Source organism: Pseudomonas oryzihabitans (assembly GCF_032027545.1).
Classification (GTDB): Bacteria; Pseudomonadota; Gammaproteobacteria; order Pseudomonadales; family Pseudomonadaceae; genus Chryseomonas; species Chryseomonas oryzihabitans_F.
Map to the genome: position 1 here is coordinate 1 of NZ_JAVSJB010000019.1, position 99573 is coordinate 99573.

Sequence of the window (99573 nt, forward strand, 5' to 3'; positions counted from 1 at the left end):
GCTGGATGGCATGTCGGTTTATCGCGGCCATGGGCCGCTCCTACAGGGGGTGATGCTTTTGTAGGAGCGGCCCATGGCCGCGATAGTCCAGACCAGAGCGGTCGCTACGGCGCACCGGCATGGCCGCGATAAGACAGTTGCTCCTACAGGCGCTCGATGTATCCGCAGGAGCGGCCCATGGCCGCGATCCCTCGGACAGGCAGCCGACCGCTTCCACGACCACCGGCAGTGCGGGAACTGAGCGGCGCCCCACGCTCGGCAACCCCTTTCATGCCTGGATCGGAACCCCGGCCAGTTCCTCCTTGCAATAATCGACGAACAGGCGTGCCGATCGCGATAACGGCGCCCGCTTGAGCCAGGCCGCCATCAGGTTCGAACCGACGACGTCTTCGACGATCTGGCGACACGCCAGACGCTTGCCATCGTAGGTCGTATCCGCATGCGGTCGCGTCACCAGCAAGGAAAACCCGAAGCCGTGCCCCACCATCCCCCGCACCATCTCGATGGAGGGCGAACTGAACGCGATGTTCGGCGACAGGCCCAAGGCCTCGAAGACCTGGATGAAGTATGTCCGGCTAGGCAGCACATCCAGCAGAATCATGGGCCCGGCCGCCAAATCCCGTAGGGATACGTACTCCTGCCTGGCCAGTGGATGCGCCTCGGGCAGCAAGACGTAGGGACGATGGAGCGGCATGAGCGACTCTGCCGCGAGGGTAGCATCGAGGCCGATGTCGTACAGGATAGCCAGGTCGAAGCGCCCGCTCGTCAGTCCCTGCACCAGCTCCTGTTGCTCGCCATCGTGCACCTGGATAGCGACACCGGGACGGCGCGCGCGAAACCCCGCGATCAAACGGGGCAGATAGAGTGGCGCCAGGGTCTCGAAGCAACCGACCTCGATCTGACCAGCGGCTTCATCGCTATCAGCCGAGACCTCGTATTCGAACTCGCGAGCGTTGCGGAGCAGCCGCTGTGCCTTGCCGTAGAAGCGCTTTCCCGCCGGCGTCAGCGATACCCCCTGAGCCGGCTGCCGAATCACCAGTTGTACCCCGAAGCTCTCTTCCAGACTCTTGATCGCCGAGGCTATCGCCGGGGAGGCAATGAAGAGCTGGCGCGACGCCTTCGCCACACTGCCGCAATCGGCGGTGGTCACGAAGTACTTCAGTTGACGCAGGGTATAGGCAGCCACGCACACTCCGCTTCGAACGACATCCACTCATACGAGGCCAGACCGCCAGCCCGGCGTTCGCTCAGGCGCAATAGGGAAACAGACTTTCCGGTAGCGGCTGACCTGGAAGCAAGCTCTTGGCCAACTCCGGATAGGGCGGTGAAGTCTCGCCGCCGCGGTCGACGTAGACGGCCTCATCGCCCAGCCAGCGGGTGGAAATCACGCGGCGCGACTGGGAGCGCGAGCGATTGCCCGGCGCACCATGCAGCGTCCGATAGTCGAAGGCCACCGCATCGCCCAACTCCAGCTCCCATCCCAGGATGTTGTATTGGTCGCGCTGCGCATCGATATCCGGCACCGGCTCCAGCACGTCCGACCGATGGTCGTAGCTGCCCTGGGTGAACTTGCTCGGTCTGAACAGCTTGCCCCAGCGATGGGATCCGGCAACGAACTCCACGCAGCTGTCGCGTGCCACCGGATCCAGAGGCAACCAGATGCTGACCGTCTGCTTGGCGGTCACGCAGTAATAGGGCTCATCATGATGCCAGGGCGTGGCCTTGTCGTTGCCGGCTTCCTTGACCAGCACGTGCTCATGGAAAATGCGTGCCCGTTGCGACCCCATCAGGGCTTTGGCCACGGCGCCGGCAGGCCCGTGCTGGATGAAATCCCGATAGCCCGGCACCTTCTGCCAGTTGCAATAGTCGCCAAAGAAGCGCGGCTGCCCGGGCCGGCTGGTGTAGTCGCGGAAGAACGGGCCAGGATGAGCTTCATTGTAGGCAATGGCCTCGCGCAAAGGCTCTATCCACGCCTTGAAGAAGCCACGCAGGACCACGGCCCCCTCGCTCACGAACTCCCCATGCAATTGCTGCAACATGCGCCAAGCTCCCTGGAATGATCGCCGCCACGGCGTTTATCGAGGCACTCATCTTGGCGAAGCCCAAGCCCCAGGCACAACACACAAATAACTGGCTTAACGACAGCAAATAGTTGTGGAGGCGGAGGTGGAACGATGCAGCGCGCACCGCTCTGGATCGCTCTCCAGGGCAGTCCGCGCAGAACGGCATTCGCTGGCAGGTGTCGCGCCGCCCTCGACGATCTGCCGCTCGCCAGGCGCCTGCATCGCCTGGCGAGCGGCCCCCAGACTAACGACCTAATCGCGGCCACGCCTACGGTTACATCGGAGCCTGCAGGAGCGGCCCAAGGCGGCTATCCGCTAACACGTGGCGGGCGGTTTAAACCTTACCCTCCGCCAGCTTCACCGCGCGGAACATGGCGCGTCTCTTGTTCAGGGTCTCTTCCCACTCTGCCGCCGGCTGGGAGTCGGCGACGATGCCGCCGCCCGCCTGGACGTGCAGTTCCCCGTCCTTGATCACCGCGGTGCGGATGGCGATGGCGGTGTCCATGTTGCCGTTCCAGGCCAGGTAGCCCACGGCGCCGCCGTAGATGCCACGCTTGACCGGTTCCAGCTCGTCGATGATCTCCATGGCACGGATCTTCGGCGCCCCGGACAGGGTGCCGGCCGGCAGGATGGCGCGCAAGGCATCCATGGCGCTCAGCTCCGGCTTGAGTCGGCCAGTCACGTTGCTGACGATGTGCATCACGTTGGAATAGCGCTCGATGACCATCTTCTCGGTGAGGGTCACGCTGCCGGTGGCGGACACCCTGCCCACGTCGTTGCGGCCCAGGTCGATCAGCATCAGGTGCTCGGCCAGTTCCTTGGCGTCGGCCAGCAGGTCGCGCTCCAGCGCCAGATCGGCCTCTTCGGTGGCCCCGCGCGGGCGGGTACCGGCGATGGGACGCACGGTGATCTCGCCGTCCTCCACCCGCACCAGCACCTCGGGTGAGCTGCCCACCACGTGGAAGTCGCCGAAGTTGAAGAAGTACATGTAGGGCGTGGGGTTGAAGCAGCGCAGTGCCCGGTAGAGGTCGATGGGCGCGGCCTGAAAATCGATGGTCATGCGCTGCGAGGGCACCACCTGCATGCAGTCGCCGGCCAGGATGTAGTCCTTGATCCGCGCCACGGCATTCTCGTAGTCGTCACGGCTGTAGCTGGAGCGGAAGGCCGGCTCGCCAGGCACCTGCATGGCGGTGAAGTCCAGACCCAACCGGGGAGCGATGGGCTGGCGGATACGCTCGCGCAGCGCGGCCAGACGCGCCTGGCCCTGCTCGTAGGCCTCCGGCTGGGCCGGGTCCACCAGCACGATGCAATGCAGCTTGCCGGCGAGGTTGTCGAAGACCACCACTTCGTCCGACACCATCAGCAGGATGTCCGGCGTACCCAGCGGGTCGGGATTGGGCGAGGCACCCAGGCGTTTTTCCACGTAGCGCACGCAGTCATAGCCGAAGTACCCCACCAGGCCACCATCGAACTTCGGCAGATGGGGCACCACCGGCACGCGATAGCGGGCCTTGAAGGCCTCGACGAAGGCCAGCGGGTCCTCGACGGTGCAGGCCTCGACTTGCCGCTCGCCCTCGTGCACGGTCACCTGGTAGCCGTGCACGCGCAGCAGCGTCCGGCACGGCAGGCCGATGATCGAATAACGCCCCCACTTCTCACCGCCCTGTACCGACTCCAGCAGATAGGAGTTGGGCGCATCGGCCAGCTTCAGGTAGAGGGACAGGGGGGTGTCGAAGTCGGCCAGGGTTTCGAAGGCCAGGGGAATGCGGTTATAGCCTTGAGCGGCCAGGCGCAGGAAGTCGTCGCGGGTCATGATCAGCCTCGTGGCGAGGAAAAACGAAAGGTCGGGTGCACAGCGCGCCGGTCAGATACCGGCAGGGACGAAATCAGGCGCGCCAGCGCCAACGGGCCAGGGCCTTGATGACTTTCATCCATGCTCGCGAGGAGCCTGTGCGGGTGACCACCACGATGCGATCTCTTGCTCTTGGGCGGGTAGAGCGGCCACGTTAGCCTAGCCGGCGCGGCATGGCAACCGGCCGGCTCGGGGCAGAGCCTAGATGAACAGTTCGCGCAGGTCGTCGACGACCAGGTCCGGCATCTCCTTGGCGATGGGCTCGCCATGGTTGTAGCCATAGCTCAGGGCCACACAGCGCACCCCGGCAGCGCGCGCGGCACGGATGTCGTTGCGTGAATCGCCGATGAACAGCGCCTGGTCGGCGGACACCTGCGCCCGGGCCATCACGTGGAGCAGCCCGGCCGGATCGGGCTTCTGCTGCGGCAGGGTATCGCCACCGACGATCCAGTCGAAGTCGCCCAGGCCCATGTCGGCCAGCAGCGGCGCCACGAAGCGCTCCGGCTTGTTGGTGATCACCGCCAGGCGCACGCCCAGGGTGCGCAGCAGCGCCAGGCTGTCCAGCACGCCGGGATAGACGCGAGTCAGGGCGTGGCTGCCGCCATAGAGTTCCATGAACAGCGCCAGGGCCTCGTCGGCGGCGGCATCGTCCACCGCGGCATGCGCCATGTCGTCGGCCAGGGCGCGACGCACCAGCACCCGGGCGCCGTTGCCGATCCACAGGCGGACCTTGGCCAGACCCGCCGGGGCGCGGCCCAGCCGTTCGAGCATGGCGTCCACCGCCGCGGCCAGGTCCGGCGCGGAATCCAGCAGGGTACCGTCGAGATCGAACATCACCAGCTCGGGCGGATGCCCGCCGCCGAGCCGCACCAGCGCGCTCATATCGACTGGGCCTTGGCCAGCTCGGCACGCATCGCCTGGATCACCGCGGCATAGTCCGGCTGACCGAAGATGGCCGAGCCGGCGACGAAGGTGTCGGCCCCGGCGCGGGCGATCTCGCCGATGTTCTTGACGTTGACCCCGCCATCGATCTCCAGGCGGATCGGCCGACCCGAGGCGTCGATCAGGGCGCGGGCCTCGCGCAGCTTGTCGAGGGTGCCGGGGATGAAGGTCTGGCCGCCGAAGCCGGGGTTGACGCTCATCAGCAGTACCATGTCGATCTTGTCCATGACGTACTTCAGGGCATCCAGCGAGGTGGCCGGGTTGAACACCAGGCCAGCGCGGCAGCCACCATCCTTGATCAGTTGCAGCGAGCGGTCGATGTGCTCGGACGCCTCGGGATGGAAGGTGATGTCGGTGGCACCGGCCTCGATGAAGTCGCCGATGAGGCGATCCACCGGCTTGACCATCAGGTGCACGTCGATGGGCGCGGTCACCCCGTAGTTGCGCAGCGCCTTGCACACCATCGGGCCGATGGTGAGATTGGGCACATAGTGATTGTCCATCACGTCGAAATGGACCATGTCGGCACCGGCGGCGAGGACCTTGTCGACTTCCTCGCCCAGGCGGGCGAAATCGGCGGACAGGATCGAGGGAGCGATGGCGAAGGGTTGCATGGGATAGCCTCGGCGAAGGTTAAGTGGCGGCATTGTAACGGAGATCCGCGCGCCGCTAAGGCGTTCCCGCTGCCGCGACGGGCCGAACGGCGGTAGGCTCGCCAGGGTCAACCGTGCCCTTGTCGAGGATTCCCGTCGATGTCGTCGCCCGCCCTGCTGCCACTCTGCCTCCTCCTGCTCGGCCTCGCCGCCCCGGTGCTTGCCGAAGAAGCGCCCACCCCGGCGCCGGAACCGCCTGCGGCCCCCACAGCCTTGGCGCCAGCATTGACGCGCAGCCAGGAGCAGCAGCAGGCGCTGATGCGGCAACTGCCCGCCGAGCAGCAGAAGACCCTGCAGGCCGGCGACGAATCCTTTCTCGCCCTGCTGCTCCCGGCAGCCCGCGCCAAGGCCACCGGCACGGTGATCCTGGTCCCGGGCGATGGCGAATCCGCCGACTGGCCCAATGTGATAGCGCCGGTGCGCCAGCAACTGCCTATCTTTGGCTGGCAGACCATCGCTCTGAGCCTGCCCGACCCCTACGATCCCGTGGTGGCGATCGAGCGGGATACCGCACCGGCGGACACCGACGCCCAGGCCAACAGCGAGCAGACGCCACCCCCGGTGACCGGGGGCACCGGCACGGCGCCCACGGCGCCGACGCAGGCCGAAGCCGGTAGCGGCGAACCGGCCCAGGCAGCGGTCGCCCCGGTCGATCCCGAGGCCGCAGCCAATGCCCAGGCCACGCGCGTACTGGCGCGCATCGCCGCCGGTATCGATCTGGCACTGCAGCAGGGCGCCGGACACATCGTGCTGGTCGGCCACGGCACCGGCGCCTACTGGGCCGCCCGTTATTTGGCAGAAAAGGAACCGGCCGAGGTCAAGCAACTGGCGCTGATCGATGGCCGCGAACCCCAGGGTCTGCCCGCACGGCTGGACGCCACCATGGGCAAGACCGACCTGCAGATCGCCGACCTGGTGCACGCACCGGGGCCGGCCGCCCAGCGCCGCAAGGAGCGCGCGGCGCAGAAGGCCAACAAGAATTATCGCCAGATCGAACTGCCGGTCATCCCCGGCGATCGCGCAGCGGAGCAGGAACAGACCGTCCGCCGCCTGCGCGCCTGGCTGGATCGCCTGCCCCCGGCGGCTAGCGAAAGCCCCGACGCGTCTTGATCAGCTGATAGGCGGCATGCAGCTCGGCGGTGCGCTGGGCCGCGGCATAGACCGCCGACTGGGCCGCGCCGGCTCCCGCCTTCTTGTCCGGATGATGGCGACTGAGCAGGCGTCGATAGGCCTGCTTGACGGTGGCGGCATCGGCATCCTCGGTGACGCCGAGCAGTTGCAGGGCCTGGCGGTACTTCTCGTCATTGACGGGCTGTCGCGGCGCCGTCGGCACCGGCGGCTGCAGGGCCAGCACCTGGGCTTCGGCCAGCCCCATCGTCTGCCCCCAGCCGAGGATCTCGTCGCGATCGCCAGGGCGCACGCTGCCACTGATCCAGACCATGCGCCAACAGGCGCGCAGGATGGGTTCCGCGCGCTCGCTGAGGTGCTGCAATTCGACCGCCGACGGCAAGGTCCCACCCTTGCCTTCCTCGAAGGCAGCAATGGCGCGCCGGCGGTCGTCGGTGCTCAAGCCCAGCCGCTCGATCTCGCCTTCGGCCTGGCGGATGTGGGCGGTGAGCACGCGACCGCCGCGCTTGGCCAGGCGCCCGAGCATCTGGAATTGCGCCCGGTGCTCGAAGCGACCGGGCCGCCCTCGCCAACGGGCCTTCCAACCCGTCACGGAGGTCAACCCCAACTGGCGCTCCCCCGCATGGGCGAGCAATGCCACCAGCAGCGCGCCCGGGATGCTGGCCACGGCCCAGCCGGCCAGGAAGCCCAGCAGCGTCAGCGGCCAGAACCAGAGCTTCAAGAGGCGGTACCGAACAGCGACTCCGCTTCCGCCAGACGCTCCAGGGTACCCACGTCGACCCAGCGCCCCGGCCAGCGCTCGCCGGACACGCGTCCCGCCGCGATGGCCGGGCGCAGCACGTCCACCAGCCGGAAGGCCCCGGCCGTGCAGCCGGCGAACAGCTGCGGATGCAGCACGGCGATGCCGCTGTAGGTGAAGCGCGGGGCAATCTCCAGGCTGATCCGCCCCTCCACCAGTCCGAAATCACCCTCCGGGTGATGGGCGGGATTATCGACCAGCACCAGGTGTGCCAGGCAGTCCGCCGGCAGCGCCAGGGTGCCGAAGTCGAAATCGGTACGGATGTCGCCATTGACCAGTACGAAGGGCGCATTGCCCAGCAGCGGCAAGGCGCGGAAGATGCCGCCTCCGGTTTCCAGCGGTTCACCCTCGGCGGAGAAGCGTATGGCAACGCCCAACCGGCGGCCATCGCCGAGCGCTGCCTCCAACTGATCGCCCAGCCAGGCGTGGTTGATCACCAACTCGGTGATACCGGCCGCGGCCAGCGCCAGCAGGTGGTGCTCGATCAGTGGCCGACCATTCACCTCGATCAACGGCTTGGGCCGGGTCAGGGTCAGCGGTCGCATCCGCTCGCCCTTGCCCGCCGCCAGGATCATGGCCTTCATGCGTCGACTCGCTCGGCATGCAACTCATCCAGCAGCGCGCCCAGGTCGGCCAGCTCAGGCCGCCGCGCCACCACGGTACGGATATAGGCAAGGAAGCGCGGGGTATCGGCGACATAGCGCGGCTTGCCGTCGCGATGCCAGATGCGGGCGAAGATGCCCATCACCTTGAGATGACGCTGCACGCCCATCAGATCCGAGGCCCGCTGGAAGTCGGCGAATTCGGCCTGCACCGGCACCCCGGCGGCACGTGCCTGCTCCCAGTAGCCCAGCAGCCAGCGCTGAACCAGCGGCTCCGGCCAACTGAGGAAGGCATCCTTGAACAGGCTGGTGATGTCGTAGGTGACCGGGCCGATGACCGCATCCTGGAAATCCAGCACGCCCGGATTGGGGGTACTGAGCATCAGATTGCGCGGCATGAAGTCCCGATGGACCAGCACCTGGGGCTGCGCCAGGGCACTGTCGATCAGCAGGCGGCAGACGGCCTGCCAACGCTCGCGCTGCGTCTCGCTGAAGCTCGTATCCCGTTCGCGGCCGACGTACCACTCGGGAAACAGCGCCAATTCCCGCGCCAGCAGAGCCTCATCGTAGAGCGGCAGACTGCCGTTCGTCGGCTGCTTGCGCTGAAAGGCCAGGAGCGCCTCGATGGCGGCCGCGAAATAATCGTCGGCGTTCGCCGTGTTGATCACCTCCAGGTAGGTGAGCTGGCCGAGGTCGCTCAGCAGCAGGAAACCGCGCTCCAGATCCTGGGCCAGGATGCGCGGTACATGCACCCCAGCAGCGGCCAGCAGCGCAGCCACCCGCACGAAGGGGCGGCAGTCCTCCTGCGGCGGCGGGGCGTCCATCACGATCAGGCTGCGCCCTTCGCCCGCCCAGCGGAAATAACGGCGGAAACTGGCATCGCTGCTGGCCGCGGTCAGGCTGCCGGACGGCACCTCGCCCCAGGCCTGCGCCCGGAAAATTTCCGGCAAAACGGTAGCCAGCCAGTCTTCTATCTGGTTTAAGCGAACATCTTCAGTCATTTACAGCGGATCCCCCGGCCCTAGCCGATGCGCAGGTCATGTTTTATTATCCGCTATCTTTTTGAGCCCATCGAGAGGCCGCGGCCCCTTAATGGCTGGCGTGCAGGACGACTTTAAGGATGGCCGTGAAAACCCCCGCGTTTCGCAGAAAATTTCCCCTCTTGGTAACCGGCAGCCTGCTCGCCATGCAGCCCGTCACCGCCCTGATCGCCGCGCCCGCCGAACAGTTCAGCTGTAGTGCCGGCGCTGGCGGTGGCTGGTCGTGCAACACCCAGGCCCCGGCAGCGGCGCTGCCGCCTCGCCCGAGCAAGGGCGAGACCGCGGGTGTCGCGGCGCAGCCCGCCGCGCGCAAAGGCGACGCCGCCGTGCTGGTGACCGAGAGCAAGGGCCGCGCCCTGAAGTCCCGGAGCGCCGACTACAGCCACCTGGACTGGGTCCCGCGTGATCGGCTCACCGCGGCCCAGTTGGCCGAGACCGCGCCCTATTGCAGCGGCGCCTATGTCGAGCCGGTGCGTCCGGGCATGTACGACGACACCCCGACCGCCAAGGCCCCCACCTATGTGTCCGCCAAGGCCTCGCGCTACGAGCAGGAACAGCAGGTGGCCACCCTCGCCGGTGACGTGGTCCTGCGCCAGGGCGGCATGCAGGTGGAGTCCCAGGAAGCCAACCTGCACCAGCTGGAGAATCGCGGCGAGCTCAAGGGCAACGTCAGATTCCGCGACAACGGCCTGCTGATGGTCGGCGACAAGGCCGATATGCAGCTGGACAACGGCCAGGTCCAGGTCGACAACGCCGAATTCGTCATGCACCAGAGCCATGCCCGCGGCAGCGCGCTCTACGCCAAGCGCGGCGACGACGCCATCATTCGCTTGAAGGACGGCACCTACACCACCTGCGAACCGGGCAGCAACGCCTGGCAGGTCAAGGGCAACACCGTCACCCTGAACCCGGCGACGGGCCTGGGCTACGCGACCAACGCCACCCTGCGGGTGAAGGACATCCCGGTCCTCTACACGCCGTTCATCTATTTCCCGATCGACGACCGTCGGCAGTCCGGCTTCCTGGCGCCCTCGATCAGCACCTCCAGCGACACCGGCTTCGCGATCACCACGCCCTACTACTTCAACCTGGCGCCCAACTACGACGCCACCCTCTATCCGCGCTTCATGGCCAAGCACGGCCTGCAGACCGAGGGTGAGTTCCGCTACCTGACCCGCAGCAGCGAAGGCCAGGTCTACGGCTCCTATCTCAAGGACAGCGATCCCGAGCACGAGGGCGAACCGGAAGCCACCGACAACCGCTGGCTGTACGGCTGGAAGAATCGCAGCGGCCTGGATTCGCGCCTGATGGCCGAGGTGGACTATACCCGCATCAGCGACCCCTACTACTTCCAGGACCTGGACACCGACCTCGGCATCAACAAGCCGACCTACGTCAACCAGCAGGGGCGCCTGACCTACCGCGGCGACACCTTCACCGCGGCGCTGAACATGCAGGCCTACCAGCTGGCGACGGTCTCCGACGTGACGCCCTACAACCGCCTGCCGCAGCTGACCGTCAACGGTGCCCTGCCCTACCATCCGGGCGGCCTGGACTTCACCTACGACACCGAGGCGGTACGCTTCGAGCGCAGCTTCGACGACAACGTCTACTTCGACCTGGATGACAACGGCAACCAGACCAACATTCGTACCCGCCCGGACGTCAACATCTTCGGGCTAGCCCGCGCCAACGGTAATCGCTACAACCTGGCGCCCGGCATGGCCCTGCCCATGACCCAGAGCTGGGGCTTCCTGACGCCGGCGGTTCGTTACTACTACACCCAGTACGATCTGGATCTGGACACTCAAGGTCAGAACCAGATCGCGCAGTCCGGTGGCAATTACGACAGTAGCCCTAGCCGTAGCGTCCCTTTGTTCAGCTTGGATAGCGGCCTCTACTTCGACCGCAGCTCCAACCTGTTCGGCGAGGGCGGCAAGCAAACCCTGGAGCCTCGCGCCAAGTACCTCTACGTCCCCTACCGCGATCAGAGTGACATCCCGGTCTTCGATACCGGCGAATACACCTTCAGCTACAGCTCGCTGTGGCGCGACAACCGCTTCACCGGTGCCGACCGCATGGGCGATGCCAATCAGATTGCCCTGGGCGCCACTAGCCGCTTCATCGAGCCTAATGGCTTCGAGCGCGCCAACGTAAGCTTTGGCGAACTGTTCTACTTCCGCGACCGCGAGGTGCAGTTGCCAGGCCTGGAAAACGAACTGCCCGATGATGCCACTACCTCGCGCTCACCCTATGCCCTGGCCGGTATGTACCGTTTCAACCGCGACTGGCGCGTGAATGGCGAATACAACTGGGACCCGGTACTGCATCACACTGATTCCGGCAGCGTCATGTTCCACTACCAGCCGGAAACCGAGCCGGGCAAGGTCCTGAACGTCGGCTATCGCTACCGCGACAACGTCCGGGTCTACGATCCGAACCTGGGCCGCTTCACCTACAACAGCGACGACTACAAGATCGATCAGCACGACATCTCCTTCATCTGGCCGATCGTGCCCCAGTGGTCGGCCATCGCCCGCTGGCAGTTCGACTACAACAAGAGCCGTACCTTGGAAGCCTTCGGTGGCTTCGAATACGACAACTGCTGCTGGAAACTGCGTCTGATCAGCCGCTACTGGCTAAAGAGCGAAGACGACGTCTACTACACATCGCAAAGTTCCCAAGCCGACCGTGGGGTATTCCTGCAGATCGTGCTCAAAGGGCTTGGCAACGTCTTCGGCGGCAAGACCGAAGGCTTCCTGGACAGAGGCATTCAAGGCTATCGTGAACGTGAAGACCAAGCTATGTAACGCCCTGCGCCCGCTCGCCCTGGGCGCGGCGCTCGCTCTTACCCCCCTGGCTCAGGCTGCCGTGGTACCGCTGGACAAGGTCGTGGCCATCGTCGACAACGACGTGGTCATGCAGAGCCAGCTCGATCAGCGTCTCAACGAGGTCAAGCAGAACATCACCCGCCGCGGCGCGTCGGCACCGCCGGAAAGCGAGCTGCGTCAGCAGGTACTCGAACGCCTGATCCTGGAAGACATCCAGCTGCAGCTGGCCGGGCGCATGGGCGTGAAAATCTCCGACGACGAACTCAACCAGGCCGTCGCCACCATCGCCCAGCGCAATGGCCTGAGCGTAGCCGAGTTCCGCCAGGCCCTGGCCCGCGATGGTCTTTCCTACGATGCGGCCCGCGAACAGGTCCGTCGCGAGATGATGATCAGCCGGGTGCGTCAGCGCCAGGTCGGCCAGCGCGTGCAGGTCACCCAGCAGGAAGTGCAGAACTTCCTCGCCTCGGACCTGGGCAAGCTGCAGCTCTCCGAAGAATACCGCCTTGCCAACATCCTGATCCCGGTGGCGGATAACGCCGGTACCGCGGGTCTCGACGCTGCCGCGCGCCAGGCCCAGGACACCTACAACCAGCTGCGTCAGGGCGCCGACTTCAACCAGTTGGCCATCGCCCGCTCGGCCGGCGACAACGCCCTGGATGGCGGTGAGATCGGCTGGCGCAAGGCTGCCCAGTTGCCGCCGCCCTTCGACCGCCTGATCGGCGGCGTCGGTGTCGGGGGCATCACCCAGCCGGTGCGCGTACCCGGCGGCTTCGTGATCCTGAAAGTGGAAGAGAAGCGCGGTGGCGAGGCGAGCATCGTCGACGAAGTCCATGTCCGTCACATCCTGCTCAAGCCCAACGCGGTGCGTAGCGATGCCGAGACCCAGCGCCTGGCCGCACGGCTGCGCGAGCGCATCCAGAACGGTGAGGATTTCGCCACCCTGGCCAAGAGCTTCTCGGAAGATCCGGGCTCGGCGCTCAATGGCGGCGACCTGGGCTGGATCAACCCGGAGTCCCTGGTCCCGGAATTCCGCGAGGTCATGAACAACTCGCCGGTCAACCAACTGTCGCAGCCGTTCCGTACCTCCTTCGGCTGGCACATCCTGGAAGTCCTGGGCCGTCGGGCCACCGACAACACCCAGCAGGCCCGCGAACAGCAGGCACTGAATCTCCTGCGTAACCGCAAGTACGACCAGGAGCTGCAGACCTGGCTGAGACAGATCCGCGACGAAGCCTACGTCGAGATCAAGCAGTAATCCCCAGGCCGCAGGCATCCCCTGCGGCCTGTCTGTTTCAGGAGCTGTGCATGGTCCTGCGCTTCGCCCTCACCCCCGGTGAACCTGCCGGCATCGGTCCCGATCTCTGCCTGCTGCTCGCCCGGGATGCCCAACCCCACGCCCTGATCGCCATCGCCAGTCGCGACCTGCTGACTGTGCGCGCCGCCGAATTGGGCCTCGCCATCGACCTGATCGAGGTATCGCCGGCCGCCTGGCCCGACCGTCCCGCACCGGCAGGTGCGCTCTACGTCTGGGATACCCCGCCGGGTGCCCCCGTGATCACGGGCCAGCTCGATACCGCCAACGCCGCCTATGTGCTGGAAACCCTGACCCGCGCGGGCCAGGGCTGCCTGGACGGCACCTTCGCCGGCATGATCACCGCTCCCGTGCACAAGGGCGTGATCAACGACGGTGGCGTGGCCTTCTCCGGCCATACCGAATTCCTCGCCGAACTGACCCGCACACCCCAGGTGGTGATGCTGCTGGCGACCGAGGGCCTGAGAGTCGCCCTGGTCACTACCCATCTGCCGCTGCGTGAAGTGGCCGATGCCATCGACCGCCAGACGCTGCTGGACGTGGCCCGCATCCTCGACGGCGACCTGAGACGCTACTTCGGCATCGCCCGGCCGCGCATCCTGGTCTGCGGACTCAATCCCCATGCCGGCGAGGGTGGTCACCTGGGCCGCGAGGAGATCGAGATCATCGAGCCGGCCCTGGCGACCCTGCGCGCCGAGGGCCTCGACCTCGTCGGCCCGCTGCCCGCCGATACCCTCTTCACCCCCAAGCACCTCGAGCACTGCGACGCGGTACTGGCCATGTATCACGACCAGGGCCTGCCGGTGCTCAAGCACAAGGGCTTCGGCGCCGCGGTCAACGTGACCCTGGGCCTGCCGATCATTCGTACCTCGGTCGACCACGGCACCGCCCTGGACCTGGCCGGCAGCGGACGGATCGACACCGGCAGCCTCAAGGTCGCCCTCGACACCGCCTACGCCATGGCAGCCCATCGCCGTTCGGTGACCTGAGCGCCCCGGTGACGGTCAAGGGTCTGCTAAACTGGCGGGTCTTTGCCGTCTTGAATCGCAGGCCCGGCGCCTGCGCCGGAGCACCTGATGACCGAGCTCTACCAACACCGCGCCCGCAAGAGGTTCGGCCAGAATTTCCTGCACGACGCCGGGGTGATCCATCGCATCCTGCGCGCCATCCATGGGCGACCCGGCGAGCGGCTGCTGGAAATCGGCCCGGGCCAGGGCGCCCTGACCGAGGGCCTGCTGGGCAGCGGTGCCCACCTCGACGTCATCGAGCTGGACCAGGACCTGATCCCGCTGCTCAAGCTCAAGTTCGGCCTCAATCCGCTGTTCACCCTGCACCAGGGTGACGCCATGAAGTACGACCTCTCCAGCATCGCCAATGGCGAGCGCCTGCGGGTCGTGGGCAACCTGCCCTACAACATCTCCACGCCGCTGATCTTCCACCTGCTCAGCTTCGCCGACATCATCGCCGACATGCACTTCATGCTGCAGAAGGAAGTGGTGGAGCGTCTGGCCGCGGTACCCGGCAACGGTGATTGGGGACGGCTGTCGATCATGGTGCAGTACCACTGCCGCGTGGAGCACCTGTTCAACGTCGGTCCCGGGGCCTTCAATCCGCCGCCCAAGGTGGATTCGGCCATCGTGCGCCTGGTGCCCCATGCCGAGCGACCGCACACGGCCCGTGACCCAGTGCTGCTGGAACGCGTGGTACGCGAGGCCTTCGGCCAGCGCCGCAAGACGCTGCGGAACACCCTCAAGGGCACCCTGGACAGCGCAGCCATCGAGGCGGCCGACGTCGACCCCGGCCTGCGGCCCGAGCAATTGGACCTGGCCGCCTACGTGCGCCTGGCCAATCAGCTGGCGGCCCACTGAGCCCCTCCCCTTCGTAGAGAGCCTTTGACGTGACCGAGTCCGATCCGCGCTACCTCATCACCGTGCAGGTCACCACCCGCTACCTGCCCGAACAATCCAGCGCCAGCCAGGAGCGCTACGCTTTCGCCTACGACGTGCGTATCCGCAACGACGGCCGCCTGCCGGCGCAACTGCTCAGCCGGCACTGGATCATCACCGACGGCAATGGCGAGGTGCAGGAAGTCCGCGGCCCAGGCGTGGTCGGCGAGCAGCCCCTGATCGCTCCGGGCGAGACCCACAGCTACTCCAGCGGCACCCTGCTGCCCACCCAGGTGGGCAGCATGAGGGGCAGCTATCAGATGGTCGCCAGCGACGGCCATCCCTTCGAGGCTGCCATTCCCACCTTCCGCCTGGCCGTACCGGGCGCGCTACACTAGGACTGCCGATGACGCTGTACGCTGTGGGCGACCTCCAAGGTTGCCTCGACCCGCTCAAATGCCTCCTCGACGAGGTCCGCTTCGATCCCGCGCAGGACCGCCTCTGGCTGGTGGGTGATCTGGTCAACCGCGGCCCGCAGTCGCTGGAAACCCTGAGATACCTTTACGCCCTGCGCGATTCGGTGGTCAGCGTGCTGGGCAATCACGACCTGCACCTGCTGGCAGTGGCGCTCGGGGGCGCCAAGCTGAAGAAGCAGGACACCCTGGGCGACATTCTCGCCGCGCCAGACCGCGATGAATTGCTGCATTGGCTGCGCCACCTGCCGCTGATCCAGCACGATGCCGAACGCAATTGCGTGCTGGTCCATGCCGGCCTGCCGCCGCAGTGGACGCTGAGCCAGGCGCTGAGCCTCGCGGGCGAGGTGGAAGCCGTGCTGCGCGACGACGAGGCGCATGTGCGTTTTCTCGAACAGATGTATGGCAACGAGCCGGCACTCTGGCAAGATGAGCTGCAGGGCCAGGAGCGCCTGCGCCTGATCACCAATTACCTGACGCGCATGAGATTCTGCAGCCCGGAAGGCCAGCTGGAATTCAAGAGCAAGGAAGGCCTGGACAGCGCCCCGGTCGGCTTCGCCCCCTGGTTCAGCCATGAGCATCGGCTAACCCGGGACGTGCGGATCCTGTTCGGTCACTGGGCCGCGCTCAAGGGCCGCTGCGCAACGCCCAACGTCGAGGCACTCGACAGCGGCTGCGTCTGGGGTGGCGACATGACCCTGCTCGACGTCGACGGCCAGCGCCGTCATCTCTGCAGTTGCAAGGAGAAGAAATGAGCGAAATCACCTGTATCTCCCCCGACCGCGCTCTCGAACTGCGCGATCAGGGCGCCCGCATCGTCGACATCCGTGATCCGCACAGTTACGCCAGCCTGCACGTAGCCGGGGCACAGCGGGTCGACAACCAGAACATCCACGACTTCATCGCTGCCGCCGATCTCGACGCGCCGCTGCTGGTGTTCTGCTACCACGGCCACTCCAGCCAGAGCGCTGCGGCCTTCTTCGCCGGCCAGGGCTTCAGCCAGGTCTACAGCGTCGATGGTGGCTTCGAGAACTGGCGCACCCGCTATCCGGAGCACACCGAGAGCGGCCAGGGCTGAGCCCTCGGTCACTTAACACAGACCATTGACGCTGTCGTTACAAGAATAAACCGAATTGGCTCTTCCACATCTCGCAGATAGGACTATTCTGGAATCAGGCCCGGCGGAAACGTCGGGCTCGATAACCGGCTTTGGACCATCGGTGTAACCACTGGAGATTCGGGGGAATTCCAGGGGGACCGTCTCCATCGGTCTCCTTCGTGCGTCTCTCGAAACCCAACCCTACTCTGCAGGCGATAAGGATCGATCAGGCAAGACGACAGCGAAGGTAGTGCAGACGTTATCGTTCGTCGCCCGGCATGACCGCTCCCCACCGGCAGCAAGGCAAGGCTCCAGGCATCGATTCCAAGCTGGTCCAGGGTATCCAGCGAGGAGACGTCATGAGCATTTTCAGTCACTTCCAGGAGCGTTTCGAAGCGACTCGTCAGGAAGAGTATTCCCTTCAGGAATACCTTGAGATCTGCAAGAAGGATCGTACCGCCTTTGCCAGTGCCGCCGAGCGCATGCTCATGGCCATCGGCGAACCCGAGCTGGTGGATACCACCAGCGACTCACGTCTATCCCGCATCTTTTCCAACAAGGTCATCCGTCGCTATCCTGCCTTTGCCGACTTCCATGGCATGGAAGACTGCATCGAGCAGATCGTGTCCTACTTCCGCCATGCGGCGCAGGGCCTGGAAGAGAAGAAGCAGATCCTCTATCTGCTCGGCCCGGTGGGTGGTGGCAAGTCGTCCCTCGCGGAGAAACTCAAGCACCTGATCGAGAAGGTCCCCTTCTACGCCATCAAGGGCTCGCCGGTGTTCGAATCGCCCCTGGGGCTGTTCAATCCGGACGAAGACGGCCAGATCCTCGAAGAGGACTACGGCATTCCCCGCCATTACCTGCGCAGCATCATGTCGCCCTGGGCGGCCAAGCGCCTGCAGGAATTCGGCGGCGACATCAGCAAGTTCAAGGTGGTCAAGCTCTACCCCTCCATCCTCAACCAGGTCGCCATCGCCAAGACCGAACCAGGCGACGAGAACAACCAGGACATCTCCGCCCTGGTGGGCAAGGTGGACATTCGCAAGCTGGAGGAATACCCGCAGAACGATGCGGACGCCTACAGCTATTCCGGCGCCCTGTGCCGGGCGAACCAGGGCCTGATGGAATTCGTGGAGATGTTCAAGGCCCCGATCAAGGTCCTGCATCCGCTGCTGACCGCCACCCAGGAAGGCAACTACAACAGCACCGAGGGCCTCGGCGCCCTGCCCTACAGCGGCATCATCCTGGCCCACTCCAACGAATCCGAGTGGCACACCTTCCGCAACAACAAAAACAACGAGGCCTTCATCGACCGGATCTACATCGTCAAGGTGCCCTATTGCCTGCGCGTCTCCGACGAGATCCACATCTACGACAAGCTGCTGATCAATAGCTCCCTGGCCAAGGCCCACTGCGCGCCGGACACCCTCAAGATGCTGGCGCAGTTCTCGGTGCTCTCGCGCCTGAAGGAGCCGGAGAACTCCAACATCTACTCGAAGATGCGTGTCTACGACGGCGAGAACCTCAAGGACACCGATCCCAAGGCCAAGTCGATCCAGGAATACCGTGACAGCGCGGGCGTCGACGAGGGCATGAACGGCCTCTCCACCCGCTTCGCCTTCAAGATCCTCTCGCGGGTGTTCAACTTCGACGCCAACGAGGTGGCGGCCAACCCGGTGCACCTGCTCTATGTGCTGGAACAGCAGATCGAGGCCGAGCAGTTCCCGGCCGAGACCCGCGAGCGCTACATGAGATTCATCAAGGAATACCTGGCGCCGCGCTACGTGGAGTTCATCGGCAAGGAGATCCAGACCGCCTACCTCGAGTCCTACAGCGAATACGGCCAGAACATCTTCGACCGCTACGTGCTCTATGCGGACTTCTGGATCCAGGACCAGGAATACCGCGATCCGGAAACCGGCGAGATCCTCAATCGGGCCTCCCTCAACGAGGAACTGGAGAAGATCGAGAAGCCGGCCGGCATCAGCAATCCGAAGGATTTCCGCAACGAAATCGTCAACTTCGTGTTGCGCGCCCGTGCCAACAATAACGGCAAGAACCCGAGCTGGCTGTCCTACGAGAAGCTGCGCGCAGTGATCGAGAAGAAGATGTTCTCCAACACCGAGGAGCTGCTTCCGGTCATCAGCTTCAACGCCAAGGCCAGCAAGGAGGACCAGCAGAAGCACAGCGACTTCGTCACCCGCATGGTCCAGCGCGGGTACACCGAGAAGCAGGTACGACTGTTGTCCGAATGGTATTCACGGGTACGCAAGTCGCAGTAAGGCAGCCTGAGGCTGAACCCGCGACGGCGCGCCAGAGGCGTCGTCGCGGCGTCCTGCAATAGCCCGGAGGGCCTGTATGAGTTATGTCATCGACCGGCGTCTAAACGGCAAGAACAAGAGCACGGTGAACCGTACGCGCTTCTTGCGGCGGTACCGCGAGCACATCAAGAAGGCGGTCGAGGAAGCCGTGAGCCGGCGCTCCATCACCGACATGGAGCACGGCGAGCAGATCAGCATTCCTGCCCGCGACATCGACGAGCCCGCCCTCTATCAAGGCAAGGGCGGACGCCAGACCATCGTCCACCCGGGTAACAAGGAATTCGTCAGCGGCGAGCGTATCCCGCGGCCCCAAGGCGGCGGCGGTGGTCAAGGCCAGGGCAAGGCCAGCAACAGTGGCGAAGGCATGGATGAATTCGCCTTCCAGATCACCCAGGACGAATTCCTCGAATTCATGTTCGAGGATCTGGAACTGCCCAACCTGGTCAAGAAGCAGCTGACTGGCACCGACACCTTCAAGACGGTACGCGCCGGCATCAGCAACGAGGGCAACCCGGCCCGCATCAACATCATCCGCACCCTGCGCGCCTCCCATGCCCGCCGCATCGCCCTATCCGGCGGCAGCCGCAACAAGCTGCGTGAAGTGAAGGCAGAACTGGCCCGCCTGCGGGTGGAGGAACCCGACAACCTGGGCGACATCCAGGCGCTGGAAACCGAACTCGAGCGACTGCGCGCGCGCATCGACAAGGTCCCCTTCCTCGACACCTTCGACCTCAAGTACAACCTGCTGTCCAAGCAGCCCAGCCCCAGTTCCAAGGCGGTGATGTTCTGCCTGATGGACGTTTCCGGCTCCATGACCCAGGCCACCAAGGACATCGCCAAGCGCTTCTACATCCTGCTCTACCTGTTCCTCAAGCGGAACTACGAGCGCATCGAAGTGGTGTTCATCCGCCACCACACCAGCGCCAAGGAAGTGGACGAGGAAGAGTTCTTCTACTCCCGGGAAACCGGCGGCACCATCGTCTCCAGCGCCCTCAAGCTGATGCAGGAGGTCATGGCCGAACGCTATCCGGTCAACGAGTGGAACCTCTATGCCGCCCAGGCTTCCGACGGTGACAACTGGAACGACGATTCCCCCATCTGCCGGGAGATCCTGACCAAGCAGATCCTGCCGTTCATGCAGTACTACACCTACGTGGAGATCACCCCGCGCGAACACCAGGCGCTGTGGTACGAATACGAGAACGTCCGCGGCAGCTTCCCGGACTCCTTCTCGCAGCAGCAGATCGTCTCGGCGGGTGACATCTATCCCGTGTTCCGCGAACTGTTCCAGCGGAGACTCGTGTCATGAAACGTGAGCCCATTTCCACTGGCTCGGAATGGACCTTCGAGCTGATCCAGACCTACGACCGGGAAATCGCCCGGATCGCCAAGCGCTATGCCCTGGATACCTATCCCAACCAGATCGAGGTGATCACCGCAGAGCAGATGATGGATGCCTACGCCTCCGTCGGCATGCCCATCGGCTACAACCACTGGTCCTACGGCAAGCACTTCCTGCACACCGAGAAGCACTACAGCCGCGGCCAGATGGGGCTGGCCTACGAGATCGTCATCAACTCCGATCCCTGCATCGCCTACCTCATGGAAGAGAACACCATGACCATGCAGGCGCTGGTGATCGCCCACGCCTGCTATGGCCACAACAGCTTCTTCAAGGGCAACTACCTGTTCCGCACCTGGACCGATGCCAGCTCCATCATCGATTACCTGGTGTTCGCCAAGCAGTACATCACCCAGTGTGAAGAGCGCCATGGCATCGACGCCGTGGAAGAGTTGCTGGACTCCTGCCATGCCCTGATGAACTACGGTGTGGACCGCTACAAACGTCCCTATCCGATCTCTGCCGCTGAAGAACGTCAACGGCAGAAGGAGCGCGAAGAGCAGCTACAGCGCCAGGTCAACGATCTCTGGCGGACCATTCCCAAGCTGGCCGGCAAGGAGCTGCTCGACGAAGGCGCACGCTTCCCCGCCGAACCCCAGGAGAACATCCTCTATTTCCTGGAAAAGCATGCACCCTTGCTGGAGCCCTGGCAGCGTGAGGTGATCCGCATCGTGCGCAAGATCGCCCAGTATTTCTATCCGCAGCGCCAGACCCAAGTGATGAACGAGGGCTGGGCCACCTTCTGGCACTACACCTTGCTCAATGACCTCTACGACGAAGGCTTGGTCACCGAAGGCTTCATGTTCGAATTCCTGCAATCCCATGCCGGAGTGATCTACCAGCCAGGCTTCGACAGCCCCTACTACAGCGGTATCAACCCCTACACCCTGGGCTTCGCCATGTTCCGCGACATCCGCCGAATCTGCGAAAACCCCACGGAAGAAGACCGTCGCTGGTTCCCCGACATCGCCGGCAGCGATTGGCTGGCCACCGTCACCTTCGCCATGAAGAGCTTCAAGGATGAAAGCTTCATTCTGCAGTTCCTCTCGCCCAAAGTGATCCGCGACCTCAAGCTGTTCAGCATCCTCGATGACGACCAACGCGACGAACTGGAGGTGGCGGCCATCCACGACGACGGCGGCTATCGCCTGATCCGCGAGCAGCTCGCCGCCCAGTACAACCTGGGCAACCGCGAACCCAACGTGCAGATCTGGAACGTCGACCGCCGCGGTGATCGCTCCCTCACCCTCAGGCACTTCCAGCACGACCGCAAACCGCTGGGCAACTCGACGGACGAGGTACTCCGGCACCTGCACCGCCTGTGGGGCTTCGACATTCGCCTGGAAAGCATGAGGGGCGAGGAGATCACCCAGAGTTTCCACGTCCCGCCGCGTCACGAGAGCCGCGACCACGACCGACGCCTGGACCTGGCCTCACCGATCTGAGTCCTGATCGTCTTTCCGCTATCCTAGACCTCCGCAAGGAGGTCTTTTTCTATGCAAATCTTCAAGGTGGGCGGCGCGGTGCGCGATCGCCTGCTCGGTCGCCCGGTCACCGAAGTCGACTGGGTCGTGGTGGGTGCCGACGCCGAAACCCTGGCCGCCCAGGGCTATCGCCCGGTGGGCGCCGACTTCCCGGTGTTCCTGCATCCCGAAACCGGCGAGGAATACGCCCTGGCCCGCACCGAACGCAAGAGCGGACGCGGCTACGGAGGCTTCACCTTCCATGCCGCGCCGGACGTCACCCTCGAACAGGACCTGATCCGCCGCGATCTGACCATCAATGCCATGGCCGAGGACGACGAAGGCCACGTCATAGACCCCTATGGCGGCCGCGCCGATCTCCAGGCGCGCCTGTTGCGCCATGTCTCCCCGGCCTTCGCCGAAGACCCGCTGCGGGTACTGCGCGTCGCCCGCTTCGCCGCCCGCTATTGCAGCCTGGGCTTCGCGGTGGCGCCCGAGACCCTACGGCTCATGCAGGACATGGTCGCCAGCGGCGAACTCGACGCCCTGACCGCCGAGCGACTGTGGAAGGAAACCTCCCGTGCCCTGCTCGAAGACCGCCCGGATGTCTTCATCCGGGTCCTCCATGACTGCGGCGCCCTGGCCGTGCTCTTGCCGGAAGTGACGGCAGGCCTGGAAGCCGACTCGCCTGAGCCAGGCGCGCGGCTCTATGCCACCCTGCGCCAGACCGCCGAGGTACAGGCCTCGCTGAACGTGCGCTGGGCCTGCCTGCTCCTGGAGGTACCGGAGGAACGACAGGCCGCTATCAACATCCGCCTCAAGGTCCCCCATGAACCCGCCGAGCTGGCGCTGCTGCTAGCCCGCTACTGGCCCACGGCCCTGCAAGCGGAGCGCCTGACACCGGAGGCCTGGTTCGAGCTGCTGCAGGGCTTCGACGTGCTGCGGCGCCCAGCGCGCTTCGACGAATTCCTACAGGCCTGTGCCTGCGTGGCGGCCACCAGGCCGGACGAGGAGGAACCACCGCTGGCCCTGCTACGCCAAGCGGCGGAGGTACTGCGCGGGGTGGCAGTGCAGCCGCTGGTCGCCCAGGGCTTCAAGGGTGCAGCCCTGGGCGAAGCCCTCAAGCGAGCCCGTATCGAAGCCCTGGCACAGCTCTCTTAGAACCTGTTCAAGATCTCTCGAGCTAGCGACAAACAAGGCCTAGGCGGCCCCGCGAAAATAGCTGGAAGCGGATCGGACCCGCGCCCGGGTTGACGAGAGGTAAATGAGCATTGCGATGGGGCCGACCAGGCCGGGCTGGCGACCCAAGCCGCGTTCAACGCCGTTTGGCCGACGCGCAGCAGATCGTGAACAGGTTCTTAGGTTGGCGCTGAGCGCAGCGAAGCCCCAACGTTGCTAGACCGAGCCCGCTTGGAGCCCTCATATATCGCGGCCATGGGCCGCTCCTACGGGCACAGGTGTAGCTGTAGGAGCAACTGTCTTATCGCTGTGGAGATACCTCACGTAGCGTGGAAAACGGCGCAGCCTTTTCCACTGGAGACTTGGTGGCGAGGAGGCCCTCACCCCAACCCTCTCCCGAGGGGGCTATCCGAGCGGGCGTTCTGTTTCATTAACCACGGCAAAGATCACGTCAAACCGGCGTACCTCTTCCTGTAGGAGCGGCCAATGGCCGCGATGCTCTCGGAAGCCGAAGCCAGAAACCCAACAGCAAGGCGCTACGACAGGTTGGCGCCGAGCAACGCCTCCGGTGTGAGATCCCCTCCGCGCCAAAGGAAGGATACCGGGCGCAATACCTGGGTGGTCTGGCCACGCATCTCCTGCCACAACTCGTCGAAGCGGCGGCCATCGCTCGGGTGCCGCCGTTCACCGGCCAGCAGCGCCAGGGGCCAGAGCACGAAGGCGTTGCGCAGGATCTCGGCGCGCGGCAGGGTCAGGCCGGCGACCTCGCCGGTCAGCTCGCCGTAGAGCAGGATGTCGATGTCCAACGGCAGACCCTGGCGATCCGGCGCATAGCGCCCGCTGCGGGTCTCGATGGCCTTGAGCGCCTGACTCAGGGTAGCGGGATCTAGGTCGGTGTCACCCGCGACGACCAGATTGAGGAAGGGCGCGCTGCGGATACCCACCGCCTCGCTCTCGAATACCGGTGAGCAGTGCAGGGCGGTCAGCAGCGTCGCGAGTTCGTCCAGCGCCATGCCCAGGTGCTGCTCGCGCTGGATATTGCTGCCCAGCCCCAGGTAAACGCGGGTCACGCCTGGCCCCGCTCGATCTCCACGCCCACGCCCCGCGCGGTCGGCACCGCACCGGGCTTGGTGATGCGCAGACGCAGCCAGGGCAGGGCGAACTCCGCCTGCAGCAGTGCCGCCAGGCGCTCGGCGAAGGTCTCGACCAGCTCGAAAGCCGTTTCGTGGGCGAAGGCGGTGATGCGCTCCGCTACCGCCGCATAGTTCAGGGTGTGTTCGAGTTCGTCGTGCTCGGCAGCCGGGCGGATGTCCCAGCCCATGGTGAGATCGATGCGCAGGCACTGGCGGATGTCACGCTCCCAGTCGTACACCCCTATCACGGTGTCGACCTCCAGCCCCTCGATGAAAACCTTGTCCACTGCCTTCGCCTCGCACCTTTGCCGTGCTCTATTGATCGTCGCCGCCGGCCTATCGTCGGGCGGCGGGCTGTCGGTAGAATCGAACCATACCCTGGCGCGGAACCCTACCATGTTCTGGCTGCTGCTCCTGCTAGCCTATCTGCTGGGCTCGCTATCCTTCGCCGTGCTGCTCAGTCGCCTGTTCGGCACCCGCGACCCACGTCACGACGGCTCCGGCAATCCCGGAGCCAGCAACATGTTGCGCCTGGCCGGCCGCAAGCTGGCCCTGCTGACCCTGGCCGGCGACTTGGCCAAGAGCCTCATCCCGGTGCTCGTCGCCCAGCAGTTGGCACTCTCCCCGCTGCAACAGGCCTGGATCGGCCTGGCTGCCGTGGTCGGCCACCTCTATCCTCTGTATTTCCATTTCCGCGGCGGCAAGGGCGTGGCCACGGCCGCCGGTCTGCTGATGGGGCTCTATCCACCCGCGGCCTTGCTGGGTCTGGTGCTCTGGGCCACGGTGTTCGCCGCCCTGCGCATCGCCTCCCTGGCGTCGCTGGTCGCCGTGCTCGGCATCCTGCCGCTGTTCGCCTGGCAGCGCCCGGACCTGCTGGCACCGATGCTGCTGCTCGCCGCCCTCATTTTGATTCGCCATCGCCATAATCTGCGCGCCCTGCGTCAGGGCACCGAGCGTCATTTTTGACTCTGGCGCTACGCAGGGATTGCCCAGCGACGTCACCCGCCCACCTCAAAGCGCCGCCAGCTGCTCCATGGGCCAGCGCGCCTTGACGGCAATGGCCGGCCCCTCGTGCTGGCCGGCCAGCAGCCGCTGGCAACCGGCGTAGGCGATCATGGCGCCATTGTCGGTGCAGAAGCGCGGTCGGGCATAGAAGACGTGACCACCCAGCTCACCGAGCATCTGCTCCAGCGTCTCGCGCAGCGCACGGTTGGCACTGACGCCGCCGGCGATCACCAGCGACTTGAGCCCGGTCTGCTTCAGTGCGCGCTTGCACTTGATCGCCAGGGTCTCGACCACCGCCGTCTGGAACGCCAGAGCGATGTCGCAACGGGTCTGCTCGCTGTCGTCACCGGCCGCCTGGCAGCGCTGCCAGGTGGTGAGGGTGAAGGTCTTCAGACCGCTGAAGCTGAATTCCAGGCCCGGGCGATCGGTCATGGGCCGCGGGAAGACGAAGCGACCTGCTACGCCGCGCTCGGCCAGGCGGGCGATCTCAGGTCCGCCCGGATAACTTAGCCCCAGCAGCTTGGCGGTCTTGTCGAAGGCCTCGCCGGCGGCGTCGTCCAGGGATTCGCCCAGCACGGTGTAGCGGCCGATGCCATCGACCTGCACCAGTTGGGTGTGGCCACCGGACACCAGCAGGGCGACGAAGGGAAATTGCGGCGGTGCCTCTTCGAGCATGGGCGCCAGCAGATGGCCTTCCATATGGTGCACGCCCAGGGCCGGTACGCCCCAGGCCAGGGCCAGCGCCTGGGCGCAGGCCGCCCCCACCAGCAGGGCGCCGACCAGGCCGGGGCCGGCGGTGTAGGCGATGGCGTCCACCTCGTCCGGACGGCTGCCCGCCCCGTCCAGCACTTCGCGGATCAGCGGCAGCATGCGTTTGACGTGATCGCGCGAGGCCAGCTCCGGGACCACGCCGCCATAGACGCGGTGCAGATCGATCTGGCTGAACAGCGCATCGGCCAGCAGGCCCCGTTCGCTGTCGTAGAGCGCGACGCCGGTTTCATCGCAGGACGTTTCCAGTCCCAGAACACGCATGGAGATAAGCCTTCGAGGGTATAAGATGTCAGGCTGCGCATGATAAGCGCCGCTTCCAGCACCGGCCAGCGCTTTTCATCCGCCGGGGCTTGGCAGCGGGGCGGTTGAGGCGTTACTATCCGCAACCCTTAAAAACCGACGCTTCCCGTGCCCTTTTGCCGCTAGCGTTGGATTAAACCTCGGTAAATTTGAAGGTACGACCTGGATGCCCAACGTCAAAGTCAAAGAAAACGAACCCTTCGACGTAGCGCTGCGTCGTTTCAAGCGTTCCTGCGAGAAGGCCGGTGTACTGGCCGAAGTTCGTAGCCGCGAGTTCTACGAAAAGCCCACCGCCGAGCGCAAGCGTAAAGCTGCCGCCGCGGTCAAGCGCCACGCCAAGAAAGTACAGCGCGAGCAGCGCCGTCGCGAGCGTCTGTACTGAGTTACAGCGCTCTCCTGGCGTCACAAGCAACCCGACCTCTGGTCGGGTTGTTCGTTTCTGGCATTCCCGCTTCGCCCTAGACACCCGCTGGCGCTAGACTGCCCTCCTCGCTCCACCTTCCGCCACTCGCTCCTCCATCCAGACGCTGACCATGGCCGGACTCATCCCGCAAGGCTTCATCGACGACCTGCTCAACCGCACCGACATCGTCGAAGTGGTGGGTGCGCGGGTGAAGCTCAAGAAGGCCGGCAAGAACTGGATGGCCTGCTGCCCCTTCCACAACGAGAAGACGCCCTCCTTCAGCGTCAGCCCCGACAAGCAGTTCTACTACTGCTTCGGCTGTGGCGCCGGCGGCAACGCCCTGGGCTTCATCATGGACCACGACAACCTCGAATTCCCCGAGGCGGTCGAGGAGCTGGCCAAGAAGGCCGGTGTGGACGTGCCGCGGGAAGAGAGTGGCGGTCGGCGCAAGCCGCGGCAACCCACGGATTCGCCGCTCTACCCGCTGCTGGCCGCCGCCGCCGAGTACTATCGCCTGGCGCTGCGCAACCATCCCAAGCGCCAGGCCGCGGTGGACTACCTAAAGAAGCGCGGCCTTACCGGCGAGATCGCCCGCGATTTCGGCCTGGGCTTCGCCCCGCCGGGCTGGGACAACCTGGGCAAGCACCTGGGTGGCGATGACCTGCAGCAGAAGGCCATGCTCGACGCCGGCCTGCTGGTGGAAAACGCCGAGAGCGGCAAGCGTTACGATCGCTTCCGCGACCGAGTGATCTTCCCGATCCGCGACAGCCGGGGCCGGGTCATCGCCTTCGGCGGTCGGGTGCTGGGCGACGACAAGCCCAAGTACCTCAACTCGCCGGAGACCCCGGTTTTTCACAAGGGCCAGGAACTCTACGGCCTGTTCGAGGCGCGCAAGCACAACCGCGACCTGGACGAGATCCTCGTCGTGGAAGGCTACATGGACGTCATCGCCCTGGCCCAGCAAGGCATCCGCAATGCCGTGGCCACCCTGGGCACCGCCACCAGTGAAGAGCACATCAAGCGGCTGTTCCGCATCGTGCCGAGCATCCTGTTCTGCTTCGACGGCGACCAGGCCGGCCGCAGCGCTGCCTGGCGCGCCCTGGAGTCAGCCCTGCCGGTGCTCAAGGACGGCTTCCGCGTACGCTTCCTGTTCCTGCCCGAAGGCGAGGACCCGGACAGCCTGGTGCGTGCCGAGGGCGCGGATGCCTTCCAGGCCCGCTTCGTCCAGCAGGCCCAGCCGCTGGCCGAGTATTTCTTCCAGCAGCTGATGATCGAGGCGGACCCGGCCACCCTGGAGGGCAAGGCCCACCTCGCTACCCTGGCCGCACCGCTGATCGAGAAGATCCCCGGCAACAACCTGCGCCTGCTGATGCGCCAGCGTCTGAGCGAACTCACCGGCCTGGGCAACGACGCCCTGAGCCAGCTGGCGCCCTCCGCCCCACCGCAAGATGCCCCGCCCATGGACTATGGCGACTACGCCTACGCCCATGCCGAGGAAGCCCCGGCGCAACAGCAGTGGACGCCACGCCGCGAGGGCAAGGGTGGGGGCAAGGGCTGGAAAAAGGACTTCAATGGCAAGGGCGGCGGTGAACGCATTCCGCGCCAACCCCCGGTCAAGGTGGAAACGCCGGTATTGGCGGCGCTGCGCAGCCTGCTGCATCACCCGACCCTGGCCCAGGCGGTGCAGGATGCGCGCAACCTGGCCGAGGAAAGCGATCAGTACGCCCAGTTACTGGTCGCCCTGGTCGAGGCGCTGCAGAAGAAACCGGGGCAGAGCACCCTGCAACTCATCGCTCGCTGGCACGGCACCGAACAGGGACGGCTCTTGCGCGCCCTGGCGGAAAAAGAATGGCTGATCGCCGGCGACAACCTTGAACAACAGTTTTTCGACACCATAACGAGGTTAGCCGCCAGCCAGCGTGATCGCTCGCTGGAGCAACTCCTACGCAAGGCGCGACAGAGCGAGCTGAGCTCCGAAGACAAGGACCGCCTACGCGAACTCCTTAGCCGTCCAGCGGGCACCGTGACCTAACTGGCACGGACACCGTCTAACCGGCTATAATGTTCAGCTTATTTTTGCCCGCCTAAGCCTTCAGTGGAAGGGTACCTATGTCCGGAAAAGCGCAACAGCAATCCCGTCTGAAAGAATTGATCGCCCGTGGGCGTGAGCAGGGCTACCTGACTTACGCGGAGGTCAATGACCACCTACCGGAGGATATTTCAGATCCGGAACAGGTGGAAGACATCATCCGCATGATCAATGACATGGGGATCAACGTATTCGAGACCGCGCCGGACGCCGATGCCCTGCTGCTGGCGGAGACCGATACCGACGAAGCCGCCGCCGAAGAAGCCGCCGCCGCCCTGGCCGCGGTGGAGAGCGATGTCGGCCGTACCACGGACCCGGTGCGCATGTACATGCGTGAAATGGGTACCGTGGAACTGCTGACCCGCGAAGGCGAGATCGAGATCGCCAAGCGCATCGAGGAAGGCATCCGCGAAGTCATGGGCGCCATCGCCCAGTTCCCGGGCACCGTCGACTACATCCTCAGCGAATACACCCGCGTCACCACCGAAGGCGGTCGCCTGTCCGACGTCCTCGCCGGCTACATCGATCCCGACGACGGCAGCCTGCCGAACGAAAGCGATGAGCTGCCTGTCCCGAACAAGGCTACCGACGCCAAGGCCGTGGACGACGAGAAGGAAGAAGAGGAAGAGAGCGACGACGCCGACGAGGAAGAAGGCGACGGCGGCCCGGACCCGGAAGAAGCCCGCCTGCGTTTCGGCGCAGTCGCCGAGCAGTTGGACAAGACCCAGAAGGTAATGAAGAAGCACGGCCGCGACGATGATCGCACCGTGGAAGAATTCGTCGCCCTGGCCGTGCTGTTCTCGCCGATCAAGCTGGTGCCCAAGCAGTACGAAGCGCTGGTGACCCGCGTCCGCGAGGCACTGGAGCGGGTGCGCGGCCTCGAGCGCGCCATCATGCAGCTCGCCGTACGCGATGCGCGCATGCCGCGTGCCGACTTCCTGCGCCACTTCCCGGGCAACGAGACCAACACCGACTGGACCGCCGGCCTGCTCAAGGGCAAGCCCAAGTACGCCGAAGGTCTCGAGCGCTTCCAGGCCGACATCCAGGCCAAGCAGACCCAGCTGGCCGAGCTGGAGCGTGACTACGAGCTGAAAGTCTCGCAGATCAAGGACATCAACCGCGCCATGTCCATCGGCGAGGCCAAGGCTCGCCGTGCCAAGAAGGAAATGGTCGAGGCCAACCTGCGCCTGGTGATCTCCATCGCCAAGAAGTACACCAACCGCGGCCTGCAATTCCTCGATCTGATCCAGGAAGGCAACATCGGCCTGATGAAGGCGGTGGACAAGTTCGAATACCGCCGTGGCTACAAGTTCTCCACCTACGCCACCTGGTGGATTCGCCAGGCCATCACCCGGTCCATCGCCGACCAGGCGCGCACCATCCGCATTCCGGTGCACATGATCGAGACGATCAACAAGCTGAACCGGATCTCCCGCCAGATGCTGCAGGAGATGGGGCGCGAGCCGACCCCGGAAGAGCTGGGCGAGCGCATGGAGATGCCCGAGGACAAGATCCGCAAGGTGCTCAAGATCGCCAAGGAGCCGATCTCCATGGAGACACCCATCGGCGACGACGAGGATTCGCACCTGGGCGATTTCATCGAGGACAGCTCCATGCAGTCCCCGATCGAAGTGGCCACCAGCGAAAGCCTCAAGGAAGCCACCCGCGACGTGCTCTCCGGCCTCACCGCCCGTGAAGCCAAAGTCCTGCGCATGCGCTTCGGCATCGACATGAATACCGACCACACCCTCGAGGAAGTGGGCAAGCAGTTCGACGTCACCCGCGAGCGTATCCGCCAGATCGAAGCCAAGGCCCTGCGCAAGCTGCGCCACCCGTCCCGCAGCGAACACCTGCGCTCCTTCCTCGACGAGTAAGGCGCCCACGCTGCAGCAGAAACCGGAGCCCAGGCTCCGGTTTTTTTATGCCCGACAAGGGTTTGGCGATCCTGCCCACCCCCGGTATACTCCACCGCGCTATAGGGCCTATAGCTCAGTTGGTTAGAGCAGAGGACTCATAATCCTTTGGTCCACGGTTCGAGTCCGTGTGGGCCCACCAGCTTTCAGGAGCCGCGCATTGCGCGGCTTTTTTGTGCCTGGGCTTTGGGCTTTTGCCCTGCCTTTCCCGAGTCCTACTGCTTCAGCCGAACGTCTGCACGAAGGGCGCAGCGCAATGCCGGATGGCAGAGACCACCTGTGGCGCCTGGATGCAAAGCTCAGTCGAACGCTGCAGTACCCGTTCCAGCGCCTCCAGTTGGAACCGGATCACCTCAGCCGGTCGTTCAACGTCGCAGACACGCGCAAAGTCCAGCAGGCCCTGGCGCGAGGCGAACAGCGACTTGTTGCCCATCAACTCCAGCGCCAGGACATCCTCGGGAATGTAGGCGGTGGTGTTGACGATGTCGTAGGCGGGCGCCAGCCGGGCATCACGCTGGGCAGGATTGGAATAGAGCAGCCCGACGTTCTTCAGGTGGGCATCGCCGTTGCCGAGGATGCAGCTTAGGCTCACCATGGCGAAGAGTTGCGCCAATGAGGAGCGGACCTGATCAGGCGCGCAGAACAGGCGGATGGCCTTGGCAATGGCCGAGTAGCTTTTGCTGTATTTCTGCTCCGCCGCCAAGCCCATCAACGCCGCCATATCTTCGAAACCGAGAGGATCGAGATGCTCATCGCGGTCGAAACGACGCATGACGAAGAGCTTGGCGTTGCTGGAAAGATGGAACTCCGGCACCGGAATGCCCGCTTCGCGGGCTACGGACATGCAGAGGTATTCGTTGATCGCCAGGCCCGGAAACTCGGCGCTGCCACTTTTGATGATCAACTCGGCGGTTCTCGACGTGAAGCGGGCATCCTCTCGCTCAGGTACCAAGACCTTGGGCTGTACGCCGGAGATACCGGCGCGCAGGATGTAGCGATCCACCAATTCGACGAACAGGTCTTCCGTGCCATCCCAGGCGAGGATCTCGCTAAGCCGTTCGCCTGGAAAGCGCTGGCGCTCCAGCAAGGCATCGATCTCGGGAGAGGCGACCGTCACGCGGCCGATGGGCGAGCTACTGCCGGTGAGCGCCAGCAGGGCCATGGGATCGAGAGGGACCAACTTGGCCAGCCGGTTACGTAGCTGCTCCAGTACGTAACCTTCCGGTAAATTCATCTGGAAGATTGGATGCAGCTCGCGGCGACGATAGTCATCCAGGCGCACCGGCATCAGCAAACTGACGGCGGCCTGCGCAGAGGCTTCATCTTGGTAACGGAACAGGTAATCGCCATCCTGAGATACGAGCGCTCCGCTCTCGCCTGACGGGGTTGCGACGCGCAGCCGGGTCTTCATCAGTCGAACACCCCTTGGATCTCGTCCAGTGTCGGCAAAGCGGCGGGGACTACCGCCAGCTCGCAATCCAAGGCTGCGAGTGCGCGCGCATAGGCGGCCATACCGACACGAGGGTCTCCTCGCTCCACGGCGATGATTTTCTGGCGGGTAAGCCCTGCCAGTTCGGCAAGGTTTGCCTGGGTCAGGCCTCGATTAAGGCGACGCTGGCGGAGTTGGCTGCCGAGACGCTGGCTGATGAGCTCGCTGTCCATGTTCTGTATGCGTAACAAGGTCAATGACTTGTAACGTATACAGAACTCGACAGCCCAGTAAAGCTAATTCTATCGCTCTTAGCAGGCTGTTCTCTCTTTGAGAGCCGCCTGACGGTCGCTATCTGGCAATGCCTTGATGACTAGACATGCAACAGCGCCAATACCCCAACCACCACCCCTGCCCCCGCCACGCCATACACCGCCGCCTGCAGCCAGCGGCGCCGCGTCAGCAGGGTGATGGCGGCCAGGGAGATGGCGACCTGCATGAGCATGGTGGCCTGGGCCCAGCGGTGGTGGCGATGGAGTTGGGTTTCGCTCAGGGATTCGTTGGCTTGTACCTTCACTTCCAGGGCTTCGGCCTTGGTGCGGATCTCGGCCTTTTGCTGGGCGTAGCGTTGGCTGTCCTGGGTGAAGCGTTGGGCGGTGTCGGGGTTGGTCGCGAGGGCGGCACCTAGGTCGGCGAGATTCTGTTTTTCGCCCTTGGCCTGGTAGTAGCCCCACTGGTTGGCGGCTTCGGTCTTGGCGATGGCTTCTTCGTTCTTGTAGTAGAGCGCCAGGCTCTCGGCGTTGCCGCCCTGGTAGGCGCAGAGGGCGCCTAGCGTCGCCAGGATGGCGGTGGTGACGGCGATGCGGCCGGTAAGGCTATCGCGGTGCTGGGCGCCGTGGGCGGCGTGTTCCACTTCGTGATCGTGGGGGCCGTGGACTTCGTATTCGCTGGACAAGGCTCAGCTCCGCTGCGGATTCCTGCGGCGAGGCTAGCCGGGCAGGCTTAAGGCGATCTTAAGGTGTTAATCCTGGCTCAACCGGTCGAGTAACTCGCGAGCATGGTAGACCCGATGGCGACGCTGCGCCGGCTCGCTAAGGATGCCGCAGTTGACCAGAATCTCTAAGGCCTTGTTGGCCGTTGGAAAGGACACGCCGAGCCATAGCTGTACCTGGCGCACGGTCACGACCGGCTGGGCCAGTAGTAGGCGGGGCAGCTTGAGCGCCGCAGCGTCACGGCGTAATCCGAGCGCTTCGAGTTGCTTTTGCCAGCGCTGCTCCATCGCCGTCATATCCTGGGCGATGGTTAAGGCGGAGCGACAGGCATGGGTGACAGCCTCGGCCAGGAAGGTGCACCAGGGAGCCCAGTCGCCACGAAGCTGCGTAGCCGCCAGGGTATCGTAGTAGTCCCGCCGATTACGTAGCAGGAAGCCGGAGAGGTACAGCGGTGGATAACCCTCGGTGGCCAGCAGCAATGGCAACAGCAGGCGCCCAACCCGCCCATTGCCGTCGACGAAGGGGTGGATGGTCTCGAACTGGGCATGCGCGAGAGCCAACTGCGCAACGATGGAGAGCTCACCCTGTTCGTCCTCACCAGGCGTGTACTGCAGCACATCGCGCACGAAGGCAGCCATACAATCCGCTAGGTATTCAGGTGGCGGCGGCACGAGGGTGGCATCCTCGATCCGTCGGCCCTGGCCGATCCAGACTTGAGTGAGACGGTATTCACCTGGTCGATAGGCTTCCCCAGCGTCATGCATCAGTTCTGCATGCAGTTGCTTGACCAGACGTTCATCCAAGGCCGCTCGGCTGCCCTGTTGGCGATAGCTGGCAAGCCCAAATTCCAGCGCCTGCACGTAGCGCTGGGTAATGCCCGCATCGGCGGGCAAGCCCTCGCCACCCGTCACTTCATACTCGAACAGTTCAGGAAGCTGCGTGCGGGTGCCCTCGATCTGCGAGCTGTGTACCGCTTCCCGCCGTGCCAGGGTACGGGTGATCAGGTCGTGGTTGGGCAGCAGTTGGCTGGAAATCTTGAGCATACCCAGAGCCTCTTTGGCGTCCTGCAAGGCGCGGTCCAGTTTGGCCCCGCTAGGCAACCGACGCGGCACGGGCGGAGGCACTAGCGCGTGGCAATGGGGATAGTCTGGACAGCGAACCAGGCAGGCCTGGCGCTCGGGACTCAAATCCTGCTTTCGCATGGCATTATCCGTTAATAAGCAATCGGCTTATTAAAGGATAACTCATCAAACCTTAATAAGCGCCTAGCCTATGTAAGTTAAAGCTTGGGCAGCCGGGCCTGCAGCCAGCGCCGCAACGGGCCGGCTACCCAGCGCTGCATGGCCAAGCCAAGGAGGACGATGAGCGCCAGGTGCAGCGGCAGCATCCAGCCGGGTATGGGGATGGGCAGTGCCAGTGCCTCGCCGACGTCTTCGGCCAGGTCTTCGAGACTGTCGCCGGCCAGGTGCATCCAGCCCAGCAGGGTGCGGGTCCAGGGTTCGAGCACGCCGATCAGTGGGGTATGGACGGCGAAGATACACAGCGAGGCCTCGCCGAGGCGCCGGGCCAGGCGGCGCACACCGGCGCGGCCGGGCTCGCCGAAGGTAGCGCAGGCCAGCAGTACCGCGGCTTGGAAGGGCGTCAGCAAGCCGTTGTGGACCAGGTAGAACCAGCGACGACCATCGCCCTCCAGCAGCAGGGCGCCGAGCCACAGGCCGGTGAGGCCGAATAGCAGCAGGGGTACGCGCAGGCGCTGGGTCGTCTCGGCCACCCAGGGCTCCTGCATGGCGCGATAGAGCAGGATGCCGAGCAGGAATTCCGGCAGGCGGATCAGCGGATTGCGGTGGATGACGCCCACGGTGACGGTGTCGAAGGCCTGGGCCCAGGTGGCCAGCAGCGGGCCGAGCAGATAGAGGCCCCAGAGGGTGGCGGCGGCCAGGGCCCAGCGACGCAGGCGCATCAGGCGCGGGCCGAGCAACGGAAACAGCAGGTAGAAGAACAGCAGCGCCGAGATCGACCAGGCGGCGCCGTTGAGCCAGAGGAAGCGCGGCTCCCAGGATTGCAGCAGGAGCAGTTGCAGCAGCACGTGGGTGGTGGCGGCCAGCCAGGAGAGCGGCAACATCTCCTCCAGCTCGTTACCCTCCTCCAGGTGCAGGTAAGGGTGCTGGTTGTAGTAGACCGGCACCCCGTGCTCCAGCCAGGAGTCCTGGGACAGCCAATAGGCCAGGCCCAGGGCCACCAGCAGGGTGAGCAGGTGAATGGGATAGAGATTGCACAGGCGGCGCAGCACGAAGCCGCGGGAGCTGCCCTTGAGTGCGCCCTGGCGATCCAGACTGACGTGGGCCAGCAGGAAGCCGGACAGCAGGAAGAAGGTGCTGGTGGCGAAGAAGCCCATGCCGGCCAGGCGGCGGAAGGCATCCGGTAGATCGCTGTAGAGCCCGCCCAGGTGGTAGACGACCATGTACAGCGCCATGAGGAATCTCAGCCATTCCAGGCCGTAGTAACGGACAGTGGGACGGTGGGCGGGCAGTGTCGTCATGGCGGCGCGGTACGGCAGTAAAACTGGATTATAAGCCGCTTGGCCGCCGTGCCCGGCAAAGAAGATGACAAAACCATGACAACCGGTGTCCCGACGTTACTGGACACCGATCAGGGCGAGGTCTCGTCCTCGCCGCCATACCTCTGGAGTTGCCCCTGGTTAACCGCGGAAAGCCGGCTCCGCTAGCCCCTGCACCCCAGGGTTCAGGGCGAACAATCCACCCGCCAGCGGCTGGTCGCTGAGATCGCCGCCCGGGCGGATGGAGGTGACGAACAGGGTGTCCAGGTTGCACCCGCCGAAGGCGCACATGGCGGGCTTCTTGACCGGCACGGCCAGGGAGCGGTCGAGGCGACCATCCGGGGTGAAGCGGTGGATCAGGCCGGCGTCGTTGCCGCAGATCCAGTAGCAGCCGTCGACATCCACCGCGGCGCCATCGGGCCGGCCGGGATGGGCGTTCATGTCGACGAACAGCCGTCGGTTGCTGGGTGTGCCGGTATCCGGGTCGTAGTCGAAGGCCCAGATCAGCTGCCGGCTGGGGTGGGAATCGGACAGGTAGAGGATGCGGCCGTCGGGACTCAGGGCCAGGCCATTGGGGACGATAAGGTCGTCCAGCAACAGCCGGGCGCCCTCGCCTGCCGTGTGGCTGTAGAGACGGCCAGCCGCGATGCCCTGGGCCATGTCCTGCACCATGGTGCCCACCAGGAAGCGGCCCTGGCGGTCGCACCGGCCATCGTTGCATCTCATGGACGGCTGGGCATGGTCGAGGGTGACCCGGCGTTCGCCGCTCAGCTCGCCGGAGGCTTCGGGCTGCAGGGCGAAGAGCCCGCTTTCCAGGCCGGCGAGCCAGCCACCGTCTGCGCGGGCAGCGATGCAGGCGAGCATTTCCGGCGCGCTCCAGCTGTCCAGGGCACCGGCCGGGGTCCAGCGATGCAGGCGCTTGGCAGGGATGTCGACCCAGTAGAGCGCCTGTTCGGCGAACTGCCAGACCGGACACTCGCCGGTAGCGTTGCGGGCATCGACGAGCAGTTCGGCAGTCATTGCAGGCATCTCAGTCGTCGAAGGGGCCGGTGGCGACGAAGGCGCCGCCCTGGTAGACCCGCGACGGATCATCCGCCGCCGGCAGAGGCTGGGACTCGACCTTGGCGCGGAATGGTTCGGAGCTGTCCTTGGGCTGGAAGCCCAGGTGCGCGGCCAGGCGATTGTCCCACCAGCTGTCGCGGTTGTTGGAGGCGCCGTAGACGATGGTGTGGCCGACGTCGGGGGTGGTCAGGCTGCGCAGGATGAGGTCGGTGAGGTCTGCGTAGCTCAGCCAGGTGGCGAGCATCCGGCGGTTCTGCGCCTCGGGGAAGGAGGAGCCGATGCGGATGCTCACCGTCTCGATGCCATGGCGGTCGAAATAGAAACTGGCCAGATCTTCGCCGAAGGCCTTGGACAGGCCGTAGTAGCTGTCCGGGCGCTGGGGCACGCTGGCGTCGATGCGCTGGTCCTGGCGATAGAAGCCGATGACATGGTTGGAGCTGGCGAAGACGATGCGCTTCACGCCGTGACGCCGCGCCGCCTCATAGAGGTTGAAGGTGCCACGGATATTGGCCTCGAGGATGGGTTCGAAGGCGTGCTCGGTGGAGATGCCGCCGAAGTGCAGGATGGCGTCGACCCCTTCCACCAGGGCGTGGACGCCGGCCTTGTCAGCCAGGTCGCAGGTGACCACCTCTTCCGCCGCATCTTGAGCGGGTTCCATCGGGGCGATGTCGGACAGGCGCAGGATCTTGGCGTGGGGCTTGAGCCGCTGGCGCAGCTCCTTGCCCAGACCGCCAGCGGCACCGGTCAGCAGCAGACGATGGAAGGGTGAAGACTGGACTTCGGACATGACGGGCGCCTTCTTATGGAGTTATCTGGCAAGAGGTACGACATCCCACCTCTTTTCTGGATTCTCGCGGCTGCCCGGTATCCTGTCAATGCCGCCCAACGCTCGGCCGAGGCAGCGGTGAAGCCACGCTCGGCCCAAGGCGAGTATTACTTCACCCCAGACTCAGGCGACGCTCACCGACGCAGGCAGACAGGGCAGCCGCAGGCGAAACGTCGCCCCCTGCCCCGCGATGCTTTCCACGTGCAGACTGCCACGGTGCGCCTTGACGATCTGGTCGGCGATGTAAAGACCGAGGCCCAGACCGGCAATGTTTTCGGTGCCGGTAGCTCGTTCGAACTGACGAAAGATCAGCGCCTGGTGCTCCACCGGAATACCGATGCCCTGGTCCTTGACGCTCAACTCCACCTCGGCACCGTCACTGCGTAGGCTGATTTGCACCGGGCGGCCTGCGCCATAACGCATGGCGTTGGTCAGCAGGTTGGTGATCACCTGCTCGATGCGGAATTCGTCCCAGAACCCCGGCGCCGGGCCTTCCGCGTGCAGCTCGACCGGGCAGCCGGCGGCGGCGAATTGCGAGGCGAAGCTGTCCACCACGGTGTTGACCAAGGCCGCCAGATCGCACTGCGAGGGGCGGATGGAGAGCTTGCCGGTGCGAATGCGCGAGATATCGAGCATGTCGTCGATCAGGTGCACCAGGCGCTGGATCTGGCGCTCGTCACGCTCGGCCATGCCGGCCAGCTTGTCGGGGGTGAAGGCCTCCAGCTTGCCCTTGTCCAGGTACATGCGGCGCAGCTGGGCCTCGAGCATCAGGGTGTTGAGCGGGGTCTTGAGTTCGTGGGAGACCATGGACATGAAGTCGTCCCGGGTGCGCACCGCCTGCTGCAGCTCCACCTGGGTCTGGCGCAACTCGGCGAGCAGCACCTCCTGCTCCTGGCGGCTCTGCTCCAGGGCCACCAACTGCTCGGCCAGGCGCTTGCGGTGCCAGTAGAGGTCGACGAACACCCGGGTCTTGCTCTTCACCGCATGGACATCGAGGGGCTTGTGCAGGAAATCCACCGCGCCGCTTTCGTAGCCCTTGAAGGCATAGTTCAGGTCGCGGCCGGCGGCGCTGACGAAGACGATGGGGATGTGCCGGGTCTTTTCCAGGCCGCGCATCATCTCCGCCAGTTCGAAGCCGTTCATGCCCGGCATCTGCACATCAAGGATCGCCAGGGCGAATTCGTGCATCAGCAGGAGCTCCAGCGCCGCCTCGGCGGAGCCGGCCTGGAAGATCTCCAGCGCCTCGCTGCGCAGCAGGGCTTCCAGGGCCAGAAGATTCTCCGGCAGGTCGTCTACGAGCAGGAGCTTCGCCTGTTCGACGGGTACTTCAGCCATGGTCGCGTTCCAGCTCGATGAGCAGTTGATGGATGCCCGGCACATCCAGCACGAAATCCGGGTGGAATCTCTTCAGCGCCGCCTCGGGCATGGTCGGAACCTCGGCCGAGCGCGGGCATTGGACGACGGTGACGCCACCGCCGCGACTCAAGGCATGTAGCCCGCTGGCACCGTCGTGGTTGGCACCGGTGAGCAGGATGCCGCAGACCTGCTCGCCCAGGGCGTCGGCGGCGCTGTCGAACAGCACGTCGATGGACGGCCGGGAGAATTGCACCGGCTCGTCGCGCGACAGCGACAGGCTCAGGTCGTCCTCCACCAGCAGGTGATAACCCGGCGGCGCGAAATACAGGGTGCCCGGCAGTATAGCCTCCTTGTCCTCGGCTTCACGGACGCGCAGGGCAAGCCGCGCCTGGAACAATTCGGCCAGTCGCGAGGCGCGGTCGTCGGGCAGGTGCAGCACCACGGCGATCGGCAGGCGATAGCTGGCCGGCAGGCCGCTGAACAGACGCAACAGCGCCTGCAGCCCACCCGCGGAGGCTCCGATGACGATGAGGCGCAGCGGCTTCAAGGGCGGGAACATGCTAGAGCCTGCGGAACAGTCGTTCCTGCTTCACCACCGGCTCGAAGTGGCTGGCATAGGCGGAGAAGTCCAGCGACTCCTTGCTGCCCAGGCCGAGAAAGCCGCGGTGACTCAGGGACTCGTGGAACAACCCGAGCGCCCGATTCTGCAGATTCTTGTTGAAGTAGATGAGTACGTTGCGGCAGGACACCAGCTGCGTCTCGGAGAAGACGCTGTCGGTGGCCAGGCTATGGTCGGCGAAGGTCACGTTGGCGATCAGCGACTTGTCGAACAGGGCGCCATCGTAGGCGGCGGTGTAGTAGTCGGAAAAGGCCCGGGAGCCACCGGCGCGCTGATAGCTGGCGGTATAGGCGCGCATCTTCTCCAGCGGAAAGATGCCCTGGCGGGCCTTTTCCAGGGAGCGCGGATTGATGTCGGTGGCGTAGAACAGGGTCCGGTCGAGCAGGCCCTCCTCCTGGAACAGGATGGCCATGGAGAAGACTTCCTCGCCGGTGCTGCAGCCGGCGATCCACACCTTGAGCGAGGGATAGGTGCGCAGCACCGGCACCACCTGCTCGCGCAGGGCGAGGAAATAGCCCGGATCGCGGAACATCTCACTCACTGGAATGGTGATGAATTGCAGCAGCTCGGCGAACAGCGCCGGATCGCGCAGCACCCGCTCCTGTAGCGCCGAGATGCTCGGGCAGTCGAAGCGCGCCAGCGCCTGCAGCACCCGGCGCTTGAGCGAGGCCTTGGAGTAATTGCGGAAGTCGTGGCTGTACCTCAGGAAGATGCCTTCCAGCAGCAGCCTCAGCTCGATGTCCTGCAGCCGCTCGCTCATGACCTACAGCCGCTCCAGCGACGGCATCCAGACGCGGATCAGCGAGAACAGCCGATCCAGGTCGATGGGCTTGGCCAGGTAGTCGCTGGCTCCGGCAGCGAGGCAGCGCTCCTGGTCGTCCTTCATGGCCTTCGCGGTGATGGCGATGATCGGCAGCTTCTTCATGTGCGGGCGCTTGCGGATCTCGCGCATGGCTTCATAGCCGTCCATCATCGGCATCATGATGTCCATCAGCACCAGGTCGATGGTGTCGCTGTTGTCGAGCTTCTCCAATGCCTCCAGGCCGTTGCGGGCGATCTCCACCTTGGCGCCCTTCTGCTCCAGGGCACTGGTGAGGGCGAAGATGTTGCGCACGTCGTCGTCCACCAGCAGCAGGGTGCGGCCGTCGAAGGCCTTTTCTCGGCTACGGGCGCTTTCCAGCATGCGCTGGCGATCGAGTGGCATGTCGGCTTCGATCTTGTGCAGGAACAGCGTCACCTCGTCGAGCAGGCGCTCCGGCGAGCGGGCGCCCTTGATGATGATGGAGCGTGAATACTTGAGCAGCGTGGCTTCTTCGTCGCGCGACAGGCTGCGCCCGGTGTAGACGATCACCGGCGGGAAGGAGCAGATGTCCTCGCTGGCCATGCGCTCGAGCAATTCGCCACCTTCCATGTCGGGCAGCTTGAGGTCGATGACCATGCAGTCGTAGACCTCGACGCGCAGCAGTTCCAGGGCCTGGCTGCCCATTTCCACGGCGGTGATCTCGACGTCCACGTCACCGATCAGCTTGGCGATGCTGTCGCGCTGCCGAGCGTCGTCCTCCACCAGCAACACCCGCTTGATGCCGGCGGCGAACTTGGCCTCCAACCGCGTGAAGGCCTCGCGGAGCTCGTCACGGGTGGTGGGCTTGATGGCGTAGCCGACCGCGCCCATGTGCATGGCGGTCTCGACGCGATCCGAGGCCGAGACCACGTGCACCGGGATGTGCCGGGTCAGCGGATTTTCCTTGAGCCGCTCCAGCACCGTGAGGCCGGAATGATCCGGCAGGCCCATGTCCAGCAGGATGGCGTCGGGGCGGTACTCCAGGGCGGCGGCGAAGCCTTCCTCGGCGCGATGGGCGACCAGGCAGCTGTACTTCAGCTCGTGGGCGAGATCGAAGAGGATCTGGGCGAAGGGCACCTCGTCCTCGATCACCAGCACCCGGCGATCCGGATAGGGCCAGCTGTCGCGGTCGTCGGCGAAGGCCGTGCCGACTGGCGCCGCCGCCTCGGTGATCGGTGGCGCCGAGGGCAGACGCGGCGTGGCAGCCAGGGCGGCCAGGGGCGCGGGCGGAGCAACCGGCGCGACAGCCACGCCAGGGGCGCTGTCCGGCAGCGCGGGCGCGGTGGCCTCCTGGTACTCCAGCGGCAGGCGCAGGGTGAAGGTACTGCCCTCCCCCGGCTGGCTGGTGACGCTCAGGGTGCCACCCAGCAGCAGCGCCAGGTCGCGGGAGATCGACAACCCCAGCCCGGTGCCACCGTAGCGCCGGGTGATGGCCCCGTCGGCCTGACGGAAGGCCTCGAAGATCAGTTCCTGCTGCTCGGCGGCGATGCCGATGCCGGTATCGCTGACCGCGAAGCTGGGCTGGCCGTCTTCCAGGGACAGGCGCAGGCTGACCTGGCCGTGCTCGGTGAACTTGAAGGCGTTGGACAGCAGGTTCTTGAGGATCTGCTCGACCCGCTGGCGATCGCTGTAGAAGGCCGGCGGCATGCGCGCATCCAGCTCCACCACGAAGGCGACGCCCTTGTTCTGGGCCACCGGCTCGAAGGCGGTCTTCAGGCTTTCCACCAGGCGGCGCAGGGACACCTGCTCCGGGCGGATCTCCAGCATGCCGGCCTCGACCTTGGAGATGTCGAGGATGTCGTTGATCAGGGTGAGCAGGTCGTTGCCCGCCGAATAGATGGATTCGGCGTAGCGCACCTGCTCGTCGCTCAGGTTGCCGGCGGGATTGTCCGCCAGCAGCTTGGACAGGATCAGCGAGCTGTTCAGCGGCGTGCGCAACTCGTGGGACATGTTCGCCAGGAATTCGGACTTGTACTGGCTGGCGCGCTCCAGCTCGCGGGCGCGCTCCTCGAGCATCTCCTGCGCCTCGTTGAGCCGGTTGTTGCGGTCGTCCAACACGTCGCGCTGCTGCAGCAGCTCCTGGGCCTGTTCCGACAGCTGCTCGTTGGTCTGCTCCAACTCGGCCTGCTGCTGCTCCAGATGGACCTGGGACTCCTTGAGCGCCTGGGACTGTTCTTCCAATTCCTCGTTGGCCGTGCGCAGCTCTTCCTGCTGCACCTGCAGTTCCTCGTTGAGCTGCTGGGTTTCCGCCAGCACCTGCTGCAGTCGCTCGCGATAGCGCGCGGCCTCCACCGAGGAACCGATGGAGTCGGCGATCAGCGTCAGCAGCTCTTCGTCCTGCGGGCGCAGACCACGCAGGAAGCCCAGCTCGATCACGCCATTGACCCGGCCATCGTTCTCGATGGGCACGATGAGCGCGGCGCTGGCGTCGCGGTCGCCCAGCGCCGAGTTGACCTTGAGATAGTCGGCCGGCAACTGGTCCAGCGCCACGTTGCGCCCCTCCAGCACGGCCTGCCCGGCGAGTCCCTCGCCCGGCGCCAGGCGCTGGCGACGCCGCCGGCCCTCGTCGTCCAGGGCGTAGTCGGCCACTCGTTCGAGACTGCCGTCGTCGAGGCGCACATAGAGCGCGCCCGCGGCGGCGCCCAGGTAGCGCGCGAGGAATTGCAGGATGCTCTGCCCCAGGGCCCCCAGCGCCGTCTGGCCGATGACGGCTTCCGACAACTGATTCTGGCCCGAGCGGAACCAGCTTTGCCGCTCCAGATTCTCGGTGTGCTCGGCCTGCTGGTCGAGCAGGCGGTTGTAGGTCGCGGACAGCCCCAGCAGTTCGCGCCGGCCGAAGAACGCCATGACCGCCGAGAGCAGCAGGCTGACCACCAGAAAGGCGACGACGAAGACCACCGTCATGCGGCTGGCGGTCTCGGTGCGCTCGGCGCGCATCTGCTCTTCGTAGGCGATGAAATCGGTGTAGTCGCGGCGGATGCTGTCGATGCGGTTCTTGCCCTGGCCATCGTTCAGCGAGGTCTGGAAATCACCACCGGTGCGTCGCGCGTCTATGACCTGGGCGGCGTACTGCTGCCAGTCGCGGTGGGTGGCCTGGATGCGCTCCAGGCGCCGCACCTGCACCGCGCTGTCGCTGACCAGCTCCTTGAGTTCATCGAGCTGCGGCTCGACCTGGGGCAGGGCCCGCTCGTAGGGCTGCAGGAAGCTCGTGTTGCCGCTGAGCAGGTAGCCGCGCATGCCGGTTTCCAGGTCGACCACCAGGCGGAAATTGGCGTTGGCCTGGCTGATGACACGGTCGGTGTGCTCCACCCACTGAGTCACCCGCAGCAGATAGAGAATGATGGCGATGAAGAAGATCGCGCTGAAGACGCCGATACCCAGGGGCAGGGTCAGATTGCGTTTGAGTATCTTGCTGAAGTGCGTCTGATCGAGAAGCGACTCGCGATTCATGGGATCTGAAAGCCTTGTACAGGACGAAACGAGCGGCGACGGCAGAGCCTCCACCTGCGGGAGAGTGCCATCACTGATCGGAGCGCGATCCAAAGCAGCGCAGCCGTCCTGCCCGGCAGGCTAGACGCGCGGTGCACGACCACAGGCGCCTCGCTGTAGCCGGTACAGCGCTGGCGACCATCGGTGCCTTCATCACGGTTGGCTCCAGCTCGCGGGCCAGCGGCAGGCTTCAGACGGGACGAGGACCTTGGCGCCTCGTATCAGCGACGGGCAATCACCCAAACCGCGTGGATGATACCCGGAATGTAGCCCAGCAGCGTCAGCAGGATGTTCAGCCAGAAGGCGCCGCCGAAGCCGACCTGGAGGAAGACACCCACGGGCGGCAGGATGATGGCGAAGATCAGGCGGATGAGGTCCATTTCAGGCTCCAGTACAGGGCAGACAAGAAGATGCCTCTAAGACTGGTACGGCCTGAATCAGGTTCCGATAGGCAATAAAAAACCCCGCCGAAGCGGGGTTTCGCAGACTTAACCCGACATCCTTGTCGGGCCGCCAATCCTTGGCCATCTATCCCTGAGAGTCTCTGCCCGACATCCTTGCCGGGGGGCCATCCTGGCCACATTTCCTTGAAGTCATCTGGAGCGCTGGGTACATCCTGTACCGCGATCCGATGGGTGTAGATTACGCAGCCCGGCACGGATAGGCGATGGCGTATCACGGTGACATCATGTAAGCCAAGGCTTACACGGATACGCTTTTTGCCTTGCGTGTCAATCGGTTAGAACGCCTCCTCAGCCAGGGCGTAGAGCGGCTGCGCCCCGCTGCGCACGGCAGCCTCGAGGCTCAGGGTGCGCGGCAGCAGGCGGGCGAAATAGAAACGTGCCGTGGCGAGCTTGGCCTCGGCGAAGAGGGCGTCTTCCTGCTCCGCGGCAGCAGCTGCCCGTGTCCAGAGATAGCCGTAGGCAACGTAGCCGAACAGGTGCAGGTAATCCACCGAGGCGGCACCCAGTTGCTGAGGATCGGCGGCGCCAGCCTGCAGCAGCCATTCGGTCACGCCGTCCAGCCGATCCAGCGCCTGGCGCAGTGGGGCGGCGAATTCGCTATCCGCCGGCAGACTGGCGAGGTATCGATGGACCTCTTCGCTGAAGGGACGATAGAGCGCGCCCCGGCTGCCGGCCAGCTTGCGCCCCACCAGGTCGAGTGCCTGGATGCCGTTGGTGCCCTCGTAGATCTGGGTGATGCGCACGTCGCGCACCAGTTGCTCCTGGCCCCATTCGCGGATGTAGCCATGGCCGCCGAACACCTGCTGGCCATGCACGCACAGCTCCAGGCCCAGGTCGGTGAGGAAGCCCTTGGCCACCGGGGTGAGCAGCGCCACCAGGGCGTCGGCGCGCTCGCGCTCGGCCGGCTCCGGACTGTACTTGGCGGTGTCCAGTTGCAGGGCGACGTAGCTGGAGAACAGGCGGCCGCCTTCATTGAGCGCCTTCATGGTCAGCAGCATGCGACGAACATCGGGATGGACGATGATCGGATCGGCACTCTTGGCCGGCTGCTGGACGCCGGTGGGCGAACGACTCTGCAGGCGCTCGCGGGCATAGGCCAGGGCGTTCTGGTAGGAACGCTCGCTGGAGCCCAGGCCCTGGATGCCGACGCCCAGCCGCTCGTAGTTCATCATGGTGAACATGGCGGCCAGGCCCTTGTTGACCTCGCCCACCAGGTAGCCGACCGCGCCGTCGAAGTTCATCACGCAGGTCGCCGCGCCCTTGATGCCCATCTTGTGCTCCAGGGAGCCGCAGGCCACGGCGTTGCGCTCGCCCAGATTGCCCGCCTCGTCCACCAGGATCTTGGGCACCAGGAACAGCGAGATGCCCTTGGAGCCGGCCGGCGCATCGGGCAGCTTGGCCAGCACCAGGTGGATGATGTTCTCGGTCAGGTCGTGCTCGCCGGCGGTGATGAAGATCTTGGTGCCGGTCACGCGGTAGCTGCCGTCGGCCTGGGGCTCGGCACGGGTGCGGATCAGGCCCAGGTCGGTGCCGGCATGGGGTTCGGTCAGGCACATGGAGCCGGACCACTGGCCGCTGTAGAGATTGGGCAGGTAGGCCTGCTTGAGCGCCTCGCTGCCATGGGCGTGCAGGGCGAGGCAAGCACCGGCGCTGAGCATCGGATAGAGCCCGAAGGCCAGGCAGCTGGCGTGCATCATTTCCTCGACCTGGGCGGTGAGCACCTTGGGCATGCCCATGCCGCCGTATTCGGGATCGCCACCGACGCCGACCCAGCCGCCCTCGGCGAAGGCCTGGTAAGCCGCGCGAAAGCCCTGGGGCGTGGTCACCTCGCCGTCTTTCCAGTGGCAGCCTTCCTCGTCGGAATTGCGATTGAGCGGCGCCAGCTCCTGGGCGCACAGCTTGCCGGCTTCCTCGAGGATGGCATCGGCGGTCTCGCCGTCGACCACCTCGGCCAGCGCGGGCCACTGGCTCCAGCGCTCCTTGACCTTGAGGACGGCATCCAGCACGAAACGGATGTCGCGAAGCGGCGGGGTATAGTCGGCCATGTCGAGTCTCCTCGGAAGGTGTTCTTGTCGGTATGACCCGAGTGTAAGACCGAACCCGAAGGGAGACATAGGTTCATGATCTGACCTGATGGTCAGCCGATCAGAGGTCCGCCAGCGCCAAATTTTCGCGCCCACAAGAAAGCGAAAACCCCGCCAAAGCGGGGTTTTCAGCAGAGCCTCGTCCTCTTAGTAACCGAGGGCGAAGTCTTCCTCGGCCAGGGCCATCAGGCTGCCGGCGCCGGCCAGCAGGGCCTCGGCATGGGCGCGGGTACGGGGCAGCAGGCGCTGGTAGTAGAAGCGCGCGGTGGCCAGCTTGGCCTGGTAGAAGGCGGCCTCGTCGGTACCGGCGGCCAGCTGCTCGGCAGCCACCCGCGCCATGTCGGCCCAGAAGTACGCCAGGCAGCAATAGCCGGAGTACATCAGGTAGTCGACGGCAGCGGCACCCACCTCCTCGCGATCCTTCATGGCAGCCATGCCAACCTTGAGGGTGATCTCGCCCCACTCCTTGTTCAGCTTGGCCAGCGGCTCGACGAAGGCCTTGAGCTCGGCATTCTCGGCGTTGGCCTGGCAGAACTTGTGCACCACCTTGGTGAAGGCCTTGAGCGACTCGCCCTGGGTCATCAGCACCTTGCGACCGAGCAGGTCGATGGCCTGGATGCCGGTGGTGCCCTCGTAGAGCATGGCGATGCGCGCATCGCGCAGGTTCTGCTCCATGCCCCACTCGGCGATGTAGCCATGGCCACCATAGATCTGCACGCCGTGGCTGGCCGATTCGAAGCCGACCTCGGTCATGAAGGCCTTGGCGATGGGCGTCAGGAAGGCCAGCTGGGTCTCGACCTGCTGCTTCTGCTCCTCGTCCTGGCTGTACTTGAGGATGTCCACCAGCTTGGCGGTGTAGTAGATCATCGCCCGGCTGCCTTCGGCGAAAGCCTTCATGGTCAGCAGCATGCGGCGCACATCGGGGTGCACGATGATGGGATCGGCGGGCTTATCCGGCGCCTTGGGCCCGGTCAGGGACCTCATCTGCAGACGCTCGCGGGCGTACTTCAGGCCACCCTGGAAGGCCACCTCGGCATGGGCCAGGCCCTGCAGGGCGGTGCCGATGCGGGCGAAGTTCATGAAGGTGAACATGCAGTTCAGGCCGCGGTTCGGCGGGCCGATCAGGAAGCCGGTGGCGCCATCGAAGTTCATCACGCAGGTGGCGTTGCCGTGGATGCCCATCTTGTGTTCCAGGGAGCCACAGTGCACGGCGTTGCGCTCACCGGCGGCGCCGCTGGCGTCGGGCAGGCGCTTGGGCACGATGAACAGCGAGATGCCCTTGGTGCCGGCGGGGGCGTCGGGCAGGCGGGCCAGCACGATATGGACGATGTTCTCGGCCATGTCGTGCTCACCGGCGGAGATGAAGATCTTGGTGCCGGTGATGGCGTAGCTGCCGTCCGGACGCGGCTCGGCCCTGGTGCGCAGCATGCCCAGGTCGGAACCGCAGTGGGGTTCGGTCAGGCACATAGTGCCGGTCCATTCGCCGGTCACCAGCTTTTCCAGGTAGGTGTGCTTCTGCTCGTCGGTGCCGTGCTGTTCCAGGGTGTTCATGGCGCCGTGGGACAGGCCGGGGTACATGCCCCAGGACCAGTTGGCCTGACCGACCATTTCCGACAGGGAGATGCCGAGGGACTCAGGCAGGCCCTGGCCGCCGTGGGCCGGGTTGTGCGCCAGACTCGGCCAGCCACCTTCGACGAACTGGGCATAGGCTTCCTTGAAGCCGTCGGGGGTCTTCACGCCCTCCTCGCTCCAGGTGCAGCCCTGCTGGTCGCCGACGCGATTGAGCGGTGCCAGCACCTGCTCGCAGAACTTGGCGCCTTCTTCGAGGATGGCGGACACCATGTCGGGGGTGGCGTCGCCGCAGCCGGGCAGGCTCTGGTAGTGCGCGTCATAACCCAGCAGTTCGTCGCGAACGAAGCGGATATCCCGCAGGGGGGCCTTGTATTCGGGCATGACTGTTACCTCTTTGCGAATGCTTGTTGTCGAGGAAGGCGGGCCGCTGCCCGCGAGCGTTTAAACAGTTGTTTGAAACTTATGTTCTAGCCCTGTCCTTGTCAAGCGGCGACGGGCGACCGGTCAGTCCGCCAGCGCCAGCATTTCGTCCAGAGCCTGGGCGTCGCGCGGACGCACCAGGCGCGCCAGTTCCTGGCCGTCCCGCAGCAGGACCAGGGTCGGCCAGAGCTTGATGCGGAAGCTGCGTCCCAGACGACGCCCGGAGCCGTCCTCGATCTTGAGATGGCGCACGGCCGGGCGTTCCGCCAGGACGGTGGCGAGCGGTGGCTGAACGGCGCGGCAGTGACCGCACCAAGGCGCGCCGAACTCCAGCAGGGTCACCCCCGGCAGGGCATCGACCTCGGTCCGCGTGGGTTCCTGGGCGGCATAGGCGGTAGTCATGGACATGGGCGGCTCCTGAAGTCGGTTCCAACGGTGGAAAAGTCGCTGCGGGGACTGCCCGCGAGCGGGAAAAGGACTAGCGTGGTGTTTCAGAAGTTACCTACACAATTTTGGCGGCGCTTTTTTGGCCTGGGCGTTGTTGCCACTCCTCGCCATAGCCCTGCTATGACTCGTCGTGGCGCCTAGCCCAGGCCCAAAAATCACTCGCCAATTCTTGCGCGAACTTCTGAAACACCACACTAGCGTCGATCCTGCGGTACGCCCCGCTTCCACCACCATAAACAAGGCGCCCCCGTTCTGCCTCCGTATCCTTCTTTTCCCTGAGGCCCGCCATGAGTCAGACAGCGACGTCCGTTTCCCCCGCCACCCTGCGCAAGGTCATCTCCGCCGCGTCCATTGGCAACTTCGTCGAGTGGTTCGATTTCGCCCTCTACGGCTTTCTCGCCACCCTGCTCGCCGCCCACTTCTTCCCCAGCGGCGATGCCACCGCCGGGCTACTCAAGACCTTCGCCGTTTTCGCCGTGGCCTTCGCCTTCCGGCCGCTGGGTGGCATCGTTTTCGGACTGCTCGGCGATCGCATCGGCCGCAAGCGCACCCTGGCGCTGACCATCCTGATCATGGCCGGCGCCACCGCACTGATCGGCATCCTGCCCAGCTACGCCACCATCGGCATCTGGGCACCCATCCTGCTGACGGCGATCCGCTGTGCCCAGGGCTTCTCCGCGGGTGGCGAATACGCCGGGGCCTGTGCCTACGTGATGGAGCATTCACCGCACGATCGCCGCGGCCGCTACGGCAGCTTCGTGCCGGTCTCCACCTTTCTCGCCTTCGCCAGCGCAGCCCTCACCGCCTGGGGCCTGGAGCGCCTGCTGGGCGCCAGCGCCATGGCCGACTGGGGCTGGCGCATCCCGTTCCTGGCGGCTGCGCCGCTGGGCCTGATCGGCCTCTACCTGCGCCTGAAGCTCGACGAGACCCCGGCCTTCCAGGCGCTGGAAGCCGGCCATGAGGTCAGTCATTCGCCGCTGGGCGAGACGCTGCGCCTGCAGGGCCGTTCCATCCTGCGCCTGGGCGCCTTCATCTCGCTGACGGCCCTGTCCTTCTATATGTTCACCACCTACTTCTCGACCTACCTGCAGCTGGCCGGCGGCTTCGACCGGGCCGCGGCCCTGGCCATCAGCCTGATCACCCTGTTCGCCGCCGCCTGCGCCTGTCCGGTACTGGGACGGGTCACCGACCGGATCGGCCGCCGCATGACCACGGTGCTGGCCAGCCTGGTACTGGCCATCGGCGTCTATCCGGCGCTGCTGCTGGCGAGCAGCGGCCAGTTCGGCTCGGCTCTGCTGGGCTGCCTGCTGCTGGGCGCCGGCGCGGTGCTGTGCAACGTGGTGACGGCGCCGCTGCTCAGCGAGGTCTTTCCAACCCGCACCCGCTACACCGCAGGCGCCATCACCTACAACCTGGCCTACACCATTTTCGGTGGCACCGCGCCGCTGATGGCGACCTGGCTGATCGGCGCTACCGGCAGCAATCTCTCGCCGGCGCTCTACCTGATCCTGGTCGCCCTGCTCGGCCTGGTCGGTGGCCTGAGCCTGCCCGAAACCTCGCGGATCGATCTGGACGAGATCCCCGACAGCAGCGAGTCCGGCTATCGCACGGTACGCGGCTGACCGCTCGTCCCATCGGTGGCACTTCCTCCGGGCCGGCCTGCCGATAGGCAAAAGGCCCGGAGTTTCCGCCATGCCCGCCGCTCATGATCTGCAACGCTTCATCGACGCCCAGGCCAGCACCTACGCGACCGCGCTGACGGAGATCCGCGCCGGTCGCAAGCGCAGCCACTGGATGTGGTTCGTCTTCCCGCAGATCCAGGGACTCGGCCGCAGCGAGACGGCGCAGCGCTACGCCATCGCCTCCCGCGAAGAGGCCAGCGCCTATCTGGCGCATCCCCTGCTGGGACCACGGCTGCGGGAGATCACCGCGGCGGCGCTGGAGCATCCCGAGCTATCCGCCACGGCGCTGTTCGGGCAGCCGGACGATCTCAAGTTCCATTCCAGCCTGACCCTCTTCGCCGCCGTGGCCGAAGACCCCGAGCCCTTTCGCCAGGCCCTGAAGACCTTCTTCGCCGGCCAGCCGGACGAGGCGACCCTGGCGCGACTCTGCTAACGCCAGAGTCCCTCGCGGCCGGTCACGGGATCGGTCGCCGGCAAAGGCACCTGGGCGATCAATTCCAGTAACCGGGCATGGACCCCCGGATCGGCGCGCTGGGTGATGAAGTCTTCCTGGCCGGGCGGATAAGCCCCTATCACCAGAAAATCCGCGCTGGACTCCAGGCTGCGATGGCCGGTCCCTGCCGGCAACACCACCACGTCGCCCGCTGCCACGCTCACGTCCTGCCCCTGCTCGCCCCCCAGGCGCAGGGTTGCCTGGCCCTGCGCCACGCCGAGGACCTCATGGGCATTGGGGTGGTAGTGGTGGTAGTCGTAGACGCCATAACGCCACTGCGGTGGCCAGTCGTGCTCGGCGAACAGCCGCTCCAACGCCGCCGCACGGTCGGTCCCCTGCAGGGGGACCTGGCGATAGAGCAACACCGGGAGGCGGCTGTTGGGAATGATGCCGTCATCGGCGAAGTACAGTCGTTCGGGCTCGTCGGCAACGGCTGGAGCGGCCAGGGCCAGGACGGTGGGCGCGAGGCCCAGTACCAGGGACAGGATGGACAGGGGTTGGTGACGACGCATGGCAGGCTCCTCGACAGGGCTCGTCCAATTGAGGGGCTGGGCGAGTCCGGGTTCCTGGCGCTGGACGAAACCTAGTGTGGTGTTTCAGAAGTTCGCGCAAGAATTGGCGAGTGATTTTTTGTTCGGTTCGGCGCCCCGAATGGGCTAGGCGCCGCGACGAGTCATAGCAGGGCTATGGCGAGGAGTGGCAACAACGTCCAGGGCGGTCCGCCGCTGCGGACAAAAAGCGCCGCCAAAATTGTGTAGGTAACTTCTGAAACACCACACTAGCTCTGCCTGGCTATAGTTGCTTCGCCATCCAGAGGGAACGCCCATGACGGATCAACGCCAAAAATTCGCTCGTTTCCAGCATCTGCATGCCATGCAGGGAGCTTTCGTCATTCCCAACCCTTGGGATGCCGGCTCTGCGCGACTGCTGACCGGTCTGGGCTTCGAGGCCCTGGCTACCAGCAGCGCCGGCTACGCCTTCGCCAAGGGCAAGCGCGACTCCAGCGCCACGCTCAGCCGTGAAGAACTGCTGGCCAATGCCGCGGAAATCGTCACCGCCACCCACCTACCGGTCTCGGCCGACCTGGAAGCGGGGTTCGGTACGGCACCGGAAACCTGCGCCGAAACAATCCGCCTGGCCTGTGACGTGGGACTGGTGGGCGGCTCCGTCGAGGATGCGACCGGCGATCTGGCCAGCCCGCTCTATGATTTTTCCTTGGCGGTGGAGCGTATCCAGGCCGCTGCGGAAGCCGCGCGGGGACGTCCTTTTATCTTGACCGCGCGCGCCGAGAACTACCTGTGCGGCCGCCCGGATCTGGATGACACCATCAGGCGCCTGCAGGCCTTCTCCGCGGCGGGAGCGGATGTACTCTACGCCCCGGGTTTGCCGGATCTGGAGTCGATAAAAACGGTCTGTGCGGCTGTCGACAAGCCGGTGAACGTGGTCATGGGTCTCGCCGGCCCGACCTTTTCGGTCGCGGAGCTCGCTGCAGCGGGGGTCCGGCGGATCAGCGTGGGCGGCTCCTTCGCCCGCGCCGCCTTCGGCGCGCTGCTGAGGGCGGCCCAGGAGGTACGCACCCAGGGCACTTTCAGTTACGCCCAGGAGGCTATACCGGGCGCGCAGCTAGCCGCACTGCTTGAACCGACAGAAGTGCAAGGCTAAGCCAACCACTCCCGCAGCAGTGCCGTGGTCCGCTCGGGCAATTCCAGCGGTGGCAGGTGACCGCACTCGTCCAGCACGACCAGCCGCGACCCCTGGATGTCCTGGTGCATCAGCTCGGCTTCGGCGGGTGGGGTGAGCTGGTCCTGGGCGCCGACCACGACCAGGGTCGGCACCTGGATCTGCGCCAGGGTCGGCCGCGAATCAGGGCGCTCGATGATCGCCCGTTGCTGGCGCAGGAAGGCCTCCTTGCCCACCGCCTTGCCCATGGCCAGCACGGTATCGGCGACCGGGGTGCCCAGGCGCGAGGCATGGATCAGTCGCGGCAGCAGTTGCGGACTGATGCCGAGGAAGCGACCGCGTTCCGCCAGTTCGAGCATGGCCCGGCGCTGGGCGGCGCGCGCCTCGCCATCCGGACTGGCCATGGTGTCGAACAGGGCCAACCGTACCACCCGCTCCGGCGCCTGGCGCAGGATCTCAAAGGCGACGTAGCCACCCATGGACAGCGCGCCCAGGGCGAAGCGTGGCGGTGCCCCGGCCAGCACCCGCCGCGCCATGGCGGCGATGCTGGCGTCGCGGGTGAGATCGGGGATGTGCACGGCACAGGTAGCGGCCAGGTCGGCAGCTTGAGTGGTCCAGAGACGCTCGTCACAGAGCAGGCCCGGGAGCAGGACCAGAGGCAAGGCAGGGATGGCTGTCATTTCGCAAGAACTTGAAGGGTGCGACGGAAAACGCGCAGTGTAGCGCGGATCGCTGGCGAACCCGGCGAGCTTTGCGGGTTCCAAGGGACATTGCCAAGGATTCGGAAACATCCATGCGTACTGAAGGCTTCTTCGACTGGCTCGGCGCGGCGCTCGGCCAGGTCATCCGCTTCATCATCGACCTCTTCGGCTCGGTTCTCGGCGGCATCGCCGACGCCGTGCACGACTTTCTCCATGGCATGGCCCGCTCCATCGGCATGGACGACTCCTACATCAGCTTCGTCGTCCTCGCCATCGGCCTGCTGCTGCTCTACGCCGCGGTGCGGGCCTTCATGGCCCGCTCGATCGTCGGCGGCGTCATCTGGCTGATCCTCGGCCTGATGGTGATGAGCTGGCTGATCCGCGGCTGACTGGCGACCAGGCCCTCGGCCTGGCACAGTAGGGGTCTGTTCTCGGCACGGATGCCGACATGCCCACCTCCCTCCATCGCTATCTGCGGCATCACTGGCAGCGTCTACGGCCCGGAACCTCCTGCGCCCTCTGCGCCAGCTGGCTACCGTCGGGCCTCGCCCTGTGCGAGGCCTGCGAGACCGAGCTGCCCTGGCTCGGCCCCCACTGCCAACGTTGTGCCCTGCCATTGCCGGTGGCTGGACTCATTTGCGGCGGCTGCCTCGCCGACCCGCCGGCTTTCGACCAGGTACTGACGCCCTGGCGCTACGCCTTTCCGGTCGATAGCCTGATCAACGCCTTCAAGCACCGCGACCAGGGCAATCTCGGACGGCTGGCTGGCGCGCTGCTGGCTCGTCATCTGCAGCACCTGTTCGACGAAGGCCAGCCGCGGCCGGAGCTGCTATTGCCGGTTCCGCTGTCGCCCCAGCGGCTGCGCCAGCGCGGTTTCAACCAAGCCGCACTGCTGGCCGACTGGCTCGGTAAGCCGCTAGGACTGCCGGTGAACGCCAGGCTCTTGCAGCGGGTACAGGAACAACACAGCCAGCAGGGCCTCACGGCAAGTGAACGGCGACGCAACCTCAAGCAGGCCTTCGCCCTGGTGAATGAGGCCGAGCTGACCGGTCGCCATCTGGCCCTGGTGGACGACGTGCTCACCACCGGCGCCACCGCCGACAGCCTGGCACGGCTGCTCAAGCGTGCCGGTGCCCGCCGAATCGATGTCTACTGCCTGGCGCGGACGCCGCCGCCCGGCGACTAGGCGGCTGTCACCAAACCGTCATCCGCGCTGACTAGCCTCGCCCCATACCCGTGAGGAGCCATGACCATGCATGACGAGCAGACCGACCTCGAACGTATCGTCCATCTCAGTCGCCGGCGCTTCATCGGCGCGGGCGCCCTGGCTGGCGCTGCCCTGTTCCTCGGCGGCGGCTTGCTCGGACGCACCGCCCTGGCCGACGCCGTCAGCGCCGCCAACGGCAATCCGCTGATCGGTTTCGCCAACATCCCGGCCTCCACCGCCGACACCCTGATGGTGCCACCCGGCTACCGCGCCAGCGTGCTCATCAGCTGGGGCCAGCCACTGCACGCCGACGGCCCGGCCTTCCGCCCCGATGGCAGTCCCAGCGCCACCGACCAGGAGGTCCAGTTCGGCGACAACAACGACGGCATGGCCTTTTACCCCTTCCCGAACGATCCGGACCGGGCGTTGATGGCGATCAACAATGAATACACCAACTACCGCTACCTGCTCAGCCACGGCACCCCGCCCAAGTCGTTGGAAGATACCCGCAAGGCCCAGGCCGCCGAAGGCCTCTCGGTGATCGAGGTACGCCGCAAGGACGGCCAGTGGCACTTCGTCCAGGGGTCGCCCTACAACAGACGCATCCACGGCAACACGCCCATCGCCGTGAGCGGTCCGGCCGCCGGTCACGACCTGCTCAAGACCGCCGCCGATCCGGCTGGACGCGAGGTACTGGGCACCTTCCAGAATTGCTCCAGCGGCGCCACGCCCTGGCACACCTACCTGACCTGCGAAGAGAACTTCACCGACGTCTTCGGCAGTCGCAACGCCGAACTGAAATTCGACGCCGCCCAGAAGAGATACAGCGTCAAACACGCCAGCGTGGAGAACGACTGGCACCTGCACGACGACCGCTTCGACCTGGCGCAGAATCCCAACGAACTCAACCGCCACGGCTGGATCACCGAGATCGACCCCTTTGACCCCCAGGCCAAGCCGGTCAAGCGCACCGCCCTGGGTCGCTTCAAGCACGAGAACGCCGCCCTCGCCCATACCCGCGATGGCCGCGTGGTGGTCTACATGGGCGACGACGAGCGTGGCGAATTCATCTACAAGTTCGTCAGCCGCGACCGCCTGCAGGACGATCCCAAGGCCAATCGCGACCTGCTCGACCACGGCACCCTCTACGTCGCCCGCTTCGACGACGGCGACCGTGATCCGAATCGCCCCAAGGGTCGTGGCCAGTGGTTGCCGCTGGTCCATGGCGAGAATGGCTTGACCGCCGCCAACGGCTTCGCCGGCCAGGCCGAGGTGCTGATCCACGCTCGCCAGGCCGGCAGCCAGGTCGGTGCCACGCGCATGGACCGACCCGAGTGGATCGCCGTCAGCCCCAAGGACGGCCAGGTCTATTGCACCCTGACCAACAACACCAAGCGCGGCGAGGATGGCCAGCCGGTGGGCGGCCCCAACCCCCGCGCCAACAACCTCTATGGCCAGATCGTGCGCTGGCGCGAAGACGGCGACGATGCCGCCGCCCTGGCCTTCGACTGGGATCTGTTCGTCATCGCCGGCAACCCCAAGGTGCACCCGGGCAAGCCGGAAGCCGGTTCCTCGCAGATCAATGCCGAGAACATGTTCAACAGCCCCGATGGCCTGGGCTTCGATACCGCCGGCCGGCTGTGGGTGCTCACCGACGGCAAGTACAGCAACAAGGGCGACTACGAGGGCATGGGCAACAACCAGATGCTCTGCGCCGATCCGCGCAGTGGCGAGATGCGCCGCTTCCTGGTCGGCCCGGTGGGCTGCGAGGTCACCGGCCTGGCCTTTTCGCCGGACTACAGGACGATGTTCGTCGGCATCCAGCACCCGGGCGAGGAAGGCGGCTCGACCTTCCCCGAGGCGCAGCCGAACGGTCAACCGCGCTCTTCGGTGATGGTCATCACCCGGGAAGACGGCGGCGTGATCGGCGCCTGACCGGCGAGCGGATAGCACCCGAGCCTTCGCCATGGGGCTCGGGCATGCGCTAGCATCTCCCGGATGCAGGGTGGCAATCGCCATCGTCCCCCGTGACCGAGGAGCGCGCCATGTCTCATCCGTTCGAAAATCTGAGTCCCGACCTCGTCATAGACGCCATCGAAAGCCTGGGCTATCTCAGCGATGCCCGGGTCTTGGCGCTGAATAGCTATGAAAACCGCGTCTATCAGATCGGCATCGAGGGCGAGACCCCGCTGATCGCCAAGTTCTATCGCCCGGACCGCTGGACCGACGCGGCCATTCTCGAAGAGCACGCCTTTTCCGCCGAGCTGGAAGAACGTGAGGTGCCCGTCGTCGCGCCCTTGCAGCGCGAGGGCCAGACGCTATTCAACCACGCTGGCTTTCGTTTCGCGCTCTTTCCCCGCCGCGGCGGTCGCGCACCGGAGCCCGGCGATCTCAATCAGTTGCATCGCCTGGGCCAACTGCTCGGTCGGCTGCACGCGGTAGGCGCCAGCCGCCCCTTCCAGCACCGCGAGACGCTGGACGTCCAGGGCTACGGCCATGCCTCCCTGGATACCCTGCTGACCGGCAACTTCATCCCCAAGAGCCTGCTGCCCGCCTACGAATCGGTGGCGCGCGACCTGCTGCTGCGCCTCGACGAACTCTTCGACGGCGTCAGCTACGATCTCATCCGCCTGCACGGCGACTGCCATCCGGGCAACCTGCTCTGCCGCGACGACGCCTACCACATCGTCGACCTCGACGACTGCCGCCACGGCCCGGCCATGCAGGACCTGTGGATGCTGCTGGCGGGTGATCGCCAGGAGCGGCTGACGCAGCTCTCCGAACTCATGGACGGCTACGAGGAATTCCATGACTTCCAACCGCGCGAGCTGGCGCTGATCGAGGGCCTGCGCAGCCTGCGGCTGATGCACTACAGCGCCTGGCTGGCGCGCCGCTGGGACGACCCGGCCTTTCCCAAGAGCTTTCCCTGGTTCGGCAGCGAGCGCTATTGGGGCGACCAGATCCTCACCTTGCGCGAACAGCGCGCGGCCCTTGACGAGGCACCGTTGCGGTTGTTCTAGTCGTAGCACGTTTATCGCGGCCGTGGGCCGCTCCTACGGATCAGGTGCTTGTAGGCGCAATGTCTTATCGCCTGAGCCACCGAAGACGAACATCCGCTCGAAGCGCCCCCTCTCCCTCGGGGAGAGGGCTGGGGTGAGGGAACATCCAGTGGCGAACTCCCCATGGAAAAGGCTGCGCCGTTTTCCACGCTACGGCGATGATCGCGGCCATGGCGGTCCGCCGATGCGACCGCTCCTGATCCGTAGGAGCGGCCCATGGCCGCGATTGAGCCTGGCAACGATCAGACTGCAAGCGCACCACCTCACCCGACATCCCGTCGCCCCTTGCGCTATCCTGCCTGCACAAGAACGTTGCCTGCCTAAGGACCTTCCATGTCTGCCTTGCGCCAGGGTTATGCCCTGGGCCTCACCGCCTATGGGCTGTGGGGCTTGTTCCCGTTGTTCTTCAAGCTGCTGGCGGCGCTGCCGTCCCTCGAGATCCTGTTCCAGCGTATCCTCTGGTCCGCCCTGTTCAGCGCCCTGCTGCTGCTGGTCTGGCGGCACCGCGGCTGGTGGGCCGAGCTACGTGCCCATCCGCGGCGGCTGGCCTGGCTGGCGCTGTCCGGCGCCCTCGTGGCCTGCAATTGGCTGGTCTACATCTGGGCCGTGAACAACGCCCACGTGGTCGAGGCCAGCCTGGGCTACTACATCAATCCGCTGGTCAACATCCTGCTCGCCCTGGTGATCCTGCGCGAGCGGCTGCGCCCCCTGCAATGGCTCGCCGTGGGCCTGGCGGTACTGGGCGTGGCGCAACAGCTGTGGACGCTGGGCCAGTTGCCCTGGGTCTCCCTGGCGCTGGCGCTGACCTTCGCCTTCTACGGCCTGGTCCGGCGGCAGACGCCGGTGGCCGCCCTGCCGGGCATGGTGGTGGAGAGCTGGATGCTGGTGCCGGTCGCCCTGATCGCCTTGCCGTTGCTGACGCAGGGAGTGAGCCTGCAGGCGTCGACCTGGCAGTCGTCGCTGGGCCTGCTGGTGGTGCTCTGCGGACCTATCACCCTGATTCCGCTGCTGTGCTTCAACGCCGCGGCGCGCAAGCTGCCCTATTCGACCCTGGGCTTCCTGCAGTACCTCGCCCCGACCCTGGTGCTGGTCCAGGCGGTCTGGCTCTATGGCGAGCCCTTCCCGCGCGAGCGACTGTTCGCCTTCCTCTGCATCTGGACCGGGCTGGCGGTGTTCAGCTTCGATCTCTGGCGCGCCAGTCGCAAGCTCAGAGCCGGTCCAAAGGCTCGCGAGCTAGAGACAAACAAGGCGAAATGACCTGAGGAAGCGGATCGGACCCGCGTTCGGGTTTACGCGTGGTAAATGAGTATTCCGACGGGGCCGCCTAGGCGGGCTGGCGACCCAGGGTCTTTTCAACGCCGCTTGACCGACGCGCAGCAGTCTTTGAACAGACTCTGAAGACCAGATAGCAGAACGCCCCTGGCAAGGGGCGTTCGGTGCCGCAGCTCAGCCGATCAGGCTTCGCCGGCGGTCTGCATGCGCGCCAGTTCCTGGGCGTACAGGGCATCGAAGTTCACCGGCTGCAGCATCAGCGCCGGGAAGGAGCCGCGCACCACCATGTTGTCCAGTGCCTCACGGGCGTAGGGGAACAGGATGTTGGGGCAGAAGGCGCCCAGGGCGTGCGCCATGGAGGCGGCGTCCAGGCCCTTGATCAGGAAGATGCCACCCTGCTGCACTTCGGCGATGAAGGCGGTCTCTTCCTTGTTCTTGACGGTCACGGTCAGGGTCAGCACCACCTCGTGGAAGTCGTCGCCCAGGGTCTTCTGGCGGGTGGCCAGGTCCAGGTTGACGTTGGGCTGCCAGTCCTGGCGGAAGATTTCCGGGCTCTTGGGCGCCTCGAAGGACAGGTCGCGGATGTAGATGCGCTGGAGGGAGAACTGAGCGCCGTCTTCCTGGGCGCCGTTGGCTTGGTCGGTCATGGTAGGGCCTTGAGTAATGACGTGAGTGTTGGTCAGGCGAACAGCAGCGGATCGAGGCGTCCACTTCGGTCTAGGGCATAGAGATCGTCGCAACCGCCGACGTGGGTGCTGCCGATCCAGATCTGCGGCACGCTGGTGCGGCCGGCCTTGCGGGCCATCTCGCTACGCAGGGCCGGTTGGCCGTCGACGGAAATTTCCCGGTACGCCACGTTCTTGCGATCGAGCAGGTGCTTGGCACGATGGCAATAGGGGCACCAGGCACTGGTATAGATGACGACGTCGGTCATACGCGGTCTCCAGTGGCCGAGCCTCCGGCCACGCAAGGGGTCACTTCACCAGGGGCAGATTCTCTGCGCGCCAGGTGGCGATACCGCCATTCAGCCGAGCGGCGGTGAAGCCGGCCTTCTGCAGGTCGCCGCACACGGCACCGGCCTGCTGGCCGGCGCTGTCCACCACGATCAGGGTCTTGGCCTTGTGCTTCTCCAGTAGAGACAGGCTGCTGGCGACTTTCTCCTGAGCGATGTTCAGCGCGCCGACGATATGCCCGGCGGCGAAGTCCTTGCTCGGACGGATGTCGAGCACCACGCCCTCTTCGCGGTTGAGCAGGGTGGTGAGCTCGCTGGTGGACAGGCTACGACCGCCCCGGCGGGTCTCGTTGAACAGCATCAGGGCGACGATGGCGAGGAAGGCGGCGACGAGCAGCGGATGATGGGTGGCGAATTCGACCACCCGACCGAGAAATTCCATGATGAAGGAGCTATCCAAGAAGGGCTAAAATGCCGGCCAGTATACACAGCCCCCCGGTGGCGCCATACCCTCGAAGCCGTGGGTTATCGCCGGGTAACCAGCACACCGCGAACTGCCTTCTTGGCCGGTCGCAGCGCTCTGGCTAGGCTGGGATTCCATTCATCATCAGGATCCCGCCATGACCTCCATCGCTCTGCTCGGCGCTACCGGTAACGTCGGCAGCCGCCTGCTCGACGAAGCCCTTTCCCGCGGTCACCAGGTCACCGCCCTGGTCCGCGACCCCGGCCGCCTGCCCCCCGCGCCAGCCTGACCGTGGTCAGCGGCGATGTCGGCAACGCGCAAACCGCCCGCGCCCTGGCCGGTTGCGAGGTGCTGATCAGCAGCCTGAGATTCGCCGACGTCCCCCCGGCCACCCTGGTCGCCTTCGCCCGCGCCTCGGGCATTCCGCGCCTGCTGGTGGTCGGCGGCGCCGCCAGCCTGAACCTGCCGGACGGCTCGCGGCTGTTCGACGCTCCCGCCTTCCCCGCCGAGTACCGGACCGAGGCCGGCGCTGGCATCGCCACCCTGGAGGCGCTCCGCGACGTTGGGGACCTCGACTGGGTCTTCGTCAGCCCGCAGATGGTCTTCGCCGCCGGCGAGCGTACCGGCCAGTTCCGCCTGGGCCGCGACGCCCTGCTGTTCGATGCCGCCGGCAACAGCCATATTTCCTACGAGGACTACGCCGTGGCCCTGCTGGACGAGGTCGAGCGTCCCGCTCACCACCGCACCCGCTTCACCGTCGGTTACTGAAACGGAAATGCCCCCTCGTTCGCAGCCCGGCCGCCTGGTCGGGCCGTGAACGCTGAATGGCGCTCCTTGCCGTTTTTTTTGCCGGATGTGACGGGCATACTAGGGGCTTCGCCCTCGCAATGTACGACCTCGCATGCGCCGTGTTCTCGCCTTTCTCCTGTTAGCCAGCTTCCTCGCCCCTGCCCTGGCCGACGATCGCGCCGAAACCCAGCGGCAGATCGAACAGACTCGCCGGGAAATCCAGGAGATGCAGAAGGTGCTCAAGCAGGTGCAGGCCGAGAAGTCCGGCGTGCAGAAGCAGCTGCAGGGCACCGAAACCCAGCTGGGTGAGCTGGAAAAGCAGGTGGATTCGCTGCAGAAGCAGCTGGAGAACGGCGAAAAAAAGCTGCAGGAGCTGGACGGGCGCAAGAAGAAGCTCGACCAGTCCCGCGCTGAACAACAGCAGCTGATCGCCGTGCAGATCCGCGCCGCCTACCAGAGCGGACGCCAGGAATACCTGAAGCTGCTGCTCAACCAGGAGCATCCCGAGAAGGTTAGTCGCACTCTCACTTACTACAACTATCTGAACCGCACCCGGCTGGATCAGCTCGCCAGCTTCAACGACACCTTGCGCGAACTGCGCGAGGTGGAACAGGGTATCCAGCAGGAGCAGGGCGAGCTGGTCGCGCGCCGCGAGGACCTGGAGAAGCGCCAGGCGGAACTGGCCGAGGTGCGCAAGGAACGCCAGGCGGCGCTGGCCAAGATCAACGACGACTACCGCGACAAGAGTCGCGAGATCCAGGCCCGCGAGCAGGATCAGGCGGCGCTGAACAAGGTGCTCAAGACCATCGAGGAAACCCTCGCCCACCAGGCCCGCGAGGCCGAGGCAGCCCACCAGCGTCAGCTGGCCGAAGCGCGGGCGCTAGCCGCCCGCGATGCCGCGCGGCGCCAGGCGGAAAGCGACACGAAAGCCCCGCGCAGCTCGAACGCCCCGGAGCTGGCGGTGTCTAGTGCAGCACCTGCCTTTGGCGGTGCCTTCGCCAACGCCCGTGGCAAGCTGCCCTGGCCGGTCGACGGCCGCCTGGTGGCGCGTTTCGGCAGCGCCCGCGGCGACGATCCCCGGGCGAAGTGGGACGGCGTGCTGATCGCCGCCGGCGCGGGTACCCGCGTCAAGGCGGTGCACGATGGCCGGGTGGTCTTCGCCGACTGGCTAAGGGGCGCCGGCCAACTGGTCATCATCGATCATGGGAATGGCTATCTCAGCCTGTACGGACATAATCAGAGCCTGCTGAAGTCTGCGGGTGACGTGGTCAAGGCTGGAGACGCCATCGCGACCGTCGGTGCCAGCGGCGGTCAGGAAGCTTCCGCCTTGTATTTCGCCATTCGCCAACAGGGTCGCCCGACGGACCCGGTCATCTGGTGTCGTGCTCAGGGATAGCGCGACACACCCCGGTTTAGGAGCTGCACATGCCGCATCGCTTTCGTCCCACCGTCCTGGTCCTCGCCCTGTTGTTCGGTGGCGCCGGAGTCGTCCAGGCGCAATCGCCGCAGAGTACGCCGGCGGCCGTGACCCCGGTCGCCCCGGGCACCGCCAGCGATGCCCCGGCCAGCGCTCCGCTGCCCCTGGACGAGCTGCGTACCTTCGCCGAGGTGTTCGATCGCATCAAGGCCGCCTACGTGGAGCCGGTCTCGGACAAGGTCCTGCTGGAGAATGCCATCAAGGGCATGCTCAGCAACCTGGATCCGCATTCGGCCTACCTCGAACCCAAGGACTTCGCCGAACTGCAGGAAACCACGAGTGGTGAATTCGGTGGACTGGGCCTGGAAGTCGGCCAGGAAAACGGCTTCATCAAGGTGGTCTCGCCCATCGACGACACTCCGGCGGCCAAGGCGCGCCTGCAGCCCGGCGACCTGATCGTCAAGATCGATGGCCAGCCGACCAAGGGCCAGGCCATCAACGAGGCCGTCGACAAGATGCGCGGCAAGCCGGGTAGCCCCATCGTGCTGACCATCGTCCGCGGTGGCGGTCAACCGTTCGACGTCAAGCTGGCGCGGGCGGTGATCAAGGTCAACAGCGTCAAGAGCCAGTTGCTCGAGTCCGGCTACGGCCTGCTGCGCATCTCGCAGTTCCAGGTCAACACCGGCGAGGAGACGGTCAAGGCGCTGAACAAGCTGCGTCAGGAGAACAAGGGCAAGCTCAAGGGCCTGGTTCTCGACCTGAGAAACAACCCGGGCGGCGTCCTGCAGGCGGCGGTCGAGGTGGCCGACGCCTTCATGACCCACGGCCTGATCGTCTATACCAAGGGCCGCCTGCCCAATTCCGAGCTGCGCTTCTCGGCGGATGCCGCCGACCCCAGCGAGAAGGTACCGCTGGTGGTGCTGATCAACGGCGGCAGCGCCTCGGCAGCGGAGATCGTCGCCGGCGCCCTGCAGGACTCCAAGCGCGGCATCCTCATGGGCACCGACAGCTTCGGCAAGGGCTCGGTACAGACGGTGCTGCCGCTCAACAACGACCGCGCCCTCAAGCTCACCACGGCGCTCTACTACACGCCGAGCGGCCGCTCCATCCAGGCCCAGGGCATCACCCCGGACATCGCCGTGGCCCCGGCCAAGGTCACGCCGCAGAGCGGTGGCGACGAGTACTTCCGCGAAGCGGACCTGGCCGGCCACCTGGGCAACGGCAACGGTGGCGCCGACCGGCCTACTGGCAGCAAGGCACCCAACCAGAGCCCGCGGCCGCAGGATGACGACTTCCAGCTGTCCCAGGCGCTGTCGCTGCTCAAGGGACTGAACGTCACCCATACGCCGTGAGGCTGCGCTCCTGGCTGCTGGCCGTGGTCCTCGCGGCCAGCAGCTTCGCCTACGCCGACCCCGCCCGCCTGACCATCGTCATCGACGATCTCGGCCAGAATCTAACGCGGGATCGTCAGGTGCTGGCACTCCCAGCGCCCGTGGTGCTGGCGATCATTCCGGAGACCCAGCACGCCGCGGAACTGGCCGCCGAGGCCCACCGCGCCGGCCGCACGGTGCTGCTGCACCTGCCCATGGATCCGGCCGGCGGTCCCTATGCCTGGCATCCGGAAATGGCGTCGGCCGAGCGCCTGCAGCGCCTGGATCGGGCCTTGGAACGGGTACCCGAGGCGGATGGCGTGAACAATCACGAAGGCAGCCGCATGACCGCCGACCGACCGGCCATGGCCGAGCTGATGCAGGTCCTGCAGGAGCGCCATCTGCTGTTTCTCGACAGCCGCACCAGCGCCGCCACGGTCGCCGCGGCGGAGGCTCAGAAGATTGGCCTGGCCAGCGCCTCGCGCGATGTCTTCCTGGATAACGAAGCGACACCAGCGGCGGTCGCCGCGCAGCTGGCCGAAGGGGTGCGCCTGGCACAGCGCCAGGGCAGCGCCGTGCTGATCGGCCATCCGCATCCGGCGACCCTGGCCGTGCTCGCTCAGCAGTTGCCCGCCCTCAAGGCCCAGGGCGTGGAGATCATCGACCTGCCGCAGATGATCGCCCTGCGCGCCAATCGCGCCATGGCCAGCCATGGTCGCGACGGGCGTTATCGCTAGGGATCAGAGATAGTTCTTGGTGATGCGGTCGACCACGCCTTCCTGGCGCATGGCATCCAGCGCCTGCTGTAGGCGCTTCACCACCTCGTCGGGGGTGTCCTTGTTCAGCGCCAGGTACAGCGTCGCCTCACGCATGCGTAGCACGATCTTGAGATTGCTGACCCCGGCTTGCTTGGCCAGGTAACGACCGACCGGATCGGTGGTGGCCCAGAGGTCCAGCTGCCCCGACTGCAGCTTGGCCACGTTCTCCTGGTCGCGCAGGGCATTGATGGGCATGAGGCCCTGCCCCTCGAGGAAGAGGCTGACAGCATCGTTCTTGTAGGCACCCACCCGGTACTTGCCCAGCGCCTTGACGTCACTGACGGTAATGTTGCTGTTCTGCGGCGCCATCACCACCCAGGAGATGGTCGCCAGGGGGCCCACCCACTTGAACAGCCCCTCGCGTTCAGGCGTGCGGGTGGTGGAGAAGATGCCGTAGTTGGCGTTCTCCAGCGTCAGGTTGTAGATGCGATCCCAGGGAAAGCGCAGCGACAGGTTGTAGTCGATCTTGGCGCGCTTGAACATCTCGCGCACCAGGTCGGTGCTGATGCCATCGATAGCCTCGTCCCGCGCGAAGTTCTTCTCGTCCACCGCCATGTTGAACGGCGGGAAGTTCTCGGTGAAGAGCACTACCCGATAGCCTTCGGGCAGTTCGGCATGGGCCTGGGTCGTACCCAGCGTGCAGCCGAGCAGTACAGCGGCCATACGCAACCAGAACGTTCGCATCGCTACTCCCTAATCGCCTCGAAGGTCGATTCTTCGCCGCGAGCCGGCCGGCCTCGGGACCTCTCCCCTCGCCCCGATGCTGCCGCCACGGTCGTTGCCTATCCCGCTCGATCCAGCGACCGAGCCCTCTGCGAGACCCTCGTCGGCCCTGCACAGGCCAGGGAGCAAGCCATGTGCCATCATTAGCACGGCCATACCCACCCAGACCGGCGCTGGACGACTTGCTGCCACCTTGGCGCGACCGATGGTCGCCGGTGGCTCAGAGGTAGTTGTTGGTGACGCTGTCGACCACCCCTTCCTTGCGCATGGCGTCGAGGGCCTGCTGCAGGCGGGTCACCACCTCGTCGGGAGTGTCCTTGTTCAGCGCCAGGTAGAGGTCGGATTCCTGGAAGCTCAGCAGCGTCTGCAGATTGCTCACGCCCTGCTGCTTGGCCAGGTAGCGCCCGACCACGTCGGTGGTGGCCCAGATGTCGATCTCGCCCTTCTGCAGCTTGGCGATGTTCTCCTGATCACGCAGGGCGTCGATGGGGACGATGCCCTTCTCCTGGATCATCAGGCTCACCGCGGAGTTCTTGTAGGCGCCCACGCGCAGCTTGGCCGCAGCGGCCATATCAGGCACCTTGACGGTGCTGCCCGGCAGCGCCATGAATACCTTGCGCGTCTTGCCCAGGGGACCGACCCACTTGAACAGCGGTATCCGCGCCTCGGTACGCGAGACGGAGAAGAGCGCATAGTTGGGGCTGTCCAGGGTCAGGTTGTAGATACGATCCCAGGGAAAGCGCAGCGAGAGGTTGTAGTCGATCTTGGCGCGCTTGAACATCTCGCGCACCAGGTCGGTGCTGATCCCGTCGATGGCCTCGTCCCGCGCGAAATTCTTGTCGTCCACCGCCATGTTGAACGGTGGGAAGTTCTCGGTGAGCAGAACGACGCGATATCCCGGCGGCAATTCCGCCCGGGCCGTACCCAGTGCCAGGGTGCAACTCAGCAGAGCACCCGCGATACTCAACCACGACTTGTGCATTTCCCTCTCCTTAAGCGACCGCTCGATCCCAGGCCGGCCCGACCGGGCGACCTTACAGATAACGATTGAAGATGTTCTGGACTTCGCCCGTCTGGCGCATTTCGTCGAGCGCCTTCTGCAGTTTCTGCACCACTTCGTCGGGGGTCTGCTTGTTCAGGGCGAGGAACAGCTCGCCACTGTTGAAGCGCAGCAGGGTCTTGAGTCCGCTGACGTCTTCCTGGCGGGCCAGGTAGCGACCCGCGGGATCGCCGGTGGCCCAGACGTCGATCTGTCCCTTGAGCAGGCGCTGCACGTTTTCCTGGTCGCGCAGCGCCAGTTCCGGCGTGAAGCCTTGCTGCACAAGGCTGTCGGCGATGGCATCGCCCTTGTAGGCGCCGATCTTGAGTTGCTGCTTGCGGGCATCGTCCAGGCTGCGCACCTGCAGATGGCTGTCGGGACGGCCGAGCAGCACCCAGTCGTCCGGCCCGATGGGGCCGACCCACTTGAACAGGGCCTCGCGCTCGGGCAGGCGGGCGGTGACGAAGACGCCGTGGTCGGCCTGGTTGAGCGCCGTACCGTAGATGCGCTCCCAGGGGAATCTCAGGGTCAGGCTATAGGGGATGCCGGCGCGCCTGCACATCTCGCGGACCATGTCGACGGCGATACCCTTGAGATCGTCCTCGCGGGCGAAGTTCTTGCCATCCACCGCGAAGTTGTAGGGCGGGAAGTTCTCGGTCAGTAACGTCAGCTGGTAGCCGGCGGGAAGCTCCGCCCTGGCCGCCATCGTCGTCAACAGCAGCAGCCCTGCCACGCCGGCCCAGAATCCCTTGCGCACGCCCCCAACTCCCCGCCGGCACCGCCGGTAATCAAGATTTTGCGGAGCGTATCACAATCCCTTTTTCGGCCAGGTACCGTTTAGCCTCGGGAATGGTGCATTCGCCGAAATGGAAGATGCTGGCAGCGAGCACGGCCGAGGCCTTGCCTTCGAGGATGCCGTCGGCCAGGTGCTGCAGGTTGCCGACGCCGCCGGAGGCGATCACCGGGATGCCCACCGCCTCGCTCACGGCGCGGGTCACACCCAGGTCGAAGCCGTTCTTCATGCCGTCCTGGTCCATGCTGGTGAGCAGGATCTCGCCAGCGCCCAGGCCTTCCATCTTCTGCGCCCAGGCCACGGCGTCGAGGCCGGTGGGCTTGCGTCCGCCATGGGTGAAGATCTCCCAGCGCGGGGTTTCGCCAGGGCCGCTGACGCGCTTGGCGTCGATGGCCACCACGATGCACTGGGAGCCGAAACGTGCGGCGGCTTCACCGACGAATTCCGGGGTGAAGACCGCCGCGGTGTTGATCGAGACCTTGTCGGCGCCAGCGTTGAGCAGGTTGCGGATGTCCTGCACGGTGCGCACGCCACCGCCCACGGTCAGCGGGATGAATACCTGGCTGGCCATGCGCTCCACGGTGTGCAGGGTGGTGTCGCGGCCCTGGTGGCTGGCGGTGATGTCGAGGAAGGTGATCTCGTCGGCGCCCTGCTCGTTGTAGCGGCGGGCGATCTCCACCGGATCGCCGGCATCGCGGATGTTCTCGAACTTGACGCCCTTGACCACGCGGCCGTTGTCCACGTCGAGGCAGGGGATGATGCGTTTCGCCAGCGCCATGACTGTGTCCTCAGACCTTGAAGTTGTCGCACAGCGCCTGGGCCTCGGCGACGTCGAGGGTGCCCTCGTAGATCGCGCGGCCGGTGATGGCACCGATGATGCCCGGGCTGCGGGCGTCGAGCAGGTTCTGGATGTCGCCCAGGTTGTGGATGCCGCCGGAGGCGATCACCGGGATGCTGGTGGCCTCGGCCAGGGCGCGGGTGGCCGGGACGTTGCAACCCTGCATCATGCCGTCGCGGGCGATGTCGGTGTAGACGATGGCGCTGACGCCATCGGCCTCGAAGCGCCGGGCCAGGTCGGTGACCTGCAGCTCGCTGACCTCGGCCCAGCCGTCGGTGGCGACGAAGCCGTCCTTGGCGTCCAGGCCGACGATGACCTTGCCTGGGAAGGCGCGGCAGGCTTCGCCGACGAATTCCGGCTGCTTGACCGCCTTGGTACCGATGATCACGTAGCTGACGCCAGCGCGGACATAGTGCTCGATGGTCTCCAGCGAGCGGATGCCGCCGCCGATCTGGATCGGCAGGCCGGGATAGCGCTTGGCGATGGCGGTGACCACCTCGCCATTGACCGGCTGGCCTTCGAAGGCGCCGTTGAGATCCACCAGGTGCAGCCGGCGGCAGCCGCCGTCGACCCACTGGGCGGCCATGGCCACGGGATCGTCGGAGAATACGGTGGAATCTTCCATGCGCCCCTGGCGCAGGCGGACGCAGGCGCCGTCCTTGAGGTCGATGGCGGGGATGATCAGCATGGCAATACCTTGGCTCTCGGGGTGAGGGCGATCTAGGGCTTTTCCAGCGCCCAGATGTCGCTTTCCAGGCTGTCGACGCGCTCCCTGAGCAGGGCCTGCACGTCGGCAACCGCCTTGTTGTAGTACAGCGGCCCGCACTCGCGGGCGAAGAAATCCAGCAATTCCTCGACCTCGAACCGGCCGAGGCGAACCTCGAAATTATCGTCCAGCAGACGTTGCAAGGCCGTGACCAGCCGCTGGGTCTGCTCGGGTTCGAGCGTCACCAGCGGCGCGGGCGGCTTGCGCGCCATTACCAGCGGCCGTCCCAGGCGAGGAAGTTGGCATAGAGCTGCAGACCGCAGTCGGCACTCTTCTCGGGGTGGAACTGGGTGGCGAAGCGCGAACCGTCGGCCAGCGCCGCGGCGAAGTCCAGGCCATAGCGACCGCGACCGACCACCTGGCGCGGATTGCCAGCCTCGACGTAGAAGCTGTGCACGAAATAGAAGCGGGCGCGATCGGGAATGGCGTGCCAGAGCGGATGGTCGAGCACGTGGCCGACCTCGTTCCAGCCCATGTGCGGCACCTTGAGGGTCTCACCCTCCTCCTGCATGCCACCCGGAAAGCGCCGCACGGCGCCGGGGAACAGGCCGATGCAGTCCACGCCGCCGTTCTCCTCGCTGCGCTGCATCAGCGCCTGCATGCCGACGCAGACGCCGAGGAAGGGGCGATCCTGGCTGACTTCGCGGACCAGCTCATCGATACCCTGGCGCCGGATCTCGGCCATGCAGTCGCGGATGGCGCCGACGCCGGGCAGGACGATGCGATCCGCCTCGCGGATCACCGCGGGATCGCCGGTCACCAGCACCTGGTGGCTACCGGCGTGCTCCAGGGCCTTGGCCACGGAGTGCAGGTTGCCCATGCCGTAGTCGATGACGGCTACCGTCTGCATCACAGGCACCCCTTGGTGGAAGGCATGACGCCGGCCATGCGCGGGTCCTCGGCGAGGGCCATGCGCAGGGCGCGGCCGAAGGCCTTGAACACCGTCTCGATCTGGTGGTGGCTGTTGACCCCACGCAGGTTGTCGACGTGCAGGGTCACCTGGGCGTGATTGGTGAAGCCCTGGAAGAATTCGAGGAACAGGTCGACGTCCATGCGGCCCACTGTGGCGCGGGTGAAGGGCACGTTCCAGTGCAGCCCGGGCCGGCCGGAGAAGTCGATGACCACCCGCGACAGGGCTTCGTCCAGGGGCACGTAGGCATGGCCGTAGCGCTGGATGCCCTTCTTGTCGCCAACGGCCTTGACGAAGGCCTGGCCGAGGGTGATGCCGATGTCTTCCACCGTATGGTGGTCGTCGATGTGCAGGTCGCCGCGGCAGTGGATGTCGAGGTCGATCAGCCCGTGGCGGGCGATCTGGTCGAGCATGTGCTCGAGGAAGGGAACCCCGGTATCGAAGCGCGCCGCGCCGGTGCCATCCAGGTCCAGGGATACCTTGACCTGGGTTTCCAGGGTATTGCGCTCGACGGTTGCCTTGCGTTCGGCCATAGCCTGCTCCGCGAAAATCGGTGGGCGAAAGGGCCGATATTATAGGCGCGCGGGGGCGGGATCGAAAGCGCGGCGGGACGGAGCGCCCCACCGGGAGGGGCGCCCTCGTCGGGCGCCCGTTGCCACTTAGCTGAACAGGGCAGCGGTTTTCTGCAGGGTGATCCAGATACCCCAGGCCAGCGGGATGCCCACGGCCAGCCAGGCGGCGATGGCCAGCGGCTTGGTCTTGGGATCGGCGCTCCACTCCAGCACCTGGACGCTGCCGGCGCTGCTGTCATGGCTCTTGGCGCGCTCGACGGCGAGCTCGGCCTCGGTCATGAAGTGCTTGTCGGCCACCGGGCACACCAGCAGGTTGCAGATGAAGCCCAGCACCAGCAGGCCGGCCAGGATGTACAGGGTGATGTCGTACACCTGGGCGCGGGGGATGCCCATGCTCAGCTGGTACTCGCGCAGGTAGTTGACCAGCACCGGACCGAAGACGCCGGCCGCGGCCCAGGCGGTGAGCAGGCGACCGTGGATGGCGCCGACCATCTGGGTGCCGAACAGGTCGGCGAGGTAGGCCGGCACGGTGGCGAAGCCGCCGCCGTACATGGACAGGATCAGGCAGAAGGCGAAGACGAACAGCGCCACGCTGCCCAGGTGACCGGTCCAGGGCACGATGGCATAGAGCACGAAGCCCAGGGTGAAGAAGACGAAGTAGGTCATCTTGCGGCCGATGTAATCGGAGAAGGATGCCCAGAAGAAGCGACCGCCGATGTTGAACAGGCTCAGCAGACCGGTGAAGCCGGCGGCGATGGCGGCGATCTGCTTGAGCTGGTCGGCGCTGAGTTCACCGTAGGTCAGGCCGTTGCCCAGCAGGCGACCACCGAAGACTTCCTGCAGCAGCGGCGAGGCCATGCCGAGGATGCCGATGCCGGCGGTCACGTTCAGGCACAGCACGGCCCAGACCAACCAGAACTGCGGGATACCCCAGATCTTGCTCACGTGGACGTGGCGGTTGGTGATCATGGCGTTCTGCGCCTTCTTGGTCGAAGGCGTCCAGCCGGCGGGTTTCCAGCCGGTCGGCGGTACGCGGTAGCCCAGGGCACCGCTCATCATGAAGACGAAGTAGATCACCGCCATGACCAGGAAGGCCTGCCAGACACCGACTTCGGTGGCGGAGGCGAAGTGGCGCATCAGCAGGTCGGCCAGGGGGGCACCCACCATGGCGCCGCCACCGAAGCCCATGATGGCCATGCCGGTGGCCATGCCGCGCTTGTCCGGGAACCACTTGATCAGGGTCGACACCGGCGAGATGTAGCCCAGGCCCAGGCCGATACCGCCGATGACGCCGGAGCCCAGCCACAGCATCCAGATCTGATGGGTGTAGATGCCCAGGGCGGAGATCAGCAGACCGCCGCACCAGCACAGCGCCGAGACGACGCCGGCCTTGCGTGGACCGGCGTGCTCCAGCCAGCCACCGAACAGGGCGGCCGAGCAGCCGAGGAAGATGAAGAACAGGGTGTAGATCCAGCCGAGCTGGGAGATCTTCCAGTCACAGGTGGCGCTGAAAATCTGCTCGAAGAAGCCCATTTCCACTGGGCAGGCCACGGCGGCAGTGATGCCGATGGCCTTGGACAGCGGGAGCCAGAACACCGAGAAGCCGTAGGCCATGCCGATGCACAGGTGGATGGCCAGCGCCGCCGGCGGTACCAGCCAGCGGTTGAAGCCGGGACGCGCGATGATGCGCTCCTTGGAGAGAAAAGCCGGGCGTGCCGAAGCGGCGCCCCCAGCGGTCAATCTAGTGCTCATGGTTCAGCCCTTTTCTAGTGTGTAGCGGCCAGGCCGGTGGACATTCCCTGCACGCTTCCCCATAAACGAGTCAAAGAAACGGCGTCAACCGACCGAAGGTGCGCGACATTAAAGCGCACCCTCGGCCAACTGCCAGCCTTTCTCATTTGCCAGGCTACGGGCGGTGCAAGACGCCCGACGAAACGGGCGATCACCATCGCTGTCACAGGCCCGACACCTCGATGTCATTCGGGCAGGCTCCTACCCTTATACTGGCCAGTCGCGCCATCGCCCGTCGGAACAGGAATTTCCTCGCCATGAAAGCTTTCGCCAAAGTGCTGGGTATCGTTCTCGTCGGCCTGCTGCTCCTGCTGGTCGCCGTAGGCTTCGCCCTCACCCACCTGGTCGATCCCAATGACTACAAGGACGAGATTCGCCAGCTGGCGCGCGACAAGGCCAACGTTGACCTGCAGCTCAAGGGCGACATCGGCTGGAGCTTGTTCCCCTGGCTGGGTGTCGAACTGCACGATGCCACCCTGGCCAGCGCCGCCACCCCGGACCGCCAGCTCGCCCAGGTGCAACGGCTGATCCTGTCGGTGCGCCTGCTGCCGCTGCTGCTGCGCCGCGACCTGGAGATGAGCGACATCAAGATCGATGGCCTGGACCTCACCGCCAGCCGCGATGACCAAGGCCGTAGCAACTGGGCCGAGATCGGCCGCCCCGCCCCTCGGCCTGGCCAGAACGAGACGCCAGCCAACGCCCCGGCCGACGGCCAAGCGCCCGCCTCCCCGACGACCGCTCGCCAGCCGCTCAAGCTCAATGTCGAGAGTCTCACCGTGCGCAACTCGCGCATCGAGTACAGCGATGCCCAGAGCGGTGCCCACTACGCCTTCGAAGGCATCGACCTGGAAACCGGCGCCATCTACGCCGGCACGCCCATCCCGCTCAAGCTGGCCGGTACTGCCAGTACCACCCAGCCGCCGGTGAACGCCACCGTGCAGCTCAGCGGCGAATTCCGCTTCGATCCGGCCAGCCAGCAGTACGCCCTGGATAATCTCCAGTTGACCGGCGATGCCACGGGCGAGCCCTTCAACGGCAAGCTGGTCAACTATTCCGCCAGCGGCCAGCTGGCCGTCGACCGCCGCGCCCAGACCGCCGAATGGACCAGCCTCAAGCTCACCGCCAACGAACTCAAGGCCCTGGGCGACCTCAAGCTGAGCGGTCTCGAGACCGATCCCCAATTGACCGGCGGCCTCTCCATCGCCCGCCTGGACCTGCGCGCCTTCCTCACCGGCATCGGCGTCGAGCTGCCGGCCATGGCCGACGACAAGACCTTGCAACGCTTCGAAATGAACGCCCAGGTGCAGGCCAGTCGCAATGCCTTGGCGCTGAACGACTTCAACTTCAGCCTGGACGACAGCATCCTCAAGGGCCGCGTCGCCCTGGACGACATCGCCCGCCGCGCCCTGCGCGTCCAGCTCAGTGGCGACAGCCTGGATCTGGATCGCTACCTGCCGGCCAAGGCCGCCGCCGCGCGCCAGGCCAACCAGGCACGGGAAGAGGAAGTCGCCCAGGTCGATGCCACCGCCACCCAGGGTAACTCGCCGCTGCCGGAAGCTCCCACCCAGCATGCCTGGAGCCAGGAGACGCTGCTGCCGGTGGAGCGCCTGCGCAGCCTGGATGCCGACGTCGACCTGAGCCTGCAGCGCCTGACCCTCAACCGCCTGCCCTTCGAGAACGCCAGCCTCAAGGCCAAGGCCGCCGCTGGCCAGTTGCAGCTCAGCGCTTTGGAAGGCGAACTCTTCGGTGGCCACTTCCAGGCCAACGGCGCCCTCGACGTGCGCGGCGCGCAACCGCAACTCACCGTCCAGGAGCGCATCAAGGCTGTGCCGGTGGAGCGCATCCTCCAGGCCCAGGGGCAGAAGCCGCCGGTGGAAGGCCTGCTCGACCTGGACGCCGACCTGCGCAGCAGCGGCGCCAGCCAGCGTGCCCTGATCGACAACCTGGGTGGCACGGCCCGCTTCGCCCTGCGCAACGGCCAACTGATCGACGCCAACGTCGAAAGCCAGCTCTGCCAGGGCATCGCCCTGCTCAACCGCAAGCCGCTGGAGCTACCCCACGGCGGCCAGAACACCCCCTTCCGCCAGTTGAGTGGCAGCCTCACCATCGTCAATGGCGTGGCACGCAACCAGGACCTGAGCGTCAGCGTGCCGGGCCTGGCGGCGAAGGGCACGGGCGACATCGACCTGCGTACCCTCGGCCTCGACTATCGCCTGGGCATCACCATACAGGGCGACACCAACGCCGCCGCCGACCCTGGCTGCCAGGTCGGCGAGCGCTATGCCGACATCGAATGGCCGCTGCACTGCCGTGGCCCCATGGAACTGGGCGCCAAGGCCTGCCGCCTGGACCGCGAGGCCATGGGCCAGATCATCGCCCGCGCCGCCGGCAATCGTCTGAACGAAAAAATCGAGGAGAAGCTCGGTGATAAAATCAGCCCCGACATCCAGAACGCCATTCGAGGGCTGCTGCAACGCCGATGACTGACGACGCCTTTGGTACCGCCGTACTGGCTTGGTACGACCTGCACGGGCGCAAGGACCTGCCCTGGCAGCAGGCCGTGAACCCCTATCGCGTCTGGGTCTCGGAGATCATGCTCCAGCAGACCCAGGTCGCCACCGTGCTGGGCTACTTCGACCGCTTCATGCAGGCGCTGCCCACTGTCCAGGCCCTGGCCGCCGCCCCCGAGGACGAGGTGCTGCATCTCTGGACCGGCCTCGGCTACTACAGCCGCGCGCGCAACCTGCACAAGGCCGCCAAGACCGTGGTCGAGCACCATGGCGGCGAATTCCCGCGCAGCGTCGAGGCCCTGGCCGAGCTGCCCGGCATCGGTCGCTCCACTGCCGGCGCCATCGCCAGCCTGAGCCTGGGTATCCGGGCGCCCATCCTCGACGGCAACGTCAAGCGCGTCCTGGCCCGCTACACCGCCACCCCCGGCTACCCGGGCGAACCCGCCGTGGCCCGGCGCCTGTGGGACGTGGCCGAGCGATTAATGCCTCACGAGCGGGTGGGCCACTACACCCAGGCGATGATGGACCTGGGCGCCACCCTCTGCACCCGCAGCAAACCCAGCTGTCTGCTGTGCCCGGTCAAGCCCGGCTGTCGCGCTCACCTGCTGGGCCGGGAGACCGACTTCCCCGCGTCCAAGCCACGCAAGACGCTGCCGCAGCGGCATACGCTGATGCCGCTGTTCGTCAACGACGACAACGCCGTGCTGCTGCAGCGCCGGCCTTCCACCGGCCTTTGGGGCGGCCTCTGGGGGCCACCGGAAGTGGCCGACGAAGCCGAACTCCTTGCCCTCGCCCAACGCCAGGGCCTGACCGTCGACGAACGCCAGGCGCTGCCCGGCCTGGTGCATACCTTCAGCCACTTCCAGCTGGCCATCGAACCCTGGCTGGTGCAGGTGGACCATCGCCGCCACGCCGTGGCCGAGGGTGACTGGCTTTGGTATAACCTCGCCTCCCCGCCGCGCCTGGGCCTCGCTGCCCCGGTGCAGAAATTGCTCAAGCGCGCCGAGCAGGCGCTCAAAGGAGAATCCGCATGACCCGCACCGTGATGTGCCGCAAGCACAAGCAGGAGCTGCCCGCCCTCGACCGTCCGCCCTACCCCGGCGCCAAGGGCGAAGACATCTACCAGCACGTCTCCAAGCAGGCTTGGGAGGAATGGCAGAAGCACCAGACCATGCTGATCAACGAACGTCGGCTGAACATGATGAACGCCGAGGATCGCAAGTTCCTCCAGGCCGAGATGGACAAGTTCCTCTCCGGTGAAGACTACGCCCAGGCCGAGGGCTACGTGCCGCCAAGCACCTGACAAACAGCTAAGCGCCCGAAAAATCTAAATTTTTTTGGGCTCGCTGTTGACACAAGGTCGAGAAACGCTTTTAATGCGCCCCGTTGCCCAGGTAGCTCAGTTGGTAGAGCAGGGGATTGAAAATCCCCGTGTCGGCGGTTCGATTCCGTCCCTGGGCACCAAGTACCCTTCCCTAGCAGTCCCTAGCGACTCGGGAAACCCAGAGAAACCGCCCACTGTGGCGGTTTTTTTGTGCCTAGCGTTCCCTACCAATCCCTTTCCAGCCCCGGAAAATGTGAGTAGATTGGTGAGTAGCTGATAGTTCGGCCCCAAAATCTACTCACACAGAAGCCGCCATCCCGCACCCAGAGCGGCGCCCAGGGAACACCCCGTGGCACTCACAGATACCGCAGTCCGCACGGCCAAGCCGCGCGACAAGCTCTACCGCATCGCCGACGCCCTGGGCCTGTGCCTGGAGGTTACCTCCGCCGGAGGAAAGCTCTGGCGCTTCCGGTACCGCTTCGCCGGCAAGGCCAAGATGATGAGCCTGGGCAGCTACCCCGCCGTCAGCCTGGCCAAGGCCCGCGCCGCCCGCGACGAGGCCCGCCGGCAGCTCGCCGAAGGCCAAGACCCCGCCCATGTGAAGCGAGCCGAGAAGCTGGCGCGAGCCGCCGAGGTCCACACGTTCGAGCAACTGGCCGAGGAGTGGTTTGCCTACTGCTCGCCCCGGTGGGCCGACAGCACCCGCTACAAGGCCAGGCTCTACCTGTACAACGACATCCTGCCCGAGCTGGGCCGGCGGCCGGTGGCCGAGATCACCCGCCCCGACCTGGTGGCGCTGGTACGCCGGGTGGAGAAGCGCGGCACCTTGAACGCGGCCGGCAAGATCCGCCAGTGGCTGAGCCAGATCTTCCGCTACGGCCTGGCCAACGGCAGCGCCACCACCAACCCGGCGACAGATCTCGACGTGGTGGCCGCACACGCGCCGCGCGCCCGCAACCATCCCCATGTGCCTCTAGACGAGCTGCCGGCCCTCCTGCGCGCCCTGGAGGCCTCTCGCAGCGATCTACACACCCGCCACGCGATCCGCCTCCTGCTGCTCACGGCGGCCCGCCCTGGCGAGCTACGGCAAGCGCCCTGGGCGGAGTTCGACCTGGACGCGGCGACGTGGACAGTGCCGGCCGAGCGGATGAAGGCCCGGCGCCCGCATATCGTCCCCCTGCCCCGCCAGGCTGTGGCGCTGCTGCGCGAGCTGCATGAGCTGACCGGGGCTTATCCCCTGGTCTTCGCTGGAAAGGCCCGCCCGGAGCGCCCCATGAGCGAGAACACGATCAACAAGGCCCTCCGGCTGATCGGCTACGGCGACCGCCAGACCGGCCACGGCTTCCGGCACCTGATCAGCACCGAGCTGAACGGACGGGCCTACAACCGCGACTGGATCGAGCGGCAGCTGGCCCACGGCGACGCCGACGAGATCCGGGGCACCTACAACCATGCCCACTACCTGGAGCAGCGCCGCGGGATGATGCAGGCCTGGGCCGATGAGCTGGACGCCCTGTGCGCGGGCGCTGACGTGGTGCCATTCAGGAGGGCGGCAGATGCGTGAATGGGATGATCTGAGCCCCGAAGAGCAGGAGGAAGTTCGCCGGCTCGTCGATCAGGCTGAAGAAAGAAACGCGCGCGACCCGGCCGAAATTGCAGCAGAGCGCAATCTTCCAGCTAACCGCCGCTTCCTGCCGCTTTATCAACAGCTCATCGGCCCCCTAACGCACTGCTTTGCCCATGATGGTGAGTACGCATCGTTTGATGAGCTGCGCGATACGGCGGCGTTACTTTTTGAGCAAGACCTGCGCCCAAGCCGATCACTGCAATCGGCCTTCGATATCTTCGAGGATGTGGCGGGCGGCGATGATGCACGATCGCATGATCTGCGCTACGCCGTGACTTGCCTGCTACTTGCCGCCCTGAGCAATACCGCTGACGACGTAGCCCGCACTGCAGAAAGAGAGCGCGCCTCGCTCAAGGGGCTGTCCGCCCGAAACCATGCGATCGCCCTCGCATCGGACCGTGCTCGTGCGATTGCCGCCGAGCTTTGGGAGCAGGACCTGGAACAAGCGATCCGGATCGGTGACATGGCTCAGCGAGTTTGGGCAGCGATGATCGATGAGGGGTTGAGCGACCAGATGCCAGAGCAGGCGGATCGCTTGAAGGTCTGGATCAAGCCAGTAGCGCCGGCCTACGCGACGAAGGGAGGCCGCACAAAGAAACCCCCACGGACGTAACGTATATGGGGTTTTCCGTCACGGATATGGGGTTATCCGTGACGTCCGACCAGTTTTCTGTTTATCCATACAGCATAAATATCGGTAGCCATCCCCACAGCGCCCTTGGAGGCACTAAATGGCTACCGCAGAACCCCGCCGCTTCATCCGCCGTCACCAGGTCGAGGCACTGACCAGCCTCAGCCGCACCCAGATCTATCGCCTGATCGCCCGCAACGAGTTCCCCCGCCAGGTGAAGCTGGCCCCCGGTCACGCCGTATGGGTCGAGCAGGAAGTGGCCGCCTGGGTTGACCAGCGCATCGCCGCTGCACGAGGGGAGGCCGCCTACGCCTAAATGACCGACAAAAAAATAGGCCGCCCCCAAGAGAGCAGCCCACAAGATACCGGCGTCCAGAATATCACCCTTCCCGCCCAGCGTGCGCGCTTCCTGGAGAGCCTGCGCCACGGCCCGGTGAGCACCATCGAGGCCCGCTCCGAGCTGAATATCATGCAGCCGGCCGCCCGCATCAAGGAGCTGCGCGACCTGGGTCACCCGATCCAGACCCACCTCAAGCCGCTGTACGACGATCAGGGGCGCTACCACTCGCGCGTCGCTGTGTACTACCTGTCGGGCGGTGGCGAGGTGGCCGCATGATTTCCCTTGCCATCCCCAGGCGTCCCGACTATCGTAGCCCTGTCGCAGCAAAATCTGCGGCCGGGTTTGGCGACCCGATTAGGTGTAGGCGCAACAGCGCCCAGATCACGACTGCGAGCGCTTTTTTTGTGCTCGCTGACCAGTGTTATGGCAGCTGTGCGTGGGAGACCGAAAGGTCTGCCGGGTTTCCTATACCCCCGGTTCGCCAACCTGCGCACAGCTGCCGCCTTTCGTTTGGCGACGAAGACGGCAGCTCCTCTCTCGGTATAGGAGCTTCGCCCATGATCCCCACCCGCAATCCGTCCGCCGTCCGTGCCCGTGCCGCTGCGCACCGCCAGATGGCGCTCTCCGCCCTGCACGCTGATTCCTCCCTGTCGACCCGCCTCCGCCGCTACAACGCCCACATGGCGATCGCTCGCGACATCGAGTCGCAAGGCGGTGCCAAATGAGCGCAATCACCATCACTCTGTCCGCCGAAGACGTGGCGCTGATCCAAGCCACGGCCGACACCTGGAAGGCTCGCCTCCACACCGAAATCTTTGATCCTGCCTTCGATGAGCTGGACGAGCGCTGGAAAGACCAATGCCGGGAGCTGGCCATCCTGCTGATGGGCGAAGTCAGTCGCGCCCAGGGGGTGACCCATGGCCAGCGTTAAGCCTCCGGTCCAGCGCGAGGTCTCCTCGCTCGAAGATCACGAAGAGTTCCTGTACGAGCGTATCTGGCCGCAGCTGACTGATTACGCCATTGCCCAGGGAATGCCGACCGCCGAGGTATTGGTCTGCACGCTGTACCGAATGTCGATGGAGCTAAGCCTGTGGGGCGTGCCGGTGGAAATGCTCATGGAAGTGGCCATTCGCGGCAACAGGGACGCGCGGGAGGTCCCCCATGGCTAGCTCCAAGCACCCCAGCCACTGGCAGCGCGACAAGAACGGCGACCTCTTCTCCTTCGGCGTGTGGATCTGCCTGGATGGCAAGTACGTCCGCCAGGTGGCCTACGACCTGGAGACCGAGCAGGAGGCCCGCGACATTGCCGCCCGCTGCACTGGTGACGCCCAGGTCGTCCGCTTCACGCTCTGGGACTGATCCAGCCGTGGCCGGCAAGACGAAGGGAAACCAGAAGACCAGTGGCCCGAAGCACTTCCAGACGCAGAACCGCATGGTTCAGTCGCCTGGGCATCGGGCGCTGAGCTTCGTGGCCCGGGTCGTCCTGCAGGAGCTGTGTGCGCAATACAACGGGCGCAACAACGGCGACCTGTCGGCGACCCGAACGATGGCCGAGGAATGGGGGATCGGCTCAGACAACACGCTGCGAAAGGCCCTCAAGGAGCTTGAGGCCGCCGGCTGGATCATCCAGACCCGGAGCAGCCTGTTCTCCCGTCACGGCGCCCGCTGCGCGCTTTACGCGCTTGGCTGGCTACCGATCAACGAATGCGAGGGAAAGGGCCTGGAGGTGGCACCGACGAAGGCGCCACGCCGGCAAATGACCGAGCTGATGGCTTGCGTTTGATCCTGCGCATTTTCTGCGACTGTACCGCGCACTTTTTGCGCACGTAGACGGGGAAAACACCCCTGAAACAGGCCTTTTTGGGCTCTACGTGCGCAGAAACTGCGCCATAAACACGGTTTTACGTACGCAGAAAGTGCGCACCCTTTTATACGTATACCAGGTACCCAGGTGAAACCATGGCAATGCTCATGCTTTTCCAAGGCTCCAAACACGATAAAAACAGGGTGCAAATGGCGGGCGGCCCTCGCGGCGCAAATTGCACCTCGCAAACTAGTCCGCAGGTTTCCCGCAAACTGGGAGACCGGCTGACTTTTCAGCTCATCTCCACGGATGGCGCACTTCTGCTCCATGGCTCCGATCGGGGCCATCATCCAGAACTGGATCACCTGGGATCGGCGGAATTTTCCGCCGGTGTCCTGAGATTCAGGAAACCCACAGGTAAGCGAATCGAACCCAACCGAAACCGACTGGGTTATCAGGGGCCTCTGCAAATTCGCAGACCCCTCAAGCTGAGGAGTTGGGTCAACGCCAGCGCCGCACACCCCCAGGCAGGTGCCCAGAAAATTCTGGGCACTAACGGTCGCAGCGTTACCCGAGCGTTTCCAACTACCGGAAAGCCGGTAGATCGCCAGGCCTACTTCTTCAACCTGAGGAAGTGCGCACCGGTTGCGCAATTTCAGGAATCGCCGATATCTTTTCCTCAATCTGAGGGAAAGCCTGGCAGCAAACAAAAGGCGAGTGACGTGGCTCGCAATTTGGTATACTTGCCGAGTCGTGAGCGTGATGCTCGCGTCCCCCGTCAAGATGCGCGTGATGCGCTTCGAGCGGCAAATGAATCGACCCATTTGCTCCCTTGGAGACATCGCTGATGCGCCCATTCCATACCGCCCCTCTGCAACTCAAGTTGGCCTCCGACGAATCGGTCGGAAGCTTCACTGGCTACGCCTCGACCTTCGGCGGCGACCCGGACAACCACGGCGACATCGTGGCCCCTGGCGCCTTCGCGAAGAGCCTGGCGAAGCACGCCGCCGCCGGCACCCGCCCCGCTCTTCTCTGGCAGCACGACCAGAGCAACCCCGTTGGCGTCTGGACTTCGTTCCTGGAAGACGCCCAGGGCCTGAAGGCGGACGGCCGGCTGACGATGGATGTCCCGCAAGCCAAGGCGGCCCACGCCCTGGCGAAGGATGGCGCCTTGGCGCTGAGCATCGGCTACATGATCCCGCCCGGCGGTGCCGAGCTGGTGAACGGCGTCCGACTGCTCAAGGAAATCAACCTGGTGGAGGTGTCCCTGGTGGGCATCGCCGCCAACCCCAATGCCCGGATCGTGAGCGTCAAGTGCGCCTTCGACCCGGCAGACCCGAACCCTCGGGATTTTGAACGCGCCGCGCGTGATGCGTTGGGGCTCTCTGCTCGCGAAGCCAAAAGGCTGATGGCGGGCGGCTGGAACGGACTCGTTCGCGATGAGCGACCCGACGACAGCACAGAACTGGCCCAGATCGCGGCCAAACTCCAACGCATCACGGAGAGCCTGCGGGCTCACTGAGGAATCACTATGTCCCTCGAATTGCTGACCAAATCCATCGACGACCACGGCAAGGCTGTTGCCGAGCTGTCGCGCAAGCACGACGAAACCAAAGAGATCGCCGAGAAGGCCCTGGAATCTGTCCAGAACATGGAAATGAAGGGCGTCAAGCTGCGCGGCGGTTTCGGCGGCAGCAAGACCGACGCCATTGGGGTGTTCGTCAAATCCCAGGGGATGGCCGATATCCGCAACGGCGCCAAGGACACGGGCCGGGTGGAGCTGCCGAGCCTGAGCATCAAGACCCTGGTGAACGCCGGCCGCGGCCAGACCGGTGATAGCCAGTACCAGGGCATCACCGAGCGCGCCACCGGTGTGTTCAACGATCCGCGCCAGTCGCTGCAGCTGCTCGACGCGCTCCGCTCGATCCCGGTGTCTGGCGGTACCTACGAGTTCACCCAGCTGAAGAGCTTCACGAACAACGCCGACTATCAGGTGCTGGAAGGCACCCTGAAGGCCGAGTCGAACATGGAGCTGCAACAGGCTGTAGCCAACGTCGACACCATCGCCCACTGGACCCGCGCGTCGGTGCAGGTGCTGGACGACGAGCCGTCTCTGCAGACCTACATCGGCAACCTGCTGGGCTATGGCCTGCTGGCCAAGCTCGAGGACGCCGTGATCAATGGCCAGGGCGGCACCGGCAAGATCCTCGGCCTGGTCAAGCAGGCGCTGGCGTTCACGCCCACTGCCTCGGATAGCCCGGTCGACCGTATCGGCGCCGCCGCTGCCGAGATGAAGGCCGCGGGCTGGCGCCCGTCGATGGTGATCATGAACCCGCTCGACTGGTTCGACGTGGACAAGTCCAAGAACGCCAACGGTGAGTACCTGCTGGGTGGCCCGCAAAGCCCCGCACCGGCCAGCCTGTGGCGCAATGGCGTGATCGAGACCCCGAGCATGGCCCGCGGCCAGGCGCTGCTGCTGGACGCTGCCCAGGTGGCCGTCCTCGACCGTATGCGCCCGGTGCTGATCGCCAGCCGCTTCGACCGTGACAACCTGGTCACCAACCTGGTCACGCTACTGAGTGAGCTGCGCGCCGGCCTGGCCGTGTTCGCGCCTGCTGCTGTGCGCCTGGTGCCCTTGACCACCACCGCCAGCAAGTAATCCACCCGCCGCCTGGGCGGCCCGCAAGGGAAGCCAGGATGGGATCAGTCGGTGAGTGCCCATCAACAGAACCCCGACAGCCCGCGCAGTGGAGGCCGTATGGCGATACTCCCACTGGTGGCGGGCACCACCCTTTCGACGAGGTGACCCATGAGCGACTTCCCAGCTACCCGCCGCGCGCCCTTCCCTCGCGCCCTGGCCATCAAGATCGCCCGCAAGGCTGAGGTGATGGCCAAGCGCTTCGAGGACAAGGCGCTGAACGAGATGACGCGAGCCGCGCGCTCGGCCCTGAGCAAAGGCGTGGACGCCGACGAGGTGGCCAAGCAGCTGCAGCTCTAGCCGGCGAGCAGACCCAGGGGGTGGGCAAAATGTTGGGAGTTCCCGTTTCCGAGACCACCTGGTCCCCCACGCACAGATTTTTTTCATCTGGGGGAATTTGTTAAAGGCCGGCGCCTGGATGTTAAAGGGCAAAAACCGAGCCAACCCAGCGCCGCCAATGGGCTGGGACGTGTTAAAGGGGTGCGATAATTGTTAAAGCCGGCGCCCTGAAAAGTTAAAAGTTAACCTCGACTTAACCTCTGATTTAACCCCGGCGCCGCCCCGGTGGCTCCGGCAGGAGAACACCACCATGGCAGCAACAGACGTTCAAGGGATGCTGGTCCGCATCGAGGCCACCACCGCACAGCTGCGGATGGAAATGGCCAAGGCTGACAGCACGGTCGCGGCGAGTAGCGCCGGAATCAACAAGCAGTTGGCTGGCATCGATCTGGCCTTCAACCGCATCGGCCGCGCCGCCCTGGCCGCCGGCAAGACCACCGGTGTGGCGATGGCTGGCCTCGCCACGGCGTCGATCGCCGCGGGTGCCGCGTCACTGGCACTGCTCAAGCGCACTGCCGAGGCCACCGCGGAGAGTGACCGGTGGGCGAAGTCGCTCGGGATGAACACCACGACGCTGATCGAATGGCAGTACGCCGCCGAGCGCGCCGGCCTGTCCGGCGACAACATCGCGGACATCTTCAAGGACCTGAACGACAAGATCGGTGACGTGCTGGTGACCGGCGGCGGCGAGGCCGTGGACGCGCTCAACAAGCTTGGCCTATCTGCAAAGGCTCTGGCGCAGTTGAGCCCGGACAAGCAGCTGGAAGCCATCGCGGCTAGCCTGTCCAAGGTCGGCAGCCAGGCCGAGAAGACCAACATCCTGGAGAGCCTGGGCAACGACCTGTCCCGCCTGCTCCCACTGCTGGAGAACGGCGGCGCCGAGCTGGAGCGTTACAAGCAGCAGGCGCGGGACTTCGGGATTTCGCTCAACCCCCAGCAGGTGAACGACCTGGTGAAGGCGAACGAGATCCTCAAGGACATCGGCGATCAGCTGCATGGCATCGAGAACCAGATGGTTGCCGGACTGGCGAACGTCGACCTTTCGTCCCTGAATGACTCGATGGCCGACCTTCGCGCCACTGTTACAGATCCGCGCTTCGTTCAAGGCCTGGCTGACCTGGCGGCAGGCGTGCTCAAGTTCACCACCTTCCTTGCAAGTGCCGCATCGGAAATAGCGAACATCACCCGCTTTGCCGCTGAGTCTATGGCGGCCGCGATCAATGGTCCGGCCTTGGATGATCTGATACGGCTTGAAGATCGAGTGGCGAGCCTGCGCCATGAGCTTGAGCAAGCCAAAGCAATGGGCGGGCTTCCTGCCTTGTTCGATGACTTCGGGGTCAGCGGTAGCCGCGCCGTGAAGGATATTGAGGCCGATCTCAAGGACGCCCAGGAGCAGCTGAAGAAGGGCCAGGAGTTGGTGGCCAGCATGAGCAGCATGAAAGCGCCGCCGATAGCTCCCAACCCGTCGCCTCGCGCTACTCCCAACCTGGCTGCACTGCAGGGACGAAACGGCCCCGACAAGGACGCAGAGAAGGCCCAGGCCAAGAACCAGCAGGAGCTGAACGCCAAGCTCCGCGAGGCCGCCGCCGCATACGTCCAGCTAAAACGCGCCTACGACCCCGTGGGCGCCGCCCTGGACGACTACACCAAGGGCACCGAGCAGTTGGACCTGCTGCTGGCCGACAACAAGGTCAGCCTCTCGGAATACGCCACGTCGGTCGGGTGGCTGGAAGACCAGTACGCCCAGGCCAAGGCGGCCGCCAACGGCTTGAGCGAGGCTATGCGGTACCAGGCGGATCTGGAGAAGGATCTGGCCAACGCCCGGGCGCAGTATCAGGCCCAGGCCGATGCCGTGGGGATGGGCGACAAGGAGGCGCAGCGCTCACAGGCACGCCTGGAGCTGGAGCGCGAGAACAACCAGAAGATTCTGGACCTGCGCACCCAGCGCAACCTGGCCGAGACCGACGCTCAGCGCAAAGCCTTCGATGAGCAGATCCGACTGGAGAAGGAGTACGGCCCGAAGCGTGTGGCCGCCATGGAAGAAGGCTTCCGCAAGGTCGACGCCGCCCAGGCTGACTGGACCAACGGGATGGCCGCGGCCTTGGACAACTACCGCGACAGCGTCGCCGACACTGCTGGACAGTTCCAGGAGCTGTTCACAAACGCCTTCACCGGCGCTGAGGACGCGCTGGTCGACTTCGTGACCACCGGCAAGCTGTCGTTCAAGGACCTGGCCAACTCCATCGTCCAGGACCTGATCCGCATCCAGATCCGCAAGGCGTTGGCCGGCGCGGTCAGTGCTGCCGCGGGGACCAGCTGGGGTGCTGGCGTGGCCTCGATGTTCCAGCAGGCCAAGGGCGGCGCCTGGAATGGCGGTGTCCAGATGTTCGCCAACGGCGGTGTCTTCACGAACGGCATCGTGGACCAGCCAACGGCCTTCAGGATGGCTGGCGGCCTTGGGGTGATGGGCGAGGCAGGGCCGGAGGCGATCATGCCGCTGACGCGCGGCCCGGACGGCTCGCTGGGTGTCGCTGCCCATGGTGGCGGAGGCGGCGATACCGTTATCCACCTGGGCGCCCCGACCGTCCATATGCAGGTCAATGGCAACCCGGACGCGGCTATGCTGATGCAGATGGAGCAGTCCACCCAGCGCGCGGTGAAGGCGAGCTATCAGGCGGTGGCCAACGACTTCAAAACAAATGGCCCTCTGCGCCGGCTGATAACTGGCTGAACGTGACATGTCACGATTCGATTCCCCGACTCGGTGTCGAATCGTGACAAACCCAGCGCTGGCAAATGTGAGTAGGAATGTGAGTAGGATTTCAGGGCCCCACGTGAAACCCTTATAACTGCAAGGCCTGGGCGAATCAGTTCGGTTCTGTCCCTGGCACCAAGACATACCTCCGAGGTGCCGCTGGCATCCAGAGACCAGAAAACCGGCCTAGCGCCGGTTTTTTTGTGCCTGCGAAAAGAGGCGTGGCGGTGGCCATCCGGCAGCCAAGGCCGGGGACGCGCCATGGATTCACCAGAGCTTGTCCAGCCTTGATGATGCCGAGCCGAACGGCGCAAAAGCGCGCCCTAGAGGACTCGGTGACCGAAAGTTTGTTCGAATCCGCTTGACCCTCTACCCACTTCAGACTTTGTAATGGCCCGGCGTCACCCGACAGCCACCCTTTTCGGAGTCAGTAGCATGAGCAGTTGCAGCGACAAGCATCACGCCAATCACAGCCATCAGCATGGGCCGAATTGCGGACACACCGCCATCGAGCATGACGGGCACGTCGACTATCTTCACGATGGTCACCTGCACCACATGCATGGCGATCACGTCGACGAACACGTCATCGCCGTTAGCGCCACCAATCCCGACCAGTGCACTCATGGCCAGAGCAGCGGCCACGCAGCCGATCATGTCCATGGCCCCGATTGCGGCCACGAAGCCGTTCCCCATGGCGATCATGTCGACTACCTGGTGGATGGCCGCCTGCATCATGTCCATGATGGCCATTGCGACGACCACGGCCCGGTGACCCTGGTCGGCTGAGGTCTCAGGCGCTGTCGGGCGCTTCAGACGTCCAGGCAGCGCCAGCCACCATCATGCCGAGGCCGGCGCGGCTGCCGTCTAGGCTTCGCCGATATGAACCGCCAGCCAGACGCTGGTGACCGCCGGATCGGTGTAGGTCACCCAATGCTCGGTGTGCGCCGGGATGAACAGCGTATCGCCCGGCCGCAGCGCGACCTCCCGCCCCTCCAGGGCGAGCCGCGCCGCCCCGGCGAGCAACAGCACCCACTCGTCGTGCGCCTGCCGGTAGGGAGCCTCCGCCGGCGTGGTCTGGCCTTGGGAGAGAATGCGCTCGATGCGGCAGCCGGCGCGGTCGAGCAGGGTGGTGAATACCTCCGCCGTGATCGCCTCGGGCAGGTCGCTGAAGAGATTGGTCATGACGTTTTCTCAGCTGGTGTTGGGCAGGGTCCTAAGCGCTCAGGCTGCACCGGTGGCGCCCTCCACTCAAGCGCCAGCGACAGGCCCTGGTCCACCCAGCCCTTGTCCTGGCCGCTAAATACCGGCAAGAGTGGGAACAGCCCGACCTTTTCACCGAGTCGTCACCCATATGGCGACATTTTCAGCGATGATCGGCAGCGCGACCGGTGGCCCCTCCAGGCGGCCGATCGCGGCTACCCGCGACCGGGCGGCCAACCCTCGCTAAAAGCGCACGGAGGCGCTCGCTGAATGCCCAATCGCTCGATTACCTGCATGAATCGGCCCTTATCCGCCCTGCCCTGCGACGCCACCCGGGCACGCTCCGCCCCGACTACCGAACCCGTGCCGCCACTCTGGCTGAGCCTGCTCAATGGCGTCAGCCTGTGGCTCAATCAACTGTTCCTTGGCCTGGTCCTGACGCTGGTCGGCTTCACCTTCTGGCACTGGTGGCAGGGATGAAGCGACGCCTGGATCAACTCGAATTGGTGATCCTGATGTGCGGCATCGGCCTGCTGGCACTGGCCCTGATCGTCGCCGTGAGCATCCAGGGCCTGGACTGGGGTTGAGCCGGTCTTACCGGACCTTTACCTGGCCTGACGCCCGCTGACAGCCAAAGGTGTTTCATGGTGACGCGGCCCATCGAGCGCCGCGAGGAGAACTCCATGGCACCCCGAGCGTCGTTGATACTGCTGTTGACCGCCACCCTGACCGCCAGCGGCCTGGCCGCGGCATACGAAGATCCAGGCCCCGAGCGCGCGCGCTGGGACGGCGCCGGTGCCGATACGGCTGGCTTCGTACCGGTGGGCGAGTACCGACGGCATCATCGCCATCACCCCTATTACCTGCGGGATCGTTATCCCTACAGCTATTACCAGCCCTACCCCCAACCGGGCTACGGCGCGCCGCACTGGCGCCCCTTGCCACCCGGCTACTACCCCGCCCAGCCCGCCTACGAACCGCGTCCTTATTACGGACCGCCGCGGCATTGGTGAACCACTTGGCAGAGCCGAGTTCGGATGATGGCCTTTTGCGATGAGTCGCACAGGCAGGTATTGGCCAGAAGAGCAGAATGCCATCACCCACTAGGGCTTCCAGGGCTACCGACATGTACGAGAGAGACGATGTAATCTGCATGGCCTGCCTGGCGACCATGGCTGCGGCCTTCACCGGCTTCATCATGGTAATGGCGCTGCTGTGATCTCCAGATGGACGAAACCCCGCGGAGGCGGGGTTTCGTAGGCGGTATGGCGCGATCCTAGATGGGACGACTGCCATATTTGCTGTCGGGCTTCTTGGGCGGGTCGGCTACCACGTTGGCGTCGATTTCCTGCACCTTGCCACCGCGCGCCAGGAATTCCTGCATAGCTCTTTCCAGGGCTTCCCGCTCGCGCTGCTTGGCTTCTACCGAAGGCAGTTCCTCGGGCTCGGCTTCACGCTTCTTCTTGGCCTTGCCGCCAGCCGCAGGCGCTTCGCTGTCGCTGCTCTCTTCCGACTCGGCGTCTTCGGTCGCCGCGGCGAACTCCTCGTTGTCGCCCTCCTCTTCCGCGCCTGTCTCCAGGTCGTCCTGTTCCAGTTCTTCGTCGCTCATAAACCGCCTCCAAACACATTGGGAAAATCGGGCCGCGCGTTTTGACGCGACCTCCTAAGAAAAATTCCTGGCTATTCGCCTTGCAGCGTCGCGATCACGCGACGTGCCCCACCCTGATCGCGGTGCTCACCCAGGTAGATGCCCTGCCAGGTACCCAGGGCCAGGCGGCCCTGCTCCACCGGCAGGCTGAGGCTGCACCCGAGCAGACTGCTCTTGAAATGCGCGGGCAGATCGTCCGGGCCCTCGTAGTCGTGTTCGTAACCTGCCTGCCCCTGGGGCACCAGCCGGTTGAAGAACCGCTCGAAGTCGCGCCGTACCGCCCCATCGGCATTCTCGTTGATGGTCAAGGAGGCCGAGGTGTGTTGCAGCCAGAGGTGCAACAGGCCAATTCGGCAACGGCTCAGCTCAGGCAGCTGAGCCAGCACCTCATCGGTGATCAGATGGAAGCCACGCGCGCGCGCGCGCAGGGCAAAGGTCCGCTGCAGCCACATGAACAGTCACCGCCGATCGATAGGCGCGCGCATTCTAGCGCGACGCTCGGAAAAGCAAAGCGGTGAATGCTCACCGCTGGCGTGCAGTCTAGACACAGCACGGCGGCGGTTGTTCCAGCCGTATGGCAGACGTGAAAAAGGCGCCTCGCGGCGCCTTTTTCGGCAGAGTCGGGCTTACAGGTTGTAGCCGCGCTCGTTGTGCAGGGTGAGGTCCAGACCCACGGTCTCTTCTTCCTCGTTGACTCTCAGGCCCATGACCACGTCCAGTACCTTGAGGATCACGAAGGTGACGATACCGGTGTAGACGATGGTGAAGGCCACGCCCTTGAACTGGATGAACAGCTGGGCACCGATGTCGGTCACGGTACCGAAGCCACCCAGGGCCGGTGCCGCGAAGACGCCGGTCAGCAGGGCGCCGACGATGCCACCGATACCGTGTACGCCGAAGGCGTCCAGGGAATCGTCGTAGCCGAGTTTGCGCTTGAGGGTGGTGGCGCTGAAGAAGCACAGCACGCCAGCGGCCAGGCCGATGATCAGGGCGCCCATGGGGCCTGCGGTACCGGCGGCCGGGGTGATGGCGACCAGACCGGCGACCACACCGGAGGCGATGCCCAGGGCGCTCGGCTTACCGTGGGTGATCCACTCGGCGAACATCCAGCCCAGGGCCGCGGCGGCAGTGGCGATCTGGGTGGTCAGCATGGCCATGCCGGCGGTGCCGTTGGCGGCAGCGGCGGAACCGGCGTTGAAGCCGAACCAGCCGACCCACAGCATGGCGGCGCCGACCAGGGTGTAGCCCAGGTTGTGCGGAGCCATCGGGGTGGTCGGGTAGCCCTTGCGCTTGCCCAGTACCAGGGCCGCGACCAGACCGGCGACACCGGCGTTGATGTGCACCACGGTGCCACCCGCGAAGTCCAGCACGCCCCAGTCCCACAGCAGGCCGCCGTCACCGCTCCAGACCATGTGGGCGATGGGGGCGTAGACGAAGGTGAACCACAGGCCGGTGAACACCAGCATGGCGGAGAACTTCATGCGCTCGGCGAAGGCACCGACGATCAGCGCCGGGGTGATGATGGCGAAGGTCATCTGGAAGGTGACGAAGACGCTTTCCGGGAACAGCGCGGTAGCCGAGGTGACGGCGTCGTGCTGCAGGCTGGACAAGAAGGCCTTGCCCAAACCGCCGATGAAGGAGTTGAAGTTGGTGACGCCCTTTTCCATGCCGGTGGTGTCGAAGGCCAGGCTATAGCCATAGAGCATCCACAGAATGCTGACGAGACCGGTGATGGCGAAGCACTGCATCATCACCGAGAGGACGTTCTTGGCGCGAACCATGCCGCCGTAGAAGAGTGCGAGGCCGGGAATGGTCATGAACAGCACGAGTGCCGTCGAGACCAGCATCCAGGCGGTATCGCCGCTGTTGATGGCAGGGGCAGGGACCGCAGCCGCTTCCTGGGCCATGGCCAGGCCCGGCAGCGCTACGAAAGACATGAGGGCTCCTAGCCCTGCGTACGTGCGCAGAGTCATCGTTGTTTCTCCTGGGGCTCGTTTGGGGTTGGGCTGTCGGTTTAAATCGTCAGATGGCGTCTGTGTCGGTTTCGCCGGTACGGATGCGGATGGCCTGCTCGAGGTTCACCACGAAGATCTTGCCGTCGCCGATCTTGCCGGTGTTGGCAGCTTTGGTGATGGCCTCGATGACGCGGTCGAGTTGATCGTCGGCGATGGCGACGTCGATCTTGACCTTGGGCAGGAAGTCGACGACGTATTCGGCGCCGCGATAGAGTTCGGTATGGCCCTTCTGGCGGCCGAAGCCCTTGACCTCGGTAACGGTGATGCCTTGCACACCGATCTCGGACAGCGACTCACGCACGTCGTCGAGCTTGAATGGCTTGATGATGGCGGTGACTAGTTTCATGAACTTCTCCCGATTGAGTGGACTTGCCCCAGGAAAACAAACCCCGGTCCAAGTCTAGCGCAGTGACCGTCTGTTTAACCGCCGACGTGTTGATCGCCGTGGTCGTGGCAGAAGCGGCCGTGGCGCGCCTCTGGCCAGGCGCCCTCCGACGCCCGTGTCTGATTCGGCAGTAGCAGAAAGCTTGCCAGTTTTGCGAACGGGTACGGATTCCGCGGGCCGCACGCTTCGAACGCCACTTGACGGGGCAAATTCGCTTCGAGCGGGCAGGACTTTGCACCAACACCGATCAACCGCAGCGCCACACTCGCACCAAAGCAGTGCAAGGCCTGCCGGGCGGGACCCGGAGGGGTCTGTGCTACACTCGGGCTTTGATTCAGCAGGGGATGCCCATGTCCACGACCCGTTCGTTGTTCGATTCCCTGACTCAGCAGGCCAGCCGGCTGTTCGGTCAGGATTCGCCGTTGCCCAAGGCGGAGATCGAGAGCCAGTTCAAGGCCCTGCTGCAGGGCGCCCTGGCCAAGCTCGACGTCGTGAGCCGCGAGGAATTCGATGCCCAGATGGCGGTACTGGCGCGCACTCGTGCCCGCCTGGAAGCCCTCGAACTGCGCCTGACCGAACTGGAGCAGACCCAGTCCGGCGCAGGCACCCCGCCGGTGACCCCGGCCACGGACGTCGCGCCCGCCGACTGAATCCGTACCGGCTGCGCCAGGATGGCGCAGTCTTCGACTGGCGCACCGCGATCAAGGAGAGATCATGTCGCTTGCCCTCGTCCATACCCGCGCCCAGGTGGGCGTGGAAGCCCCGGCGGTGGTCGTCGAGGCGCACCTGGCCAATGGCCTGCCCGCCCTTACCCTCGTCGGCCTGCCCGAGACGGCCGTGCGTGAAGCCAAGGATCGCGTGCGCAGCGCCATCCTCAATGCCGGCTTCGACTTTCCCAGCCGCCGCATCACCCTCAATCTCGCCCCGGCTGACCTACCCAAGGATGGAGGCCGCTTCGACCTGGCCCTGGCCATCGGCATCCTCGCCGCCAGCGGGCAATTGCCCGCCGAGGGACTCGAGCGTTACGAATGCCTCGGAGAGCTGGCACTGTCGGGTACGGTGCGGCCGATCCGTGGCGTGCTGCCCGCAGCGCTGGCCGCTCGCGCGGCCGGACGGGTACTGGTGGTGCCCCGCGCCAATGCCGAGGAGGCTTGCCTGGCCAGCGGCTTCGCAGTGCTGGCGGTGGATCACCTGCTGGAATTCGCCGGCCACCTGAGCGGCCAGGCACCCCTCGCCCCCTACCAGCCCAGCGGCCTGCTGCGCACACCCTTGCCCTATCCGGACCTGGCCGAGGTGCAGGGTCAGCAGGCGGCCAAGCGTGCCTTGGTGGTCGCCGCGGCCGGCGCCCACAACCTGTTGCTCGCCGGCCCACCCGGGACCGGCAAGACCCTGCTCGCTAGCCGCCTACCGGGGCTCTTGCCCCCGCTGGACGAGGACGAGGCGCTGCAGGTGGCCGCCATCCATTCCGTGGCCGGACCCGAGCCGCTGGAGCATTGGCCGCAACGGCCCTTCCGCCAGCCGCACCATTCGGCGTCCGGTCCGGCGCTGGTGGGCGGGGGTAGCCGCCCGGGTCCCGGCGAGATCACCCTGGCCCACCGCGGCGTGCTGTTTCTCGACGAACTGCCGGAGTTTGATCGCAAGGTGCTGGAGGTGCTGCGTGAGCCGTTGGAGAGTGGCGAGATCGTCATCGCCCGGGCGCGGGAGCGGGTGCGTTTTCCGGCGCGTTTCCAGTTGGTGGCGGCGATGAATCCCTGCCCCTGCGGCTATCTCGGCGATCCCACCGGGCGTTGCCGCTGCAGTCCAGAGCAGGTCCAGCGTTATCGTGCCAAGCTCTCCGGCCCCTTGCTCGACCGGATCGACCTGCACCTGACCGTGGCTCGCGAGAATCTGCGCCTGGGCGCCTCGCCCGTCGCCGAACTCACCACGGCGGAAGCCGCCCGTCAGGTGGCAGAGGCGCGGACCATCCAGATAACGCGCCAGGGCAGCCCTAACGCGCTGCTCGGGCTGGACCAGCTGCACCAGGTTTGTGCATTGAGCGAGGCGGATCAACGTTGGCTGGAGGGTGCCGGTGAGCGCCTGAATCTATCGCTGCGTGCCCTGCACCGGGTCATCAAGGTGGCCCGGACCTTGGCCGACTTGGAGGGTCAGACCGAGATCCAGCGGGCGCAACTGGCCGAGGCACTGCAGTATCGTCCAGCCCATTAGCGGCCGGCATCTTCGCCGTAATGTCGGGGCGGCTCCTGTAGCCGATCCCGTAGCGCCTGATTTTCCTGCGCCAGCTCGAAACACATGGCCCGCCATTGGTGGGCCAGTTCACGATAGTCGTCCCGCTCCGCGCGCAGTGTGCTCAGCATGCGTTCGACGGCTTGCACCGCCTCATTGGATACACCCATGTCACCCCTCCCTCAATACTGTATTTGCATACAGTAGTCAGAGTATTGCCGGTCGGCAAGCGCCATAGTAAGCAGAATGGAAAAAGGGAGGCCAAAGCCTCCCTTTTTCCTTTACCCGGAGATGGACTCAGCTAAAGCGGCCCACCTCGGAGCTCAGGTCCTCGGCCAGATGGCGCAGTTCGCCCGCGGTGCCCGCCAGGACCTCGGCGGCGTCGCGCTGGGCGGCGTTGTCCACGGCGATCGCCTGGATGTTGCGGCTCAGGGCGGTGGCGGTGGTGCTCTGCTCGGCGGTGGCCTGGGCGATGCCGGAGAATTGCTCCACCGCTTCGGCGACCTGCTGGTCGATGCTGCGCAGCGCCTGGGCGACATCGGCGTTACGCGCCAGGCCCTGCTCCATGAGGCGATTGCCTTCATCGATGGCGCCCATGGCCCGCTGGGTTTCGTCCTGCACCGCGCCGATCATCTGGGAGATCTCGCGAGTGGCGGAACTGGTACGGCCGGCCAGTTGACGGACTTCATCGGCGACCACGGCGAAACCACGGCCCTGCTCGCCAGCGCGGGCGGCTTCGATGGCGGCGTTGAGCGCCAGCAGGTTGGTCTGCTCGGCGATGCCACTGATGACACCGATGATCCCGCCGATCTGCTGGGAGCGATCATCCAGGCCCTTGATGAGTTCGGCGGTACTCGACAGGGAATCGGCGATCTGTTCCAGCGCGCCCGAGGCACCCTGCATGGCCTGGGTGCCGGTACGGGTCTGCTGGGCGTTTTCCTGCACCAGGCGCTCGGTGCGCTGCATGCCATCAGCGATGTTCTGGGCGGTGGCGCTGAATTCCTCCACGGCGCTGGCCATGCTGTCGATCTGGGTGGACTGCTCGGCGGAGCGACGCAGGGTCTGGTCGGAGAGCTGGCTCAGTTCCTGGGAGCGCTCGGTGACCGCGCGGGAGGAGCCACGGACCTGCTCGACGGTGGTGGACAGTGCATCGGCCATCTGGTTGAAGCTGAGTGCGAGTTCGCCGATCTCGTCGTTGCTGCGGGCATCGACACGCACGCTGAGCTGGCCGCGGCCCAGGGCCTGGGCGCGCTCCACCAGTTGGGCCAGGGGGCTGAGCTTGCGCCGCAGCAGCACGACGGAGGCGGTCACGGCCAGCAGCAGGGCGATCAGGCTGCCGATGGCCAGGCGCAGGCCGACGGCATGGACGGGGGCGTCGAGCTCCGCCTTGGGCAGGGTGGCGACCACGGTCCAGCCTTCGCCGACAACGGGGGCCATGACGCTGAGGAAGTCCTGGTTGCCATCCTGCCAGCTGAGCTCGCGCTGCTTGGGATCGCGCTTGAGATCGGCGAGCAGTTCGTCGGTCTGCTTGGCGTTGGCCGGAGCGACCAGCCAGGTACCTTGTTCGTCGAGCAGGGCCAGGGAGCCGGTCTCGCCGATACGCAGTTGGGTCAGCTGGGCCAGTTGCTGGGCCTGGGCATCGGTGTAGTCGAAGCCGACGAAGAGCACGGCGATGACCCTGCCGGCACCGTCACGGACCGGGGTGTACTGGGTCATGTAGGAACGCCCGAACAGCAGGGCGCGGCCAACGTAGTTCTGACCCTGCAGCAGTCCAGCATAGGCGGGATGCTTGCGATCCAGCTGGGTACCGATGGCGCGGCTGCCGTCCTGCTTCTTGAGCGAGGTGGTGATGCGGGTGAAGTCGTCGCCATCACGCACGAAGATGGTGGCGACGCCGCCGGTCAGCCGGGTGAAGTCGTCGACCTGGCTGAAGTCGCTGTTCAGTGTCTGACCGGCGAACAGCAGGGCAGGGGCCGTGGCGCTGCCCAGGGGCAGGCGCTCGCCGGACAGGCTCAGGCCGACATCGAAGCGGCGCTCGAACAGATTGGCGAGGCGCTGGGTGCTGACCTTGAGAGTACCGAGGAAGGTCTGCTGCTGGTCGGCGAGCAGACGGGCCTCGCTGCCGAGGTGCTTGCGCTGGGTGCCTTCGATGGACACGCTGAGGGCGTGCAGGGCGAACAGGCAACTACCGGCGATGACGATCATCAGTACCAGACTGAGGGCCAAGGCAAGTTGTCGGGCGATACTTTTACGACGAAGAGTGGACATGGCGGCTCCTTCGCGCCCGACTGTCCGGTCGGCGCGTAGCATGACAAGGCGAAAGGGGCAGCTCTGGAGGCTGCTTGCCAGAAAGGTTCTCTGCCATTATCGGCGTCGCCCTGCGGAACTTCAGCCCTTTGTTAAATAGATTCACATATGACGACGCACATCCGGCAGGGGCTGCTGCTGTAGCTCCTGCCGCAGGAACTCGGCCAGCCGCTGGAAGCGTCCCTGGCCGCGGCGATTGCGCGGCCAGACCAGATAGTAGCCATCGCCACTGGCCACGGCGTCGGGCCAGGGCAAGGCGATGAGACCGGCGGCCACGTCCTCGGCGAGCATCACCAGGTCACCGATGGAGACGCCATAGCCACGGGCGGCGGCGGCCATGCCCAGTTCGAGGGTATCGAACACCTGGCCGCCAGCCAGGGGTACCGCCTGGGCCAGCCCCATGGCCTGCAGCCAGCGCCGCCAGTCGCGGCGATCGAAGGTCGGATGCAGCAGCTCCTCGCGCTGCAGACGGGCTACGTCCCAGGTACCACTGCGGGCGGCGGCCGGCGAGCAGACCGGTACCAGCCACTCCTCGAACAGGGGCACCACCTCCCACTCCACCGGAAAGCGGCCATCGCCCAGCAGCACGGCGCAATCGAAGGGTTCGTGGAAGAAGTCGACGCGGTCGCTGGCCATCCAGACGCTGGTGAGCTGGATGTCCAGCTGTGGATTGGCCTGGCGGAAGCGCCCCAGGCGTGCCAGCAGCCAGCGCAACGACAGGCTGGTGGGCGCCTTCAGGCGCAAGGTGCCCTCTTCCACGGCGAGATTGCCACAGGCTCGTGCCAGGGCCTCGAAGCCCTCGGTCAGCCCCGGCAGCAGCAGCTTGCCGGCCTCGGTCAGCAGCAACTGCCGCCCGGCGCGCTCGAACAGGCGGCAGCCGAAGGTCTCTTCCAGCGTCCGCACGTGACGACTGACCGCGCTCTGGGTGAGCGACAGTTCCTGGGCGGCGCGGGTGAACGACCCCTGCCGCGCGGCAGCCTCGAAGGCGCGCAGGGCATAGAGCGGCGGCAGGCGCGAGGACGACTCAGGCATGACTCAGACTCATGGGTGCCATGGTTATTTTCCGATTGTGGGCGGTACGGCAGCAGCGAACAATGAGTTCTTGTCGCCGCCGGCGCCTGTCATCCTGCTCGAGATCACCCATGTCTTCGCTGCGTCACGAACTGCTCGCCCTGCTGCGCCTGGCCCTGCCGCTGATCGGTGCCCAGTTGGCCTACGTGGCCATGGTGTTCACCGATACTTTGATGATGGGGCGCCTGGGGCCGGCGGCGCTGGCCGGAGGAGGTTTGGGCGCGGCGGTGTACTCCTTCGTCTCGGTGATCTGCGTGGGCGTGATCACCGCGGTGGCCAACCTGGCGGCGCTGCGCCGGGGCGCGGGCGATACCCAGGGCGTGGCGGCGGTGACCGCAGCCGGTATCTGGATCGCCCTGGCCCTGGCGGCCCTGGCCGGCAGCCTGCTCTGGCACATCGAACCGCTGCTGGCCCTCGCCGGTCAGCCGGAGGACAGTCGCCAGGCCGCCGGGACCTTCCTGCGTTGCCTGGCCTTCGCCCTGCCCGGCCACCTGCTGTTCATGACCCTGCGCGGCTTCACCAGCGCCCTGGACCGTCCCGGCCCGGTGCTGATCATCGTACTCGGCGCAGCAGCACTCAACGCCCTCCTCAATCTCGCCCTGCTGCATGGCTGGGGCGGCCTGCCACGCCCTGGGCTGGCAGGCATAGGCGCGGTGACCGCGGTGGTGATGAACGGCGCGGCGCTGTGCCTGGCGCTGTACATCGCGCGCCACTCGGCCTACGCCGCCTATCCCCTCGCCCACTACCTGCGCCACCCGGACCGCCGCGCCCTGACCGATACCCTCGGCCAGGGGCTGGCGATTAGTGGCACCTACGCGGTGGAGGCCTGCCTGTTCCTGTCAGCGGCGCTGTGCATGGGCGCCCTCAGTGCCACCGCCCTGGCGGCCCATCAGATCGCCAATCAGCTGGTGTATCTGGTGTTCATGTTGCCGGCCGGCCTCTCCTACGCCACCAGCATCCGTATCGGCCAGCACCAGGGCGCCGGGCGACCGCGCGAAGCCTTGCTGGTGGGGCGGCTGGCCATCGGCGGCGGCGCGCTGGTGATGCTGGGCATCGCCCTGCTGTTCTGGAGCTTTCCCGGCTGGCTGGTGAGGCTGTTCCTCCCGGATGCGCAGAGCCCGGTGGCGGAGCTGGCACGCCAGTTGGTGCTGATCGCGGCGGTGTTCGTCATCTTCGATGGCACCCAGAGCATCGCCCAGGGGGCGCTGCGCGGCATCCGCCAGGCACGCCTGGGCTTCTACGGCGGCTTGCTCTGCTACTGCCTGATCGGCGCCAGCGGTGCCTGGCTGCTGGGCGTCCAGCTGGGTATCGGCCCCCATGGCGTCTGGTGGGGCCTGGCATTTGGACTGGCCTGTGCGGCGCTGCTGCTGACCGGTGCCTTCGAATGGCTGATGCGCCGACAACTGGGCGTCCAATCAGGCAGATCGAGCGCTCTAGACCTTGAGGTAGAGCGCTCCGGCATAGTGAGGTAGGATGACCGCCCAAGGAACGCCCTTTGCCTATGAGCAAGGGGTAACGACAGGCCAGTCAGGATCATGCCGATGGAACGCTTCATAGTCGCTGACGACCATCCGCTCTTTCGCGATGGCCTGGTGCGTATCCTGCGCCAGGAATTTTCCGACCTCCATGTCGAGGAAGCCGGCACCTTGCAGCAGGCGCTCGACTTGGCCCGCCAGGGTGAACCGCCGGCCGGCCTGCTGCTCGATCTGCTCTTCCATGGACAGGACCTGCGGCCCTCGCTGCACGCTCTGCGCAGCGAATTCCGCCGCAGCTCCCTGATCGTCATCTCCATGTTGGAAAGCCCCGACGTCATCGACCAGGTGATGGCCGCGGGCGCCGACGGCTTCATCGGCAAGGGCCTCCCCCCGGCCACCATCGCCGCCGCTATTCGCAAGATCCGCGCTGGGGAGTTCGTGGTGCAGGCGATGCCCGGCCGACCGGCCGACACCCATGCCGGCGGTGCCCTGAGCGCCTTGACGCCCCGTCAGCTGGAGGTGTTGCAAGGCCTGGTACAGGGGCTGAGCAACAAGGAGATCGCCCGGGAACTGGGCATCTCCCCCTTCACCGTGCGCCTGCACGTGTCCTCGCTGCTGCGTGCCCTGGAGGTCAACAGCCGCTGCGCCGCCGTGGCCGTGGGCATGCAGGCCGGGCTCAGACCAGCGCTGCGGGAGTCGTCGACTCCAGCCTGAAGGTCCGCAGCAGCGCCCGCAACTCGTGGGGCCGGACCGGCTTGGACAGGATCGGTACCCGCGGATCGTCGATAGCACGCTGCACCTGAGTCACGTCGTGTCCGGAGATGACGATGGCCGGGACGTGCTGGCCCTGCAGGTCACGCAGGTAGGCCAGGCAATCGGCGCCCGAGGCGGTACGGTCGAGGTCGAAGTCGGTGATCACCAGGTCGCAGGGGGTGAAGCCTTCCGGAATGCCGCTGGCGGTCTGCACCTCGCAGCCCCAGTGGCGCAGCAAAGTGGCCGTGGCCAGTAGCACGCTGGCTTCGTCCTCGATCAGCAGGATGCGCAGGCCCGACAGCGGTTGCGCGCT

The 99573-nt window shown here is 65.6% G+C and carries 99 protein-coding genes, 2 tRNA genes and 2 pseudogenes; 52 read left to right on the top strand and 51 right to left on the bottom strand.

Features of this window, described 5'->3' with window-relative positions; genetic code table 11:
* Positions 1 to 268: 268 nt before the first annotated feature.
* From RND78_RS22605 to rpe, 5 genes are all read right to left on the bottom strand, one after another.
* Positions 269 to 1186, bottom strand: coding sequence for a LysR family transcriptional regulator (locus RND78_RS22605; protein ID WP_312732227.1), 918 nt, complete (start codon positions 1184 to 1186; stop codon positions 269 to 271).
* A gap of 61 nt (positions 1187 to 1247) precedes the next feature.
* On the bottom strand, positions 1248 to 2039 hold the full coding sequence (locus RND78_RS22610; protein WP_312732228.1) for a phytanoyl-CoA dioxygenase family protein: 792 nt from the start codon (positions 2037 to 2039) through the stop codon (positions 1248 to 1250).
* A 358-nt stretch (positions 2040 to 2397) separates the two neighbouring features.
* The gene (trpE, locus tag RND78_RS22615; RefSeq protein WP_312732230.1) at positions 2398 to 3876 is read right to left on the bottom strand and encodes an anthranilate synthase component I; all 1479 of its coding nucleotides are present in this window, start codon (positions 3874 to 3876) and stop codon (positions 2398 to 2400) included.
* 240 nt (positions 3877 to 4116) lie between these two features.
* Entirely contained in the window at positions 4117 to 4797 is a 681-nt protein-coding gene (locus RND78_RS22620) for a phosphoglycolate phosphatase (RefSeq protein ID WP_409457101.1), read from the bottom strand.
* On the bottom strand, positions 4794 to 5471 hold the full coding sequence (rpe, locus tag RND78_RS22625) for a ribulose-phosphate 3-epimerase (protein WP_312732232.1): 678 nt from the start codon (positions 5469 to 5471) through the stop codon (positions 4794 to 4796). The genes RND78_RS22620 and rpe overlap by 4 nt, the downstream gene beginning before the upstream one ends.
* Before the next feature lie 138 nt (positions 5472 to 5609).
* Between rpe and RND78_RS22630 the strand changes: the two genes are divergently transcribed.
* Positions 5610 to 6620 carry a DUF3530 family protein gene (locus RND78_RS22630; RefSeq protein WP_312732234.1) on the top strand — a complete coding sequence of 337 codons (1011 nt, stop codon included), beginning with the start codon at positions 5610 to 5612 and terminating at the stop codon, positions 6618 to 6620.
* On the opposite strand, the gene RND78_RS22635 is transcribed toward RND78_RS22630, so the two are convergent.
* Genes RND78_RS22635 through RND78_RS22645 form a run of 3 tightly spaced genes read right to left on the bottom strand, consistent with a single transcriptional unit; the run spans position 6595 to position 9040 of the window.
* Entirely contained in the window at positions 6595 to 7359 is a 765-nt protein-coding gene (locus RND78_RS22635; RefSeq protein ID WP_312732235.1) for a DnaJ domain-containing protein, read from the bottom strand. The genes RND78_RS22630 and RND78_RS22635 overlap by 26 nt on opposite strands.
* Entirely contained in the window at positions 7356 to 8021 is a 666-nt protein-coding gene (gene murU, locus RND78_RS22640) for an N-acetylmuramate alpha-1-phosphate uridylyltransferase MurU (protein ID WP_312732237.1), read from the bottom strand. Before murU ends, RND78_RS22635 begins: the two co-directional genes overlap by 4 nt.
* Positions 8018 to 9040, bottom strand: coding sequence for a phosphotransferase (locus tag RND78_RS22645; RefSeq protein ID WP_312732238.1), 1023 nt, complete (start codon positions 9038 to 9040; stop codon positions 8018 to 8020). The genes murU and RND78_RS22645 overlap by 4 nt, the downstream gene beginning before the upstream one ends.
* Before the next feature lie 119 nt (positions 9041 to 9159).
* On the opposite strand from RND78_RS22645, the gene RND78_RS22650 reads away from it, so the two are divergent.
* The 11 genes from RND78_RS22650 (at position 9160) to RND78_RS22700 (ending at position 23027) form a co-directional block, all read left to right on the top strand.
* Positions 9160 to 11889, top strand: a complete 2730-nt coding sequence (locus tag RND78_RS22650; RefSeq protein ID WP_312732239.1) for an LPS-assembly protein LptD — start codon at positions 9160 to 9162, stop codon at positions 11887 to 11889.
* Positions 11870 to 13165, top strand: a complete 1296-nt coding sequence (locus RND78_RS22655) for a peptidylprolyl isomerase (RefSeq protein ID WP_312732240.1) — start codon at positions 11870 to 11872, stop codon at positions 13163 to 13165. The genes RND78_RS22650 and RND78_RS22655 overlap by 20 nt, the downstream gene beginning before the upstream one ends.
* Before the next feature lie 50 nt (positions 13166 to 13215).
* On the top strand, positions 13216 to 14211 hold the full coding sequence (pdxA, locus tag RND78_RS22660; RefSeq protein WP_312732241.1) for a 4-hydroxythreonine-4-phosphate dehydrogenase PdxA: 996 nt from the start codon (positions 13216 to 13218) through the stop codon (positions 14209 to 14211).
* 87 nt (positions 14212 to 14298) lie between these two features.
* A complete protein-coding gene (gene rsmA / locus RND78_RS22665) occupies positions 14299 to 15090 on the top strand; it encodes a 16S rRNA (adenine(1518)-N(6)/adenine(1519)-N(6))-dimethyltransferase RsmA (protein WP_312732243.1) in 792 nt (263 codons plus the stop codon).
* Between the two features lie 29 nt (positions 15091 to 15119).
* Positions 15120 to 15506 (top strand): Co2+/Mg2+ efflux protein ApaG, encoded by a 387-nt coding sequence (gene apaG / locus RND78_RS22670; RefSeq protein WP_312732244.1) that lies wholly within the window; start codon positions 15120 to 15122, stop codon positions 15504 to 15506.
* A gap of 8 nt (positions 15507 to 15514) precedes the next feature.
* Positions 15515 to 16336, top strand: coding sequence for a symmetrical bis(5'-nucleosyl)-tetraphosphatase (locus tag RND78_RS22675; protein WP_312732246.1), 822 nt, complete (start codon positions 15515 to 15517; stop codon positions 16334 to 16336).
* A complete protein-coding gene (glpE, locus tag RND78_RS22680; RefSeq protein WP_312732247.1) occupies positions 16333 to 16659 on the top strand; it encodes a thiosulfate sulfurtransferase GlpE in 327 nt (108 codons plus the stop codon). Before RND78_RS22675 ends, glpE begins: the two co-directional genes overlap by 4 nt.
* Positions 16660 to 17039: 380 nt before the next feature.
* Positions 17040 to 18962, top strand: a complete 1923-nt coding sequence (locus RND78_RS22685) for a PrkA family serine protein kinase (RefSeq protein WP_312732248.1) — start codon at positions 17040 to 17042, stop codon at positions 18960 to 18962.
* Between the two features lie 76 nt (positions 18963 to 19038).
* Positions 19039 to 20310, top strand: coding sequence for a YeaH/YhbH family protein (locus RND78_RS22690; protein WP_312732249.1), 1272 nt, complete (start codon positions 19039 to 19041; stop codon positions 20308 to 20310).
* Positions 20307 to 21848 carry a SpoVR family protein gene (locus RND78_RS22695; protein ID WP_312732250.1) on the top strand — a complete coding sequence of 514 codons (1542 nt, stop codon included), beginning with the start codon at positions 20307 to 20309 and terminating at the stop codon, positions 21846 to 21848. Before RND78_RS22690 ends, RND78_RS22695 begins: the two co-directional genes overlap by 4 nt.
* Before the next feature lie 51 nt (positions 21849 to 21899).
* Positions 21900 to 23027 (top strand): multifunctional CCA addition/repair protein, encoded by a 1128-nt coding sequence (locus tag RND78_RS22700; RefSeq protein WP_312732252.1) that lies wholly within the window; start codon positions 21900 to 21902, stop codon positions 23025 to 23027.
* A gap of 554 nt (positions 23028 to 23581) precedes the next feature.
* On the opposite strand, the gene folK is transcribed toward RND78_RS22700, so the two are convergent.
* Positions 23582 to 24115, bottom strand: a complete 534-nt coding sequence (gene folK / locus RND78_RS22705) for a 2-amino-4-hydroxy-6-hydroxymethyldihydropteridine diphosphokinase (protein ID WP_312732253.1) — start codon at positions 24113 to 24115, stop codon at positions 23582 to 23584.
* A complete protein-coding gene (gene folB / locus RND78_RS22710) occupies positions 24112 to 24465 on the bottom strand; it encodes a dihydroneopterin aldolase (protein WP_312732254.1) in 354 nt (117 codons plus the stop codon). Before folB ends, folK begins: the two co-directional genes overlap by 4 nt.
* A 109-nt stretch (positions 24466 to 24574) precedes the next feature.
* On the opposite strand from folB, the gene plsY reads away from it, so the two are divergent.
* Positions 24575 to 25144 (top strand): glycerol-3-phosphate 1-O-acyltransferase PlsY, encoded by a 570-nt coding sequence (gene plsY, locus RND78_RS22715; RefSeq protein ID WP_312732256.1) that lies wholly within the window; start codon positions 24575 to 24577, stop codon positions 25142 to 25144.
* Positions 25145 to 25189: 45 nt separating this feature from the next.
* Here plsY and tsaD read toward each other — a convergent pair whose 3' ends face one another.
* Positions 25190 to 26215 carry a tRNA (adenosine(37)-N6)-threonylcarbamoyltransferase complex transferase subunit TsaD gene (gene tsaD / locus RND78_RS22720; protein ID WP_312732257.1) on the bottom strand — a complete coding sequence of 342 codons (1026 nt, stop codon included), beginning with the start codon at positions 26213 to 26215 and terminating at the stop codon, positions 25190 to 25192.
* 205 nt (positions 26216 to 26420) lie between these two features.
* Here tsaD and rpsU point away from each other — a divergent pair, with 205 nt between their 5' ends.
* The 4 genes from rpsU to RND78_RS22740 all read left to right on the top strand — a co-directional run bounded on the left by rpsU (position 26421) and on the right by RND78_RS22740 (position 30801).
* Positions 26421 to 26636 (top strand): 30S ribosomal protein S21, encoded by a 216-nt coding sequence (rpsU, locus tag RND78_RS22725; protein WP_007159750.1) that lies wholly within the window; start codon positions 26421 to 26423, stop codon positions 26634 to 26636.
* 151 nt (positions 26637 to 26787) lie between these two features.
* A complete protein-coding gene (gene dnaG / locus RND78_RS22730) occupies positions 26788 to 28689 on the top strand; it encodes a DNA primase (protein WP_312732258.1) in 1902 nt (633 codons plus the stop codon).
* A gap of 77 nt (positions 28690 to 28766) precedes the next feature.
* Positions 28767 to 30620, top strand: coding sequence for an RNA polymerase sigma factor RpoD (gene rpoD, locus RND78_RS22735; RefSeq protein WP_312732259.1), 1854 nt, complete (start codon positions 28767 to 28769; stop codon positions 30618 to 30620).
* Positions 30621 to 30724: 104 nt separating this feature from the next.
* Positions 30725 to 30801: transfer RNA gene (locus RND78_RS22740), tRNA-Ile, on the top strand.
* Between the two features lie 81 nt (positions 30802 to 30882).
* On the opposite strand, the gene RND78_RS22745 is transcribed toward RND78_RS22740, so the two are convergent.
* The 15 genes from RND78_RS22745 to RND78_RS22815 all read right to left on the bottom strand — a co-directional run bounded on the left by RND78_RS22745 (position 30883) and on the right by RND78_RS22815 (position 48778).
* Entirely contained in the window at positions 30883 to 32070 is a 1188-nt protein-coding gene (locus RND78_RS22745) for a type II toxin-antitoxin system HipA family toxin (protein ID WP_312732260.1), read from the bottom strand.
* Positions 32070 to 32321 (bottom strand): helix-turn-helix transcriptional regulator, encoded by a 252-nt coding sequence (locus RND78_RS22750; RefSeq protein WP_058794802.1) that lies wholly within the window; start codon positions 32319 to 32321, stop codon positions 32070 to 32072. The genes RND78_RS22745 and RND78_RS22750 overlap by 1 nt, the downstream gene beginning before the upstream one ends.
* Positions 32322 to 32461: 140 nt before the next feature.
* Entirely contained in the window at positions 32462 to 33043 is a 582-nt protein-coding gene (locus RND78_RS22755) for a DUF4337 domain-containing protein (RefSeq protein WP_312732261.1), read from the bottom strand.
* Between the two features lie 66 nt (positions 33044 to 33109).
* Positions 33110 to 34282, bottom strand: coding sequence for a Fic/DOC family N-terminal domain-containing protein (locus RND78_RS22760; protein WP_312732262.1), 1173 nt, complete (start codon positions 34280 to 34282; stop codon positions 33110 to 33112).
* 77 nt (positions 34283 to 34359) lie between these two features.
* Positions 34360 to 35619, bottom strand: a complete 1260-nt coding sequence (locus RND78_RS22765) for an acyltransferase (RefSeq protein WP_312732263.1) — start codon at positions 35617 to 35619, stop codon at positions 34360 to 34362.
* A 159-nt stretch (positions 35620 to 35778) separates the two neighbouring features.
* Complete coding sequence (locus RND78_RS22770) at positions 35779 to 36657, bottom strand: SMP-30/gluconolactonase/LRE family protein (RefSeq protein ID WP_312732264.1); 879 nt, start codon at positions 36655 to 36657, stop codon at positions 35779 to 35781.
* A 10-nt stretch (positions 36658 to 36667) separates the two neighbouring features.
* On the bottom strand, positions 36668 to 37486 hold the full coding sequence (locus RND78_RS22775; protein WP_312732265.1) for an NAD(P)-dependent oxidoreductase: 819 nt from the start codon (positions 37484 to 37486) through the stop codon (positions 36668 to 36670).
* Positions 37487 to 37648: 162 nt separating this feature from the next.
* Entirely contained in the window at positions 37649 to 38860 is a 1212-nt protein-coding gene (locus RND78_RS22780; protein WP_312732267.1) for a hybrid sensor histidine kinase/response regulator, read from the bottom strand.
* A complete protein-coding gene (locus RND78_RS22785) occupies positions 38853 to 39440 on the bottom strand; it encodes a chemotaxis protein CheB (RefSeq protein ID WP_312732269.1) in 588 nt (195 codons plus the stop codon). Before RND78_RS22785 ends, RND78_RS22780 begins: the two co-directional genes overlap by 8 nt.
* Position 39441: 1 nt before the next feature.
* On the bottom strand, positions 39442 to 40260 hold the full coding sequence (locus RND78_RS22790; RefSeq protein WP_312732271.1) for a protein-glutamate O-methyltransferase CheR: 819 nt from the start codon (positions 40258 to 40260) through the stop codon (positions 39442 to 39444).
* Positions 40261 to 40263: 3 nt separating this feature from the next.
* Positions 40264 to 43791: a response regulator gene (locus RND78_RS22795; RefSeq protein WP_312732272.1), complete on the bottom strand. Its 3528-nt coding sequence runs from the start codon at positions 43789 to 43791 to the stop codon at positions 40264 to 40266.
* 260 nt (positions 43792 to 44051) lie between these two features.
* Complete coding sequence (locus tag RND78_RS22800) at positions 44052 to 44210, bottom strand: YqaE/Pmp3 family membrane protein (protein WP_007159763.1); 159 nt, start codon at positions 44208 to 44210, stop codon at positions 44052 to 44054.
* A gap of 359 nt (positions 44211 to 44569) precedes the next feature.
* A complete protein-coding gene (locus RND78_RS22805) occupies positions 44570 to 46339 on the bottom strand; it encodes an acyl-CoA dehydrogenase C-terminal domain-containing protein (protein ID WP_312732273.1) in 1770 nt (589 codons plus the stop codon).
* A gap of 186 nt (positions 46340 to 46525) precedes the next feature.
* Positions 46526 to 48331, bottom strand: coding sequence for a phenylacyl-CoA dehydrogenase (locus RND78_RS22810; RefSeq protein WP_312732275.1), 1806 nt, complete (start codon positions 48329 to 48331; stop codon positions 46526 to 46528).
* Positions 48332 to 48454: 123 nt separating this feature from the next.
* Positions 48455 to 48778 carry a thioredoxin family protein gene (locus RND78_RS22815; protein ID WP_312732276.1) on the bottom strand — a complete coding sequence of 108 codons (324 nt, stop codon included), beginning with the start codon at positions 48776 to 48778 and terminating at the stop codon, positions 48455 to 48457.
* Positions 48779 to 49104: 326 nt separating this feature from the next.
* Between RND78_RS22815 and RND78_RS22820 the strand changes: the two genes are divergently transcribed.
* Together RND78_RS22820 and RND78_RS22825 are read left to right on the top strand one after the other, a co-directional pair.
* Complete coding sequence (locus RND78_RS22820; RefSeq protein WP_312732278.1) at positions 49105 to 50439, top strand: MFS transporter; 1335 nt, start codon at positions 49105 to 49107, stop codon at positions 50437 to 50439.
* 70 nt (positions 50440 to 50509) lie between these two features.
* Positions 50510 to 50932, top strand: a complete 423-nt coding sequence (locus RND78_RS22825; protein ID WP_312732279.1) for a DUF1810 domain-containing protein — start codon at positions 50510 to 50512, stop codon at positions 50930 to 50932.
* On the opposite strand, the gene RND78_RS22830 is transcribed toward RND78_RS22825, so the two are convergent.
* Complete coding sequence (locus tag RND78_RS22830; RefSeq protein WP_312732280.1) at positions 50929 to 51504, bottom strand: cupin domain-containing protein; 576 nt, start codon at positions 51502 to 51504, stop codon at positions 50929 to 50931. The two genes, RND78_RS22825 and RND78_RS22830, sit on opposite strands and share 4 nt — an antisense overlap.
* Positions 51505 to 51817: 313 nt before the next feature.
* On the opposite strand from RND78_RS22830, the gene RND78_RS22835 reads away from it, so the two are divergent.
* A complete protein-coding gene (locus tag RND78_RS22835) occupies positions 51818 to 52654 on the top strand; it encodes an isocitrate lyase/phosphoenolpyruvate mutase family protein (protein WP_312732281.1) in 837 nt (278 codons plus the stop codon).
* On the opposite strand, the gene RND78_RS22840 is transcribed toward RND78_RS22835, so the two are convergent.
* Positions 52651 to 53352: an alpha/beta hydrolase gene (locus tag RND78_RS22840; protein ID WP_312732282.1), complete on the bottom strand. Its 702-nt coding sequence runs from the start codon at positions 53350 to 53352 to the stop codon at positions 52651 to 52653. The two genes, RND78_RS22835 and RND78_RS22840, sit on opposite strands and share 4 nt — an antisense overlap.
* Positions 53353 to 53465: 113 nt before the next feature.
* Between RND78_RS22840 and RND78_RS22845 the strand changes: the two genes are divergently transcribed.
* The 5 genes from RND78_RS22845 (at position 53466) to rarD (ending at position 58896) form a co-directional block, all read left to right on the top strand.
* Positions 53466 to 53762, top strand: coding sequence for a hypothetical protein (locus tag RND78_RS22845; protein WP_059228193.1), 297 nt, complete (start codon positions 53466 to 53468; stop codon positions 53760 to 53762).
* 59 nt (positions 53763 to 53821) lie between these two features.
* Positions 53822 to 54559, top strand: a complete 738-nt coding sequence (locus RND78_RS22850) for a ComF family protein (RefSeq protein WP_312732284.1) — start codon at positions 53822 to 53824, stop codon at positions 54557 to 54559.
* 66 nt (positions 54560 to 54625) lie between these two features.
* On the top strand, positions 54626 to 56515 hold the full coding sequence (locus tag RND78_RS22855) for a PhoX family phosphatase (protein WP_312732346.1): 1890 nt from the start codon (positions 54626 to 54628) through the stop codon (positions 56513 to 56515).
* 110 nt (positions 56516 to 56625) lie between these two features.
* Entirely contained in the window at positions 56626 to 57600 is a 975-nt protein-coding gene (locus RND78_RS22860) for a serine/threonine protein kinase (RefSeq protein WP_312732285.1), read from the top strand.
* A gap of 372 nt (positions 57601 to 57972) precedes the next feature.
* Entirely contained in the window at positions 57973 to 58896 is a 924-nt protein-coding gene (rarD, locus tag RND78_RS22865; protein WP_312732287.1) for an EamA family transporter RarD, read from the top strand.
* Between the two features lie 197 nt (positions 58897 to 59093).
* Here the strand turns inward: rarD and secB are convergent, their stop codons facing one another.
* From secB to RND78_RS22880, 3 genes are read right to left on the bottom strand one after another with little or no spacing between them, the layout of a single operon-like run.
* Entirely contained in the window at positions 59094 to 59558 is a 465-nt protein-coding gene (gene secB / locus RND78_RS22870; protein WP_059228201.1) for a protein-export chaperone SecB, read from the bottom strand.
* Positions 59559 to 59590: 32 nt separating this feature from the next.
* Positions 59591 to 59845, bottom strand: a complete 255-nt coding sequence (grxC, locus tag RND78_RS22875; RefSeq protein ID WP_295468493.1) for a glutaredoxin 3 — start codon at positions 59843 to 59845, stop codon at positions 59591 to 59593.
* Positions 59846 to 59885: 40 nt separating this feature from the next.
* The gene (locus tag RND78_RS22880) at positions 59886 to 60305 is read right to left on the bottom strand and encodes a rhodanese-like domain-containing protein (RefSeq protein ID WP_295468495.1); all 420 of its coding nucleotides are present in this window, start codon (positions 60303 to 60305) and stop codon (positions 59886 to 59888) included.
* A gap of 178 nt (positions 60306 to 60483) precedes the next feature.
* On the opposite strand from RND78_RS22880, the pseudogene RND78_RS22885 reads away from it, so the two are divergent.
* The 4 genes and pseudogenes from RND78_RS22885 to RND78_RS22900 all read left to right on the top strand — a co-directional run bounded on the left by RND78_RS22885 (position 60484) and on the right by RND78_RS22900 (position 64639).
* Positions 60484 to 61094: pseudogene (locus RND78_RS22885) on the top strand (NAD(P)-dependent oxidoreductase).
* A gap of 133 nt (positions 61095 to 61227) precedes the next feature.
* Positions 61228 to 62511 carry a peptidoglycan DD-metalloendopeptidase family protein gene (locus RND78_RS22890; protein ID WP_312732293.1) on the top strand — a complete coding sequence of 428 codons (1284 nt, stop codon included), beginning with the start codon at positions 61228 to 61230 and terminating at the stop codon, positions 62509 to 62511.
* Positions 62512 to 62540: 29 nt separating this feature from the next.
* Entirely contained in the window at positions 62541 to 63884 is a 1344-nt protein-coding gene (locus tag RND78_RS22895) for a S41 family peptidase (RefSeq protein WP_312732295.1), read from the top strand.
* Entirely contained in the window at positions 63881 to 64639 is a 759-nt protein-coding gene (locus RND78_RS22900; protein ID WP_409457102.1) for a divergent polysaccharide deacetylase family protein, read from the top strand. The genes RND78_RS22895 and RND78_RS22900 overlap by 4 nt, the downstream gene beginning before the upstream one ends.
* Positions 64640 to 64642: 3 nt before the next feature.
* On the opposite strand, the gene RND78_RS22905 is transcribed toward RND78_RS22900, so the two are convergent.
* From RND78_RS22905 to RND78_RS22945, 9 genes are all read right to left on the bottom strand, one after another.
* Positions 64643 to 65404 (bottom strand): substrate-binding periplasmic protein, encoded by a 762-nt coding sequence (locus RND78_RS22905; protein ID WP_409457103.1) that lies wholly within the window; start codon positions 65402 to 65404, stop codon positions 64643 to 64645.
* A 259-nt stretch (positions 65405 to 65663) separates the two neighbouring features.
* Positions 65664 to 66425, bottom strand: coding sequence for an ABC transporter substrate-binding protein (locus RND78_RS22910; protein WP_312732297.1), 762 nt, complete (start codon positions 66423 to 66425; stop codon positions 65664 to 65666).
* A 52-nt stretch (positions 66426 to 66477) separates the two neighbouring features.
* Positions 66478 to 67188, bottom strand: a complete 711-nt coding sequence (locus RND78_RS22915; RefSeq protein ID WP_312732350.1) for an ABC transporter substrate-binding protein — start codon at positions 67186 to 67188, stop codon at positions 66478 to 66480.
* Between the two features lie 82 nt (positions 67189 to 67270).
* On the bottom strand, positions 67271 to 68053 hold the full coding sequence (gene hisF, locus RND78_RS22920; RefSeq protein ID WP_059228218.1) for an imidazole glycerol phosphate synthase subunit HisF: 783 nt from the start codon (positions 68051 to 68053) through the stop codon (positions 67271 to 67273).
* Positions 68054 to 68063: 10 nt separating this feature from the next.
* Positions 68064 to 68801, bottom strand: coding sequence for a 1-(5-phosphoribosyl)-5-[(5-phosphoribosylamino)methylideneamino]imidazole-4-carboxamide isomerase (gene hisA / locus RND78_RS22925; RefSeq protein ID WP_058768511.1), 738 nt, complete (start codon positions 68799 to 68801; stop codon positions 68064 to 68066).
* A 32-nt stretch (positions 68802 to 68833) separates the two neighbouring features.
* Complete coding sequence (locus tag RND78_RS22930) at positions 68834 to 69091, bottom strand: DUF2164 domain-containing protein (protein ID WP_312732300.1); 258 nt, start codon at positions 69089 to 69091, stop codon at positions 68834 to 68836.
* Positions 69091 to 69729, bottom strand: coding sequence for an imidazole glycerol phosphate synthase subunit HisH (gene hisH / locus RND78_RS22935; protein WP_312732302.1), 639 nt, complete (start codon positions 69727 to 69729; stop codon positions 69091 to 69093). The genes RND78_RS22930 and hisH overlap by 1 nt, the downstream gene beginning before the upstream one ends.
* Entirely contained in the window at positions 69729 to 70322 is a 594-nt protein-coding gene (gene hisB / locus RND78_RS22940; RefSeq protein WP_312732304.1) for an imidazoleglycerol-phosphate dehydratase HisB, read from the bottom strand. Before hisB ends, hisH begins: the two co-directional genes overlap by 1 nt.
* 126 nt (positions 70323 to 70448) lie before the next feature.
* Positions 70449 to 72113 (bottom strand): OFA family MFS transporter, encoded by a 1665-nt coding sequence (locus tag RND78_RS22945; protein ID WP_312732306.1) that lies wholly within the window; start codon positions 72111 to 72113, stop codon positions 70449 to 70451.
* A gap of 296 nt (positions 72114 to 72409) precedes the next feature.
* On the opposite strand from RND78_RS22945, the gene RND78_RS22950 reads away from it, so the two are divergent.
* The 17 genes from RND78_RS22950 to RND78_RS23030 all read left to right on the top strand — a co-directional run bounded on the left by RND78_RS22950 (position 72410) and on the right by RND78_RS23030 (position 86156).
* Positions 72410 to 74635 (top strand): AsmA family protein, encoded by a 2226-nt coding sequence (locus RND78_RS22950; protein WP_312732308.1) that lies wholly within the window; start codon positions 72410 to 72412, stop codon positions 74633 to 74635.
* Entirely contained in the window at positions 74632 to 75696 is a 1065-nt protein-coding gene (mutY, locus tag RND78_RS22955; protein WP_312732309.1) for an A/G-specific adenine glycosylase, read from the top strand. The genes RND78_RS22950 and mutY overlap by 4 nt, the downstream gene beginning before the upstream one ends.
* Complete coding sequence (locus RND78_RS22960; protein ID WP_312732310.1) at positions 75693 to 75965, top strand: oxidative damage protection protein; 273 nt, start codon at positions 75693 to 75695, stop codon at positions 75963 to 75965. Before mutY ends, RND78_RS22960 begins: the two co-directional genes overlap by 4 nt.
* 85 nt (positions 75966 to 76050) lie before the next feature.
* Positions 76051 to 76126: transfer RNA gene (locus tag RND78_RS22965), tRNA-Phe, on the top strand.
* A 209-nt stretch (positions 76127 to 76335) separates the two neighbouring features.
* Positions 76336 to 77550, top strand: a complete 1215-nt coding sequence (locus RND78_RS22970) for a tyrosine-type recombinase/integrase (RefSeq protein ID WP_312732311.1) — start codon at positions 76336 to 76338, stop codon at positions 77548 to 77550.
* Entirely contained in the window at positions 77543 to 78226 is a 684-nt protein-coding gene (locus RND78_RS22975; RefSeq protein ID WP_312732312.1) for a hypothetical protein, read from the top strand. Before RND78_RS22970 ends, RND78_RS22975 begins: the two co-directional genes overlap by 8 nt.
* Before the next feature lie 118 nt (positions 78227 to 78344).
* The gene (locus RND78_RS22980) at positions 78345 to 78560 is read left to right on the top strand and encodes a helix-turn-helix transcriptional regulator (protein WP_312732314.1); all 216 of its coding nucleotides are present in this window, start codon (positions 78345 to 78347) and stop codon (positions 78558 to 78560) included.
* The gene (locus RND78_RS22985; protein WP_312732315.1) at positions 78561 to 78860 is read left to right on the top strand and encodes a helix-turn-helix domain-containing protein; all 300 of its coding nucleotides are present in this window, start codon (positions 78561 to 78563) and stop codon (positions 78858 to 78860) included. It begins immediately after the preceding gene.
* Positions 78861 to 79141: 281 nt separating this feature from the next.
* The gene (locus RND78_RS22990; protein ID WP_312732317.1) at positions 79142 to 79309 is read left to right on the top strand and encodes a hypothetical protein; all 168 of its coding nucleotides are present in this window, start codon (positions 79142 to 79144) and stop codon (positions 79307 to 79309) included.
* Positions 79306 to 79515, top strand: a complete 210-nt coding sequence (locus RND78_RS22995; protein WP_312732319.1) for a hypothetical protein — start codon at positions 79306 to 79308, stop codon at positions 79513 to 79515. Before RND78_RS22990 ends, RND78_RS22995 begins: the two co-directional genes overlap by 4 nt.
* On the top strand, positions 79502 to 79753 hold the full coding sequence (locus RND78_RS23000) for a hypothetical protein (protein ID WP_312732321.1): 252 nt from the start codon (positions 79502 to 79504) through the stop codon (positions 79751 to 79753). Before RND78_RS22995 ends, RND78_RS23000 begins: the two co-directional genes overlap by 14 nt.
* A complete protein-coding gene (locus tag RND78_RS23005) occupies positions 79746 to 79943 on the top strand; it encodes a hypothetical protein (RefSeq protein WP_312732323.1) in 198 nt (65 codons plus the stop codon). Before RND78_RS23000 ends, RND78_RS23005 begins: the two co-directional genes overlap by 8 nt.
* Before the next feature lie 7 nt (positions 79944 to 79950).
* Positions 79951 to 80367, top strand: a complete 417-nt coding sequence (locus RND78_RS23010; RefSeq protein ID WP_312732324.1) for a hypothetical protein — start codon at positions 79951 to 79953, stop codon at positions 80365 to 80367.
* 868 nt (positions 80368 to 81235) lie between these two features.
* Positions 81236 to 81910 carry an HK97 family phage prohead protease gene (locus tag RND78_RS23015; RefSeq protein ID WP_312732325.1) on the top strand — a complete coding sequence of 225 codons (675 nt, stop codon included), beginning with the start codon at positions 81236 to 81238 and terminating at the stop codon, positions 81908 to 81910.
* A gap of 9 nt (positions 81911 to 81919) precedes the next feature.
* On the top strand, positions 81920 to 83047 hold the full coding sequence (locus tag RND78_RS23020; protein ID WP_312732326.1) for a phage major capsid protein: 1128 nt from the start codon (positions 81920 to 81922) through the stop codon (positions 83045 to 83047).
* 150 nt (positions 83048 to 83197) lie between these two features.
* Entirely contained in the window at positions 83198 to 83386 is a 189-nt protein-coding gene (locus RND78_RS23025; RefSeq protein ID WP_312732327.1) for a hypothetical protein, read from the top strand.
* Positions 83387 to 83675: 289 nt separating this feature from the next.
* Complete coding sequence (locus tag RND78_RS23030; protein ID WP_312732328.1) at positions 83676 to 86156, top strand: phage tail tape measure protein; 2481 nt, start codon at positions 83676 to 83678, stop codon at positions 86154 to 86156.
* Between the two features lie 402 nt (positions 86157 to 86558).
* Here the strand turns inward: RND78_RS23030 and RND78_RS23035 are convergent, their stop codons facing one another.
* Both RND78_RS23035 and RND78_RS23040 read right to left on the bottom strand, forming a co-directional pair.
* On the bottom strand, positions 86559 to 86933 hold the full coding sequence (locus tag RND78_RS23035; RefSeq protein ID WP_312732329.1) for a hypothetical protein: 375 nt from the start codon (positions 86931 to 86933) through the stop codon (positions 86559 to 86561).
* 114 nt (positions 86934 to 87047) lie between these two features.
* Positions 87048 to 87365, bottom strand: a complete 318-nt coding sequence (locus RND78_RS23040; protein ID WP_312732330.1) for a cupin domain-containing protein — start codon at positions 87363 to 87365, stop codon at positions 87048 to 87050.
* A 312-nt stretch (positions 87366 to 87677) separates the two neighbouring features.
* On the opposite strand from RND78_RS23040, the gene RND78_RS23045 reads away from it, so the two are divergent.
* Both RND78_RS23045 and RND78_RS23050 read left to right on the top strand, forming a co-directional pair.
* Positions 87678 to 87863 (top strand): hypothetical protein, encoded by a 186-nt coding sequence (locus RND78_RS23045; protein WP_312732331.1) that lies wholly within the window; start codon positions 87678 to 87680, stop codon positions 87861 to 87863.
* Positions 87864 to 88027: 164 nt separating this feature from the next.
* The gene (locus RND78_RS23050; RefSeq protein WP_312732332.1) at positions 88028 to 88396 is read left to right on the top strand and encodes a hypothetical protein; all 369 of its coding nucleotides are present in this window, start codon (positions 88028 to 88030) and stop codon (positions 88394 to 88396) included.
* 263 nt (positions 88397 to 88659) lie between these two features.
* Here RND78_RS23050 and sutA read toward each other — a convergent pair whose 3' ends face one another.
* From sutA to glnK, 4 genes are all read right to left on the bottom strand, one after another.
* On the bottom strand, positions 88660 to 88992 hold the full coding sequence (gene sutA, locus RND78_RS23055) for a transcriptional regulator SutA (protein ID WP_312732333.1): 333 nt from the start codon (positions 88990 to 88992) through the stop codon (positions 88660 to 88662).
* A 71-nt stretch (positions 88993 to 89063) separates the two neighbouring features.
* On the bottom strand, positions 89064 to 89483 hold the full coding sequence (locus RND78_RS23060; RefSeq protein WP_059229059.1) for a secondary thiamine-phosphate synthase enzyme YjbQ: 420 nt from the start codon (positions 89481 to 89483) through the stop codon (positions 89064 to 89066).
* Between the two features lie 174 nt (positions 89484 to 89657).
* Positions 89658 to 91004: an ammonium transporter gene (locus tag RND78_RS23065; protein ID WP_312732335.1), complete on the bottom strand. Its 1347-nt coding sequence runs from the start codon at positions 91002 to 91004 to the stop codon at positions 89658 to 89660.
* A gap of 49 nt (positions 91005 to 91053) precedes the next feature.
* A complete protein-coding gene (gene glnK, locus RND78_RS23070) occupies positions 91054 to 91392 on the bottom strand; it encodes a P-II family nitrogen regulator (protein ID WP_003096476.1) in 339 nt (112 codons plus the stop codon).
* Between the two features lie 389 nt (positions 91393 to 91781).
* Here glnK and RND78_RS23075 point away from each other — a divergent pair, with 389 nt between their 5' ends.
* Together RND78_RS23075 and RND78_RS23080 are read left to right on the top strand one after the other, a co-directional pair.
* Positions 91782 to 92081: an accessory factor UbiK family protein gene (locus RND78_RS23075; RefSeq protein WP_312732337.1), complete on the top strand. Its 300-nt coding sequence runs from the start codon at positions 91782 to 91784 to the stop codon at positions 92079 to 92081.
* 64 nt (positions 92082 to 92145) lie between these two features.
* The gene (locus RND78_RS23080) at positions 92146 to 93636 is read left to right on the top strand and encodes a YifB family Mg chelatase-like AAA ATPase (RefSeq protein WP_312732338.1); all 1491 of its coding nucleotides are present in this window, start codon (positions 92146 to 92148) and stop codon (positions 93634 to 93636) included.
* On the opposite strand, the gene RND78_RS23085 is transcribed toward RND78_RS23080, so the two are convergent.
* The 4 genes and pseudogenes from RND78_RS23085 to RND78_RS23095 form a co-directional block, all read right to left on the bottom strand.
* A complete protein-coding gene (locus RND78_RS23085; RefSeq protein ID WP_312732339.1) occupies positions 93633 to 93824 on the bottom strand; it encodes a hypothetical protein in 192 nt (63 codons plus the stop codon). The two genes, RND78_RS23080 and RND78_RS23085, sit on opposite strands and share 4 nt — an antisense overlap.
* A 127-nt stretch (positions 93825 to 93951) precedes the next feature.
* Positions 93952 to 94812, bottom strand: a complete 861-nt coding sequence (locus RND78_RS28420; protein ID WP_409457104.1) for a methyl-accepting chemotaxis protein — start codon at positions 94810 to 94812, stop codon at positions 93952 to 93954.
* Positions 94807 to 95964: pseudogene (locus RND78_RS28425) on the bottom strand (Cache 3/Cache 2 fusion domain-containing protein); the annotation flags it as partial. The pseudogene RND78_RS28425 and the gene RND78_RS28420, both read right to left, overlap by 6 nt.
* Positions 95965 to 96063: 99 nt before the next feature.
* Positions 96064 to 96993, bottom strand: a complete 930-nt coding sequence (locus tag RND78_RS23095) for a LysR substrate-binding domain-containing protein (protein ID WP_312732341.1) — start codon at positions 96991 to 96993, stop codon at positions 96064 to 96066.
* A 110-nt stretch (positions 96994 to 97103) separates the two neighbouring features.
* Between RND78_RS23095 and RND78_RS23100 the strand changes: the two genes are divergently transcribed.
* Together RND78_RS23100 and RND78_RS23105 are read left to right on the top strand one after the other, a co-directional pair.
* Positions 97104 to 98504, top strand: coding sequence for a NorM family multidrug efflux MATE transporter (locus tag RND78_RS23100; protein ID WP_312732342.1), 1401 nt, complete (start codon positions 97104 to 97106; stop codon positions 98502 to 98504).
* 69 nt (positions 98505 to 98573) lie between these two features.
* Complete coding sequence (locus RND78_RS23105; RefSeq protein ID WP_312732343.1) at positions 98574 to 99221, top strand: response regulator transcription factor; 648 nt, start codon at positions 98574 to 98576, stop codon at positions 99219 to 99221.
* Here the strand turns inward: RND78_RS23105 and RND78_RS23110 are convergent.
* The coding region (locus RND78_RS23110) for a response regulator (protein ID WP_312732344.1) at positions 99184 to 99573 on the bottom strand (390 nt) is incomplete at its 5' end. The two genes, RND78_RS23105 and RND78_RS23110, sit on opposite strands and share 38 nt — an antisense overlap.

Coding starts and splice junctions, on each gene's coding strand:
- RND78_RS22610 (WP_312732228.1), bottom strand. CDS start 2,039: ATGTTGCAGCAATTGCATGGGGAGTTCGTGAGCGAGGGGGCCGTGGTC.
- RND78_RS22785 (WP_312732269.1), bottom strand. CDS start 39,440: ATGTTCCCGCCCTTGAAGCCGCTGCGCCTCATCGTCATCGGAGCCTCC.
- RND78_RS22690 (WP_312732249.1), top strand. CDS start 19,039: ATGAGTTATGTCATCGACCGGCGTCTAAACGGCAAGAACAAGAGCACG.
- RND78_RS23060 (WP_059229059.1), bottom strand. CDS start 89,483: ATGTGGCTGCAGCGGACCTTTGCCCTGCGCGCGCGCGCGCGTGGCTTC.
- murU (WP_312732237.1), bottom strand. CDS start 8,021: ATGAAGGCCATGATCCTGGCGGCGGGCAAGGGCGAGCGGATGCGACCG.
- RND78_RS28420 (WP_409457104.1), bottom strand. CDS start 94,812: ATGGCCGATGCACTGTCCACCACCGTCGAGCAGGTCCGTGGCTCCTCC.
- RND78_RS22630 (WP_312732234.1), top strand. CDS start 5,610: ATGTCGTCGCCCGCCCTGCTGCCACTCTGCCTCCTCCTGCTCGGCCTC.
- RND78_RS23100 (WP_312732342.1), top strand. CDS start 97,104: ATGTCTTCGCTGCGTCACGAACTGCTCGCCCTGCTGCGCCTGGCCCTG.
- RND78_RS22975 (WP_312732312.1), top strand. CDS start 77,543: ATGCGTGAATGGGATGATCTGAGCCCCGAAGAGCAGGAGGAAGTTCGC.
- hisA (WP_058768511.1), bottom strand. CDS start 68,801: ATGCTGATCATCCCCGCCATCGACCTCAAGGACGGCGCCTGCGTCCGC.
- RND78_RS22995 (WP_312732319.1), top strand. CDS start 79,306: ATGAGCGCAATCACCATCACTCTGTCCGCCGAAGACGTGGCGCTGATC.
- RND78_RS23095 (WP_312732341.1), bottom strand. CDS start 96,993: ATGCCTGAGTCGTCCTCGCGCCTGCCGCCGCTCTATGCCCTGCGCGCC.
- RND78_RS22905 (WP_409457103.1), bottom strand. CDS start 65,404: ATGCGAACGTTCTGGTTGCGTATGGCCGCTGTACTGCTCGGCTGCACG.
- RND78_RS22760 (WP_312732262.1), bottom strand. CDS start 34,282: ATGCGAAAGCAGGATTTGAGTCCCGAGCGCCAGGCCTGCCTGGTTCGC.
- RND78_RS22700 (WP_312732252.1), top strand. CDS start 21,900: ATGCAAATCTTCAAGGTGGGCGGCGCGGTGCGCGATCGCCTGCTCGGT.
- RND78_RS23015 (WP_312732325.1), top strand. CDS start 81,236: ATGCGCCCATTCCATACCGCCCCTCTGCAACTCAAGTTGGCCTCCGAC.
- sutA (WP_312732333.1), bottom strand. CDS start 88,992: ATGAGCGACGAAGAACTGGAACAGGACGACCTGGAGACAGGCGCGGAA.
- RND78_RS22945 (WP_312732306.1), bottom strand. CDS start 72,113: ATGAGCACTAGATTGACCGCTGGGGGCGCCGCTTCGGCACGCCCGGCT.
- rpoD (WP_312732259.1), top strand. CDS start 28,767: ATGTCCGGAAAAGCGCAACAGCAATCCCGTCTGAAAGAATTGATCGCC.
- RND78_RS23075 (WP_312732337.1), top strand. CDS start 91,782: ATGTCCACGACCCGTTCGTTGTTCGATTCCCTGACTCAGCAGGCCAGC.
- RND78_RS22980 (WP_312732314.1), top strand. CDS start 78,345: ATGGCTACCGCAGAACCCCGCCGCTTCATCCGCCGTCACCAGGTCGAG.
- RND78_RS23040 (WP_312732330.1), bottom strand. CDS start 87,365: ATGACCAATCTCTTCAGCGACCTGCCCGAGGCGATCACGGCGGAGGTA.
- RND78_RS22840 (WP_312732282.1), bottom strand. CDS start 53,352: ATGACAGCCATCCCTGCCTTGCCTCTGGTCCTGCTCCCGGGCCTGCTC.
- RND78_RS22915 (WP_312732350.1), bottom strand. CDS start 67,188: ATGGCGGCCAGGGCGGAGCTTCCCGCCGGCTACCAGCTGACGTTACTG.
- RND78_RS23080 (WP_312732338.1), top strand. CDS start 92,146: ATGTCGCTTGCCCTCGTCCATACCCGCGCCCAGGTGGGCGTGGAAGCC.
- RND78_RS22960 (WP_312732310.1), top strand. CDS start 75,693: ATGACCCGCACCGTGATGTGCCGCAAGCACAAGCAGGAGCTGCCCGCC.
- RND78_RS23020 (WP_312732326.1), top strand. CDS start 81,920: ATGTCCCTCGAATTGCTGACCAAATCCATCGACGACCACGGCAAGGCT.
- pdxA (WP_312732241.1), top strand. CDS start 13,216: ATGGTCCTGCGCTTCGCCCTCACCCCCGGTGAACCTGCCGGCATCGGT.
- dnaG (WP_312732258.1), top strand. CDS start 26,788: ATGGCCGGACTCATCCCGCAAGGCTTCATCGACGACCTGCTCAACCGC.
- RND78_RS23045 (WP_312732331.1), top strand. CDS start 87,678: ATGAATCGGCCCTTATCCGCCCTGCCCTGCGACGCCACCCGGGCACGC.
- hisF (WP_059228218.1), bottom strand. CDS start 68,053: ATGGCGCTGGCGAAACGCATCATCCCCTGCCTCGACGTGGACAACGGC.
- RND78_RS23105 (WP_312732343.1), top strand. CDS start 98,574: ATGGAACGCTTCATAGTCGCTGACGACCATCCGCTCTTTCGCGATGGC.
- RND78_RS22835 (WP_312732281.1), top strand. CDS start 51,818: ATGACGGATCAACGCCAAAAATTCGCTCGTTTCCAGCATCTGCATGCC.
- RND78_RS23025 (WP_312732327.1), top strand. CDS start 83,198: ATGAGCGACTTCCCAGCTACCCGCCGCGCGCCCTTCCCTCGCGCCCTG.
- glpE (WP_312732247.1), top strand. CDS start 16,333: ATGAGCGAAATCACCTGTATCTCCCCCGACCGCGCTCTCGAACTGCGC.
- grxC (WP_295468493.1), bottom strand. CDS start 59,845: ATGACCGACGTCGTCATCTATACCAGTGCCTGGTGCCCCTATTGCCAT.
- RND78_RS22620 (WP_409457101.1), bottom strand. CDS start 4,797: ATGAGCGCGCTGGTGCGGCTCGGCGGCGGGCATCCGCCCGAGCTGGTG.
- plsY (WP_312732256.1), top strand. CDS start 24,575: ATGTTCTGGCTGCTGCTCCTGCTAGCCTATCTGCTGGGCTCGCTATCC.
- RND78_RS22855 (WP_312732346.1), top strand. CDS start 54,626: ATGCATGACGAGCAGACCGACCTCGAACGTATCGTCCATCTCAGTCGC.
- RND78_RS23050 (WP_312732332.1), top strand. CDS start 88,028: ATGGTGACGCGGCCCATCGAGCGCCGCGAGGAGAACTCCATGGCACCC.
- RND78_RS22825 (WP_312732279.1), top strand. CDS start 50,510: ATGCCCGCCGCTCATGATCTGCAACGCTTCATCGACGCCCAGGCCAGC.
- RND78_RS22990 (WP_312732317.1), top strand. CDS start 79,142: ATGATCCCCACCCGCAATCCGTCCGCCGTCCGTGCCCGTGCCGCTGCG.
- mutY (WP_312732309.1), top strand. CDS start 74,632: ATGACTGACGACGCCTTTGGTACCGCCGTACTGGCTTGGTACGACCTG.
- RND78_RS23030 (WP_312732328.1), top strand. CDS start 83,676: ATGGCAGCAACAGACGTTCAAGGGATGCTGGTCCGCATCGAGGCCACC.
- RND78_RS22790 (WP_312732271.1), bottom strand. CDS start 40,260: ATGAGCGAGCGGCTGCAGGACATCGAGCTGAGGCTGCTGCTGGAAGGC.
- RND78_RS22845 (WP_059228193.1), top strand. CDS start 53,466: ATGCGTACTGAAGGCTTCTTCGACTGGCTCGGCGCGGCGCTCGGCCAG.
- RND78_RS22685 (WP_312732248.1), top strand. CDS start 17,040: ATGAGCATTTTCAGTCACTTCCAGGAGCGTTTCGAAGCGACTCGTCAG.
- RND78_RS22745 (WP_312732260.1), bottom strand. CDS start 32,070: ATGAAGACCCGGCTGCGCGTCGCAACCCCGTCAGGCGAGAGCGGAGCG.
- secB (WP_059228201.1), bottom strand. CDS start 59,558: ATGACCGACCAAGCCAACGGCGCCCAGGAAGACGGCGCTCAGTTCTCC.
- RND78_RS22985 (WP_312732315.1), top strand. CDS start 78,561: ATGACCGACAAAAAAATAGGCCGCCCCCAAGAGAGCAGCCCACAAGAT.
- RND78_RS22930 (WP_312732300.1), bottom strand. CDS start 69,091: ATGGCGCGCAAGCCGCCCGCGCCGCTGGTGACGCTCGAACCCGAGCAG.
- RND78_RS22895 (WP_312732295.1), top strand. CDS start 62,541: ATGCCGCATCGCTTTCGTCCCACCGTCCTGGTCCTCGCCCTGTTGTTC.
- RND78_RS22850 (WP_312732284.1), top strand. CDS start 53,822: ATGCCCACCTCCCTCCATCGCTATCTGCGGCATCACTGGCAGCGTCTA.
- rpsU (WP_007159750.1), top strand. CDS start 26,421: ATGCCCAACGTCAAAGTCAAAGAAAACGAACCCTTCGACGTAGCGCTG.
- RND78_RS22805 (WP_312732273.1), bottom strand. CDS start 46,339: ATGGCCGACTATACCCCGCCGCTTCGCGACATCCGTTTCGTGCTGGAT.
- RND78_RS22810 (WP_312732275.1), bottom strand. CDS start 48,331: ATGCCCGAATACAAGGCCCCCCTGCGGGATATCCGCTTCGTTCGCGAC.
- RND78_RS22820 (WP_312732278.1), top strand. CDS start 49,105: ATGAGTCAGACAGCGACGTCCGTTTCCCCCGCCACCCTGCGCAAGGTC.
- tsaD (WP_312732257.1), bottom strand. CDS start 26,215: ATGCGTGTTCTGGGACTGGAAACGTCCTGCGATGAAACCGGCGTCGCG.
- RND78_RS23065 (WP_312732335.1), bottom strand. CDS start 91,004: ATGACTCTGCGCACGTACGCAGGGCTAGGAGCCCTCATGTCTTTCGTA.
- rpe (WP_312732232.1), bottom strand. CDS start 5,471: ATGCAACCCTTCGCCATCGCTCCCTCGATCCTGTCCGCCGATTTCGCC.
- RND78_RS22645 (WP_312732238.1), bottom strand. CDS start 9,040: ATGACTGAAGATGTTCGCTTAAACCAGATAGAAGACTGGCTGGCTACC.
- RND78_RS22780 (WP_312732267.1), bottom strand. CDS start 38,860: ATGGCTGAAGTACCCGTCGAACAGGCGAAGCTCCTGCTCGTAGACGAC.
- rsmA (WP_312732243.1), top strand. CDS start 14,299: ATGACCGAGCTCTACCAACACCGCGCCCGCAAGAGGTTCGGCCAGAAT.
- RND78_RS22950 (WP_312732308.1), top strand. CDS start 72,410: ATGAAAGCTTTCGCCAAAGTGCTGGGTATCGTTCTCGTCGGCCTGCTG.
- RND78_RS22815 (WP_312732276.1), bottom strand. CDS start 48,778: ATGTCCATGACTACCGCCTATGCCGCCCAGGAACCCACGCGGACCGAG.
- RND78_RS23035 (WP_312732329.1), bottom strand. CDS start 86,933: ATGGCCATCATGGACATGATGCAGGCGGCCATCCACCAGGTAGTCGAC.
- RND78_RS23005 (WP_312732323.1), top strand. CDS start 79,746: ATGGCTAGCTCCAAGCACCCCAGCCACTGGCAGCGCGACAAGAACGGC.
- hisB (WP_312732304.1), bottom strand. CDS start 70,322: ATGGCCGAACGCAAGGCAACCGTCGAGCGCAATACCCTGGAAACCCAG.
- RND78_RS22765 (WP_312732263.1), bottom strand. CDS start 35,619: ATGACGACACTGCCCGCCCACCGTCCCACTGTCCGTTACTACGGCCTG.
- RND78_RS22750 (WP_058794802.1), bottom strand. CDS start 32,321: ATGGACAGCGAGCTCATCAGCCAGCGTCTCGGCAGCCAACTCCGCCAG.
- hisH (WP_312732302.1), bottom strand. CDS start 69,729: ATGCAGACGGTAGCCGTCATCGACTACGGCATGGGCAACCTGCACTCC.
- RND78_RS22800 (WP_007159763.1), bottom strand. CDS start 44,210: ATGGACCTCATCCGCCTGATCTTCGCCATCATCCTGCCGCCCGTGGGT.
- RND78_RS22695 (WP_312732250.1), top strand. CDS start 20,307: ATGAAACGTGAGCCCATTTCCACTGGCTCGGAATGGACCTTCGAGCTG.
- RND78_RS22650 (WP_312732239.1), top strand. CDS start 9,160: ATGGCCGTGAAAACCCCCGCGTTTCGCAGAAAATTTCCCCTCTTGGTA.
- RND78_RS22860 (WP_312732285.1), top strand. CDS start 56,626: ATGTCTCATCCGTTCGAAAATCTGAGTCCCGACCTCGTCATAGACGCC.
- RND78_RS23085 (WP_312732339.1), bottom strand. CDS start 93,824: ATGGGTGTATCCAATGAGGCGGTGCAAGCCGTCGAACGCATGCTGAGC.
- RND78_RS22890 (WP_312732293.1), top strand. CDS start 61,228: ATGCGCCGTGTTCTCGCCTTTCTCCTGTTAGCCAGCTTCCTCGCCCCT.
- RND78_RS22675 (WP_312732246.1), top strand. CDS start 15,515: ATGACGCTGTACGCTGTGGGCGACCTCCAAGGTTGCCTCGACCCGCTC.
- RND78_RS22880 (WP_295468495.1), bottom strand. CDS start 60,305: ATGGAATTTCTCGGTCGGGTGGTCGAATTCGCCACCCATCATCCGCTG.
- RND78_RS22770 (WP_312732264.1), bottom strand. CDS start 36,657: ATGACTGCCGAACTGCTCGTCGATGCCCGCAACGCTACCGGCGAGTGT.
- trpE (WP_312732230.1), bottom strand. CDS start 3,876: ATGACCCGCGACGACTTCCTGCGCCTGGCCGCTCAAGGCTATAACCGC.
- RND78_RS22910 (WP_312732297.1), bottom strand. CDS start 66,425: ATGCACAAGTCGTGGTTGAGTATCGCGGGTGCTCTGCTGAGTTGCACC.
- RND78_RS23000 (WP_312732321.1), top strand. CDS start 79,502: ATGGCCAGCGTTAAGCCTCCGGTCCAGCGCGAGGTCTCCTCGCTCGAA.
- RND78_RS22795 (WP_312732272.1), bottom strand. CDS start 43,791: ATGAATCGCGAGTCGCTTCTCGATCAGACGCACTTCAGCAAGATACTC.
- RND78_RS22830 (WP_312732280.1), bottom strand. CDS start 51,504: ATGCGTCGTCACCAACCCCTGTCCATCCTGTCCCTGGTACTGGGCCTC.
- RND78_RS22775 (WP_312732265.1), bottom strand. CDS start 37,486: ATGTCCGAAGTCCAGTCTTCACCCTTCCATCGTCTGCTGCTGACCGGT.
- rarD (WP_312732287.1), top strand. CDS start 57,973: ATGTCTGCCTTGCGCCAGGGTTATGCCCTGGGCCTCACCGCCTATGGG.
- glnK (WP_003096476.1), bottom strand. CDS start 91,392: ATGAAACTAGTCACCGCCATCATCAAGCCATTCAAGCTCGACGACGTG.